General features: G+C 73.8%; 91 protein-coding genes, 3 tRNA genes, 1 rRNA gene and 1 other RNA gene (1 of these 96 running past the window's edge). 45 read left to right on the top strand and 51 right to left on the bottom strand.

What is annotated here, in order from left to right; genetic code table 11:
* From eccCa to ACZ6PY_RS13445, 4 genes are all read left to right on the top strand, one after another.
* Nucleotides 1–3,813 carry the 3' portion of a type VII secretion protein EccCa gene (eccCa, locus tag ACZ6PY_RS13430; protein WP_466071889.1) on the top strand. 141 nt of this gene lie to the left of the window's left edge, so 3,813 of the gene's 3,954 nt are visible here — the last part of the coding sequence; its start codon lies off the left edge, out of view; the stop codon is at nt 3,811–3,813.
* 62 nt (nt 3,814–3,875) lie between these two features.
* Complete coding sequence (mycP, locus tag ACZ6PY_RS13435; protein WP_466071890.1) at nt 3,876–5,210, top strand: type VII secretion-associated serine protease mycosin; 1,335 nt, start codon at nt 3,876–3,878, stop codon at nt 5,208–5,210.
* 100 nt (nt 5,211–5,310) lie between these two features.
* Nucleotides 5,311–6,105 (top strand): phosphatase PAP2 family protein, encoded by a 795-nt coding sequence (locus ACZ6PY_RS13440; RefSeq protein ID WP_466071892.1) that lies wholly within the window; start codon nt 5,311–5,313, stop codon nt 6,103–6,105.
* Nucleotides 6,106–6,135: 30 nt separating this feature from the next.
* Nucleotides 6,136–6,858 carry a phosphatase PAP2 family protein gene (locus ACZ6PY_RS13445; protein ID WP_466071893.1) on the top strand — a complete coding sequence of 241 codons (723 nt, stop codon included), beginning with the start codon at nt 6,136–6,138 and terminating at the stop codon, nt 6,856–6,858.
* An 11-nt stretch (nt 6,859–6,869) separates the two neighbouring features.
* Here the strand turns inward: ACZ6PY_RS13445 and ACZ6PY_RS13450 are convergent, their stop codons facing one another.
* The 6 genes from ACZ6PY_RS13450 to ACZ6PY_RS13475 all read right to left on the bottom strand — a co-directional run bounded on the left by ACZ6PY_RS13450 (nt 6,870) and on the right by ACZ6PY_RS13475 (nt 12,211).
* On the bottom strand, nt 6,870–8,048 hold the full coding sequence (locus tag ACZ6PY_RS13450; protein ID WP_313724073.1) for a MarP family serine protease: 1,179 nt from the start codon (nt 8,046–8,048) through the stop codon (nt 6,870–6,872).
* Nucleotides 8,049–8,136: 88 nt separating this feature from the next.
* Complete coding sequence (locus ACZ6PY_RS13455) at nt 8,137–8,826, bottom strand: NUDIX hydrolase (RefSeq protein WP_466071895.1); 690 nt, start codon at nt 8,824–8,826, stop codon at nt 8,137–8,139.
* A complete protein-coding gene (locus tag ACZ6PY_RS13460; RefSeq protein WP_466071897.1) occupies nt 8,823–9,425 on the bottom strand; it encodes a TlpA family protein disulfide reductase in 603 nt (200 codons plus the stop codon). The genes ACZ6PY_RS13455 and ACZ6PY_RS13460 overlap by 4 nt, the downstream gene beginning before the upstream one ends.
* Nucleotides 9,422–10,201, bottom strand: coding sequence for an endonuclease III (gene nth / locus ACZ6PY_RS13465; RefSeq protein WP_466071899.1), 780 nt, complete (start codon nt 10,199–10,201; stop codon nt 9,422–9,424). The genes ACZ6PY_RS13460 and nth overlap by 4 nt, the downstream gene beginning before the upstream one ends.
* A gap of 61 nt (nt 10,202–10,262) precedes the next feature.
* Nucleotides 10,263–11,462, bottom strand: a complete 1,200-nt coding sequence (locus tag ACZ6PY_RS13470) for a CapA family protein (RefSeq protein ID WP_466071900.1) — start codon at nt 11,460–11,462, stop codon at nt 10,263–10,265.
* A gap of 86 nt (nt 11,463–11,548) precedes the next feature.
* The gene (locus ACZ6PY_RS13475; protein WP_466071901.1) at nt 11,549–12,211 is read right to left on the bottom strand and encodes an adenosylcobinamide amidohydrolase; all 663 of its coding nucleotides are present in this window, start codon (nt 12,209–12,211) and stop codon (nt 11,549–11,551) included.
* 218 nt (nt 12,212–12,429) lie between these two features.
* On the opposite strand from ACZ6PY_RS13475, the gene ACZ6PY_RS13480 reads away from it, so the two are divergent.
* Together ACZ6PY_RS13480 and ACZ6PY_RS13485 are read left to right on the top strand one after the other, a co-directional pair.
* Nucleotides 12,430–13,107, top strand: coding sequence for a Crp/Fnr family transcriptional regulator (locus ACZ6PY_RS13480; RefSeq protein ID WP_007073398.1), 678 nt, complete (start codon nt 12,430–12,432; stop codon nt 13,105–13,107).
* A 154-nt stretch (nt 13,108–13,261) separates the two neighbouring features.
* Complete coding sequence (locus tag ACZ6PY_RS13485; protein ID WP_466071903.1) at nt 13,262–14,005, top strand: metallophosphoesterase family protein; 744 nt, start codon at nt 13,262–13,264, stop codon at nt 14,003–14,005.
* 88 nt (nt 14,006–14,093) lie between these two features.
* Here the strand turns inward: ACZ6PY_RS13485 and ACZ6PY_RS13490 are convergent, their stop codons facing one another.
* Both ACZ6PY_RS13490 and ACZ6PY_RS13495 read right to left on the bottom strand, forming a co-directional pair.
* Nucleotides 14,094–15,110, bottom strand: a complete 1,017-nt coding sequence (locus ACZ6PY_RS13490; RefSeq protein ID WP_466071904.1) for an acetamidase/formamidase family protein — start codon at nt 15,108–15,110, stop codon at nt 14,094–14,096.
* Nucleotides 15,107–16,546: an APC family permease gene (locus ACZ6PY_RS13495; protein WP_466071906.1), complete on the bottom strand. Its 1,440-nt coding sequence runs from the start codon at nt 16,544–16,546 to the stop codon at nt 15,107–15,109. Before ACZ6PY_RS13495 ends, ACZ6PY_RS13490 begins: the two co-directional genes overlap by 4 nt.
* Nucleotides 16,547–16,693: 147 nt before the next feature.
* Here ACZ6PY_RS13495 and ACZ6PY_RS13500 point away from each other — a divergent pair, with 147 nt between their 5' ends.
* The 7 genes from ACZ6PY_RS13500 (at nt 16,694) to ACZ6PY_RS13530 (ending at nt 25,967) form a co-directional block, all read left to right on the top strand.
* On the top strand, nt 16,694–17,338 hold the full coding sequence (locus tag ACZ6PY_RS13500; protein ID WP_466071908.1) for a TetR/AcrR family transcriptional regulator: 645 nt from the start codon (nt 16,694–16,696) through the stop codon (nt 17,336–17,338).
* 16 nt (nt 17,339–17,354) lie between these two features.
* Entirely contained in the window at nt 17,355–18,203 is an 849-nt protein-coding gene (locus ACZ6PY_RS13505) for a TIGR03084 family metal-binding protein (RefSeq protein ID WP_466071909.1), read from the top strand.
* Nucleotides 18,200–19,885, top strand: a complete 1,686-nt coding sequence (locus ACZ6PY_RS13510) for an acyclic terpene utilization AtuA family protein (protein WP_466071910.1) — start codon at nt 18,200–18,202, stop codon at nt 19,883–19,885. The genes ACZ6PY_RS13505 and ACZ6PY_RS13510 overlap by 4 nt, the downstream gene beginning before the upstream one ends.
* A complete protein-coding gene (locus ACZ6PY_RS13515) occupies nt 19,882–21,051 on the top strand; it encodes an acyl-CoA dehydrogenase family protein (protein ID WP_466071912.1) in 1,170 nt (389 codons plus the stop codon). The genes ACZ6PY_RS13510 and ACZ6PY_RS13515 overlap by 4 nt, the downstream gene beginning before the upstream one ends.
* Before the next feature lie 55 nt (nt 21,052–21,106).
* Nucleotides 21,107–22,708, top strand: a complete 1,602-nt coding sequence (locus ACZ6PY_RS13520; RefSeq protein WP_466071914.1) for an acyl-CoA carboxylase subunit beta — start codon at nt 21,107–21,109, stop codon at nt 22,706–22,708.
* A gap of 68 nt (nt 22,709–22,776) precedes the next feature.
* On the top strand, nt 22,777–24,807 hold the full coding sequence (locus ACZ6PY_RS13525) for an acetyl/propionyl/methylcrotonyl-CoA carboxylase subunit alpha (RefSeq protein ID WP_466071916.1): 2,031 nt from the start codon (nt 22,777–22,779) through the stop codon (nt 24,805–24,807).
* The gene (locus ACZ6PY_RS13530) at nt 24,804–25,967 is read left to right on the top strand and encodes an acyl-CoA dehydrogenase family protein (RefSeq protein ID WP_466071918.1); all 1,164 of its coding nucleotides are present in this window, start codon (nt 24,804–24,806) and stop codon (nt 25,965–25,967) included. Before ACZ6PY_RS13525 ends, ACZ6PY_RS13530 begins: the two co-directional genes overlap by 4 nt.
* A 53-nt stretch (nt 25,968–26,020) precedes the next feature.
* Here the strand turns inward: ACZ6PY_RS13530 and ACZ6PY_RS13535 are convergent, their stop codons facing one another.
* Nucleotides 26,021–27,250, bottom strand: coding sequence for a GH25 family lysozyme (locus ACZ6PY_RS13535; RefSeq protein ID WP_466071919.1), 1,230 nt, complete (start codon nt 27,248–27,250; stop codon nt 26,021–26,023).
* A 194-nt stretch (nt 27,251–27,444) separates the two neighbouring features.
* On the opposite strand from ACZ6PY_RS13535, the gene ACZ6PY_RS13540 reads away from it, so the two are divergent.
* On the top strand, nt 27,445–28,158 hold the full coding sequence (locus ACZ6PY_RS13540; RefSeq protein WP_466071921.1) for a hypothetical protein: 714 nt from the start codon (nt 27,445–27,447) through the stop codon (nt 28,156–28,158).
* A gap of 75 nt (nt 28,159–28,233) precedes the next feature.
* Here ACZ6PY_RS13540 and ACZ6PY_RS13545 read toward each other — a convergent pair whose 3' ends face one another.
* On the bottom strand, nt 28,234–30,018 hold the full coding sequence (locus tag ACZ6PY_RS13545; protein WP_466071923.1) for an alpha/beta hydrolase: 1,785 nt from the start codon (nt 30,016–30,018) through the stop codon (nt 28,234–28,236).
* Nucleotides 30,019–30,274: 256 nt separating this feature from the next.
* Between ACZ6PY_RS13545 and ACZ6PY_RS13550 the strand changes: the two genes are divergently transcribed.
* Nucleotides 30,275–30,742, top strand: coding sequence for a hypothetical protein (locus tag ACZ6PY_RS13550; RefSeq protein ID WP_466071925.1), 468 nt, complete (start codon nt 30,275–30,277; stop codon nt 30,740–30,742).
* Here ACZ6PY_RS13550 and ACZ6PY_RS13555 read toward each other — a convergent pair.
* From ACZ6PY_RS13555 to ACZ6PY_RS13585, 7 genes are all read right to left on the bottom strand, one after another.
* Nucleotides 30,729–32,237, bottom strand: coding sequence for a serine/threonine-protein kinase (locus tag ACZ6PY_RS13555; protein ID WP_466071927.1), 1,509 nt, complete (start codon nt 32,235–32,237; stop codon nt 30,729–30,731). The genes ACZ6PY_RS13550 and ACZ6PY_RS13555 overlap by 14 nt on opposite strands.
* A 30-nt stretch (nt 32,238–32,267) precedes the next feature.
* Nucleotides 32,268–32,750, bottom strand: a complete 483-nt coding sequence (locus ACZ6PY_RS13560; protein ID WP_466071928.1) for a hypothetical protein — start codon at nt 32,748–32,750, stop codon at nt 32,268–32,270.
* A gap of 104 nt (nt 32,751–32,854) precedes the next feature.
* A complete protein-coding gene (locus ACZ6PY_RS13565; RefSeq protein WP_466071930.1) occupies nt 32,855–36,436 on the bottom strand; it encodes an adenylate/guanylate cyclase domain-containing protein in 3,582 nt (1,193 codons plus the stop codon).
* Nucleotides 36,433–37,260, bottom strand: a complete 828-nt coding sequence (locus tag ACZ6PY_RS13570; RefSeq protein WP_466071932.1) for an MBL fold metallo-hydrolase — start codon at nt 37,258–37,260, stop codon at nt 36,433–36,435. Before ACZ6PY_RS13570 ends, ACZ6PY_RS13565 begins: the two co-directional genes overlap by 4 nt.
* Nucleotides 37,261–37,379: 119 nt before the next feature.
* Nucleotides 37,380–37,841, bottom strand: coding sequence for a RidA family protein (locus tag ACZ6PY_RS13575; RefSeq protein ID WP_466071934.1), 462 nt, complete (start codon nt 37,839–37,841; stop codon nt 37,380–37,382).
* Between the two features lie 65 nt (nt 37,842–37,906).
* Nucleotides 37,907–38,062, bottom strand: coding sequence for a DUF4177 domain-containing protein (locus ACZ6PY_RS13580; RefSeq protein WP_013289021.1), 156 nt, complete (start codon nt 38,060–38,062; stop codon nt 37,907–37,909).
* Nucleotides 38,063–38,124: 62 nt separating this feature from the next.
* Nucleotides 38,125–38,571, bottom strand: a complete 447-nt coding sequence (locus ACZ6PY_RS13585) for a hypothetical protein (RefSeq protein WP_466072089.1) — start codon at nt 38,569–38,571, stop codon at nt 38,125–38,127.
* Between the two features lie 348 nt (nt 38,572–38,919).
* Between ACZ6PY_RS13585 and ACZ6PY_RS13590 the strand changes: the two genes are divergently transcribed.
* Genes ACZ6PY_RS13590 through bagB form a run of 3 tightly spaced genes read left to right on the top strand, consistent with a single transcriptional unit; the run spans nt 38,920 to nt 41,708 of the window.
* The gene (locus tag ACZ6PY_RS13590; RefSeq protein ID WP_466071936.1) at nt 38,920–39,501 is read left to right on the top strand and encodes an Rv0361 family membrane protein; all 582 of its coding nucleotides are present in this window, start codon (nt 38,920–38,922) and stop codon (nt 39,499–39,501) included.
* 26 nt (nt 39,502–39,527) lie between these two features.
* Complete coding sequence (gene bagA, locus ACZ6PY_RS13595) at nt 39,528–40,502, top strand: ATPase BagA (RefSeq protein WP_466071937.1); 975 nt, start codon at nt 39,528–39,530, stop codon at nt 40,500–40,502.
* Between the two features lie 54 nt (nt 40,503–40,556).
* Nucleotides 40,557–41,708, top strand: a complete 1,152-nt coding sequence (gene bagB / locus ACZ6PY_RS13600; RefSeq protein ID WP_262282654.1) for an ArsA family ATPase — start codon at nt 40,557–40,559, stop codon at nt 41,706–41,708.
* A gap of 25 nt (nt 41,709–41,733) precedes the next feature.
* On the opposite strand, the gene ACZ6PY_RS13605 is transcribed toward bagB, so the two are convergent.
* The gene (locus ACZ6PY_RS13605; RefSeq protein ID WP_091266889.1) at nt 41,734–42,054 is read right to left on the bottom strand and encodes a WhiB family transcriptional regulator; all 321 of its coding nucleotides are present in this window, start codon (nt 42,052–42,054) and stop codon (nt 41,734–41,736) included.
* Between the two features lie 402 nt (nt 42,055–42,456).
* Here ACZ6PY_RS13605 and ACZ6PY_RS13610 point away from each other — a divergent pair, with 402 nt between their 5' ends.
* Nucleotides 42,457–44,907, top strand: coding sequence for a penicillin-binding protein (locus ACZ6PY_RS13610; protein WP_466071939.1), 2,451 nt, complete (start codon nt 42,457–42,459; stop codon nt 44,905–44,907).
* 66 nt (nt 44,908–44,973) lie between these two features.
* On the opposite strand, the gene ACZ6PY_RS13615 is transcribed toward ACZ6PY_RS13610, so the two are convergent.
* Nucleotides 44,974–45,429 (bottom strand): GatB/YqeY domain-containing protein, encoded by a 456-nt coding sequence (locus ACZ6PY_RS13615; protein ID WP_466071941.1) that lies wholly within the window; start codon nt 45,427–45,429, stop codon nt 44,974–44,976.
* A 25-nt stretch (nt 45,430–45,454) separates the two neighbouring features.
* On the opposite strand from ACZ6PY_RS13615, the gene ACZ6PY_RS13620 reads away from it, so the two are divergent.
* The 3 genes from ACZ6PY_RS13620 (at nt 45,455) to ACZ6PY_RS13630 (ending at nt 47,790) form a co-directional block, all read left to right on the top strand.
* Entirely contained in the window at nt 45,455–46,348 is an 894-nt protein-coding gene (locus ACZ6PY_RS13620; RefSeq protein WP_466071943.1) for a metallophosphoesterase, read from the top strand.
* 76 nt (nt 46,349–46,424) lie between these two features.
* Nucleotides 46,425–46,501, top strand: a tRNA-Pro gene (locus ACZ6PY_RS13625).
* Nucleotides 46,502–46,680: 179 nt separating this feature from the next.
* Nucleotides 46,681–47,790: a calcium:cation antiporter gene (locus ACZ6PY_RS13630; protein ID WP_466071945.1), complete on the top strand. Its 1,110-nt coding sequence runs from the start codon at nt 46,681–46,683 to the stop codon at nt 47,788–47,790.
* A 16-nt stretch (nt 47,791–47,806) separates the two neighbouring features.
* On the opposite strand, the gene ACZ6PY_RS13635 is transcribed toward ACZ6PY_RS13630, so the two are convergent.
* Nucleotides 47,807–48,280 carry a hypothetical protein gene (locus tag ACZ6PY_RS13635; RefSeq protein WP_466071947.1) on the bottom strand — a complete coding sequence of 158 codons (474 nt, stop codon included), beginning with the start codon at nt 48,278–48,280 and terminating at the stop codon, nt 47,807–47,809.
* A 110-nt stretch (nt 48,281–48,390) separates the two neighbouring features.
* Between ACZ6PY_RS13635 and ACZ6PY_RS13640 the strand changes: the two genes are divergently transcribed.
* Nucleotides 48,391–49,671: an MFS transporter gene (locus tag ACZ6PY_RS13640; RefSeq protein WP_466071948.1), complete on the top strand. Its 1,281-nt coding sequence runs from the start codon at nt 48,391–48,393 to the stop codon at nt 49,669–49,671.
* A 70-nt stretch (nt 49,672–49,741) separates the two neighbouring features.
* Here the strand turns inward: ACZ6PY_RS13640 and ACZ6PY_RS13645 are convergent, their stop codons facing one another.
* Entirely contained in the window at nt 49,742–51,484 is a 1,743-nt protein-coding gene (locus tag ACZ6PY_RS13645; protein WP_466071950.1) for a bifunctional metallophosphatase/5'-nucleotidase, read from the bottom strand.
* 285 nt (nt 51,485–51,769) lie between these two features.
* Between ACZ6PY_RS13645 and ACZ6PY_RS13650 the strand changes: the two genes are divergently transcribed.
* Entirely contained in the window at nt 51,770–52,573 is an 804-nt protein-coding gene (locus tag ACZ6PY_RS13650) for an alpha/beta fold hydrolase (RefSeq protein WP_466071952.1), read from the top strand.
* 319 nt (nt 52,574–52,892) lie between these two features.
* Here the strand turns inward: ACZ6PY_RS13650 and ACZ6PY_RS13655 are convergent, their stop codons facing one another.
* The 4 genes from ACZ6PY_RS13655 to ACZ6PY_RS13670 all read right to left on the bottom strand — a co-directional run bounded on the left by ACZ6PY_RS13655 (nt 52,893) and on the right by ACZ6PY_RS13670 (nt 56,209).
* Nucleotides 52,893–54,200, bottom strand: coding sequence for a hypothetical protein (locus tag ACZ6PY_RS13655; protein ID WP_466071954.1), 1,308 nt, complete (start codon nt 54,198–54,200; stop codon nt 52,893–52,895).
* Nucleotide 54,201: 1 nt separating this feature from the next.
* On the bottom strand, nt 54,202–54,714 hold the full coding sequence (locus tag ACZ6PY_RS13660) for a SigE family RNA polymerase sigma factor (RefSeq protein ID WP_466071956.1): 513 nt from the start codon (nt 54,712–54,714) through the stop codon (nt 54,202–54,204).
* 78 nt (nt 54,715–54,792) lie between these two features.
* A complete protein-coding gene (locus ACZ6PY_RS13665) occupies nt 54,793–55,425 on the bottom strand; it encodes a histone deacetylase (protein WP_466071957.1) in 633 nt (210 codons plus the stop codon).
* Between the two features lie 4 nt (nt 55,426–55,429).
* Nucleotides 55,430–56,209 (bottom strand): phosphodiesterase, encoded by a 780-nt coding sequence (locus ACZ6PY_RS13670; protein ID WP_466071959.1) that lies wholly within the window; start codon nt 56,207–56,209, stop codon nt 55,430–55,432.
* 174 nt (nt 56,210–56,383) lie between these two features.
* Here ACZ6PY_RS13670 and ACZ6PY_RS13675 point away from each other — a divergent pair, with 174 nt between their 5' ends.
* On the top strand, nt 56,384–57,847 hold the full coding sequence (locus tag ACZ6PY_RS13675) for a GGDEF domain-containing protein (protein ID WP_466071961.1): 1,464 nt from the start codon (nt 56,384–56,386) through the stop codon (nt 57,845–57,847).
* Between the two features lie 85 nt (nt 57,848–57,932).
* Here ACZ6PY_RS13675 and ACZ6PY_RS13680 read toward each other — a convergent pair whose 3' ends face one another.
* Both ACZ6PY_RS13680 and ACZ6PY_RS13685 read right to left on the bottom strand, forming a co-directional pair.
* The gene (locus ACZ6PY_RS13680) at nt 57,933–58,991 is read right to left on the bottom strand and encodes an aspartate-semialdehyde dehydrogenase (protein ID WP_262282642.1); all 1,059 of its coding nucleotides are present in this window, start codon (nt 58,989–58,991) and stop codon (nt 57,933–57,935) included.
* Between the two features lie 5 nt (nt 58,992–58,996).
* Nucleotides 58,997–60,262, bottom strand: a complete 1,266-nt coding sequence (locus tag ACZ6PY_RS13685) for an aspartate kinase (protein WP_151462326.1) — start codon at nt 60,260–60,262, stop codon at nt 58,997–58,999.
* 242 nt (nt 60,263–60,504) lie between these two features.
* Between ACZ6PY_RS13685 and ACZ6PY_RS13690 the strand changes: the two genes are divergently transcribed.
* The gene (locus ACZ6PY_RS13690) at nt 60,505–61,287 is read left to right on the top strand and encodes a hypothetical protein (RefSeq protein WP_466071963.1); all 783 of its coding nucleotides are present in this window, start codon (nt 60,505–60,507) and stop codon (nt 61,285–61,287) included.
* A gap of 85 nt (nt 61,288–61,372) precedes the next feature.
* Nucleotides 61,373–61,903 (top strand): nitroreductase family protein, encoded by a 531-nt coding sequence (locus tag ACZ6PY_RS13695; RefSeq protein ID WP_466071965.1) that lies wholly within the window; start codon nt 61,373–61,375, stop codon nt 61,901–61,903.
* Between the two features lie 17 nt (nt 61,904–61,920).
* Here ACZ6PY_RS13695 and ACZ6PY_RS13700 read toward each other — a convergent pair whose 3' ends face one another.
* Nucleotides 61,921–62,907 carry an ArsR/SmtB family transcription factor gene (locus tag ACZ6PY_RS13700; protein WP_466071967.1) on the bottom strand — a complete coding sequence of 329 codons (987 nt, stop codon included), beginning with the start codon at nt 62,905–62,907 and terminating at the stop codon, nt 61,921–61,923.
* Between the two features lie 78 nt (nt 62,908–62,985).
* Here ACZ6PY_RS13700 and ACZ6PY_RS13705 point away from each other — a divergent pair, with 78 nt between their 5' ends.
* Nucleotides 62,986–64,257, top strand: a complete 1,272-nt coding sequence (locus ACZ6PY_RS13705) for an MFS transporter (RefSeq protein ID WP_466071969.1) — start codon at nt 62,986–62,988, stop codon at nt 64,255–64,257.
* 239 nt (nt 64,258–64,496) lie between these two features.
* Nucleotides 64,497–66,248: a 2-isopropylmalate synthase gene (gene leuA, locus ACZ6PY_RS13710; RefSeq protein ID WP_466071971.1), complete on the top strand. Its 1,752-nt coding sequence runs from the start codon at nt 64,497–64,499 to the stop codon at nt 66,246–66,248.
* Between the two features lie 42 nt (nt 66,249–66,290).
* Here leuA and ACZ6PY_RS13715 read toward each other — a convergent pair whose 3' ends face one another.
* Together ACZ6PY_RS13715 and ACZ6PY_RS13720 are read right to left on the bottom strand one after the other, a co-directional pair.
* On the bottom strand, nt 66,291–66,503 hold the full coding sequence (locus ACZ6PY_RS13715; RefSeq protein WP_466071973.1) for a DUF1737 domain-containing protein: 213 nt from the start codon (nt 66,501–66,503) through the stop codon (nt 66,291–66,293).
* Nucleotides 66,504–66,528: 25 nt separating this feature from the next.
* Entirely contained in the window at nt 66,529–67,986 is a 1,458-nt protein-coding gene (locus ACZ6PY_RS13720; protein ID WP_466071975.1) for an MFS transporter, read from the bottom strand.
* Between the two features lie 139 nt (nt 67,987–68,125).
* On the opposite strand from ACZ6PY_RS13720, the gene ACZ6PY_RS13725 reads away from it, so the two are divergent.
* Both ACZ6PY_RS13725 and ACZ6PY_RS13730 read left to right on the top strand, forming a co-directional pair.
* Nucleotides 68,126–68,752 carry an HNH endonuclease family protein gene (locus tag ACZ6PY_RS13725; RefSeq protein ID WP_466072090.1) on the top strand — a complete coding sequence of 209 codons (627 nt, stop codon included), beginning with the start codon at nt 68,126–68,128 and terminating at the stop codon, nt 68,750–68,752.
* A complete protein-coding gene (locus ACZ6PY_RS13730; protein ID WP_466071976.1) occupies nt 68,734–69,213 on the top strand; it encodes a hypothetical protein in 480 nt (159 codons plus the stop codon). The genes ACZ6PY_RS13725 and ACZ6PY_RS13730 overlap by 19 nt, the downstream gene beginning before the upstream one ends.
* Before the next feature lie 61 nt (nt 69,214–69,274).
* On the opposite strand, the gene ACZ6PY_RS13735 is transcribed toward ACZ6PY_RS13730, so the two are convergent.
* The 9 genes from ACZ6PY_RS13735 to ffs form a co-directional block, all read right to left on the bottom strand.
* Nucleotides 69,275–70,381, bottom strand: coding sequence for an ABC transporter ATP-binding protein (locus ACZ6PY_RS13735; RefSeq protein WP_466071978.1), 1,107 nt, complete (start codon nt 70,379–70,381; stop codon nt 69,275–69,277).
* The gene (locus ACZ6PY_RS13740) at nt 70,378–71,364 is read right to left on the bottom strand and encodes an ABC transporter ATP-binding protein (RefSeq protein WP_466071980.1); all 987 of its coding nucleotides are present in this window, start codon (nt 71,362–71,364) and stop codon (nt 70,378–70,380) included. The genes ACZ6PY_RS13735 and ACZ6PY_RS13740 overlap by 4 nt, the downstream gene beginning before the upstream one ends.
* A gap of 43 nt (nt 71,365–71,407) precedes the next feature.
* On the bottom strand, nt 71,408–72,448 hold the full coding sequence (locus ACZ6PY_RS13745) for an ABC transporter permease (RefSeq protein ID WP_466071982.1): 1,041 nt from the start codon (nt 72,446–72,448) through the stop codon (nt 71,408–71,410).
* A complete protein-coding gene (locus ACZ6PY_RS13750) occupies nt 72,445–73,452 on the bottom strand; it encodes an ABC transporter permease (protein WP_466071984.1) in 1,008 nt (335 codons plus the stop codon). The genes ACZ6PY_RS13745 and ACZ6PY_RS13750 overlap by 4 nt, the downstream gene beginning before the upstream one ends.
* A gap of 102 nt (nt 73,453–73,554) precedes the next feature.
* The gene (locus tag ACZ6PY_RS13755) at nt 73,555–75,225 is read right to left on the bottom strand and encodes an ABC transporter substrate-binding protein (protein ID WP_466071986.1); all 1,671 of its coding nucleotides are present in this window, start codon (nt 75,223–75,225) and stop codon (nt 73,555–73,557) included.
* A 334-nt stretch (nt 75,226–75,559) separates the two neighbouring features.
* Entirely contained in the window at nt 75,560–76,153 is a 594-nt protein-coding gene (gene recR / locus ACZ6PY_RS13760) for a recombination mediator RecR (protein ID WP_091316841.1), read from the bottom strand.
* 8 nt (nt 76,154–76,161) lie between these two features.
* A complete protein-coding gene (locus ACZ6PY_RS13765; RefSeq protein ID WP_030502117.1) occupies nt 76,162–76,470 on the bottom strand; it encodes a YbaB/EbfC family nucleoid-associated protein in 309 nt (102 codons plus the stop codon).
* 108 nt (nt 76,471–76,578) lie between these two features.
* Entirely contained in the window at nt 76,579–79,398 is a 2,820-nt protein-coding gene (locus ACZ6PY_RS13770) for a DNA polymerase III subunit gamma and tau (RefSeq protein ID WP_466071988.1), read from the bottom strand.
* 107 nt (nt 79,399–79,505) lie between these two features.
* Nucleotides 79,506–79,596: signal recognition particle sRNA small type (gene ffs / locus ACZ6PY_RS13775), an RNA gene on the bottom strand.
* Between the two features lie 82 nt (nt 79,597–79,678).
* On the opposite strand from ffs, the gene ACZ6PY_RS13780 reads away from it, so the two are divergent.
* Together ACZ6PY_RS13780 and ACZ6PY_RS13785 are read left to right on the top strand one after the other, a co-directional pair.
* A tRNA-Ser gene (locus ACZ6PY_RS13780) sits at nt 79,679–79,763 on the top strand.
* A gap of 115 nt (nt 79,764–79,878) precedes the next feature.
* Nucleotides 79,879–80,622, top strand: a complete 744-nt coding sequence (locus ACZ6PY_RS13785) for an SDR family NAD(P)-dependent oxidoreductase (protein WP_466071990.1) — start codon at nt 79,879–79,881, stop codon at nt 80,620–80,622.
* A 51-nt stretch (nt 80,623–80,673) separates the two neighbouring features.
* On the opposite strand, the gene ACZ6PY_RS13790 is transcribed toward ACZ6PY_RS13785, so the two are convergent.
* Nucleotides 80,674–81,945, bottom strand: a complete 1,272-nt coding sequence (locus tag ACZ6PY_RS13790) for an MFS transporter (protein ID WP_466071992.1) — start codon at nt 81,943–81,945, stop codon at nt 80,674–80,676.
* A 95-nt stretch (nt 81,946–82,040) separates the two neighbouring features.
* On the opposite strand from ACZ6PY_RS13790, the gene ACZ6PY_RS13795 reads away from it, so the two are divergent.
* The 5 genes from ACZ6PY_RS13795 (at nt 82,041) to ACZ6PY_RS13815 (ending at nt 87,483) form a co-directional block, all read left to right on the top strand.
* On the top strand, nt 82,041–82,562 hold the full coding sequence (locus ACZ6PY_RS13795; RefSeq protein ID WP_466071994.1) for a helix-turn-helix domain-containing protein: 522 nt from the start codon (nt 82,041–82,043) through the stop codon (nt 82,560–82,562).
* A gap of 53 nt (nt 82,563–82,615) precedes the next feature.
* Nucleotides 82,616–83,230, top strand: a complete 615-nt coding sequence (locus ACZ6PY_RS13800; RefSeq protein ID WP_466071996.1) for a hypothetical protein — start codon at nt 82,616–82,618, stop codon at nt 83,228–83,230.
* Nucleotides 83,227–83,757 (top strand): hypothetical protein, encoded by a 531-nt coding sequence (locus ACZ6PY_RS13805; protein WP_466071998.1) that lies wholly within the window; start codon nt 83,227–83,229, stop codon nt 83,755–83,757. The genes ACZ6PY_RS13800 and ACZ6PY_RS13805 overlap by 4 nt, the downstream gene beginning before the upstream one ends.
* Nucleotides 83,758–83,816: 59 nt before the next feature.
* On the top strand, nt 83,817–85,946 hold the full coding sequence (locus ACZ6PY_RS13810; protein WP_466072000.1) for an NACHT domain-containing protein: 2,130 nt from the start codon (nt 83,817–83,819) through the stop codon (nt 85,944–85,946).
* A 97-nt stretch (nt 85,947–86,043) separates the two neighbouring features.
* The gene (locus ACZ6PY_RS13815; RefSeq protein ID WP_466072002.1) at nt 86,044–87,483 is read left to right on the top strand and encodes a PKD domain-containing protein; all 1,440 of its coding nucleotides are present in this window, start codon (nt 86,044–86,046) and stop codon (nt 87,481–87,483) included.
* A gap of 61 nt (nt 87,484–87,544) precedes the next feature.
* Here ACZ6PY_RS13815 and ACZ6PY_RS13820 read toward each other — a convergent pair.
* Nucleotides 87,545–87,631: transfer RNA gene (locus ACZ6PY_RS13820), tRNA-Ser, on the bottom strand.
* Nucleotides 87,632–87,706: 75 nt separating this feature from the next.
* Between ACZ6PY_RS13820 and deoD the strand changes: the two genes are divergently transcribed.
* The 3 genes from deoD to ACZ6PY_RS13835 all read left to right on the top strand — a co-directional run bounded on the left by deoD (nt 87,707) and on the right by ACZ6PY_RS13835 (nt 89,617).
* Complete coding sequence (deoD, locus tag ACZ6PY_RS13825; RefSeq protein ID WP_262282614.1) at nt 87,707–88,414, top strand: purine-nucleoside phosphorylase; 708 nt, start codon at nt 87,707–87,709, stop codon at nt 88,412–88,414.
* A 115-nt stretch (nt 88,415–88,529) separates the two neighbouring features.
* The gene (locus ACZ6PY_RS13830; RefSeq protein WP_466072004.1) at nt 88,530–89,168 is read left to right on the top strand and encodes a TetR/AcrR family transcriptional regulator; all 639 of its coding nucleotides are present in this window, start codon (nt 88,530–88,532) and stop codon (nt 89,166–89,168) included.
* Nucleotides 89,165–89,617, top strand: coding sequence for an acyl-CoA thioesterase (locus tag ACZ6PY_RS13835; RefSeq protein WP_466072005.1), 453 nt, complete (start codon nt 89,165–89,167; stop codon nt 89,615–89,617). The genes ACZ6PY_RS13830 and ACZ6PY_RS13835 overlap by 4 nt, the downstream gene beginning before the upstream one ends.
* Before the next feature lie 10 nt (nt 89,618–89,627).
* Here the strand turns inward: ACZ6PY_RS13835 and ACZ6PY_RS13840 are convergent, their stop codons facing one another.
* From ACZ6PY_RS13840 to ACZ6PY_RS13855, 4 genes are all read right to left on the bottom strand, one after another.
* A complete protein-coding gene (locus ACZ6PY_RS13840) occupies nt 89,628–90,077 on the bottom strand; it encodes a nucleoside deaminase (RefSeq protein WP_262283156.1) in 450 nt (149 codons plus the stop codon).
* Nucleotides 90,078–90,255: 178 nt separating this feature from the next.
* The gene (locus tag ACZ6PY_RS13845; protein ID WP_466072007.1) at nt 90,256–90,783 is read right to left on the bottom strand and encodes a tRNA adenosine deaminase-associated protein; all 528 of its coding nucleotides are present in this window, start codon (nt 90,781–90,783) and stop codon (nt 90,256–90,258) included.
* A 119-nt stretch (nt 90,784–90,902) separates the two neighbouring features.
* On the bottom strand, nt 90,903–91,076 hold the full coding sequence (locus ACZ6PY_RS13850; RefSeq protein ID WP_167364313.1) for a hypothetical protein: 174 nt from the start codon (nt 91,074–91,076) through the stop codon (nt 90,903–90,905).
* Nucleotides 91,077–91,148: 72 nt separating this feature from the next.
* Nucleotides 91,149–91,445, bottom strand: a complete 297-nt coding sequence (locus tag ACZ6PY_RS13855; RefSeq protein WP_466072092.1) for a hypothetical protein — start codon at nt 91,443–91,445, stop codon at nt 91,149–91,151.
* Nucleotides 91,446–91,655: 210 nt separating this feature from the next.
* Between ACZ6PY_RS13855 and ACZ6PY_RS13860 the strand changes: the two genes are divergently transcribed.
* Together ACZ6PY_RS13860 and ACZ6PY_RS13865 are read left to right on the top strand one after the other, a co-directional pair.
* Nucleotides 91,656–92,417: a M23 family metallopeptidase gene (locus ACZ6PY_RS13860; RefSeq protein ID WP_466072009.1), complete on the top strand. Its 762-nt coding sequence runs from the start codon at nt 91,656–91,658 to the stop codon at nt 92,415–92,417.
* 68 nt (nt 92,418–92,485) lie between these two features.
* Nucleotides 92,486–93,556, top strand: a complete 1,071-nt coding sequence (locus ACZ6PY_RS13865; RefSeq protein WP_466072011.1) for a PHP domain-containing protein — start codon at nt 92,486–92,488, stop codon at nt 93,554–93,556.
* Nucleotides 93,557–93,622: 66 nt separating this feature from the next.
* Here ACZ6PY_RS13865 and ACZ6PY_RS13870 read toward each other — a convergent pair whose 3' ends face one another.
* Nucleotides 93,623–94,594, bottom strand: coding sequence for a DMT family transporter (locus ACZ6PY_RS13870; protein WP_466072013.1), 972 nt, complete (start codon nt 94,592–94,594; stop codon nt 93,623–93,625).
* A gap of 154 nt (nt 94,595–94,748) precedes the next feature.
* On the opposite strand from ACZ6PY_RS13870, the gene ACZ6PY_RS13875 reads away from it, so the two are divergent.
* Nucleotides 94,749–96,419 (top strand): DUF885 domain-containing protein, encoded by a 1,671-nt coding sequence (locus ACZ6PY_RS13875; protein ID WP_466072015.1) that lies wholly within the window; start codon nt 94,749–94,751, stop codon nt 96,417–96,419.
* 70 nt (nt 96,420–96,489) lie between these two features.
* On the opposite strand, the gene ACZ6PY_RS13880 is transcribed toward ACZ6PY_RS13875, so the two are convergent.
* The 3 genes from ACZ6PY_RS13880 to nudC all read right to left on the bottom strand — a co-directional run bounded on the left by ACZ6PY_RS13880 (nt 96,490) and on the right by nudC (nt 100,059).
* Nucleotides 96,490–98,055, bottom strand: a complete 1,566-nt coding sequence (locus tag ACZ6PY_RS13880) for a DUF6114 domain-containing protein (protein ID WP_466072017.1) — start codon at nt 98,053–98,055, stop codon at nt 96,490–96,492.
* A gap of 80 nt (nt 98,056–98,135) precedes the next feature.
* A complete protein-coding gene (locus ACZ6PY_RS13885) occupies nt 98,136–98,723 on the bottom strand; it encodes a DUF6230 family protein (RefSeq protein WP_466072094.1) in 588 nt (195 codons plus the stop codon).
* 412 nt (nt 98,724–99,135) lie between these two features.
* Complete coding sequence (gene nudC, locus ACZ6PY_RS13890; RefSeq protein ID WP_466072019.1) at nt 99,136–100,059, bottom strand: NAD(+) diphosphatase; 924 nt, start codon at nt 100,057–100,059, stop codon at nt 99,136–99,138.
* A 194-nt stretch (nt 100,060–100,253) separates the two neighbouring features.
* Between nudC and ACZ6PY_RS13895 the strand changes: the two genes are divergently transcribed.
* Nucleotides 100,254–102,068 (top strand): VanW family protein, encoded by a 1,815-nt coding sequence (locus ACZ6PY_RS13895; RefSeq protein ID WP_466072021.1) that lies wholly within the window; start codon nt 100,254–100,256, stop codon nt 102,066–102,068.
* A gap of 71 nt (nt 102,069–102,139) precedes the next feature.
* Here the strand turns inward: ACZ6PY_RS13895 and ACZ6PY_RS13900 are convergent, their stop codons facing one another.
* Nucleotides 102,140–102,766, bottom strand: coding sequence for an NADPH-dependent F420 reductase (locus ACZ6PY_RS13900; protein ID WP_466072022.1), 627 nt, complete (start codon nt 102,764–102,766; stop codon nt 102,140–102,142).
* A 249-nt stretch (nt 102,767–103,015) separates the two neighbouring features.
* Nucleotides 103,016–103,106: ribosomal RNA gene (rrf, locus tag ACZ6PY_RS13905) — 5S ribosomal RNA — on the bottom strand; the annotation flags it as partial.

A 103,106-nucleotide genomic window follows, 5' to 3' on the forward strand; every position in this document is an offset into this window, starting at 1 on the left:
CTCGGCGGGACGGTGGCCATGGCCATGATGTTCGGCCGGGGCGGCGGGGCCTACTCGTACGTGGTGGGCGGCATGTTCGGGCTCTCCTCGGTGGCGATGCTGGTGACCTCGTGGGGCAGCGCCGGCCCGAGGAAGTCGGAGATGATGGCCGCCCGCCGGGAGTACCTCCGGCACCTCGCCGCGCTGCGCCGGCGGGTCCGGGAGACCGCCGGCGCGCAGCGGGCCGGGCTCTACTACCGGCACCCCGACCCGGGGCGGCTCTGGTCGACGGTGGACAGCCACCGGGTCTGGGAACGCCGGCCGGGCGACCCGGACTTCGCCGTGGTCCGGGTCGGGGTCGGGCCGCAGACGCTGGCCACCCCGCTGCTCCCGCCGGTCACCCGGCCGCTCGACGAGCTGGAGCCGATGACCGCCGGCGCGCTGCGGCGCTTCCTGGACGCGTACTCGGTGGTGCCCGACCTGCCCGTGGCGCTCTCGCTGCGCAGCTTCGCCCGGGTGTTCGTCCGCGGCCCGGCCGGCGAGGTCCGCGGTGCGGGCTCCCCGGCCGCCCAGGCGCTGGCCCGGGCGGTGCTCACCCAGCTCGCCGTCTTCCACGCCCCGGACGAGCTGCTGGTCGCCGTGTGCGCCGGGCCGGAACGCCGGGCGGGGTGGGAGTGGGTCAAGTGGCTGCCGCACGCCCACCACCCGGCGCGTACCGACGCGCTCGGGCCGGTCCGGCTGGTCACCAGCTCCGCGGCAGAGCTGGAACGGCTCCTCGACGACGTGCTGGGCAGCCGCTCCCGCTTCAGCCCGGCCGGCCCGGCCACCGACGGGCCGCACGTCGTGGTGGTGCTCGACGGCGGCGACCTGACCGGCGCCACCGACCTGGCCGGCGACGGCGGGATCGACGCGGTCACCGTGCTCGACCTGGACAGCCCGCCGCCCCGCCTGCTCGACCGGTACGCCCTCCTGCTCGACCTGGTCGACGGCCGGCTGCACTCGCACTCCGCCGACGGGCACGCCGAGGTGGGCGCGGCCGACGCGCTGGAGCCGGCCGACGCCGAGGCGGTCGCCCGCCGGCTCGCCCCGCTGCGGCTGGCCGGCGCGGCACGCGGACCGGACGCCCCGCCCGGCGCCGAGCCGGGCCTGCCCGAGCTGCTCGGCCTCGGCGAACCGGAGAGCTTCACCGCCGAGCAGGGCTGGACGCCCCGGGCGGCCCGGGACCGCCTCCGCGTGCCGATCGGGGTGGGCGCCGACGGCGGGGCGATCGAGCTGGACCTCAAGGAGTCGGCGCAGGACGGGATGGGCCCGCACGGTCTGCTCATCGGCGCGACCGGGTCGGGCAAGTCGGAGCTGCTCCGCACGCTGGTGCTCGGGCTCGCCGCCACGCACAGCTCGGAGCAGCTCAACTTCGTGCTCGTCGACTTCAAGGGCGGCGCGACCTTCGCGCCGTTCGCCCGGCTGCCGCACACGGCCGCGGTCATCACCAACCTGGCCGACGCGCTGCCGCTGGTCGACCGGATGGTCGACGCGATCAACGGCGAGCTGATGCGCCGGCAGGAGCTGTTGCGCCGGGCCGGCAACTTCGCGAGCGTGCGCGACTACGAGCGGGCCCGGGCGGCCGGCACCCCGCTCGCCCCGCTGCCGTCGCTGCTGCTCATCTGCGACGAATTCTCCGAGCTGCTCTCCGCCAAGCCCGACTTCATCGACCTCTTCGTGCAGATCGGCCGGCTGGGCCGCTCGCTCGGCGTGCACCTGCTGCTCGCGTCCCAACGGCTGGAGGAGGGCCGGCTGCGCGGGCTGGACACCCACCTGTCGTACCGGATCGGGTTGCGCACCTTCTCGGCGCTGGAGTCGCGGACGGTGCTCGGCGTGCCGGACGCGCACGAGCTGCCCCGCAGCCCGGGGCACGGCTACCTGCGCTCGGGCACCGACCCGCTGGTCCGGTTCAAGACCGCGTACGTCTCCGGCGCGGTGCGCCGGCGCGGCCCGGCGGGCGCGGCCGGCACGCCGGGCCCCCGCCTGCTCGCCTTCTCCACCCACCTGATGCCGGTGCCCGAGCCGGCCACCCCGGCCGCCCTCCCCGCCGAGGAGGAGACCGGCGAGACCCTGCTCGACCTGATGGTGGGGCGGCTGGCCGGGCAGGGCCCGCCGGCACACCAGGTGTGGCTGCCCCCGCTGGACGCCGCGCCCGCGCTGGACGAGCTGCTCGGCCCGGTCGGCGCGGACCCGGCGCGCGGGCTCACCGTGGCCAACCCGGAGCTGCACGGCGCCCTCCAGGTGCCGGTGGCCGTGGTGGACAAGCCGTTCGAGCAGCGCCGCGACCTGCTGTGGCTGGCCCTGGACGGTGCGGCCGGGCACGTCGCGGTCGTCGGCACCACCCGCAGCGGCCGGTCCACCCTGCTCCGCACCCTGGTCTGCGCGCTGGCGCTCACCCACACCCCGGCCGAGGTGCAGGTCTACTGCCTGGACTTCGGCGGCGGGACGCTCGGCGCGCTGCGCGACCTGCCGCACGTCGGCGGGGTCAGCGGCCGGGCCGACGACACGGCGGTACGCCGGACGGTCGGCGAGATCGCCACCCTGCTGGCCGAGCGGGAGCGGCGGTTCACCGAGGCGGGGGTGGAGTCGATGGCGGCCTGGCGGCGGCGACGGGCCGCGGGGCCGGCCGGGGGCCACCCGGCCACCGACCCGTTCGGCGACGTGTTCCTGGTGGTCGACGGCTGGAACACCCTGCGCGGCGAGTACGAGGACCTGGAGCCGCTGGTCACCGAGCTGGCCACCCGCGGCCTGGCGTACGGGGTGCACGTGGTGGCGAGCGCGCTGCGCTGGTCGGACTTCCGGCCGGCGATCCGCGACCTGTTCGGCTCGCGGCTGGAGCTGCGCCTCGGCGACCCGGCCGACTCGGTGGTGGTCAAGCGCGCCCTGGCGGCGACCGTGCCGGAGGAGCGGCCGGGGCGGGGGATCACCGCGGGCGGGTTGCACTTCCTCGCCGCCGCGCCCCGGGTCGCCGGCCTCGGCGACGGCACCGGGGATCTGGTCAAGGCGGTAGCCGGGGCCTGGGCCGGGCCGGCCGCGCCCCGGGTGCGGCTGCTCCCGCCGGTGCTGCCCTACGCCGAGCTGGACCAGGCCGCGACCGGCGGGCTGGCCTTCCCGATCGGGGTGGCCGAGGCGGACCTGCGGCCGGTGGTGCTGGACTTCGCCACCGAGCCCAACTTCGTGGTCTTCGGCGACGCCGAGTGCGGCAAGTCCTCGTTCCTGCGCGCGCTGGCGACCTCGATCGTCCGGCGGTTCACCCCGGAGCAGGCCCGGGTGATCCTGGTCGACTACCGGCGCAGCCTGATGGGCACCATCGAGACGGCGCACCTGATCGGTTACGGGACCGCCGCGCCGCACACGGCCGAGCTGGTGGATTCGGCGGCCGGCTACCTCCAGGGGCGGCTGCCGGGGCCGGACGTCACCCCGGCCGAGCTGCGTACCCGGTCGTGGTGGACCGGGCCGGAGCTGTTCGTGCTGGTGGACGACTACGACCTGGTGGCGGGCGGCCCGACCAACCCGTTGCGGGCGCTGGAGGAGCACCTGCCGCACGCCCGGGACGTCGGCCTGCACCTGGTGCTGGCCCGCCGCTCCGGTGGCGCGGGCCGGACCTCGTTCGAGCCGATCATCCAGCGGCTGCGGGAGCTGTCCACGGCCGGGCTCGTGATGTCGGGCGGCCCCGAGGAGGGCCCGCTCGTCGGCCAGGTCAAGGCGGGTCCGCTGCCACCGGGGCGGGGGCGGCTGGTGACCCGGCGCGAGGGCGTACGCCTGGTCCAGCTGGCCCATCTCCCACCCGGGTGACCGGAGTTGCACCGTGGCGCGCGGGAAAACCGGTAATCTCCGAGCAGCATGTGTCTGACGCGATGAAATGGCTGGGGAATGTGACCAGGGATCGGCAGGGAGTTCCCACCGCGCCTCCCCGGCGTCTCGCCGGCCGCGCGCTGCTCGCCGCGGCGGCGGCCGCGGCCGCCGTGGCCGGTCCGCTCGCCCCGCCCGCTCACGCCGCCCCGGCCGCCGCCGCACCGGGAGCTGCCCGGCTGGCTCCGGCGGACGAGTTCGCCGGGGTGGACCCGGCCCGCGACGGCCAGTGGCAGCTCGCCAGCCTGCGGGCGCAGACCGCGTGGCAGACCTCCACCGGTCGCGGCGTCATCGTCGCGGTCGTCGACTCCGGAGTGGACGCTTCCCATCCCGACCTGGCCGGTCAGGTGCTGTCCGGCGTGGACCTGGTCTCCGGCGGCGCGGACGGGCCCGACCCGGTGGGGCACGGCACCACGGTGGCCGGCCTCATCGCCGGGCGCCGGGACGACGGCCGCGGCGCGGTCGGGCTGGCGCCGGATGCCAAGATCCTTCCGGTACGGGTGCTCGACCAGGAGAACCGGTACGACGACGCGGGCACGGTCGCCGACGGGGTGCGCTGGGCGGTGGACCACGGCGCCCGTGTGATCAACCTTTCCCTCGGCGGCAGCGACACCAGCGAGTCCCTGGCCGCCGCCATCGACTACGCCTTCGCCCGCAACGTCGTCGTGGTCGCCTGCACGGGCAACCTGGCCACCTCGAAGAGCCGCGACGTCTGGTACCCGGCCCGCGAGCCGGGCGTCCTCGCGGTCACCGGGCTGGACGCGAACGACAACCTCTGGTCCGGCGCCATCACCGGTCACGAGACGGTGCTCAGCGCCCCGGCCACCGCGATCAACGGGGCCCGCCCCGGCGGGTACTGGCTGGTGCAGGGCACCAGCTTCGCGGCGCCGCTGGTCGCGGCGACGGCGGCCCTCGTCCGGGCCCGGTACCCGCAGATGTCGGCCGCGGACGTGGTCAACCGGATCATCACCACGGCGCGGGACCTCGGGCCCACCGGCCGCGACGACCGGTTCGGCTACGGCATGGTGGATCCGGTGGCGGCGCTGACCTCCGACGTGCCTCCCGTGCCGCGCAACCCGCTCGACGACAACGGCTCGCCCGGAACGGTGGGCTTCGGCTGGGCGCCCGGTCTGGGCCCGGACACCAGGGCCGCCGCCGGGGCGGGCGGCGACCCGTTCAGCGTCGCCGCGCCGAAGCAGCAGACCCGGTGGGCGGCCCACCCGGCCGGCCAGGTCGCCGACTCGGCGCGGGAGCGGCTCTGGCCCGGGCTCGCCCTGTTCGTCGCCCTGGTCACCAGTGCCGCACTGGTGATCCGCCGGCTGCGCCAGTCCCGCCGCTGACCGGCGACGGCCCCAGGCCGCCGCACGGCGGGGGCGCGCCGCGCCGGACCCGTCGGCATCACCCGTCTGACCTGGCCTCACCCTGGGTAGGGAACAGCGCATGAACACGCCCGTCGGCCTCTCCACTCGCGATCGGTCCTGGCGGCGCCGCCGCCTGGACCCGGACCACTCGCTGGGCCTCCGGCTGACCCTGGCGGCCACCGCCGCGTTCCTGGTGCTGGTGCCGTTCGCCCTGCTCGCGCTGCTGGTGCTGGGCGCCTGGTCACCGCTGTCCCGGCTGGACGCCGCGATCACCGACGCCCTGCACGGGTACGCCCTCGACCACCCGGCCTGGGTCCGGCTGACGGAGGTCTGGACCCACGTCTTCGGGCCCGGCCCGCTCCGGGTGGCCGCCGCCGGCGTGGTGGTGTGGTTGTTGCGGCGCGGCGCGCCCCGGCTGGCCCTCTGGGTGGTCACCACGATGACCGTCGGTGGGCTGCTCGGCGCGCTGCTCAAACTGCTCGTCGGCCGGCACCGGCCGGACCTGCTCGACCCGGTGGCCCGGGCGGCCGGCTACTCCTTCCCGTCCGGCCACGCGCTGAACGCCACCCTGGCCGCCGGGGTGCTCCTGCTGGTCTTCCTGCCGTTCGCCCGGCACAGCCGGGCGGGACGCGGTGCGCTCTGGGTTGCCGCGGCGCTCATCGCGGTGCTGACCGGGCTCAGCCGGATCGCACTGGGCGTGCACTGGACCAGCGACGTGGTCGGCGGCTGGCTGCTCGGCGTGGCGGTGGTGGCCGCCACCGCGGCCGCGTTCTCCACCTGGCGGACCCGGGTCGGCCGGCGGCCGGCGCACACGGCCCGGGAGGGGGTCGAGCCGGAGGTGGCCGAGCCGGGGCCGGACGGCCGCCACGCGTAGTCGGCGACCCGTTGGGGTAATGGGCGGCCCATGTCCGATGTCGCGGTCCACATCGCCCGGCGGGTGCTCCTGCCGGTGGCCCTGCTCTTCGCCGTCCTGGTGGGGTTGGGCCTGCTGGTCACCCGGGTGCTCGCGACGACCTGGCCGTTCACCGTGGAGGACGCGGTCAACCGCGAGCTGGCCGCGCACCGGACATCCGGCTGGAACGACGTCTCGCTGGTGTTCAGCACGCTGGCCAGCACCCAGCTGATCGTCGTGGTGACGGTGCTGGCGGCGCTGGTGCTGCGGCTGGTGCTGCACCGCTGGCGGGAGCCGATCTTCCTCTGCGCCGCCGTGAGCGCGCAGGCGCTGATCTTCCTCTTCACCACGATGGTCATCGACCGCCACCGGCCCGCCGTCGAGCACATGGACGACTCGCCGCCGACCTCCAGCTTCCCCTCGGGCCACACCTCGGCCGCGATGGCGCTCTACGTCGGCATCGCGGTGCTGCTTGCGCTGCGGGCGCGGAGCAGGCCGGCCAAGGTCGCCTGGTGGGCCCTTCTCGTGCTGGTGCCGGTCGGGGTCGCCCTCACCCGGATGTACCGGGGCATGCACCACCCGAGCGACGTGGTGGCGTCCTTCCTCAACGGCGGGGCCTGCGTGGCGATCATGGCGCGGGCCGTGCTGGACCGCACGCTCACCTGGGGCCGGGCCAAGCTGCCGCCCGGACGCTCCGGCGGCGACGTGGCCCCGGCGCGCACCGCCGCCGGCTGATCACCGGCGGCTCAGGTGCACTCGCCGGTGGCGACCCCCCGGGTACGCTCCGCGCCGGCCAGCGCCACGGACCGGGCCTCGGCGGCGGTCACCGCGAAGCCGGTGTTCGGGTCGTCCGCCGCGGCCGCGAAGATCACGCCGAGCACCAGCCCGTTCGAGGAGACCAGCGGGCCGCCGGAGTTGCCGCTGCGGACCAGCGCCCGGATCGTGTAGATCTCCCGCGTCACGTCACCGGACGAGTAGATGTCCGGCCCGGTGATCCGGTCGACGTCCCGGATCCGGGCCGGGCGGGCGTCGTACGGGCCGTCGAGGGGGAAGCCCAGCACGATGGCGTCGGCCCCGCTGCCGGCCTCACCGGCGGCGAAGCGCAGCGACGGCCCGGGCAGCCCCGGAACGTGCAGCACGGCCAGGTCCCGTGCGGGGTCGTAGACGACGACCTCGCCGTCGTAGCGCTCGCCCCGCAGCTCGACGGCCACCGACCGGGTGCCCGCCACCACGTGCGCGTTGGTCATCACCCGGTCGTCGGCGTACACGAAGCCGGAGCCCTCGATGCGGCGGGCGCAGCTCGGCGCGGAGCCCAGCACCTTCACCACCGCCCGCTGGCTGTTCTTCACCACCTGCGAGTTGGCCAGCGCCGGGTCCGGTGGGCTGACCTGCCGGGCCCGGGTGGGCGCGAGGTCGCCGAAGACGTCCGGGAAGCCGTTGGTGTCGACCGTGTCGCGCAGTGCCGTGGACAGCTCCTGCGCCTGGTCCGGCAGCACCCGGTCGACCACGGTGAGCAGGGCGCTGTTGCGCACCGAGGAGGCCAGCCAGGGCACCGACGAGGAGCCCAGCGGCACGGCGACCAGCCAGGCCACCAGCATGACCGCGAAGACCGAGATGACCGCGCCGCCGGCGTCGTCGATCTTCCGCCCGGCGGGTCCGGTGATCGCGGCCCGCAGGTTGGAGCCGAGCCAACCGGCCAGCGCCTGCCCCAGCACGGCCAGCCCGAAGATGGCGACCAGGGAGATCAGCACGCGTGTCCCGCTGTCGGTGAACTGCCGGGCGACCAGGGGCCCGAGCTGCAGGCCGAGCAGCGCGCCCAGGAAGAAACCGGAGAACGACAGCGCCCCGATGACGAAGCCCTGACGGTATCCGCTGATCGCGAACACGAGCATGAGCAGGAGCAGTACGAGATCCACGGCGGACACGCCCCCAAGGTTACGGGCACCGTGCCCCGAAGAGGCTGACCGCTCGCTGAACGTGACAGTCGGATCCGGGCGGGTGACGCCCGCCGGCTCAGCGGACGGGGCTCTCGTCGACCGCGTCGGTGCCGGCCGAGGGGGCGGGGGCGGCGGCCGGCGGCAGCTCCACCACCCGCGAACGCGGCCACGGCCGGGCCCAGCCGCCCATCTCCAGCAGCGTGTTCAGCACCCCGGCCGTGAAGCCCCAGACCAGCATGCCGCGCACCGAGAAGGCCGGGCCGATCCAGCCGCTCGGGTGGCGTACCCGCATGCGGTTCTCCGGGTCGACCAGCTCGGCGACCGGCAGCCGGGCGACGTGCGCCACCTCGGCCGGCTCGCGCGGGTGCACCGGGTGCGGTGCGTGCCACCAGGCGAGCACCGGGGTGACCACGAAGTCGCTGACCGGGATCCACAGCTTGGGCAGCTCGGCCAGCACGGTCACGCTGGCCGGGTCGAGGTCGACCTCCTCGTTCGCCTCGCGCAGGGCGGTGGCGCTGGCGTCGGCGTCCTCCGGGTCGGCCGCGCCGCCGGGGAAGGCCGGCTGCCCGGCGTGGTTGCGCAGCGTGGCGGCGCGCTGGAGGACCAGCACGTCCGGGCCGGCGCCCGGCTCCTCGCCGAGCAGCACCAGCACGGCGCTCTCCCGGCCGCCGCTCTCCGGGGTGGCGAGCCGGGTGAAGTCCTCGGCCCGCGCCGTGCCGAGCCGGCCGAGCAGCGGATCGAGCCAGTCCGGCGGCCGTCGGGTCACAGCCGCACCCCGAGGTGGATGCGGACCAGCTCGGCCAGGCGGGCGTCGTCCAGCGCCCCGGTCGAGTCGGTGTGCCGGATCCGCCCGTCGGCGTCGACCAGGACGGTCAGCGGGAAGGCGTTGCGGCCGAGCGCCCGCTCGAACGCGTCACCCTGGTCGACCAACATGGGGAACCGGACGCCGAAGTCCTCGCCGATGGACTGCGCGCCGCCGCGGCTGTCCCGGCTGTTGACGCCGATCACCTGGAACCGGCCGCCGGCCCGCTCGCTGAGCCGCTGGAAGGCGGGCAGCTCCTTGCGGCAGGGCGGGCACCAGGACGCCCACACGTTGATCACCGCGGGCCCCCGGATGTCCCGCACGTTCACCGGGCCGCCCCCGGTGAAGCAGGAGAGCGCCAGGTCGGGCAGCGGGTCCCCGGCGGCGCCGGACGGGGCCGGGGCGGAGGCCGGCGCGGCGGTCAGCGGGGCGCAGTCGGCGAACGGCGAGGGGCGCTCGGCGCGGGTGGCCGGCGCCGGACCCGCCGGCTCGACGGTCGTGCCGGTGCAGCCGGCCACCGCGAGCAGGAGCGGGACGAGCAGGTGGGCGAGCCGGCGGGTCACGGCACCTCCGCGGCGACCGCCTGCTGCGGCACCAGGTCGGGGTCGATGCCGGCGGCCGCCGCCAGGTCCCGGGCGCGGGGCCCCTTGAGCAGCTTGGCCGCGGCCACCGGATCGGTCGGCCCGGTGCCGTACGCCGGGCAGAGCTTCGCCAGCGTGCAGGCGCCGCAGGCCGGCTTGCGGGCGTGGCAGACCCGCCGGCCGTGGAAGATGATCCGGTGCGACAGCATGGTCCAGTCGCGCTTCGGGTAGAGCGCGCCGATCGCGTGCTCGATCTTGACCGGGTCGGTCTCGGTGGTCAGCCGCCAGCGCTGCACCAGCCGCTGGAAGTGGGTGTCGACGGTGATGCCGGGAACGTCGAAGGCGTTGCCGAGGATGACGTTGGCGGTCTTGCGCCCGATGCCCGGGAGGGTGACCAGGTCGGCCAGCCGGCCGGGGACCTCCCCGTCGTAGCGCTCGCAGAGGGCCCGGCCCAGGTTGATCAGCGAGCTGGTCTTGTTGCGGTAGAAGCCGGTGGGCCGGATCAGCTCCTCCAGCTCGGCGCGGTCGGCCCCGGCGTAGTCCGCCGCGGTGCGGTAGCGGGCGAACAGCTTCGGGGTGACCTCGTTGACCTTCTTGTCCGTGCACTGCGCCGACAGGATCGTGGCGACCGCCAGCTCCAGCGCGTTGGAGTGGTCGAGTTCACAGTGCGCGTCGGGGTGGGTCTCGGTGAGCACCCGGCCGATCCGCCGGGCACGGCGCGTGCGACCGAGGTCGGTCTCGGGGGAGGACGTGGTCACGCCGGCCAGCCTACGTCGCGGGGACGACGTCCCGTCGGGCCCACGCGGGCGGCGGTGCTCCTCAGCCACCCGCCGGGGCGCTGATCTTGCCGCTTCCGTCGAGCTTGGCGCCGGTCGTCGGGAAGTCCGACCGGCTCACCTCGCGGACGAGCCCGAGGCCCCGGTCCTGCCCGTCGACGGCCGGCCGGCCCACGCTGTTCATCGCGGTCGAGGTGAACTGGCCGCCGACGAAGCGGCCCTCCGCGGTCAGCGAGACCTTCAGCACGCCGCCCCAGCCCAGCCGGCCGGAGCTGTTCAGCGACTTCCCGCCGCCGGCGAAGTTGCCCAGGCTGTAGGCGATCAGCCGCCCCTTGTAGAACTCCATGCCGCGCAGCACATGCGGGCCGTGCCCGATCACCAGGTCGGCGCCCGCGTCGATCACGGCGTGCGAGAAGCGGATGGGGTCGCCCCGGTTCTCCCCGAAGAACATCTCCGTGCCCGGCTTCACGTGGCTCCGGTCGGCGCCCTCGGCGCCCATGTGCACCTGCACCACGACCAGGTCGGCCATGCCCTTGGCCATGGTGATGACCTGCTTCGCGGCCTCGATGTCGACCAGGCTGTTCGACCACGGGTACGACGAGAAGCCCGCCACGGCGACCTTGATGCCCTTGACGTCGACCACGGTGATCTCACCGGGCGCGCCGGTGTGCTTGAGCCCGTGCGCCTCCAGCGCCGACTGCGTGTTCTCGTAGCCCTGCTGGCCGTAGTCGTAGCCGTGGTTGTTGGCCTGGTTGAGCAGTTGGAACCCGGCCGAGCGCAGGTGCGCCGCCCAGCCCGGCGGCGCCCGGAACTGGTAGCAGTTCTTGGGCTTCGGGCCGCACTTGCCGGCGCCGGTGTCGTCGGTGAGCGGCTCCTCCAGGTTGCCCATCACCAGGTCGCCCTTGAGCGCGGCCTTGACGTCGTCGAAGAAGCCCTTCCCGCCGTTGGCCGGGAGGCGGGACGGGGCGTTGCCCATGATCACGTCACCGGTCGCGGTCAGCGAGATGGACTTCTCGGTCGATCCGCTCGGCTCGGCGGCCTGGTCGCCCTCGGCCGGCCTCCCGGACGCGGTCGATCCCCCGCCCTGACCCGGCTGCCAGAGGGGGCCGTCGCCCGAACCCCCGTCGCCGCAGCCGGCGACGAGCAGGACGACGAGCACCGCGCCGAGGGCGGCGGCGAGGCGCGCGCGCAGGCCGGCGGGGCGGCGGCGGGGACGAGGCACGGAGAGGGCGGGAGCGTACATCGTGGGCGACGCTACCGCCCCGGGGACGCGGCGACGAGGGCCGATCGGTCGGAAACGCCGTCGGCCGGGCGGGGGCCGGTCCACGCTCAGCCCGCCCGCCGGTGCGACCAGGGCACGACGGTGCCGGTGCCGCCGGCCAGGACGGCCGCGTGCACGGCCCGCGCCAGCGGGGCGCCCCAGGCCGAGCGGGGCCCGCCGTACGGGGCCGGATCGCCGTCGGCCGGGCAGAGCACGGTGACCGCGTCGGTGGGGGTGCCGGTGGCCGGCAACCCCAGCTCCCAGATCGCCTGGGCCTTCGCCTCGGTGGCCGTGGCCACCGCGTTGACCAGAGCGGCGTCCCCGAGCCGGGCGGGCACGTACACCACGATGTTGACCGTGCCGACCCGCTGGGCGGGGGTGGCCGGGGCGGGCGCGGCGGCCCAGACCGGCATGCCGAGGCCGACCGTCGCCCAGACCCGCACGCCGCCGTCCGTCCGGGCCACCACGTCGGTCACGTCGACCCCGGTCAGCAGCCCGACGCCGGGCCCGGCCAGGCCGAGCCCGTCGGCCAGCTCGGCCAGGTGCGCGGCCGGGTCCGCCCGGTCGTACGACATCGGCACCGTCGCGTTGACCACCCACCCGCGGACGCCGATTCCCCCGCCCAGCGGGGCGGAGCCGACCGCCAGCAGCGGCGCCTCGGCCCGCCAGACCAGCAGCGGGATGTCCGACCCGTCCTCGGGCCGGCTGGTCAGGAACGGCTCGCTCAGCACGCCGGTCACCCTACGATCACAGGTGGGGGCGGGTGGCGCCCACCCGTACGGAGGCGGGATCCTAGTCGTTGACCGGGTCGGGCAGGTTACGCCCAACGATCAAGATTCCAGGGGTGCACCTCTGATTCGTGCTCATGTGCGCCTAGACTGGCGGCGCGCGAGGGATCAGCGGACGGCGGACCCGGCCGACGGACGGCACGCGCAAGCGGAGGTGCGCGATGGACGAGGTACTGGCCCGCAGCGGGATCTTCCAGGGTGTCGACCCGGAGGCTGCCGAGGCGCTCGCCAAGGAGATGGAGACGATCGAGGTCCGCAAGGGCGAGGTCGTCTTCAACGAGGGCGAGCCCGGCGACAGTCTCTACATCCTCCTGTCCGGCAAGATCAAGGTGGGTCGCCGGGCCGCGGACGGCCGGCAGAACCTGATCGCCGTGATGGGCCCGTCGGACATGGTCGGTGAGCTGTCGCTCTTCGACCCCGGCCCGCGTACGGCGACGGCCACGGCGGTCACCGACACCCGGCTGGTGCGGCTGCGCAAGCAGGCGCTGCGGCCCTGGCTGAACAACCGGCCCGAGATCGCCGAGCAGCTGCTGCGGGTGCTGGCCCGCCGGCTGCGCCGGACCAACGACTCGCTGGCCGACCTGATCTTCACCGACGTGCCCGGCCGGGTCGCCAAGAACCTGCTCCAGATGGCCGGCCGGTTCGGCACCCGCGACGGCGGCGTGCTGCGGGTGACCCACGACCTGACCCAGGAGGAGATCGCCCAGCTCGTCGGCGCCTCCCGGGAGACCGTCAACAAGGCCCTCGCCGACTTCGCCTCGCGCGGGTGGCTGCGGCTCGACGGCAAGAGCATCATCATCCTCGACCCGGAGCGCCTGGCCCGCCGCGCGCGGGTCTGACACCTCCACCGGCATCCCGGCCCGTGCCCGCCTCCGCGGGTGCGGGCCGGTTCCGTCTGCGCGCCCGCGCGACGGGTCCGCGAGCCGCCGGTTCCGTCTCTGCCGGGCGCAGAATTCCTGGACCGGCCAGCCCGCACCGGCGCAGGCTGGGCCGATGATCGAGCGGGTAGCTGTCCTCTCCGACATCCACGGCGTGCTGCCGGCGCTGGAGGCCGTCCTGGCCGAGCCGGACGTGGCCGCCGCCGACCTGATCGTGCTCACCGGGGACATCGCGGCCGGGCCGCAGCCCGTCGAGGTGCTCGACCTGCTCGCCTCGCTCGGCGACCGGGCCTGCTGGGTCGGCGGCAACGCCGACCGCGAACTGGTCGAGGCGCGGGCCGGGCGGCCGGCCGGGATCGAGGTGTCCAACTGGGCCGCGACCCAGCTCCGCGACGACCAGGTGGCGCGGCTCGCCGCGCTCCCGCCGACCGTCACGCTGCCGGTCGCCGGCCTGGGCGACGTGCTCTTCTGCCACGCCACGCCGCGGGACGACGAGGAGGTGGTGCTTGTCGACTCCCGGCTGGAACGCTGGGCCGAGGTCTTCGCCGGGCTGCCGGCCGGGGTGGGAACCGTGGTCTGCGGCCACACGCACATGCCGTTCACCCGGCTGGTCGACCGCCGCCTGGTGGTCAACCCGGGCAGCGTCGGCATGCCGTACGGGGGCGCGGGCGCCTGGTGGGCGTTGCTCGGGCCGGGCGTGCACCTGCGCCGGACCGGCTTCGACGTGGACGCCGCCTGCGCCCGGGTGGCCGCCGAGTCGGGATTCCCGGACGCCGCCGCCTGGGCCGACGAGTACCTGCGTTCCCGCCACTCGGACGCGGACGCGCTCACCGTCTTCGGCCCGCGCGACGGCCGCTGACCGGCCGCCCCGCGAGGGCGCGAAGTTGTGAATACATTTCGACGGCGGCGGGACCGGCCGGGGGCGACCCGGCCGGTCCTCGCGCCGGTCAGCGGTGGCTCAGGTAGTGCCGGGCCGTCTGACGCAGCCGGGCGTGCACGCCGTCGTACCCGCCGGCCCCGCCCAGGTAGCGCTTGTCCACCTTCGCCACCATCGTGTAGTTCGTGTCGCACACGTTGCCGACCGGCGCCTCACCGGCCTGGCTGACGAGTTGGTACGCGTCGAGCTGGTCCAGCCCCACCAGCTCGGCGGTCCACGTGACCAGGTCGTGCTGGCTGATCCGGTAGGCGTCCTCCAGCGGGCGGGCCGAGCCGGTGGACATGAGCGCGTCGTCCGACTCCAGCCGCGGCCACGGGGTGCCGGCCCCCTTCACGACGTCCACCACGACAGTGGTGTTCATGGCCGCCTCGATGCCGGTGCCGCAGACCTCGCCGTGGCCCTGCCGGCAGTGCCCGTCGCCGAGGGCGAACAGCGCTCCCGACACGTTCACGCCGAAGTACGCGGTGACGCCGGCCCGCAGCTCGGGGGTGTCCATGTTGCCGCCGTGCGCGTCCGGGGTGATCGTCATCCGCGCCTCGAAGGCACCGGGCGCCACCCCGGCGGTGCCGTGCATCGGGTCCAGCGGCAGCGCCACGGTGTAGTCGCCCCGGCGGGCCCGGTACGTCGCCGTGCCGGCCGCGACGTCGACGTCGTACCGCCAGACCACCTCGTCGAGCGGGGGTTGCAGGGTCGCCGTGGTGTGGGTGCTGGTGAGCGCGCCGAAGTGCGGGAAGGTGGTGGACACGGCCCAGTCCCGGGCCGGCTCGATGGCGATGAAGTGCACGGCGAGGGTGTCCCCGGGCTCGGCCCCCTCGACGTGGATCGGCCCGGTCACCGGGTTGAGGTACGGGAACTGGCAGACCTGGGACGGCAGGTCGTCGGTGCTCCGGACCCGGCCGCCGAAGCAGTCCTCGGTGTAGAGCTCGAGGATGGTGCCGGGGCGCACCCGGAGCACCGCCTCGCGCCCGCCGAAGGTGTAGGAGAGTTCGTCCGGCTCCGGCCGGTACTTCACCACGTCGGTCGTCACTGCGGCTCCTTCACCGGTTCGTCGGTGCTGTCGTGGGCGACGTCGACGAGCGCGGCGAGCTCGGGACGCCGGCCCGTCAGGTAGAAGGCCAGCAGGACCAGCAGGCCGACGCCCAGCCAGACGAAGCCGAGCACCTGGGCGGCGACCTTGGCGTTGATCACGACGTAGAGCAGGATCAGGAACCCGATCACCGGCACCACCAGGTGCCGCAACCAGTCCCGGCTGCCGTTGCGCACCACGTAGTGGGTCACGACGGAGACGTGCAGCGCCAGGAACGCGGTCATGGCGCCGAAGTTGACGAGTGTGGACAGCAGCGAGATGCCGTCGTCCCGGCTGGCCATGTAGAGGCCGAGCGCCAGGGAGATCGCCGCGACCAGCAGGGTGGCGTTGGCCGGCACCTTGTGTTTCGGGTTGATCCGGGCGAGGAAGCGGGGCATCTGCCGGTCGCGGGCCATCGCGTACAGCAGGCGGGAGGTCGCGGCCTGGGCGACCAGGGAGTTGGCGAAGCCCCAGGCGATCGCGGTGGCCAGGGCGGTCAGCCCGGCCAGCCAGCCCCCGCCGGCCGCGCGGGCCGCGTCGTAGAACGCGGTGCCCTCGGGGTCGCCGTTGTCGAGCAGGCCGGGCGCGTCCGGCACCAGCAGGGCCGCGACCCACGTCTGCACGACGAACAGGGCGCCGGCCAGCAGCAGCGCCGCGATCATCGCCCGGCCGATCTGCCGGGCCTCCTCGCGGCTCTCCTCGGCCAGCATGGAGATCCCGTCGAAGCCGAGGAAGGAGAGCACGGCTATCGACACCGCACCGAAGACCAGCGGCCAGGAGAAGGTGTCCGCGTTGAACAACGGCCGGAGCGAGAAGCCCGCGCCCTTGCCCTGCGCCAGCGCGGTCACGCCGACGACCAGGAAGATCAGGAGGATGACCAGCTCGGCGGCGAGCATCACCCGGTTGACCCGGGCGGTCAGCTGGATGCCGAAGTAGTTGACGACGGTGTTGAGCACGACGAAGGCCGCCAGCCACGCCCACACCGGCACGCCGGGCACGAGGGAGTGCATGGCCACGCTGGCCACCAGGTAGAGCAGGCCGGGCACGAGGACGTAGTCGAGCAGGATCACCCAGCCGGCGAGGAAGCCGACGGGCGGGGCGATGCCACGGCCGGTGTAGCTGTAGACGGAGCCGGCCATGGGGAACGCGCGGACCATCTGCGCGTACGAGGAGGCGGTGAACATCATCGCCACCATGCCGATGAGGTAGGCCAGCGCGACCATGCCGCCGGAGCCGGCGTACACGCTGCCGAAGATGCCGAAGGGCGCGATCGGCACCATGAAGATCAGACCGTAGATCAGCAGGTCGGTGAAGGTGAGGGTCCGGCTCAGTTCCTGCCGGTAGCCGAACCGTTCGACCTGGACGGATGTCTCGGATGAGTCGGGAGGTTGAGTCACGGCACGCCTCCTTGATCTGGTGAGGCGCACGTTAGTCCAGCCATCGACGGACAGCTAGATCTATCCGCATGGATTGTATACATCGTTCGATCCGACTCAGAAAAAGTCAGTCTTGACTGTTTGTTTAGAGGGCGGCACGCTGTCCCCGTGCCCACCGCATCGACCCGCGTCCCTCAACAGGAGCGCAGCCGCGCCACCCAGGCCCGGCTGCTGGAGGCGACCGTCGAGTGCCTGGTGGAGCACGGCTGGTCGGGCACGACGACGACCGTGGTGGCCGCCCGGGCGGGCGTCTCCCGGGGCGCCCAGCTGCACCACTACCCGACCAAGGCGGCCCTGGTCACCGCCGCCGTCACCCACCTCACCGAGCGCCGGGCCGTGGAGCTGCGCACCGAGGCCGCGGCGTTGCCGGCCGGCCCGCAGCGCCTCGACGGGGTGGTCGACCTGCTCGCCGCCGCCTTCACCGGGCCGCTCTTCGTCGCGGCGCTGGAGCTGTGGGTGGCCGCCCGCACCGACGCCGAGCTGCGCGACGCCCTGGTCCCCCTCGAAGCCCGGGTCGGCCGGGAGATGCACCGGCTCACCGTCGAGCTGCTCGGCGTGGACGAGCGGCGACCCGGAGTCCGCGAGGCGGTGCAGGCCACCCTCGACCTGCTCCGCGGCCTCGGCGTGGCCAACCTGCTCAGCGACGACACGACCCGCCGCACCGCCCTGCTGCACACCTGGAAGCGCCAGCTCGCGGCCCTGCTCACCCCCGACGCCGGAGCGCCGACGCCCGGGAGCGCACGGCCGCACTGATTCCCCCGGAGGCACCATGGTCGACCTGACAGCCCTGCTCGCGGACCTGACCGCCGAGTCCGAGCAGCTCGACGCCCTCGTCGCGCCGCTGCCGCCGGAAGCCTGGGAGCGGCCGACGCCGGCGCCGGGGTGGAGCATCGCCCACCAGATCGCCCACCTGGCCTGGACCGACCACGTCGCCCACCTCGCGGCGACCGACGCGGCGGCGTTCTTCGCCTCCATCACTTCCGCCCCGGACCCGTCCCGGCTCGTCGACGACGGCGCCGAATCGTTCCTCGCCCCGGCCGCCGCGCTGCTCGCGCGCTGGCGGGCGGGCCGGGCCGCGCTCACCACGGCGCTCGCCGCCGTCCCGGCCGAGGAGAAGCTGCCCTGGTACGGCACCCGGATGTCGCCCGCCTCGATGGCGACCGCCCGGCTCATGGAGACCTGGGCGCACGGCGAGGACGTGGCCGACGCGCTGGGGGCCCGGCGTGCCCCGACGGCCCGGCTCCGGCACGTGGCGCACCTGGGCTTCCGTACCCTCGGGCACAGCTTCGCCTCCCACGGCCGGGCGGTGCCGACGGCGCCGGTCCGCGTCGAACTCGCCGCACCGGTGAGCGCGAGGAGTGAGCTTGCGAGCCCCGCAGTCGCGAACAGGGACGACGCCGACGGCGACACGTGGGCCTTCGGGCCGGCGGACGCGGCCGACCGGGTCACCGGCCCGGCGCTCGACTTCTGCCTCCTGGTCACCCAGCGGCGGCACCGCGCGGACCTGGCCCTCGTCGCCACCGGGCCGGTCGCCGACGAGTGGCTCGACGTGGCCCAGGCGTTCGCGGGGCCGCCCGGCGGCAAGCGGGAGGCGGCGGGCGGCGGGGTGACCCGGTGACCGCGCTGCGGGTCGGCAACGCCTCCGGCTTCTACGGCGACCGCCTCACCGCCTGGCGGGAGATGCTCGACGGCGGCGAGCTGGACGTGCTGACCGGCGACTACCTGGCCGAGCTGACCATGCTGATCCTCGGCCGCGACCGGATGCGCGACCCCTCGCTCGGCTACGCGAAGACGTTCCTGCGCCAACTGGAGGGCACCCTCGGCACCGCGCTGGAGCGCGGGGTCCGGCTGGTCACCAACGCCGGCGGGCTCAACCCGGCCGGGCTGGCCGCCGCCATCGGCGCCCTCGCCGACCGGCTCGGCCTCACCGTCCGGATGGGGTACGTCGAGGGCGACGCCCTGACCCGGCCGGACGCGTTGACCGCGAACGCGTACCTGGGGGCGTTCGGGATCGCGGCCTGCCTCGACGCCGGGGCGGACGTGGTGGTCACCGGGCGGGTGAGCGACGCCTCGCTGGCGGTCGGCCCGGCCATCTCCCACTTCGGCTGGACCCGGGACGACCTCGACGCGCTGGCCGGGGCCACCGTCGCCGGGCATCTCATCGAGTGCGGGGCGCAGGTCACCGGCGGCAACTTCAGCTTCTTCACCGAGCTGCCCGACGGCGGGCACCGCCCCGGCTTCCCCATCGCCGAGATCCACGCCGACGGCTCGTCGGTGCTCACCAAGCACCCGGGCACGGGCGGCGCGGTCACCGTGGAGACGGTCACCGCCCAACTGCTCTACGAGGTGGGCGGGCCGGACTACCTGGGGCCGGACGTGGTGACCCGGCTGGACACGGTGGAGCTGGCGCAGGAGGGGCCGGACCGGGTGCGGGTCTCGGGTGTCCGGGGCACGCCCCCGCCGGACACCCTCAAGGTGGGCGTCAACAACCTGGGCGGCTTCCGCAACTCGATGACGTTCGTGCTCTGCGGGCTGGACATCCCGGCCAAGGCGGCCCTGGTCCGGAGGCAACTGGAGGAGGCGGTCGGCAAGGAGGGGCTGGAGTTCACCCTGGCGCGGACCGACCACCCGGACGCCACCGACACCGAGGCGGCGAGCGCGCTGCTGCACGTGCACCTGCGGGACGGCGACAGGGCGCGGGCCGGGCGGGCCTTCTCGGCGGCCGCGGTGGAGCTGGCGCTGGCCTCCTATCCGGGCTGCACGCTGACCACGCTGCCCGGCGACGCCACCCCGTACGGGGTGTTCACCGCCGACACGGTCCGGCAGGACGCGGTCGCGCACGTGGCCGTCCTTCCCGACGGCACCCGGACGCCGATCCCGCCACCCACCGTCACGTGTGCGCCGCGGGCCCCGGCACCACGCGAGGCGCCAACCGGGAGCCCCTCCTCGCACCCGACCCGGCGGGCGCCGCTCGGCGACGCGGTCGGGGCGCGGTCGGGAGACAAGGGCGGGGACGCGAACCTCGGTGTCTGGGCCCGCTCCGACGCCGGATGGGCCTGGCTGCGCGGCTGGTTGACCGTCGATCGGCTGGCCGAGCTGCTGCCGGAGACCGCCCCGCTGACCGTCGAGCGGTACGAGCTGCCACACCTGCGCGCGGTCAACTTCGTGATCCGGGGGCTGCTCGGTCAGGGGGTGGCCGCCTCCACCCGCTTCGACCCGCAGGCCAAGGCGCTCGGCGAGCTGCTCCGCTCCCGGCTGGTCGACCTGCCCGCCGACCTCGCCCCGGGGGTGCCGTCGTGACCATGGTGGACACTCCCGAGCGGCGGCAGCTCCGCGAGCTGACCCGGGCCTTCGTGACCAGGGAGGTCCTGCCCCACCTGGACGACTGGGAGCGGGCCGGTGAGGTGCCCCGCTCGCTGCACGAGACCGCCGCGAAGATCGGGCTGCTCGGCGTCGGCTTCCCCGAGTCGGTCGGCGGCAGCGGCGGCGACCTGCGCGACTCGATCCTGGTCACCGAGGAGATCATCCGCTCGGGCGGCTCGTCCGGGCTGATCGCCGCGCTCTTCACCCACGGCATCGCACTGCCGCACATGGTCGCCGCCTGCGGCGACAGGGCAGGCCCGGGCGCCGCCGGTCCGCAGCATCTCATCGAGAGGTACGTGCGGCCCACGCTGGCCGGCACGATGATCGGCGCACTGGCGATCACCGAGCCGGACGGCGGCTCCGACGTGGCGGGCATCCGCACCTTCGCGCGGCGGGACGGCGACCACTACGTGGTGAACGGGTCGAAGACCTACATCACCAGCGGGGTCCGGGCCGACTTCGTGACCACCGCGGTCTGCACCGTGCTGCCGGGCAGCGGCGCGCTCAGCCTGCTGGTGATCGACAAGGGCACGCCCGGGTTCACCGTCGGCCGCCGGCTGGCGAAGCTCGGGTGGCACTGCTCGGACACCGCCGAACTGTCCTTCGTCGACGTCCGGGTGCCGGTGGCGAACCGGGTCGGCCCGGAGGACACCGGCTTCCTGGCGATCATGCAGCAGTTCGCCACCGAACGGCTGTCCCTGGCCACCCAGGCCTACGCCACCGCGCAGCGCTGCGTGGAGCTGGCCACCCGCTGGTGCCGGGACCGGTCCACCTTCGGCCGCCCGCTGGCCAGCCGGCAGCTCGTCCGGCACCGGCTCGCCGAGATGCACACCCGCGCCGAGGCGGCCCGGGCGTACGTGCACGACGTGGCCGAGCGGGTGGTCGCCGGCGAACCCGTGGTGACCGAGGTGGCGATGGCGAAGAACGTCGCCGTGGCGGCCTGCGACTTCGTCGTCGACGCGGCGCTGCAACTGCACGGCGGCTTCGGCTACCTGCGCGACGCCGAGGTGGAACGGCACTACCGCGACGCCCGGATCCTGGGCATCGGCGGCGGCACGACCGAGATCATGAACGAGATCATCGCGAAGGGCATGGGCCTGTGAGTGCGAGGAGTGAGCCGGGTTTGCGAGCCCCGCGGTCACGAACGGAAGGATCGCTGTGACGACACTGGACAGCCGGCTCGACCCGTCCTCGCCCGCCTACCGGGCCAACCGCGAGGCGCTGCGGGAACGCCTCGCCGAGCTGGAGACCGCGCTCGACCAGGCCCGGGCGGGTGGCGGCGAGAAGTACGTGACCCGCCACCACAAGCGGGGCAAGCTGCTCCCCCGCGAGCGGATCGAGCTGCTGCTCGACCAGGACAGCCCGTTCCTGGAGCTGTCGCCGGTGGCCGCCTACGGCACCGACTTCCCGGTCGGGGCCAGCACGGTGACCGGCATCGGGGTGGTCGAGGGCGTGGAGTGCCTGGTCGTCGCCAACGACCCGACGGTACGCGGCGGCGCCGTGAACCCCTGGGCGCTCGCCAAGACCCGGCGGGCCGGCGAGATCGCCCTGGCCAACCGGCTGCCCATGGTCAACCTGGTGGAGAGCGCGGGTGCGGACCTGCCGACCCAGGCGGAGATCTTCATCCCGGGCGGCCGGGTGTTCCGCGACCTGACCCGGCTCTCCGCGGCGAAGATCCCCACGGTCAGCGTGGTGTTCGGCAACGCCACCGCCGGTGGGGCGTACGTGCCGGGCATGTCGGACTACACGATCATGATCCGGGACCGGTCGCAGGTCTACCTGGCCGGGCCGCCGCTGGTGAAGATGGCCACCGGCGAGGTCACCGACGACGAGTCGCTGGGCGGGGCGGTCATGCACTCGGCGAAGTCCGGCCTGGCCGACTTCCTGGCCGAGGACGAGCGGGACGGCATCCGGCTGGCCCGGCAGTGCGTACGCCGGCTCAACTGGCGCAAGCAGGGTCCCGCGCCGCGCAACCCGTTCCCCTCGCCACCCAAGTACGACCCCGAGGAGCTGCTCGGCATCGCCAGCGCCGACCTCAAGGTGCCGTTCGACCCGCGCGAGGTGCTCGCCCGGGTCCTCGACGGCAGCGACTTCGACGAGTTCAAGCCCGGCTACGGCACCGCCCTGGTCACCGGCTGGGGCGAGCTGCACGGGTACCCGGTCGGCGTGCTGGCCAACGCCCGCGGCGTGCTGTTCAGCGAGGAGGCGCAGAAGGCCACCCAGTTCATCCAGCTCGCCAACGCGGCCGACACCCCGCTGGTCTTCCTGCAGAACACCACCGGCTACATGGTGGGCACCGAGTACGAGCAGCGCGGCATCATCAAGCACGGCGCTCTCATGATCAACGCGGTGTCGAACTCGACGGTCCCGCACCTGACCGTCAACCTGGGCGCCTCCTACGGCGCCGGCAACTACGGCATGTGCGGCCGGGCGTACGAGCCACGGTTCCTGTTCACCTGGCCGAACGCCAGGTCGGCGGTGATGGGACCGGCGCAGCTCGCCGGGGTGCTCTCCATCGTCGCCCGGCAGGCCGCCGCCGCCCGGGGCCGCGACTACGACGAGGAGTCCGACGCCGCCATGCGGATGATGGTCGAGCAGCAGATCGAGTCCCAGTCCGGGGCGCTCTTCCTCTCCGGCCGGCTCTACGACGACGGGGTGATCGACCCCCGGGACACCCGTACCGTCCTCGGGCTCTGCCTGTCGGCGATCCACAACGGACCGGTGAAGGGCGCCGACGGCTTCGGCGTCTTCCGGATGTGACCAGTGAGCGCGAGGAACGCAGCGGAGCGGAGTCCCGCAGTCGCGAACGAGAGGACGGCGCAGCGCCGATGATTACCAGGCTGTTGGTTGCCAACCGGGGCGAGATCGCCCGGCGGGTCTTCGCCACCTGCCGCGCGCTCGGCGTGGAGACGGTCGCCGTGCACTCCGACGCGGACGCCGACGCGCCCTTCGTGGCCGAGGCCGACCAGGCCGTCCGGTTGTCCGGCAACGCGCCGGCCGAGACGTACCTGCGGATCGACCTGATCGTGGACGCGGCCCGCCGGGCCGGCGCGGACGCGGTCCACCCGGGTTACGGGTTCCTGGCCGAGAACGCGGAGTTCGCCGCCGCGGTCACCGACGCGGGGCTGACGTGGGTCGGCCCGCCGGCCAAGGCGATCGCCGCGATGGGCGACAAGATGGCGGCCAAGGCGCTGCTCGGCGACGCGGGCGTGCCGATGCTGCCCACCTGGACCGAGGCCGGCCAGGTGACCGGCTTCCCGGTGCTGGTCAAGGCCGCCGCGGGCGGCGGCGGCCGGGGCATGCGGGTGGTCCGCGACGCCGCCGGGCTGGCCGAGGCCGTCGCGGGCGCGCGCCGCGAGGCGGCCGCGGCGTTCGGCGACGGCACGGTCTTCATCGAGCGGTACGTCGAACGCGGCCGGCACGTCGAGGTGCAGATCTTCGGCGACAGCCACGGCACGGTGGTGGCCCTCGGGGCTCGGGACTGCTCGATCCAGCGCCGGCACCAGAAGATCGTCGAGGAGGCGCCGGGCGTCCTGCCTCCCGGGGTGCGCGAGCGGCTGTACGAGGCGGCGGTGGCCGCCGGCCGGGCGGTCGACTACGTGGGCGCGGGCACCGTGGAGTTCCTGCTCGCCCCCGACGGGCAGGTCCACTTCCTGGAGATGAACACCCGCCTCCAGGTGGAGCACCCGGTCACCGAGCTGACCACCGGGCTGGATCTCGTCCGGCTGCAACTGCTCGTCGCCGAGGGCGAGCCGCTGCCGCTGGCGGCCACCCCGCCGGCCGACGGCCACGCCATCGAGGTACGGCTCTGCGCCGAGGACCCGGCCCAGGGCTTCCGCCCGGCCACCGGCACGCTGCACCGGTTCGCGATCCCCGGGGTCGGCGCCGAGTTCGCCCCGACCAGGGGCCTGCGACTCGACTCCGGCGTGACCGGCGGGTCGGCGGTCAGCGTCCACTACGACTCGATGCTGGCCAAGCTGATCGCCTGGGCGCCCACCCGGGCCGAGGCGGCCCGCGCCCTCGCCGGCGCGCTGGCCCGGGCCGAGCTGCACGGCGTCGCCACCAACCGGGACCTGCTGGTCCGGGTGCTGCGCAGCCCCGAGTTCGCTGCCGTGGACATCGACACCGGTTTCCTGGACCGGCATCCCGAGGTCTTCGCCCCGCTGCTCCCCGCCGACCGGCTCCCCGTGGCCGCCCTCGCCGCCGCGCTGGCCGGCGCCGCCGGGCGCCGGCTGGGCGGACTCCCGTCGGGCTGGCGCAACGTGCCGGCGTTCCCGCAGGTCACCCGGTTCGCTGGGGCGGGCGGCGGCGAGCTCGAGGTGCGGTACCGGCTGGACCGCACGGGCGCGCTCGCCGACTGGTCGGTGTCCCCGGCCGGTGGGGACGACACCCCCGACGCCGTCCCGGCCGTGACCGTGGTCGAGGCCGCCCCGGACCGCGTGGCGCTCGACGTCGACGGGGTGCGGCGGACGTTCCGCGTACACCGGGTCGGGCCGGAGGTCTTCGTGGACGGCCCGGACGGGTCGGCGAGCCTCACCGAGCTGCCCCGGTTCCCCCTGCCCACCGCCGAGCTGGCGGCCGGGTCGCTGCTCGCGCCGCTGCCCGGCGCGGTGACCCGCGTGCACGTCGAGGTAGGCCAGCGGGTGAGCGCCGGCGACCTGCTGCTGACCCTCGAAGCGATGAAGCTCGAACACCCGGTGCTCGCGCCGGCCGACGGCGTGGTGGCGGAGCTGCCCGTGCCGGCCGGCGGCCAGGTCGACACCGGGGCCGTGCTGGCCGTCATCGACGGCTCCGGCCCGGCGCATCCGGCGCCGCGCCGCGACGTGGAGCCGTCGGATCCCGAGGAGGACCCGCGATGAACTTCGACCTCACCCCCGAGCAGGACCAGCTCCGCGACGCCGTCCGGGCGCTGGGGCGGAAGTACGGCCACGGCTACTTCGTCGAGAAGGCCCGGGCCGGCACGCACACCACCGAGCTGTGGCAGGAGGCCGGGCGGCTCGGCTACCTGGGCGTCAACATCCCCACCGAGTACGGCGGCGGCGGTGGCGGCATCACCGAGCTGGCCATCGTCTGCGAGGAGCTGGCCGCGGCCGGCTGCCCGCTGCTGCTGCTCGTCGTCTCACCCGCCATCGCGGCCACCGTCATCGCCCGGCACGGCACCGACGAGCAGCGCAAGCGCCACCTGCCCGGGCTCGCCGACGGCTCCCAGAAGATCGTCTTCGCGATCACCGAGCCGGAGGCCGGGTCGAACTTCCACCGGCTCGGCACCGTGGCCCGCCGCGACGGCGACGACTGGCTGCTGACCGGCCGCAAGTGCTACATCTCCGGCGTCGACGAGGCCGGGCACGTGCTGGTGGTGGCCAGGACCGAGGACTCCGGGACCGGCAAGCTGAAGCCGGCGCTGTTCGTCGTGCCGACCGACGCTCCCGGGCTGGAGCGGTCCAAGCTGGACATGGAGATCCTCTCCCCGGAGAACCAGTTCCTGCTCTACCTGGACGACGTCCGGCTGCCCGCCGACGCGCTGGTCGGCGAATCCCTGGACGCCGGGTTGCCGGCCCTGTTCTCCGGGCTCAACCCCGAACGGATCACGGTCGCCGCGATGGGCGCCGGCACCGGCCGGTACGCCATCGAGCGGGCCAGCGAGTACACCGCCAGGCGGACGGTGTGGGGCGGGAAGACCATCGGCTCCCACCAGGGCGTCGCCCACCCGCTCGCCCACGCGGCGGTGCAGGTGGAGCTGGCTCGCCTGATGATCCACAAGGCGGCCACCCTCTACGACGCCGGCCGCGACCTGGAGGCCGGTGTCGCGGGCAACATGGCCAAGTACGCGGCCGGCGAGGCCGCCGCGCTCGCCGTGGACACCGCCGTCCAGGCGCTCGGCGGCGCCGGCATGACCACGGAGTACGGCGTGGCGACCCTGCTGGGCGCGGTCCGGGCCGGCCGGATCGCGCCGGTCAGCCGCGAGATGATCCTCAACTTCGTGGCCCAGCACGTCCTCGGCCAGGACAAGTCCTACTGAGACGCCGGTGCCCGGCGCCCCTGGTCGGGGGCGCCGGGCACGGGCAGCTCGGCTCAGGAGGTGGCGATCCGGTCGAACTTCTCCCACGGCCCGATCGACGTGCGGTTGGCGATGAGCGGCTTGCTGCCCGCGCTCTCCGCCACCACGTACCGGCCGTTGGCGTTGGCCCGGAGGCTGATGGTGCCGTCCGGGTTCTCGATCACCGTGAACTTCTCCCAGGCGCCGACCGACGTGCGGTTGGCGATCAGCGGCTTGCTGCCCGCGCTCTCCGCCACCACGTAGCGGCCGTTGGCCCGGGCCCGCAGGGCCACGAAGCCGTCGCCCGCGTCGACCACGTCGAACTGCTCCCACAGCCCGACCGCAGTCCGGTTCGCGATCAGCGGCTTCGTGCCGGCGCTCTCGGCCACCACGTAGCGGCTGTTGGCCCGGGCCCGGAGGGCGATCGGCGCCGCGACCGCCGGAGCGCCGGTCAGCCGGGTGAGCGCCGGGTAGTCGCCGTTGAACACGTTCTGGCTGTAGCTGCCCGGCTTGCTGGGGTCACCCGCGGCGTACTGCCAGATGGTCTCCGTCGTCCAGCCGGCCGGCAGGGGCGGGCGGGTCGCGGTGTAGCCGGCGATGTCCAGCGGGTTCGCGCCGAACGACGCGTTGTTGCCGGTGCACGGGTTCCAGTAGTTGGTGTTCGTGTAGATCATCACCGGCCGGCCGATGCGTGCCTTGACCTGGTCCGTGAAGGACCTGATCCAGGCGGACATGTCCGTCGTGGTCAGCCCGTAGCAGGTCGGCGCGCCGGACCAGTACGGCCACTCGATGTCCACCATGGGCACCAGCGTCTGGCTGTCCTTGGCGAACTTGGCGTTGTCGACGAAGAAGTTCGCCTCGGTGACCGGGTCACGCCCGTCCGGGCGGGCGAAGTGGTACGCGCCGACGAGCAGGCCGGCGGCCTTGGCCGCCGCGTAGTCCTCGGCGAAGTAGGGGTTGCGGTACGTCTGCCCCTCGGTCGCCTTGACGTACGCGAACTTGGCGCCACCGGCCGCCACGGCCGGCCAGTCGATCGGGCCGAGGTTGTGGTCGTGGCTGGAGACGTCGATGCCGCGGATCGTGTAGCCGGCCGGGATGGCGGCGCTCGTGGACGCCGAGCTGGCGCGCGCGCCCGGCTTGACGCCGGCGTTCGCGTGGCCACCACCGTCGGGCGCCGGGTCGGCCGCACTGGCCGGCTGCGCCATGCCGAGCGCGCCGAGCGCGAGCCCGGCGGACATCAGAACAGAGATCCATCTTCGAGACATGGGAGTGGAGACTCCTTGGTCGGGAGGTCGAGGGCCGCCGTTCGCCAGTGGGCGGATCACGGCGGCGGAGCGCCCCCGCCGTCCGGCCGGGAACCGGCGGCAGCGGGGTGCGGCCGTACTCTAACCCGCCGAAGCACCTGTTCACTGCCCTGATCGCGATCGACACCGGCGGAACCGCCCGGGAGACTGTCGCCATGGTGCCGCCCGATCTGGAGCGGGCGACCGACCGGCTCTACGCCGTCTTCGCCCGCCACCCCATGCCGCCCGACATGACGGCCTGCGACCACTGCGTCGACCCCGCCGAGGTGGACCTCTTCCGGCGTACGCCGTTACGCGCGCTCACTGCGAGGCAGCTCGGCACCTACCTGTCCAACCCCGGCACCTGGGGCGACGGCACCGAGCTGCCGCACCTGGTGCCGCGACTGCTGGCGGCGTACGCGAGCGGGGAGATGGCGGACTGGTGGTGGCCGGGGCACGTGACCTCGCGGATCCGCGCGAGTTGGCAGCGCTGGTCGCCCGAGGAGCGCACGGCCGTCACCGAGTTCGTCCGGTCGTGGTGGCGCCGGACTCTGCTGTCCTGGCCGTCCACCAACCCGGTGCCGGACGTTCTGGAGGCCGTCGTCGCGCTCGACCTTGACGTCGAGGAGTACCTCTCGGACTTCGCCGAGCTGCCGGGTGAGACGCCCGCCCGGCAGCTCGCCGCCTTCGTCGACGGCTGGCGGTGGGGTTCCTCGCTGACCGAGGACGTGCAGCGGGCGGTGCGACGCTGGCTCATCGGCGGCACGCCAGGGCGGTTGCTGTGGGAGGCGGCGGTGGCGCGCGCGGGATGCCCGGTCGGCGACGAGCTGACCGAGGCCGCCGAGCTGGTCGACCTGCTGCGGGAGGCGCTCGGCGACGGGGACGCCTGACCGGGCCGCCCCTCGCGTCGTCCGCGGCCCGGGGTACGGCGGGTGCCCGATCACCCGCCGTACCCCGGGGGTCCGTCAGCGGACGGTCAGCGTGCCGACCGCCGGCAGCGGCGCCACCACGGGCGGCAGTCGCTTCGGCTCGCCCCGCCCGGGCTCACCGGCGCGGGCCAGGTCGCTCTTCGAGGCCTTCGCCCGGGTGACCGCCGGCTCGTCCTGGAACGGCTGCGCGTCACCGGTGCAGAGCGTCCCCCTGGCCGGCAGTGTCCCCCGGAGCAGGTACGCGTCGACCGCGCCGGTCACGCAGGCCGAGGTGCCGTAGGCGGTGTGCCCCCAGCTGTCGCTGCTCAGCAGCCGGCTGTTCGGCAGCAGCCGGGCCGAGCTGACCGCGCCCTGGTAGTTGGTCGCCGGGTCCCAGTAGTTGCCGACCACCAGGACCGGTGCGGCCGTGGTCCGGTTGAACGGGCCGGTGAAGGCGTCCTCGTCCCGCACGGTCCACGTGTTGCGGGCGCAGGGTGCGGTGCCCCAGGCCCAGGCCCGTCCGAAGTACGGCGCCCGCGTGTCCTCCCTGGCCGACAGCGCCGGCCAGGCGTCCGCGCTCCTCGGGTGGTACGCGTCGGTGCAGTCCACGGTCAGGAACGTCTCCAGCCCGTTGTCGTAGGGGAAGTCGTAGCCCCGCTGCCGGCGGGCCTCGGCGGCCCGCCGCGCCACGGCGGCCCGTGCCTCCGCCCGGTCCGACGCGCCCGCGGCCCGGTCGGTCAGCACCAGCAGCTCACCGGTGAGGTCCACGATGTACTGCCAGCCGCTCGGGTCGTAGAGGTAGCTGAGGGTGGCGCCGACGAAGTCGGCGTAGCTGACGGTGAACTGCCCGGCGTCCGGGTCGTCCACCACCAGCGGCTTCTTGCGCAGCCGCTGCGCCACCGTCTCGTACGCGGCCACCGGGTCGCCGCCGGACGCCAGCGCGCACTTCTCCGAGCCGGCCTTGTCGCACTGGACCAGGATCTCGTGCAGCGCGCGGTACGCGCCGTCGGCGCTGCGCAGCCGGGTCTCCTGGAGCTGGTTGCGGGCCTTGCCCTGGCCGACCCAGGCGTTGGGGTTGAGCACGCCGTCGACCACCACGGCGCGGAACCGGTCCGGGAACATGTTGGCGTAGTACTGCCCCAGCGCGGTGCCGTAGCTGAAGCCGAGGTAGCTGAGCTTGTTGTCGCCGACCGCGCGGCGCAGCACGTCCATGTCGCGGGCCACCTCGGCGGTGGACGCCGCACCGGTCAACGGCCTGCCGGTGGTCGAGCAGCCCTTGCCGACCGCCTTCGACGCCGTGACGTACGCCTTCTCCTCGGCTCTGGTGAACGGGAAGGCGACGTTCAGCCCGGCGTACGCCCGGGTCTGGTCCTTCACCGACGGGAAGCACTTCACGTTGTCGCTGGCGGCGATCCCGCGCGGATCGACGCCGACGATGTCGAAGCGGTCGAGCAGGTCGTCGCCGAGGAAGTACGGCGCGGCGAGCGCGATGCTGGTGCCGGAGCCGCCCGGGCCACCCGGGTTGAGGAACAGGCTGCCGATCCGGTGCTGCTGGTCGCGGGCCCTGACCCGGAGCAGCGCGATCTCGGTGGTGGCGCCCTTGGGGTTGTCGTAGTCCAGCGGGAGCCGGACCGTGGCGCACTCGGCGTAGTCGTAGCAGGCGTACCAGTCGAGCTGCGGCGTGGGCACTCGGTCGACCCGGCGCGCCTCGGTGGCGCTGGTCCGGTCGTACGCCGGCGGCTGCGGCGTCGCGGCCGCGGCCGCGGCGGGCGCGACCGCCGATCCGGCGAGGACGAGGCCGGCGATCCCTGCTGCGGTGAGGGACCGGATTGCACGTGGCATGTGGCTGCCTTCCGGTGGGGAACGGGGTCCGTCGAGGAGACCTCGACACCCGTCACTGTAGGGATCACGACCAACCGGGATCGCCCGCCAAACGCGGACGGAAGCGACAGATTGCCGATTGATGTAACGAAATATTATTGATCGACGCTTTCACCACTCTCCGTGGTGGAGGCCGGCGGGCTCCGGGGGCGTGGCCGGCGCGGAGCCGTACCGGTCCGGCAGTTGACAGCTCGACGCCCTGGGCCATGCTTGTCGGGTGAGTTCGTTCCCGAAGCCCGATGCGCGGGTCAAGGCCGTCGTCGCGTCGGTGGCGGCGGTGGCGGCGCTGGTGACGTTGGTGGTGTGGCACCCGGCCGGCATCCTCTCGGTGGTGCTGGCCCTGGCCTGCGTCCTGCTCGGCATGATCGCCGGGGTGACGGTCACCGCCGCCCGGCAGGCCCCTCCCCGCGCCGACGCGTCCACCGACGAGTGGCCGGCCCCCACCGCGTACGGGGTGGACGCCGACACCCTGGAGGCGATCGACCCCCGGGCGGTCCGGCAGCTCCGCACGCCGGCCGGCGGCTACGCGGGCGACGCCGACACGTTGGAGGCGCTCGACCCGCGGGCGGTCCGGGACCTGCGGGCGTCCGGTGGCGGGTTCCCGGGCGACGCCGACACCCTGGGCGCGATCGACCCGCGGGCGGTGCGGCAGCAGCGGACGGCGAACGGGATCAGCGACCGGTGAGGGTCGGCACGGCCAGCGCGTCCACGCCCCGCCCCGCCAGGCACCGGTAGGTGCGGTCCGTGCCGGCCGGCGGCAGCACCTCCAGGTTCCAGCCGGTCACCTGTCGCACGTCGCTGACCAGCTGGAACGTGCCCACGCTGCAGACCTGCTGGACGGCCGGATCGGCCACCACCGCGTCGTGGCCCGCGCCGACGAGCGCGGCCGGCAGGTCACCCTCGGCGTAGCTCTCCCACGTGTGCCGGCCGTCGCAGGGCACCCGGGTCGCCTCGGCCCGGTCGCGGCGCAGCCGCACCGGGCCGTAACACTCCAGTTCGGACGCACAGTGGGCGCCCGCCGGCAGGCGGACGTCGCCCGTCGCGCAGCCGGGCGGGACCCGCGACGGCTCGGCCGCCCCGCTGGCCACCGGCGTCGGCGACACCACGTCGGGAGCGCCGCCGGCCAGCCAGGCGCCCGCACCGGCCGAGGCGGCGAGCGCGAGCACGCCCGCCCCGCCGAGGAACCAGCGCCGCGGCCAGCGGCGGCCGCGGGTCGGCACGGTCGGGTGGGCGTCCTCGGCCGGCGGGCGCGGGCCCGGCTGGCCGGCGCGGGTCAGCGGCTGTCCACCGGTGGTCGGGCCGCCGCTGACCGGAGACCCTGGATAGGGCGCGCCGCTCACCGGCGCGGCCCCCGAATCCAGCGGGAGCGCGGCGAGCAGGCCGCGCAGTTCGACGGCGGAGGGACGCTCGCCCGGGTCGTTGGCCATGCCCAGCCGCAGCACGTCGATGAGCTCGTCGGGCACCCCGGGCAGGCCGGGGATCGGCTGCTGGAACATCTCCAAAACGGTGACCAGGCTCGGGTTGCGCTCGGACTGCCAGCGCGGCGGGCGGCCGTGCATCACCGCGTAGAGGGTGGCGCAGAGCGCGTAGACGTCGACGGCCGGGCTGGGCGGGCTGTGGCTGAACATCTCCGGCGGCGCGTAGGCCGGGGTGAGCACCTCGAGGGTGACCGAGGCGTCGCGCACCTCGGCCAGCACCGCCAGCCCGAAGTCGGCCAGCACCGCCGAATTGAAGTGCGAGTAGAGGATGTTGGCCGGCTTGACGTCCCGGTGCAGCACCCCGGCCGCGTGCGAGTGGGCCAGCGCGTCGGCGATCTTCACGCCGAGGTCGCGGGCCTCGACCGCACCCAACGGGCACCGGCGCATCCGCTCCGCGTACGAGCCGTCGCACAGCTCCATGATCAGGTAGGGGTGCTGGTCGACGGTGACCCCGACGTCGAAGAGGTCGACCACGTGCGGGTGGGAGGACATCTTGCCAGCGGCCCGCGCCTCGCGCAGGAAACGCGCCTGGTCCCGGTCGCTGTCCAGCGTGCGGTTCTCCACCTTGACCGCGACCTCGCGCCCCACCGAGATCTGGGTGGCCCGGTAGACGGTGGCGTAGCCGCCCCGGGCGAAGACCTCCAGGTCGGTCAGACCGGGCACGATGGGCAGCCGCAGGGCGCCGGGCGGGGTCTCGGTCACGACTCGAAAATACCCAACGGTCCCGGTCGCTCAGCGCACCGCGTCGGTCGCCGGAACCGGGCCCGGACCCGGAGCGGTGTCGTCCGCGGCAGCCGGCCGGCCCGGCCCGGCGGCCGCCCGGCGGGCGTCCCACCACAGGCCGACGGCGGTCGCGACCGCGCCCAGGCCCTCCCAGGCCGCGACACCGAAGAACCGGTCCGGGGCGACGTCGGAGAGCACCGCGATGCTGAAGACGGTGAACGTGACCAGCCGGAACCAGACGGTGAACCGGTAGAACGGCCGCCACTCGGTCGCCACCGCGAGCAGGTAGTAGACCCCCATGTTGAACGAGGCCATCGAGGACGCCGTGAGGAACGTGCCGGTGTAGTCACCCGGGGCACGCTCGGCCGGCACCTCGAAGCCGAGCAGGCGGAGCTGGGTCTCCGGCCAGATCAGCCCCAGCGCGCCGAGCAGCAGCGCCAGGAGCCCGAAGACCGCGATCGTCCAGCCGGCGCCGGAGCGCGGCAGCCTCATCGTCCCTCCCCAACCGTGGCCGTCGGCGTGGACGGCCCGCACGCTCCCACGCTAACCGCCCCCACCGACGGGCACATCCCCGGAACCGGCAGAACCGGTGGGGATCAGTGCGCGGCGAGGCGGACGCGGAGCGCGTCGGCGGCGGCCCGCTCACTGCGCTGCTCGGTGGCGTACGCCAGCCGCACCGCCTCCTCGGCGCTGGCCAGCGCCTCGGCCGGGCGGCCACAGGCGTCGAACGCCTCGGCCAGCACCATCCGCGCGACGACCTGGCTGCGCACGTCCTCGGCCGGGGCCGACACGGCCCGCTGCGCCCAGTCCAGCGCCTGCTCGCGCTGACCGTGGCCGAGCAGCGCGGACGCGTACCGGGCCATGGTCTGGCGGCGGGAGAACAGCAGCGACGGGGTGTTGGCGGCGGTCGTGGCGACCGGGGCGAGCAGCCCCACCGCGGTCGCGGCGTCACCGGCCGCGAGCCGGGCCATGGCGAGCAGCACGCGGGGCGCCACCTGGGCGGGGGCCTGCGGGTTGTGCGGCTCCACGGTGGTCAGCACCGACCGGGCCTCCCGCTCGGCCGTCGCGGCGTCGCCCATGTCCAGCGCCACGAAGCCGCGCAGCGTCCCGGCCATCCCGGTGAGCAGCGGGTGCGTGGTGCGGTCGGCGTACCCGAGGGCGTCGGTCAGCAGGTCGGCGGCGTGCTCCGGTTCGCCCAGCCCGCGCGCCACCACGCCGCGCACCACCAGCGCGAAGCCCTGGCCCCAGTCGTCGCCGACCTCGGCGAACTCCCGGTACGCCCGGCGCGCCGCCCGGTCCGCCTCGGCCAGCTCGCCCAGCTCCGCGGTGGCGTACGCCTCGACCGCGCGCAGGGTGCCCACCGCCCACGCCTCGCCGACCCGCTCGCCGAACGGCAGGAACACCTGCGCCATCCGGCACGCCTCGCGGAGCCGGCCGGCGAGCAGCCGCGCGAACGCGGTCGTGCCGCGCAGCCAGGCCCGCCCGTACGGGTCCTTCAGCTCGGCGAACAGCCGGGCGGCCCGGCCGAGCACCGCGTCGGTGCCGGCGAAGTCGCCCCGGGTCGTGGTGACCCAGGCCAGGTTCTGCAACGACCAGGCCTGCCCGCGCGGGTCCTTCGCGGCGAGGCTGACCTGGTAGGAGGCCGCCAGGCGACTGCTCGCCTGGCCCAGCCGGCCGGCGATGAAGTCGGCCATGCCGAGCCGGCGCATCGCCGAGGCGCGCATGGTCGGCAGGTTGGCCGCCGTGGCCACCTGCAACGCCTCCTGCCAGCTCCGCTCGGCACGGGCGGCGTCACCCAGCGTCTGGTGGGCCTGCCCGGCCAGCAGGAGGGCGCTGGTCCGGGTGGCCGCCGCGTCCCCGGCGTTCGCGGCGATCTTCTCGGCGAAGGCGAGCGCGTCGGCCGGGCGGCCGATCTGGAGCAGCGCCCGGGCGTGCACCACCTGGTCGGCCAGCGGCACCCCGTCGCGGGCCAGCTCGGCGGCGCGTTCGGCGTACTCGACGGCCATCGCCGGCTCCCCGGACCGCAGCGCGCGGCGGGCGGACCGGCACAGCGCGGCCACGCCCAGCGGGGCGACCGCCCGGGCCGGCGCGTCCGGGCGGAGCTTGACCGCGTCGGCGAGCGCTGCGGCCCGCTCGACGTGCTGGGCGACGAAGTCGTCCCGGGCGGACTCGGTGAACCCGCCGGGCGCCGTGGTGGTGCCGTCGGCGTTCTCCGGTGCCGCCCAGCGGGCCAGCGCGGCGTGCCGCTCGGCCAGCTCGGCCTTGCTCACCCCGGCGTACGCGGCCTCCCGCATGAGCGGGGTGGCGAAGGCGAACCCGGTGCGGGTCCGGTGCAGCATGCGGCGTTGCAGCAGCTCCTCCACGGCCCGGTCCAGCTCGACCGCGGCCACCGCGGCCGGCCGGCCGTCCCGCCCGACGCGCTGCTCGCGCAGCGCCTCCAGCGCGCCGTCGGGCACGATGTCGCCGACCACCGCGGCGTCCCGCAGGACCGAGCGGGCGTCCGGCGGCAGGGCGTCGATACGCGCGGCGAGCACGGCGGCCAGGTCGCGGGAGAGCAGCCGGCTGCCCAGCGAGCCGGGCGCGAGCCGCCAGCCGACGTTGGCGTCCCGCCCCGGGCCGGCGGTCAGCGCCCCGCGCTCCATCAGCAGGGTGACCAGCTCGGCCAGGTAGAACGGGTTGCCCTGGGCAGTGGCGAGCAGCCGGTCGGCGTCGGCCGTGGACAGCTTGCCGCCGCTCAGATAGCTGGTGAGGAGCCGGGAGGCGTCGGCGCCGCGCAGCGGGGGCAGCGCGTGCACCTCGGCGTCCGCGACGCGGGTCAGCGCGCCGGCGGTCCGCACCAGCTCGGGCCGGCCGAGCAGCAGCACCAGCACCGGGCCGCTGAGCCGGTTGAGGGTCAGCGCGAGCGCCTTGATCGTCTCGGCGGTGGCGTCGTGCAGGTCGTCCACCACGATCACCAGCGGCGCCTCCAGGGCGAGGGCGCTGAGCAGCTCGGCGACCGCGTTGGGCACGGCCTCGGCGTCCGGCGGCGGGGAGGCGGCGTTCCACTCGCCGTTCTCGGTGGCGGCGGGGAGTTCGGCGTACCCGAGCAGGGCGAGGAGCTGGTCCACGGCGAGCGGGGGCGGGTCGCCGGGGAGCCGGCCGAGGCGCTGCCCGAGCCGGCGCAGCCGCTCCTCGACGGCCGGCCGGGTGAGCGCCGTGGCGGCGTCGTTGGGCAGGCCGACCGCGGCCCGGACCAGGTCGGCGAGGGGGGCGAGCCGGCGCCGCTCGCCGAACGCGGCGCAGCGGACGGAGAGCACCCGGGCGCCGGTGTGCGCGGCGTACCGGCCGGCACCGACGTCGTAGCCGGCGGCGAGGCGTTCCACCTCGGCGGCGAACCGGGACTTGCCGATCCCCGCCTCGGCGGTCATCAGCAGCACCCGGGGCTCACCCCGGTCGATCACCTCGGCGAGCCGGCCGGCGACCCGGCCGATCTCGGTCTCCCGGCCCACGAAGGGCGCCTCGTCGCCGAGGCCGGACCGGGTGCCCGGCGCGTCCAGCAGGCCGAGCAGCTCGTACGCCTCGACCGGCTCGCGCTTGCCCTTGAGCCGCAACGGGCGCAACGCCCGCCAGGAGGCGACGTGCCGGGTGGCGGCGGAGGTCCGCCCACCCGCGTAGACCGCGCCGACGGCGGCGGCGTCGGCGAGCCGGGCGGCGGTGTTCACCGTGTCGCCGATGACCGTGTACTCGATCGCGGCCTGGATGCCGGCGATGACGTCGCCGGTGTTCAGGCCGACCCGCAGGCCGAGCGGTGCGCCGCCGCCCCGCTCGTCGTCGAGCACCCGGCGGACCGCCCGCTGCATGGAGAGCGCGGCCCGGACGGCGCGCTCGGCGTCGTCCTCGTGCGCCACCGGCGCGCCGAAGACCGCCATGATCCCGTCGCCGGTGAGCTTGTCGACGTGCCCGCCGAAGGTCTTCACCGCGCCCGCCAGGGCGGCCAGCACCCGGTCCGTGACGGCCCCGACCCGTTCCGGGTCGAGGTCCTCCGACCAGGAGGTGAAGTCGGAGAGGTCGCCGAAGAGCACGGTGACGACCCGCCGCTCGGCGGCGGGCAGCGTGGCGGCGGCCGGCAGGGCGGCTCCACAGTTGTGGCAGAACCGCGCGCCGGGCACGGCGACGGTTCCACACACCGGGCAGGTCACGGCAGCTCCAACCCCGTACCCCCGGCGCCGGATTCCCGGGAGCTCACCCCGAGGTACTCCAGCTGGGCCCGGACCGACCATTCGGCGGCCCACCACAGCGACCGGTCGACGTCCGCGTAGACCCGCTCTACGACCTCGGGCGCGGTGGTCGCGCCGGCGGCGACCGCCGCGCGGACCTGGTCGAGCCGCGCCCGCCGGTGGGCCAGGTAGAAATCGGCCGCCACACCGCAGTCGGCCAGCGCCGGGCCGTGCCCCGGCAACGCCGGGATCCCCCGGTACGTGGCGAGCAGCTCCAGGCTCGACAGGTAGTCGCCGAGGTGCCCGTCCGGGTGGGCGACCACGGTGGTGCCCCGCCCGAGGATGGTGTCGCCGGTGAGCACGACCCGCTCATCGCCGTGCCCGACCAGGAAGCAGACCGAGTCGGCGGTGTGGCCGGGGGTGGCGAGCAGGCGGACGTCCAGGCCGGCGTCGAGCGGGGTGTCCGGGGTCAGCGGCGCGCCCCCGACGGTGTGCGCCGGGTCGACGGCGAGGACGGGCGCCCCGCCGAGCAGCTCACTGAGCCGCGGCGCGCCCTCGGTGTGGTCGGCGTGCCCATGGGTGATCAGCACGAGACCGACCGGGCCGTGCGCGGCGAGCGCGGCCAGGTGCTCCTCGTCGGCCGGGCCGGGGTCGACCACCACGGCGTGCTCGGCGCCCGGGGCGCGCAGCACCCAGGTGTTCGTGCCGTCGAGCGTCATCGGCCCCGGGTTGGGGGCACGCACCAGCGTCACCCACTCCGGCAGCTCGTCCGCGAGCGCCCCTGCGGCTCCGGTCACAGGCCCCATGGCAGCGATCGTACGACCCCGCCCGCCACTGCCCGCGATCTTGCGGTGCCGCCAGGAGTTATGTCCCCTTGCGGGGTCGTCTGCCCCACCGGCACCGGCAAGATCACGGTTACCCGGCGTCAGGCGACCTCGACGATGACCTCGACCTCGACGGGGGCGTCCAGGGGAAGCTCGGCGACGCCCACCGCGCTGCGGGCGTGCCGGCCGGCCTCGCCGAAGACGGCACCGAACAGCTCGGAGGCCCCGTTGACCACGCCGGGCTGGCCGGTGAAGCCGGACGCGCTGGCCACGAAACCGGTCAGCTTGACGATCTTGACGACGTTCTCCAGCCCGACCAGCGAGTCGATCGCGGCGAGCGCGTTCAAGGCGCACCGCTGCGCCAGGTCCTTCGCCTGCTCGGCGGAGACGCCGTTGCCGACCTTGCCGGTGGCGAGCAGCTTGCCCTCGGCGATCGGGAGCTGGCCCGAGACGTAGACGTGCTGCCCGGACTGGACGGCCGGCACGTAGCTGGCCAGCGGCGACGCCACCTCCGGCAGGGTCAGGCCGAGTTCCGCGAGCTTCGCGTGCGGTCCGTTGCTCATGCTGTGCCGTCCTTCGTTCGCGACTGCGGGGCTCGCAGGCCCGGCTCACTTCTCGCGCTCACGGGTCAGCCCTTCGGACGCTTGAGGTAGGCGACGAGCTGCTCCGGGTTCGGACCGGGAACCACGGAGACCAGCTCCCAGCCGTCCTCGCCCCAGTTGTCGAGGATCTGCTTGGTCGCGTGGACCAGCAACGGGACCGTGGCGTATTCCCACTTCTGCATCGGGTGAAGGCTCCCTTGCCTGACATGGACTGCGGTCAGGCACAGCCTACGGTCCGCCGCCGTTACGGGGACGCGGGACGCTGCTCGGGCGTAGCGGACGGCTCGCCGCAGGGGCCCTCGTGCTCGTACCGCTGGGGGCAGCGGGTGCGGTCGGCCAGCAGCAGGTCGCAGAAGACGCGGTGCCGGTTGTTCTGGTCGTCGGCCGTGGAGACGGTGGTCTCGCCGGCGTCCAGCTCGCTGAGGAAGCCCAGCGAGGTGGCCACGGTGGAGGCGAGCGCGGTGGCCGCCGCCAGGTCGGGAACACGGACCGGCAGGTGGATGACGTAGCCGGGCTCCTCCTCGTCGCGGCCCCGCCCGGCCGGCCGGCCCAGGGTGCGCACCACCTCGGTGGGCGGGCGATAGGACCGCTCGTTGAACGGCGCTCCCGCGCCGGGCCCCTCGGCGTCGCCGGGCCGTCCCGCCCGCTCGCCGGGGAACTGGGCTCGGGGAATGTTCTCCGCGTCGCGCATCCGCTGCCTCCGGGCCTCGTACCTGTTCACCGTCACCACCATCCGGCTCGGAACCCGTCGCCGGTCCGGCCCCCCGCGTCGCGACGAACGTAGGACCTGCGGGGAGTCCCGGCAACGGGACGCGCGCACCCGGTCACCTCCAGTCACATATGCGACACATCGCCGATCGGGAAAGCGACGGCGGGCTCACGTCCGGCGCCGGCGTGGCGTTGGCGTACGCGGGGCTGGCAAGCCGTCCGCCGACCGCTACCCTTCCGGTCTGGACGAGTGCCCGCGCTCGCCCGCCACGCTCGATCACGTGTCCGTCGCCTGGGGCGGCGTCGGCGCGCCGCACCCCGGGGGAACGACATGACCCAACCGCCCATCGGTGGCGCCGCCGGTTCGCCCGGAGGTCCCGCCCACCAGGAGCCGCCCGCCGGCGCCACGCCGGCCCCCGGCGACCCGTCCACGCCCGGCTACCCGGCGTACCCGCAGCCGGCGGCCCCGAGGAAGCGGCGCGGCCTGCTGATCGCCTCGATCGTGCTGGCCGCGGCGGTCCTGCTCTGCGGCGGTGGCGGCACGGCCGCGTTCCTCACCCTGCGCGAGGCCGAGGACGGCCAGGGCGCCAAGGAGCCGGCCGTCGCCGTGGACGGCTTCCTCACCGCGGTCTACAAGGACCGGGACGCCCGTGCGGCGGCCACCTTCGTCTGCTCGGCGTCGCGCGACGACGAGAAGATCGCCGCCAAGGTCGCCGAAGTGCGGAAGTACGCCGGGCAGTACCAGAACGCGCGGTTCCGCTGGACCACCCCGAAGGTGGACAACCAGACCGGGGACCGGGCCACGGTCAGCACCAGGGTCACCATGACCACCGCCGACGAGAAGACGGCCGACCAGGAACTGCGCTTCACGGTGGTGCGGAAGACGGGTTGGTGGGTCTGCGAGGTCGCCTGACCGCGACGGCTGGATAGGCTCGACGGGTGGCAGCGACTGAGCAGCCGGCCGAGTCCGCCGGCAGATGGCCGGCCCGCCTGCACGTGGTGACCGGCAAGGGCGGCACGGGCAAGACCAGCGTCGCGGCGGCGCTGGCCCTCGGGCTGGCCGCCGGCGGCCGGCGCACCCTGCTGGTCGAGGTGGAGGGGCGGCAGGGCATCGCCCAGCTGTTCGGCACCGACCCGCTGCCGTACGAGGAGCGGCACCTGACCGACGCGCCGGGCGGCGGTGAGGTGCGTGCCCTGGCGGTCGACGCCGAGGAGGCGCTCCTCGAGTACCTGGACATGTTCTACAAGCTCGGCGCGGCCGGCCGCGCGCTGCGCAAGCTGGGCGCCATCGACTTCGCCACCACCATCGCACCGGGCCTGCGGGACGTGCTGCTCACCGGCAAGGTCAAGGAGGCGACCACCCGGACCAGCGGGCAGCGCCGGGCGTACGACGCGGTGGTGCTGGACGCGCCGCCGACCGGGCGGATCGGCCGCTTCCTCAACGTCACCGCGGAGACCGCCCGGCTGGCCAAGGTGGGCCCGATCAAGACCCAGAGCGAGGGGGTCTCGGCGCTGCTCCGGTCGCCGATGACCGCGGTGCACGTGGTCACGCTGCTGGAGGAGATGCCGGTCCAGGAGACCGTCGACGCGATCGCCGAGCTGACCAAGCTCGGCTTCCCGGTCGGCCGGGTGATCGTCAACGGGGCCCGACCCCCGGTGCCGGCCGACCGCCCGGTGACCTCCGCCGAGCTCAAGCGCGGGCTGGCCGCCGCCGGCCTGCCGACCGACGCCCGGACCGTGGCCGGCCTCGCCGCTGAGGCCCGTGACCAGCAGGTACGCCGGGAGCTGGAGGATTCGCTTCGCGGCGACCTGGTGGAGCTGGGCCTGCCCCTGACCGAGCTGCCGCTGCTGCCCGCCGGGGTCGACCGGGCGGGGCTGGAGACGCTGGCCGAGACGCTCGTCCGGGCGGATTGACTCACACCTGCGGCCGGCACGGAGCAGAGAGACCCTCGGGACCGATACGCTCGATTGGTGCCTTCCGAAGACGCGGCGCCACCGCTGGACGTCGACCAGATCCTCGCCGATCCGGGCGTGCGGATCGTGGTCTGCTGCGGGGCGGGCGGGGTGGGCAAGACGACCACCGCGGCGGCCCTGGCGCTGCGGGCCGCCGAACAGCACGGCCGGCGGACGGTGGTGCTCACCATCGACCCGGCCCGCCGGCTGGCCCAGTCGCTCGGCCTGACCGAGCTGGACAACACCCCACGCCAGGTCAAGGGGATCGATGTCGAGTCCAGCGGCGGCCAGTTGCACGCCATGATGCTCGACATGAAGCGCACCTTCGACGACGTGGTGCTCCAGCACACCGACCCGGCGAAGGCGGCGGAGATCTTCGCCAACCCCTTCTACCAGGCCATGAGCTCGACGTTCGCGGGCACGCAGGAATACATGGCGATGGAGAAGCTGGGTCAGCTGCACGCCCGGGGCGAGTGGGACCTCATCGTGGTGGACACCCCGCCGTCGCGCTCGGCGCTCGACTTCCTGGACGCGCCGGCCCGGCTCTCCCGCTTCCTGGACGGGCGCATGCTGCGGCTGCTGCTGGCCCCGGCCCGCAGCGGCGGGCGGAGCATGTTCAGCCTGGTGACGGCCAGCTTCGGGATGTTCTCGAAGGTGGTGCAGAAGGTGATCGGCGCGCAGTTGCTCACCGACCTGTCCGGCTTCGTCGCCGCGCTGGACTCGATGTTCGGCGGGTTCCGGCAGCGGGCCGAGCAGACGTACCGCATCCTCCAGGCCCGCGAGACGGCGTTCCTGCTGGTCGCGGCACCGGAACCGGACGCGGTCCGCGAGGCCGCCTACTTCGCGGGCCGGCTGGGCGCCGAGCGGATGCCGCTCGCCGGCCTGGTGCTCAACCGGGTGCACCGGCCGGCGGTGCCGGACCTGTCCGCGGCGGACAGTCTGGCCGCGGCGGAGCGGCTGGCGGGGGCGGGCGAGCACGAGCGCACCGCCGAGGTGCTGCGGGCGCACGCCACGCTGGCCGAGCAGGCGGCCCGCGAGGAGCGGGTGGCGGCCCGGTTCACCGAGGCGTTCCCGGCGGTGCCGGCGGTGTCGGTGACGGCGCAGCCCGCCGACGTGCACGACGTCGACGGGCTGCGGACGATCGGCGAGGCGATCAGCCGGCACTGAGCGGCGCGACCGACCGGCGCGTCGGTCAGTTGGCCGTGGTCACGAGGACCTTGTCCCGACCGGCCTTCTCCTTGGCGTTCTTCTTCATGGCCGCCTCGAACATCTTGCGCCAGCTGGTGACCTGCGGATGGCGCCGCAGCAGCGCCCGGCGCTCGCGTTCGGTCATGCCACCCCACACACCGAACTCGATCCGGTTGTCGAGCGCGTCGGCCAGGCACTCGTACCGAACTGGGCAGCTCCGGCAGATCCTTTTCGCCACGTTCTGTTCGGCGCCCTGTACGAACAACGCGTCCGGGTCCCCGTTCTGACACGCCGCCAGTGACGGCCAGTCAGTGATCATGCCCATCTGTACACGTCCCCCCTTGCAGTACCTACCGACTTCGCGCGACCAGCCGTCGAATTCCCCCCGGTCGTCCGGGCCGGCCTCCCCAGGGCGGCGCGGACGACGTGTGGCTGCTGTCGCCGCCACCATCATGCTGTGTAGTCGCCTGATTACGCAACGTTGTCGGCGAAATCCATCATTCCGGACACTCCCGGCTTCCCGGGCCTTCGCCCGCCGTCTACCCCGCCCGAGTAGGTGAAAACGCTGCGCCACTCCTCCGTTCGGAGGAGACTTCTGCCAGGTTTCACGCAACCACCCACCGGGGTTCGTGCGTTTAGCACAACGAGGCCGGCGCGCGCAGGAAATGGGGAAACTTCCCCGCGCGCCCCTCGTTCCCTACTCGCGTACCCTGTCGAGGTGACCTGGATGCGGAAACGTGACCACAACGTGCTGACCAACGCCGCATCGCTACTCATCTGTGGCCTGTTGGCCGGCGTGGTGGTCGCTGCAGCGGCCTTCCCCGCGGTGGCGATGTCCGGACTGGCCGCGAAGGCCGGAGCCGAGACCTTCGGCGCGCTCCCCACCGAACTGACGGTGGCCCGGGCCCCGCAGATCACCTACCTGCTGGCCTCCGACGGCAAGACGCCGCTGGCCACGATGTACGACGAGAACCGGCGCGACGTGAAGCTCAAGGACATCTCGCCGCTCATGCAGAAGGCCATCATCGCGGCCGAGGACCACGACTTCTACAAGCACAACGGCGTGGACCTCAACGGTGTGGCCCGGGCGTTCGTCAACAACCAGTCCGGGACGAACTCGCGGCAGGGCGCCTCGACGCTCACCATGCAGTACGTCCGGCTCGCCATCTCCTACTCGGCGACGCACCCGGCCGACGTGGTGGCCGCGACCGAGGACACCAGCGCCCGCAAGCTGCGCGAGATGCGCTACGCGCTCCAGATCGACAAGGAGCTCTCCAAGGACGAGATCCTGGAGCGCTACCTGAACATCGCCGCCTTCGGCAACGGCGCGTACGGCATCTACGCCGCCAGCCAGGTCTACTTCAACAAGCCACCGAGCAAGCTCGACATCCAGGAGTCGGCGTTGCTCGCCGGCCTGGTGAAGGCGCCGACCTCGTTCGACCCCACCACCCCGGCCGGCTACCCGGACGCGGTGGACCGGCGCAACTACGTCATCGACAACATGGTGCAGATCGGCGCCATCACGAAGGAGCAGGCCGACCAGGCCAAGCAGATCAAGCTCACGGTGGCGAAGAAGCGCACCCCGAACGGCTGCGTCGCCACCAACACCCGGTCCTGGGGCTTCTTCTGCGACTACTTCTACCGCTGGTGGCTCCAGCAGGAGACCTTCGGCTCCACCTCGTACGACCGGGAGCGGCGGCTGAAGAGCGGTGGCTACACCATCACCACCTCCCTCGACGTGCAGGCGCAGAAGGGCGCCGACAAGGCGGTCCGCAACCAGCTGAGCGAGAGCAGCACGGCCGCCCGGATGGTCGCCGCCATCGAGCCGGGCACCGGGCGGGTCCGCGCCATCGCGGTCAACCGGAACTTCAAGCTCGACGACCCGGACCACCCGCAGAACAAGATTTCCAGCGACCCGAAGAAGGCCAGGAAGAACATCCGGGGCAACCGCCCGAACACGGTCAACCCCCTGGTCACCGGCGGCGGCGGCATCACCGGCTACCAGGCCGGCTCGACCTTCAAGATCTTCACCGTGGTGGCGGCTCTGGAGAAGGGCTACCCGCTCAGCTACACCATCAACGCCCAGCACCAGTTCAAGTCGGAATACATCATCGACTCGGGCAACCCGGCCGCCTGCAAGGGCACGCACTTCTACTGCCCGGAGAACGCCGGGAAGTCGATGGCGGGCGTGCACAACATCTGGAGCGCCTTCGGCGCCTCGGTCAACACCTTCTTCGTCGAGCTCCAGCAGCGGGTCGGCGCGGAGAACGTGGTGAAGGCCGCCGAGAAGCTGGGCATCACCTTCCGCGCCTCCAACGACGCCAAGTTCGCCGCCGACAAGGACGCCGCGCACCAGTGGGGCGCGTTCACCCTGGGCGTCTCGCAGACCACTCCCCTGGAACTGGCCAACGCGTACGCCACCCTGGCGGCCGACGGGAAATACTGCGAGCCGATCCCGGTGCAGGAGATCCGCGGCCCGGACGGCGAGAAGCTGGACATCGCCAACCCGCACTGCGAGCAGCGGATCAGCACGCAGGTGGCCCGGGCCGCCGTGGACGCCGCGCGCTGCCCGGTGGGTGACCACTCCTCGACCTCGAAGTGCAGGAACGGCACCGCGGGCAACGTCCGCGGCATCGTCAACGCTCCGGTGGCCGGCAAGTCCGGCACCACCGACGGGGACAAGACCTCCGCCCTGGTCGCGATGACCAAGCAGTACGCGGTGGCCGGCATCGAGGCGGACCCGGACTGGCCGCAGACCAACCAGCGGATGAAGCACAACGAGGTGCCGTGGGGCATCAACCCGGCGGTCTACCAGACGCTGCGCGACGCCATGAAGGGCAAGGAGCGGATCGACTTCACCCCGCCGAGCGGGAAGATCATCGAGGGTGACCAGCGCGCCATTCCCGGGGTGAAGTGCGAGTCCATCGACACCGCCAAGTCGCGGCTGCGCGGCGCCGGCTTCGAGCCGGTGGTCGCCAGCCAGAAGACCCCGTCGGAGTGCCCGGTGGACACCGCGGCCGGCACCAGCCCGGACGGGCGCACCATCAAGGGCGGTGTGGTGACCATCGAGGTCAGCGCCGGCGGCGGTCAGCCGAAGCCCGGCACCGGCACCGGGCCCGGCGGGCCGGTGGTCCCGCCGCCACCGAACCAGGGCCGCCCCGGCCGGCCGCGCGGCTGACCCGAGCAACGCCAGCGGGCGGGCACCCCACCGGGTGCCCGCCCGCTTCGTCGTCGAGGGGTGCGGTCAGAGACCGAGCTGGCGGCGTACCTCCGCGGCGACCCGGCCACCCTCGGCCCGGCCCGCCACCGCGGCCTGGGCCGCCTTCATGGCCGGGCCCATCTGCGCCTTGCCGGTGAAGCCGCCCGCGGCGAGCGCCCCCGAGACCAGCTCGGCCAACTCCTCGTCGGAGAGCTGCTTCGGCAGGTAGCGCTCCAGCACCTCGCCCTCGGCGGTCTCCTTGCCGGCCTGCTCCGCGCGGCCCGCGTCGGCGAAGGCGGTCGCCGCCTCGCGGCGCTTCTTCGCCTCCTTGGTCAGCACCGCGAGCACCTCGTCGTCGCTCAGCTCGCGCTTCTCCCTGCCGGCGACCTCGGCGTTGCCGACGGCCGCGAGGGCCATCCGCAGCGTGGAGGTGGTCAGCTCGTCGCGCGCCTTGAGGGCGGCGCGCATGTCGGCGGTGAGGCGGTCCTTCAGCGTGCTCATGGACGGTCAAACTACCCTGAACGCCATGCGAAAGCGCACACTATTCCGGCTCGCGGCCGGCACCATCGCCGCCGGGGCGGCCACCCTGGCGTACGCGTCGCTCATCGAGCGCAACATGTTCACCCTGCGCCGGTACGACGTACCGGTGCTCCCGACCGACGCCGAGCCGCTGCGCGTACTGCACCTGTCGGACCTGCACATGATGCCCGACCAGCGGCGCAAGCAGGACTGGGTGGCCTCGCTGGCCGCCCTCGACCCCGATCTCGTGGTGGTCACCGGGGACAACATGGCCCACCCGGACGCGGTGCCGGGCGTGCTGCGCGCCCTGCAACCGCTGCTCGACCTGCCCGGCGCCTTCGTCTTCGGCTCCAACGACTACACCGGGCCGGTCCTGAAGAACCCGTTCACCTACTTCCTGCCCGACCGGGAGTACACCGAGGGTGTGCCGCTGCCGTACGAGGAGCTCCGCGACGTCTTCACCGGTGCCGGCTGGGTGGACCTCAACAACGCGCGGACCACCCTGAAGGCCGGCGGCCGGGAGATCGAGCTGGCCGGCGTGGACGACCCGCACATCGAGCGGGACGACTGGTCGGCCGTCGCCGGACCGGTCAGCGCCGGCGCGGCGCTCTCCATCGCCCTGGCCCACTCCCCGGAGCCGGCCGTGCTGGACCGGATGGCCGCCGACGGCTTCGGGCTCCTGCTCGCCGGGCACACCCACGGTGGACAGGTCTGCGTGCCCGGCTACGGCGCGCTGGTCACCAACTGCGGGCTGCCCCGGTCGATGGCGCGCGGGCTGCACCGCTGGCCCGGTTCGGACTCCTGGCTGCACGTCTCGGCCGGCCTGGGCACCCACCCGACGGCGCCGGTGCGCTTCGCCTGCCCCCCGGAGGCGACCATCCTCACGCTGATCCCCCGCTGACCGACCCGCGTCCCGGGGGCGGGGGGTACGGAGTTTGACCATCGGAGCGGGTGGGCTACTATTTGTCGGCACGCCTCGGGGTGTGGCGCAGCTTGGTAGCGCGCTTCGTTCGGGACGAAGAGGTCGTCGGTTCGAATCCGGCCACCCCGACCAGAGGTAGAAGAGGCCGCATCCGGTTCCACCGGGTGCGGCCTCCTCGCTTTCGCGGACCCGCCGCACGACGGGCTGTGGTGGGCCTCACGGGTCCGGCATGGTCTCGTAGCCGATCCGGCGGCGGATCGCAAGCGTCCCGCCACGGGCAGTTGATCCATCTTCCTGGCAAGGTTGATGTCATGGCCGCCATGATCCGATCCCGCCTGACCGATTGGACCACCCTCACACCCCTGATCGCGGTCCTGGTGCTCGTGGCCACCTGGGGCCGGGAGTTGCCCGGCCCACTGATCGTGGTGGTGTCCGCGCTGCTGGCGGGGGCCGTGCTGGCGGCCGTGCACCACGCCGAGGTGGTGGCGCACAAGGTGGGCGAGCCGCTCGGCTCGCTGGTGCTCGCGGTGGCGGTCACCGTGATCGAGGTCGGGCTGATCGTCACGCTGATGATCAGCGGCGGTGACAAGACGCAGGCGCTGGCCCGGGACACGGTCTTCGCCGCCGTGATGATCACCTGCAACGGGATACTCGGCCTGTCCCTGCTGCTGGGCGCGCTGCGCCGCCGGGTGGCGGTGTTCAACCCGGAGGGGACGGGTGGGGCACTGGCCACCGTGGCCACGCTCGCCACCCTCAGCCTCGTGGTGCCGACCTTCACCAGCCGGCCCGGGCCGCAGTTCTCCCCCGCGCAGCTCGCCTTCGCGGCGGTCGCCTCGCTCGCGCTGTACGGCCTGTTCGTGATGGTGCAGACCGGCCGGCACCGCGACTACTTCCTGCCGGTGACGCAGGAGGGCAGCATCATTCCCGAGGACGCCGACGGCGACGGGCACGCCGACCCGCCGTCGACGCGTACCGCCCTGGCCAGCCTGGTGCTGCTGGTGGTGGCGCTGGTCGCGGTGGTCGGCGACGCGAAGACCATCTCCCCGGCGATCGAGGCGGGCGTCGAGGCGGCGAACCTGCCGCAGGCGTTCGTCGGCGTGATCATCGCTCTGCTGGTGCTGCTGCCGGAGACCCTCGCCGCCGCCCGGGCGGCCCGCCGGGACCGGGTGCAGATCAGCCTCAACCTCGCGCTCGGTTCGGCCATGGCCAGCATCGGCCTGACCATCCCGGCCATAGCGCTGGCCTCGATCTGGTTGGAGGGCCCGCTGCTGCTGGGCCTGGGCGGCACGCAGATGACGCTGCTCGCGCTGACCGCGGTGACCGGCGTCCTCACCGTGGTGCCGGGGCGCGCGACAGTCCTCCAGGGCGGGGTGCACCTGGTGCTGCTCGCCGCGTTCGTCTTCCTCGCCGCCAGCCCGTGACCCGCAGCGGCGGTGGTCAGTCGTGCAGTTCGGTGCGGGCGACCTCGGCGAACGCCGCCGTCAGGTAGTCGGCCAGAGGCCGGCCGGTGGCCGCCAGCAGGTCGGCGACGAGCAGTGGGGCGTGCCGGGCGATCGCGGCCGGATCCGGCGGCGCGTCGTCGTCTCCCGGGTCGTAGACGCCGAGCGCGCTCGCCAGCAGCACGAGGAGCACGTGCGGGTCGACGTCGGGCCGCCATGCCGCGGTGAACCGGACGCACCGCTCCAGCACCTGACGGACGTCGTCGCCGTCCAGCCCGTCCGGGTGGCTCTCCTCCAGCAGCAGCCGGACCACGCCGCCGAGCACCAGCCCGGCCCGGTCGGCGCCGGCGAGCCGCTCGACCGCCGCCTCGTACGCCTCGTCGTCCCGGGCCTGCGCCGCGCCGACCGCCTCGGTGGCGGCCTGCGCGATCTCGCGGGCCGGGGCGGGCAGGTGGCGCCAGGTGGTGGTCACCGCGCCAGCATGGCAGACGGCGTTAATTTGCTCACCCGCCGGCTCTGCCGAGCGCGTAACCGGCGCTAATCGGGTCGCGGGTCGTCGTACCCGCCACCAAGAATGCAGCCATGCTGCGCCGCGCCCTGCCCGCCCGTCCCGAAGCCCGCCGCCTCCTCATCGGCACCCTGCTGTCGGCCGTCGGGCGCGGCCTCACCCTGCCCTTCCTCTTCATCTACCTCACCGACGTCCGCGGGCTGAGCGACGCCCGCGCCGGCCTGGTGATCGGCTGGTTCGGCGCCGTGACGCTGGCGCTGTCGCCGTTGGGCGGCACATTGATCGACCGGTTCGGCGCGCGCCGGGTGGTGCTGCCCTGCCTGGCCGTCGAGGCGATCGGCACGGGCTCGCTGGCGCTTGTCGACTCGACCGCGTCGGCGTTCGGCGTGATGACGCTGATCGCGGTGGGCAGCTCGGCGATCTGGTCGGGTCAGAACACGATCCTCGCCTCGCTCACCGGCGACGGCGAGCGGCAGCGGGTGTTCGGGTTGAACTTCGCCCTGCTCAACCTGGGCATCGGCGTGGGTGGCCTGATCTCCGGCGCGGTGGTCGACGTGGCCCGGCCGGTCACCTTCCAGGCGATCTACGTGCTGGACGCGATCAGCTACCTGATGCCGGCCCTGATCCTGCTGACCCTGCCGCACGTCGGTCACCGCCTGGCCCAGGAGCGGGCGGCGGACGCCGCACCGGGGGCCGGGGGCTACCTGGCCGTGCTGCGGGACCGGCCGTTCCGCCGGCTGGTCATCTTCGGCCTGGTCCTCACCACCTGCGGCTACGCCCAGATCGAGGTGGGCTTCGCCGCGTACTCGGTGCGGGTGGTGGAGGTGTCCCCCCGGGTGGTGGCGTGGGCGCTCGCCGCCAACACCGTGATGATCGTGCTCTCCCAGCTGCTGGTGATCCGCCGGATGGAGGGCCGGAGCCGGACGGGCGCGCTCGCCGCGGTGGGCGCGGTCTTCGCGACCGCCTGGCTGGTCCTCGGCGCGGCCGGCCTGGTCGGCACGGGCAACGCGCTGCTCGCGGCGCTCGGCGTGGTGGCCTGCTCGGCGATCTTCGGGTTCGGCGAGACGATGCTGTCGCCGGTGATGCCGGCGCTGACCAACGCGCTCGCCACCGACGAGCTGCGCGGCCGGTACAACGCCATGAGCTCGATGATCTTCGGGATCAGCGGCGTCATCGGCCCGGTCACCGCGGGTCCGCTGCTCGGCGCGGCGCACGGCCGGCTCTGGGTGGCGTTCGTGGTGGGCGGGTGCCTCACCGCCTCGGTGCTGGCCCTGTCCCTGCGCCGGCTGCTCACCGGCGCCCAGGACGGTCGCGTCGCGGCCGCCGTCCGGGAGCCGGCGCCCGCGCACGCCTGAGCCTCTCGCGGCACACGGAACGGGCCCCGGAGCGGATGCTCCGGGGCCCGTCCGTCGTGCAGGTCGGCGGTCAGGCGGCCGGAACCTCCGCGGTGGTCTGGATCCGGTCCAGCGCCGGCGCGGAGACCGGCGACTTCTCGGTCAGGTACGCGGTGAAGGCGTCCAGGTCGATCAGACCGGTGACGGCGTTCGTGCCACCGGTGAGGACGCTGAAGCCGTCGCCACCGCCGGCGAGGAAGTTGTTCACCGTGACCCGGTAGGTCGCGGTGTCGCTCACCGGGGTGCCGTTGATGGTGAGGCTGCCCCGGACCACGCGGGTGCCGGTGCACGGCGACGCGGCCGGCGCGGTGGTGCCGTTGACGTCGACGACGTAGTGCACGGTCGAGGACGCGTACAGCACCTTGGCCGTGGTGAACTGCTGCTCCAGCAGGCAGTAGAGCTGCGCGCCGGTCAGGTCCAGGGTCACCAGGTTGTTGGCGAACGGCTGGACGGTGAACGCCTCGGCGTAGGTGACCGGGCCGGCGTCGAGGTCGGCGCGGACACCACCGGGGTTCATGAACGCGGCGACCGCGTTCTGCTCGTTGTCGGTGGCCGCGAGCTGGGCGTCGGCGATGACGTTGCCCAGCGGCGACTCACCGGTCTGGTACGTCGGCTTGCCGTTGGCGTCGACCCCGGTCTGGTACAGGTTCTCCTGGGTCTTGGTGAGCACGCCGGTGGTCTCGCCGACCACCTTGTCGGCCACCGGGCCGAGCGCGGTCTTGTACCGGTTGATCAGCTCGGTGCTGGCCGGGTCCTTCGGGACGTCCCGGGTGACCACGACGTTGTTCGCCGAGGCGCTGACGATGTCCCGGCTCCGCCGGTCGATCTTCAGGTCGATGTCGGTGACCAGGCGGCCGAAGGAGCTGGCGCTGGTGACCAGCTTGCCGTTGATGTTGCAGTTGTACGCGGCGTGGGTGTGCCCGCTGACGATCACGTCGATGGACGGGTCCATCCGGTTGGCGATGTCGACGATCGGGCCGCTGAACCCGGTGCAGTCGTTGATCCCGCCGCCGTTCTGCACGCCGCCCTCGTGCAGCAGCACGACGATGGCCTCCACGCCCTGCTTGCGCAGGATGCGGGCGTACTTGTTGGCGGTGTCCGCCTCGTCTGCGAAGGACAGCCCGGCGACGCCCTGCTGGCTGACGATCTGCGGGGTGCCCTCCAGGGTCATCCCGATGAAGCCGATCTTGACGCCGTCGATCTTCTTGATGCCGTACGGCGGCAGCAGCGGCTGGCCGGTGGCGGTCTTGAAGGCGTTCGCCGAGAGGTACTGGAAGTCGGCGCCCTTGAACGGGGTGCCGTCGGCGCAGCCGTCGACCGGGTGGCAGCCGCCGTTCTGCATCCGGAGCAGCTCGGTGGCGCCCTCGTCGAACTCGTGGTTGCCGACGCTGGTGAACTCGAGCCCGGCGAGGTTCATCTCCTCGATGGTGGGCTCGTCGTGGAAGGCGGCGGAGAGCAGCGGGGAGGCGCCGATCAGGTCGCCCGCGGCGACCGTGACGGTGTGCTCCCGCTCCTTCTTCGTGGTGCCCCGCAGCATGTTCAGCTGGGTGGCCAGGTATTCCGCGCCACCGGCGGTCTTCCCGTCGATGGTGCCGCTGGAACCGGTCGGCGGTTCCAGGTTGCCGTGGAAGTCGTTGATGGCGAGCAGCTTGACGTCGATCGGCTTCGGGCGGGCCGAGGCCTGGTCGGGGTGTACGGCGACCGCGGTGAACGCGGTGGCGGCGAGTGCGGCCAGGCCGACGGCGGCCCGGCGGCGCATCCCGGGGACGGACATGGAACTCCTCGTGAGATACCGGCGCGTGGTGTCCGGACGATGGTTCGCCCGGGTGACCCTGACCGTGCCGTGACAGGGGTCGATCGCGGAAGGCGGCAGTCGGGGGACACCGCCCCGCCGGGGGCAAGCTTCTCATCCACCGGCCGGGAGGTCGACCGGAGAGCACGGCGGAATGGTGAATATGGACGGCGACCTGTACCGGTCTGCCCGACGAGTCGGACATGACGGGCAGGTGAAATCCTTCACGACTCTCCGCTGTCGGCGGTGTGCAGTAGGAAGGTAGCCATGACGTCGAACGGCACCACCTGGACGGTGGACTCGGTGCGCTCCGCGGACGGCACCACGATCGCCTACGAGACGGCCGGCGACGGCCCGCCGATCATCCTGGTCGGGGGAGCTTTCAACGACCGGAGCACCACCCGCGCGCTGGCCGCCGCGCTCAGCGCCGACTTCACCGTGTACGGCTACGACCGCCGGGGTCGCGGCGACAGCGGTGACACCGCGCCGTACGCGGTGCAGCGCGAGATCGAGGACGTGGCGGCCCTGATCGACCGGGCGGGCGGCGCCGCCCACCTCTACGGCCTCTCGTCCGGCGCGATCCTCGCCGCGTACGTGGCGGCCGAGGGGGTGGGGGTCGCCGGGCTGGCGCTCTTCGAGCCGCCGTTCCAGGCCGGCCCGCACGGTGGCCCCAAGCCCGGGCTGGCCGAGCGGTTGAGCGAACTCGTCTCGGCCGGCCGGCGCGACGACGCCGTCGCGCTGTTCCTGACCGAGGCGGTCGCGGTGCCGCCGGAGGCGGTCGGTGGGATGCGCGACGCCCCGGTGTGGGCGTGGATGACCGGGCTGGCGCATACCCTGGCCTACGACACGACAGTCACCGGGCCCGCCGGCCTGCCCACCGACCGGCTCGCCGCGATCGCCGCCCCCACCGTGGTGGTGGACAGCACCGGCAGCCCGCCGTGGCTGCGGGACGCGGCGGTGGCGACCGCCGAGGCGATCCCCGGTGCCAGCCACCTCAGCCTGGCGGGTGGCTTCCACGAGGTGCCGCCGGAGGTGCTGGCCCCCGCGCTGCGCGACGCCCTGCTGGGCTGAGTCCGGTCGCGCGGATCCCCGCGGATCGAGAGGGCGACCCGTCCTACGCCCACGGCGCCGGCTCCCAGGGACCAGGGCGCCGGCGCCGTGCGCGGGGCGGACCAGCAGGAGGGTGCGGCACCTGCTGATCCACGATCGGATGTCGATCGAGGCAGCCGACCCCCTCGGGTGCCTCGCGTACGACCCCTTCATGTCACGCGGAGAATCTTGCTCGCGCAACCTTCCCGGCGGTAAATACATCCGCGGCGGAGTCGAACACGACCGATCGGTGGCCGACATCCGCCGTTCCGTCGGTCGCATCCGGCCGCAAGGCCCGGCCTCAGTGGCAGCGCCAGACCGTCGGCACGTCCTGGTAGCGGCCCGCAACAGGCTCGGTCGGGTGCACCGCTCCGTGGATCGTTCCCGCATCGTCGATCAGGACCGGCTGCGGGCCGTACTCGGGATTCGCACCGGCGGGCAGGGGAACGGGCCGTGTGGCGCCGTTCCGGTCGACCAGTTTCCAGCCCTGACCTGGCACACCGACCAGCAGGCGCCCGTCCGGGCCGACGACCGTAGTGAAGTGATTCCGGGTGTCCAGGCCGTGGTAGACGACGAGCTGCCGGGTACGCAGGTTCAGCACCGCCGGTGGAGACTTCTGCTGGTCGCCGGGGATGATGCCGGCCACCCAGTCACCACGCACCGGGAGCTGGTTGAACCGCATGCTCCCCGGGCTCCAACCGGCCGGAGCGGGCAGCACCGCGCTGCTTCCATCGGCCCGGAGGAGACGGATCTTCGCCGGCGCCGTCAGGTCCCCGGTCGGCGATTCGCGCTCCATCCAGACGACCGTGTCGTCGGTGGTCCAGCCGATGAGGCTGCCGGGCCCGGGTTGACCGAGCATCTTCGGTGGCCCGTCGGAGTCCGCCGGCCAGATCACCGGCGCGCTGCCGCGACCGGCCCCGCCGGTCATCCCGAGGATGTCACCGCGGTCGTTCACGGCGGAAGGACTGGCCTCCGCGAACCCCGCCGGTGGGGCCAGGTTCCGCAGCTTCCCGTCCCGGTAGACCCACGGGACGCGGGATCCGTTCTCCCGTGATTCGCTGCTGCCGACCACGACGCCGGCCGCGTTCACGGCGACCACCTCGCCCCCGCTCGTCGCCCAGGGTATGTCGACGAGCCGGGGCCTGCCCCGGTCCCAGAGGATGAGGTAGGAGCGCCGCGCCTGCTCGACCGCCCTGTCGCTCACCTCAGCGGTCCCGGCCAGGTAGCGGCCGGTGGGGTCGGCGGCGTACACGCGCGGGAACCACGCCTCCGCCGGCACCGGGTACTGCTCGTATTCGCAGGTGGCGGCGGCATCGGCGTTGCTCACGGTGACCGGCACCACCGTGGGCGTGGGCAGGATTTCGGGAGAGCGTGCCGCGACGTCGCTCCGGCCGCGGTCGTGCCCACTCCGGCCGACGACCATCGCCGAGCCGAGCCCCACGGCCAGCACCGCCACCGCCGCCAGCCCGGCGGTGAGCCGGCGACGCCGACGCTCCGCCCGGCGTCCGGCGAGCAGCACCGCACCGACGTCCACCCGGGTGGGTGGCACGTGCGCCCGGGTCAACGTCCGACGGACGACGCGGCTCGCACGCTCCTCGTCCCAGGTCATGTCATCCTCCCGCTCGCTGGTCGGTGCAGGCCTCCATGTCGAGCCGGCGGCGTAGCGCCGCCAGCCCTCGCGAGGTGTGGCTCTTGACGTTGCCGGTGGAGCAGCGAAGCAGGTCGGCCACCTCGGCGACCGAGAGGTCACACGCGAACCGGAGAGTCAGGACGGCCCGCTGGGCCGGCGGAAGCCCGGCGAGCAGGTCACGGAGGGCCTGGCGGTCCTCGATGCCGGGCGCCCCGTCCGCTGGCCGCTCCGGCGCCTCCGACATCAACCGGACCCGGGCCCAGCCGCCGCGCCGCTCGTCGAGGTAGGTGCGCACCAGCATCCGGCGGACGTACGCGTCGGTGTTGTCGGCGCCTGCCGCTCGCCGCCAGTGCCGGTACAGCTTGGTGAGCGTGGTCTGCACGATGTCGTCCGCCCGGTGCGGGTCTCCGCACAGCAGGTACGCGGTGCGGTGCAGCACGGGTAACCGCGCCGTCACGTACTCCACGTACTCGGTCTCGTCCTCGGCCCGCATGCCGCTCCTCTCCGGGACCCTTCACGGCGGTGACGGGCGCGGCCACGGTCACGGTTGCACCAGGACATTTCACCCCGGTCAGTCGGCGGCCGAGCCCATCACCAGCGCGCGAAGCGCGACCGGTGCCCACTCTCCGGCGATCCCCGGCCGGTCGGCCAGGTAGTCGGTGGTCCGTGCGACGTCCCAGCCGTGCGCCTCGCGCAGCCCGCGGGCGAGCATGCCGAGGTAGACCGGGGCGGGTGCGGCCCACTCGACCTCGGACGCCGCGTGCGGGGCCGTGAAGGTGAGCATCGGCAGGCCGTCGCGCTCGCCGACCCGGAGCAGGGTCTCGTAGCGGCCCGGGCCGAGTGTGGCCCGGCCGGTCTCCGCCGCCACCCGGATCAGGTCCAGGTCGGCGCCGGGCGGACGGTACATCTCCTGCGCCGCGATGTCGGCGAACTGCTCGACCGTCACCAGGTAGCCCCGCACGGCCGCCCGGCCGGGCAGCTCCGGGTCGTAGAACGCCATCCCGCCGGTCCAGGCCCGCGACTCGCCGGCGAAGTAGACGCCGCCGGGGATCGCCCCGGCGACCGTGCGGCGCGGTGGCCGGCAGTCGCGGCAGCCCGGGTACGTGCGCAGCCCGCCGGGCGGGCGCCCGCCGCGCAGGTACCGGTCGAGCCGCGCCGCGTGCAGGTTCGAGCCGTACGCCACGTACCAGAGAAGCCGCTCCACCGGATCAGAACCAGCAGGTCCGTCCGGCGGCGTGGCTGACCTGGACGGTGTGCGTCACGCAGCCGCCGTCGGCCACCCGGTGCAGCAGGAAGGCGGTCGGCTCGGCGACCCAGCCGATCTCCTCCTCCGCCGTCATGGCCAGGCTGACCTGCATCCAGGTGCTCGGCGCGGTGGTCAGCACGGTGCCGGCGAAGGCACTGGTCACCGCCCGGTGCAGGTGCCCGGCGGCGACCCGGACCACGTGGGGGTGGCGCCCGATCACCTCGGCGAGAGCGTCGGCGTCGGTGAGCCCCATGGCGTCCATGGCCGGGACGCCGACCGCGACCGGCGGGTGGTGCAGACAGACCACGGCGGGCACCTCGGCCCGGCCGGCGAGCACCCCGTCGAGCCAGCCGAGCTGCTCGGCACCGAGCCGCCCGGCGGCGTCGCCCGGGGCGAGCGAGTCGAGCACCACGAGCGTGCCGTCCGGCTGGTCCACGTGGTAGTAGGCCGAGAAGCCGCCGCCCAGGTACGGGGTGCCGCCGAAGGTGTCGAGCAAGGACTCCCGGTCGTCGTGGTTGCCCGCCGCGAGGTGGACGGGCAGCGGGAAGCGCCCGATGATCTCGCGCAGCGCGAGGTACTCGTCCGGCCGGCCGTTGCTCACCAGGTCGCCGGTGATCACCACGCAGTCCGGCCGGGGGCGCAGGGCGAGGACGCGGCCGAGCGCCCGGTGCAGCCCGGACGCCTGCTCGGCGGCGAGCAGGCCGGTGGTCACGTGCGGGTCGCTGAGCTGGGCGATGAGCATCGGCGCCTCCTGACGGGCCCGGGACCCCTCACGCTATCGCCGCCGCCTCCACCGCGCGGTCCCGTCGCCCACAGGCTGCGTCCACAGCCTGTGGATAGCACATGTGTACGAAGGTCACCGGCTCCCCAGCTGGGTACCCTTGATCGCGCCCCGCCCCCTCCGAGCAGGAACGACGTGGATCACGAGCGAGTCGTCCGGGACGTCACGGTCCGCCTTCCCATGGCGTCGACCGCGCTGGAGGCGTGCCAGTGGACCGTCGCGGCGCTCGCCCGGCACACCCCGGCGACGATCTCCATCCTGCTCCAGGTCCACGACCGGCTGCGCTGCGTCGCGGCCACCGGCGCGTGGCAGGTCTTCTCCACGGTGCCGCTGCAAACGCCGAGCGAGAACTCCGGCCCGCCCCGGCGGGGCCAGGAGCGGTCGATCGTGGCCCGGGTGTACGACTCCGGCGAGCCGGCCACCGTCCCCGACGTGACCGCCGATCCCGACTACCTCCCGGTCCGCCCCGACGTCACCGCCGAGATCTGCGTGCCGGTGCGGGACCGGGCGGGCCGGCCGCTCGGCGTGCTGGACCTCCAGTGGAGCGGCCCGGTCGAGACGGACCGGTGGCGGCGGACCGCCCAGCGGCTGGCCGACCGGCTCGGCGCCCGGATCGCCGCGCTCGGCGGGCCGCCGGCCGAGAGCCGCAGCGAAAAGCTGCTCCGGCACGCCGCCGCGATGACCACCGCGCCCACCGACTGGGACCTGATGACCGCCGCGATCGCCGCGGCGCGGGACGTGTCGGCGCTCTCCGCCGCCGTGCTGGTGCTCCCCGGCCCGCGCGAGCCCCGGCTGGGCACGCCGACGGGCACCCCGGGAGCGCTGGAGGCCCGGATCCGGGCCGAGCTGGCCGAGGCCGGCCCGGCGGCGCTCGCCCGGATGATCGCCCGTGCCCACCGGCACGGCTCGGCCTACACGCTGGGCGAGGAGGGGCATCCGCCGACCGAGGACTACCTGCCGCTGACCCGGGCCGGGGCGCGCACCCTGGTGGCCGTGCCGGTCGGGCCGGCGGAGGGCGGCGGCGTGCTGCTGGTCGCCGACGAGCGGCTGCTGGGCCCGGACCCGACCACGGTCAACCTCATCGAGCTGCTGGCCGGGCAGGCGTGGATCTGCCTCGACCGGCTGCGGACGCTCGCCCGGCTGCGCGAGCAGGCCAGCTCGGACCCGCTCACCGGGCTGCGCCACACCGGGCCGTTCGGGCAGCGGATCGCGAGCGCCACGCCGGGGCGTACGGCCCTGCTGGCGATCGACGTGGACGGCTTCAAGGACGTCAACGACACGTACGGCCACCAGGCCGGCGACCGGCTCCTGGTGGGGCTCGCGCGGGCGCTGGAAGGGGCGCTGCGCCAGGGCGACGAGCTGTACCGGACCGGCGGCGACGAGTTCGTCGCCGTGATCGAGGTGAGCCGCCCGGAGGAGGCGGTCCGGATCGCCGAGCGGCTCACCGAGGCCGCCCGCCGCACCGGCCGGACGATCAGCGTCGGCGTCGCCCTCCCGCGACCCGGCGAGACACCGGAGCGGACCCTGCGCCGCGCCGACCAGGCCCTCTACGCCGTGAAGCGGGACGGCCGCGACGGGGTGCACCTCTCCGCCGCCTGACCGGCACGCGCACCGGCACCGGCCGGGAGCGCTTGACCCGCACGGCCAGCGGCAGCGGCCGGGCGTGGCCGACGCCGGCCGCGGATCAGCGGGTCAGCTCCTTGGCCAGCAGCTCGGCGATCTGGGCGGTGTTCAACGCGGCGCCCTTGCGCAGGTTGTCGCCGGTGACGAAGAGGTCGAGGGCGCGCGGGTCGTCGACCGCGCGACGGATCCGGCCGACCCAGGACGGGTCGGTGCCCACCGCGTCGATGGGCATCGGGAACTCGCCGGCGGCCGGGTCGTCGACCAGGATCACGCCGGGCGCGTTGCGCAGCACCTCGCGGGCGCCCTCGGCGTCGACCTCGGTGGCGAAGACCGCGTGCACCGCGACCGAGTGACCGGTCACCACGGGCACCCGGACACAGGTCGCGGAGACCTTGAGGTCGGGCAGCCCGAGAATCTTCCGCGACTCGTTGCGCATCTTCAGCTCCTCGGACGACCAGCCGCCGTCCGCGAGCGAGCCGGCCCAGGGCACCACGTTGAGCGCGAGCGGCGCCGGAAACGGGCCCAGCTCGTCGCCGACCGCCTGCCGGACGTCGCCCGGCCGGGAGCCGAGCACCCGGTCCCCGGCGATCTTGCCGAGCTGGGCGTGCAGCGCGTCCACGCCGGCCTGCCCCGCCCCGGAGACCGCCTGGTACGACGCGAGCACCAGCTCGCGCAGCCCGTACTCGCGGTGCAGCGGGGCGATCGCCACGATCATCGCCAGGGTGGTGCAGTTGGCGTTGGCGATGATCCCCTTCGGCCGGTTGCGGACCTGCTCCGGGTTGATCTCCGGGACGACCAGCGGCACGTCACGGTCCATCCGGAACGCCCCGGAGTTGTCCACCGCGACCGCGCCGCGGCTGACCGCGACCGGCGCCCACTCGGCCGAGACCGCGTCCGGGACGTCGAACATCGCCACGTCGACGCCGTCGAACGCCTCGGGGGTGAGCGCCTGGACGGTCAGCGACTCGCCCCGGCACTGGATCTGGCGGCCGACCGAGCGCTCGGAGGCGAGCAACCGGATCTCGCCCCACACGTTGCGCCGGGAGGAGAGGATCTGGCACATCACCGTGCCGACGGCACCGGTCGCCCCGACCACGGCGAGGGTGGGCAGCGACGACATCCGCGCTACCGCCCGGTCCCGGCGTAGACGACGGCTTCGGTGTCACCACCCAGCTCGAAGGCGTCGTGGATGGCCCGGACCGCCTTGTCGAGGTCGGTGTCCCGGCAGACCACGGAGACCCGGATCTCCGAGGTGGAGATCATTTCGATGTTGACCCCGGCCGCGCCGAGGGCGGCGAAGAAGCCGGCCGCGACACCCGGGTGCGAGCGCATGCCGGCGCCGATCAGGGAGACCTTGCCGACGTGGTCGTCGTAGAGCAGGCCCTTGAACTTGACCTGCTCCTGGATCTTGCTGAGGGCGGCCATGGCGGTCGGGCCGTCGGTCTTGGGCAGCGTGAAGGAGATGTCCGTGCGGCCGGTGCCCTCGGTGGACACGTTCTGCACGATCATGTCGATGTTGATCTCGGCGCCGGCCACGGTGTCGAAGATCCGCGCGGCGGCGCCCGGCTCGTCGGGCACCCCGACGATGGTGATCTTCGCCTCGCTGCGGTCGTGGGCGACCCCGGTGATCAGTGCCTGTTCCACAGGAAGGTCCTCCATCGATCCGGTGACCATCGTGCCGGTGTTGGTCGAGTATGACGAACGGACGTGGATCGGCAACCCCGCGCGCCGGGCGTACTCGACGCTGCGCAGGTGCAGCACCTTCGCGCCGCAGGCGGCCAGTTCCAGCATCTCCTCGTAGGTGATGTGCTTGATGTGCCGGGCGTTCGGCACGATCCGCGGGTCGGCCGTGAAGACGCCGTCCACGTCGGTGTAGATCTCGCAGACGTCCGCGTCGAGCGCGGCGGCGAGGGCCACGGCGGTGGTGTCCGACCCGCCCCGGCCCAGCGTGGTGACGTCCTTGGTGTCCTGCGAGACGCCCTGGAAGCCGGCCACGATGACCACGGCGCCCTCGTCCAGCGCGCCCTTGAGGCGGCCCGGGGTGACGTCGATGATCCGCGCCCGGCCGTGCACCGAGGTGGTGAGCACGCCGGCCTGCGAGCCGGTGAACGAGCGGGCCTCGTAGCCCAGGTTGTGGATGGCCATGGCCAGCAGCGCCATGGAGATCCGCTCCCCGGCGGTGAGCAGCATGTCCAGTTCGCGGCCGGGCGGCAGCGGGCTGACCTGGTTGGCCAGGTCGAGCAGCTCGTCGGTGGTGTCTCCCATGGCGGAGACCACCACGACGACGTCGTCGCCGGCCTTGCGGGCGGCCACGATGCGCTCGGCCACCCGCTTGATCCGCTCGGCGTTGGCGACGGAGGACCCGCCGTACTTCTGCACCACGAGTGCCACGACGGTGCACTCCCTCCCAGCGACGACCCTGAGCGTGCCGGCGCCGCCGGTTTCTTCGGTCCGGCGGCGCGTGTCAGACCTCCCCAGGGTATCGGGCGGCGCGCGGCGCCGGGTCGGGTGATCCCACCATCCGGCCCCGGCGTGCGGCGGCCCACCGGCACCGACCCGGCCGGACGACACGCCGGCCGGTACACCCGCACGGCGGGCTCGCCGGAGCCCCGCCGGCACCGCAGAATGTCCCGGTGCACGCACACCGACGCGCGGCCCGGCGACTGACCGGAGCCCTGGCGCTCACCCTGCCCGCGCTCCTGGTCGCCTGCACCGCCGACCCGCCGAGCCCGGCCCCGACCAGCACCGCCGACCCCGTCCCGGCCGAGGTGGACGCCGCGCGGGACGAGCTCGCCGCGCTGGCGGCCGCCGCCCAGGACCGGCACCTCACCGCCACGTACACCTTCGCGCCGGCCGACGGCACGACCCGGACGGTCGCGGTGACCAGTGCGAACGACGGCACCTGGCGGGTGGACGTGCCCGGTTGGGGACGGGGCGGCACGGTCGACGTCTCGCTCGCCGCCACCGGTGACGGGCTCTTCCAGTGCGCCCTGCCCTCGACCGGGTGGGCGCAGCCGGCGGGCTGCGTACGCCTCGGCGACGCCGACGACGCCGTGCCCCGGAAGCTGGACCCGCGGGTGCAGCACCCGTTCACCGACTGGCTGGACGTGCTCACCGACCGGCGTGCCCCGCTCGCCGTCTCGCCGGCCACCCCGCTGCCCGGGGTGCACGGCGAGTGCTACTCGGTCGAGTCGACCTCCGCCTCGCTGAACGCTCCGCTGGACGTGGGGATCTACTGCTACCTGCCGGACGGCACGCCGGCCGCGGTCCGGGCCGCCTTCGGCACGCTGACGCTGGCCGGCGAGCCGGGTGCGGCGCCGGCCACCGTGCCGCTGGCCGGGCCGGTCAGCGAGGGCGAGCCGGTGAGCCGGGACGCGCCGTCGCCGACCGACAGCCCGAGCGCGGGAACGCCCTGACCCTGATGTCCGTTACGGGTGCTCTTGACCACACATGACGGGGGTCGAGCGCCCGGGCAAAACACCCATCAGGGATGCTTCACCCATGCCTGACCTCACCCCGCTGCTCGCGTTCCGCTGGAGCCCCCGCGCCTTCGACCCGGCCGCCGAGCTGACCGGCGACGAGGCCACCTCCCTGCTGGAGGCCGCCCGCTGGGCGCCCTCGGCCGGCAACGCCCAGCCGTGGCGCTTCGCGCTCGGCCACCGGGAGGACGAGACGTGGAAGCGCATCCTGGTCAACCTGCCCGAGGGTGACCAACGCTGGGTGCGGCACGCCTCCGCCCTGGTCGTCGGCGCGCACACCGGCGGCGACCCGGAGCGGGCCGCGTACGACCTGGGCCAGGCGGTCGCCCACCTGACCGTGCAGGCCACCGCGCTCGGCCTGCACGTGCACCAGCTCACCCGCTTCGACCGCGCCGGCCTCGCCACCGAGCTGGACCTGGCGGTCGAGGTCCGGCCCCTGGTGGTGGCCGCGGTCGGCCGGCTCGGGGACCCGTTCGCGCTCCCCGAGGACCTCCGGGACCGGGAGACCGCACTGCGCCGCCGCCGGCCGCTCGCGGCCCTGCTCCTGGGCTGATCCCCCGACCGGGCCGGTCACCCGCCGCGGCTGGCCCGGACCAGGACCGTCGCGGCGTCGGTGTTGCGGTAGAGGACGTGCCGGCCCTGCCGGGATCGGGACACCAGCCCGGCGGCGTGCAGCGCGGCCAGGTGCTGCGACACGTTCCCACCCGACATCCCGGTGCGCCGGGCCAGGTCCGTGGTGGTGGCCGCCGCGTCGAGCAGGTGCAGCAGCGCGGCCCGGCCGGCGCCGACCACCCGCGCCAGGGCGTCACCGGGCGGTGCCTCGACCGTCTCCCAGAGTGTGCCCACCGCCCGGACCGGGTACGCCCCGGCCGGCAGCGAATCCTCCAGCAGGTTCCACAGCACCCGCCGGTCGGTGAACACGCTCGGGTTCAACGCCAGCCCGCGCCCGCGGAGGTCGAAGTCCCGCTCGAACGGGTCGTCGCTGACCACCCGGTCGCCGAGCCAGCGCAGGCTCGGGTGGAGCTGCGCGAACAGCCGGCCGGCACCACCCTCGGCGAGCTGGGCGGCGCGGTACGCGACATCGGCGTCGAGCAGCGCCTGCATCCGCGTCCAGTCCGGCGCGATCGCCTCGTCGTACCAGATCCGCACCGCGTCGACGAGCTGCGGCAGCAGCGCCCGGGGGTCGGCGAGCAGCGCCCGCCCGAACGGGCTCAGCGGTCCTCGCGGGGTGGTCGCCAGCAGGTCCTGGACCACCACGTCCGGCGGCGTCGCCGCGATCTGGTCGAGCTGCTCGATGATCTCCACACCCGGTCGGGCGGCCGGGGTGAGGAAATCGGGCAGCCAGCGGCGCGGACGGGCCAGCTCCCGCAGCGGGCGGACCCGGTCGGCCACCTCCGGCCGGCCCAGCGTCGCCCGAGCCCGGTCGATCCAGGGCAGGTGCACGGCGTAGCGGACCGGATCCCCCAGCGCCCACATGCTCATGACCGTCTCGTTGACCGGTGAGACGGCGAACCGCACTCCCGCGACGTCGGCCAGGCTGAACCGCAACTCGGACACGCGCACCCCCCGACGCAGGATTCGCCACAGACTAAAAGGCTCGACGGGCTCCGTGGGGGCGCGGTTCACTCACCGGCCATGGGGGCCAGAGACACCATCCGCACCGCCGTCCGGCACGTCGTACCGCCCGCCGGGCTGACCCGCGCCCTGGCCGTGCAGGCCATGGTCTACGCCGTCGGCGGCGGCCTGTTCCAGGCGGGCAGCGCCGTCTTCTTCACCCGGGCGCTCGGGCTCAGCGCCGCCCAGGTGGGGCTGGGCCTGTCCATCGCGGCCGGGGTGTCGCTGCTGGGCACGGTGCCGCTGGGCGGGCTCACCGACCGGTACGGGCCGCAGCGGGTCTGGGTGGTCGCGCTGGTGCTGGACGGGGCGCTCTTCGCGACGTACCCGTTCGTGGGCGGGTTCGCCGGGTTCCTCGCCGTGGTGGTGGCCCTGGCCGCCGTGGACGCCGCGGCCGGCGTGGCCCGGCAGGTCTACTCGATCAACGCGCTCCCGCCGGCCGAGCGGGTCACCGCGATGGCCTACCAGCGCTCGCTGCTGAACGTCGGGTTCGGGCTCGGCGCGGCCATCAGCGGGCTGGTGCTGGCTGTGGACACGATCGCGGCGTACCGGGGGATGGTCTGGTTCATCGCGGCGGTCTTCGGTGTGACGGCGCTGTTCGTGCGGCGGCTGCCCCGGCTGCCGCAGGCGGCCCGCCCGGTGGAGCCGATGAGCCGGCTCGCCGTGCTGCGGGACCGCCCGTTCATGGCGGTGTCCCTGCTGTCCGGGCTGCTCACCGCGCACCAGACGCTCTACCTGACCGTGATGCCGCTCTGGATTCTCACCCGCACCGACGCGCCGAAGACGGTGATCGCCGGGCTGGTGGTGCTCAACACGGTCCTCATCGTGCTGCTCCAGGTGCGCGCCAGCCGGGGGGCCGACAGTGCGCCGGGCGCCGCCCGGGCGTCCCGCCGGGGCGCCCTGCTGATCGCCGTGTTCTGCCTGGTCCTGCCGATCTCCGGGGTGACCCAGGGCGCGCTAACCGTGGTGGTGCTGGTGGCCGCCGCGATGCTGCTGATCGTCGCCGAGCTGGTCGAGTCGGCGGGCACCTGGGGGCTCACCGCCGCCCTGCCGCCGGCCGCCCAGCGCGGCGCGTACGTGGGGGCGTTCCGACTCGGCACGCAGTTGCAGTACCTGATCGCCCCGGCGGGGCTCACCGCCCTGGGGGTGACCACCGGCGGCTGGGGCTGGTACCCGACGGCGGCCGTCTTCGCGCTGGTCGGGCTGGCGATCGTGCCCGCGGTGGCCTGGGCCGGGCGGACGCCGCGCCTGGGCGCCGTGGCACCGGAGGAGGCCGTGACACCGGTCCCATAGTCCGGACCTGGCTTCCCACCGACGATCTCACCACGTAGGGTGACCTTGTCATGTGGCGGGCGTACCTTCTCCTTCGCTGCCGCGACGAGGCCTGACCGGCCGGCACCTCGTCGCGGAGTTGAACCGCGCCGTCCAGCACATCCGAACTTCTTCTCGGCACCGCCGCGGCACCGTCGCCCGGCATCTCGCCGACACCTTCCGATCTGCTGACGCCACATGTTCCCAGGGAGCACTCCGAGATGGCTCAACCTGTCACCGACGCCGAGACCGATCCGATCGCCCGGCAGCGCCCCAGCCGGATGCCGTTCCAGCGTTACCTGCCCTACCACCAGCAGTTCCGGTTCGACCTGCCGGACCGTGCCTGGCCCACCCGCCGCGTCGAGGCCGCGCCCCGCTGGTGCGCCGTGGACCTCCGCGACGGCAACCAGGCCCTGATCGACCCGATGTCGCCCGAGCGCAAGCGCCGGATGTTCCAGCTGCTGGTGCAGATGGGCTACAAGGAGATCGAGGTCGGCTTCCCCTCGGCCAGCCAGACCGACTTCGACTTCGTCCGGCAGCTGATCGAGCAGGACCTGATCCCGGAGGACGTCACCATCCAGGTGCTGACCCAGTGCCGGGAGCACCTGATCGACCGGACCTTCGAGTCGCTGCGCGGCGCGCGCCGGGCCATCGTGCACTTCTACAACTCCACCTCGACGCTCCAGCGCCGGGTGGTCTTCGGCCTGGACCGGGACGGCATCACCGACATCGCCACGACGGGCGCGCGGCTCTGCCAGAAGTACGCGGAGATCCACACGCCGGACACCGACGTCCACTACGAGTACTCGCCGGAGTCGTACACGGGCACCGAGCTGGAGTACGCGCTGGAGGTCTGCGCCAAGGTCATCGAGGTGGTCGACCCCACCCCGGACCGGAAGCTGATCGTCAACCTGCCGGCCACCGTCGAGATGGCCATGCCGAACGTCTACGCCGACTCGATCGAGTGGATGCACCGGCACCTGCCCCGCCGGGACAGCCTGGTGCTGAGCCTGCACCCGCACAACGACCGGGGCACCGGGGTGGCCGCCGCCGAGCTGGGCCTGCTGGCCGGCGCCGACCGGATCGAGGGCTGCCTGTTCGGCAACGGCGAGCGCACCGGCAACGTCGACCTGGTCACCCTGGGGCTGAACCTGTTCTCGCAGGGCATCGACCCGATGATCGACTTCTCGAACATCGACGAGGTCAAGCGCGCCGTCGAGTACTGCAACCAGCTGCCGGTGCACGAGCGCCACCCGTACGCGGGCGACCTGGTCTACACCGCCTTCTCCGGCTCCCATCAGGACGCGATCAAGAAGGGCTTCGACGCGCTGCACGTCGACGCGGCGGCGGCCGGGGTGCCGGTCGACGAGTTCACCTGGGCCGTGCCCTACCTGCCGATCGACCCGAAGGACCTGGGCCGCACCTACGAGGCGGTCATCCGGGTCAACTCGCAGTCCGGCAAGGGCGGCGTCGCGTACATCATGAAGTCCGAGCACCAGCTCGACCTGCCGCGCCGCCTCCAGATCGAGTTCTCCGGCGTGGTCCAGCAGGTCACCGACCACGACGGCGGCGAGGTCGAGCCGGGCACCATGTGGGAGATCTTCGCCCGCAACTATCTGGTCGACCACCAGGTCGACCCGGCCGTCACCCTGGCCGGCTACGCCATCGGCACCGTCGAGGGCAAGGTCGAGATCGAGGCCCGGGTCGGCTGCGACGGCGACGTCCAGCCGCTCACCGCGGTCGGCAACGGCCCGATCGACGCGTACGTCAACGCGCTGCAGTCGCTGGGCGTGGCCGTACGGGTGCTCGACTACCACGAGCACGCGCTCTCCTCCGGCGGGGACGCGCAGGCCGCCGCGTACGTGGAGTGCGAGGTGGACGGCCGGACCGTCTGGGGCGTCGGGGTGGACGCCAACATCGTGACCGCCTCGATCAAGGCGGTCACCAGCGCGGTCAACCGCGCCCGGAGCTGACGGAGAGCTGGTCGGGCCCGCCGTGCGGGCCCGACCAGCCGCTCAGACCGGCACGACGGTGGGGCTGCCGTCGTCGAGGACGACTGCCTGCGCCACGATCACCCGCTGCCCGTCGAAGGTGGCCGCCGGCGAGCCGTGCAGCCGGTAGCCGTCGGCCAGCGCCTCGCTGACCCGCCGGCAGAAGTCGGCGTCGTCCGGCCCGGTGAGCAGCCGGTACCGCAGCCGGGCCGTCGTCCCGCTCTCCTGATCACCCATGGTCCGACGCTAACAGCACCGCCGGTCACCGCCCGGCCGGCGGCGTCGGGGCGCCGGGCGCGGTTCGCGCCGGGCGGTGGATCAGCAGGCCGGCCAGCACCGCCCCGACCAGCAGCAGGCCGGCGCACCAGAGCAGCGCCCCGCGGAACGCGCCGGCCAGCGCGGCCTTCTGCTCGTAGCCGCTCCCGGAGAGGCCGACCAGCAGCGGCAGCGCGGCCACCGCGAGCAGGCCGCCGGCCCGGGCGGCGGCGTTGTTGAAGCCGCTCGCCACCCCGGCGAACCGGTCCGCCACGGCGGCCAGCACGGAGGCGGTCAGCGGGGCGACCACCAGGGTGAGCCCCGCGCCGAACAGCAGCACCCCGGGCAGCACGTCCACCCAGTACGACGCCCCGGGCCCGACCCGGCGCAGCAGCAGCAGGCCGGCCGCGGCGACCACCGGGCCGACGGTGAGCGGCAGCCGGGGGCCGATCCGGGCGGCGAGCGCCCCGGCCCGCGCCGAGCCGACCAGCAGCAGCAGGGTCATCGGCACGGTGGCCAGGCCGGTGAGCAGCGCCGACCAGCCGACCACGTTCTGCAGGTAGACGGCCAGGAAGAAGGTGAAGCCGCCCAGCGCCGCGTAGACGATCACGGTGAAGATGTTCAGCACCGAGAAGAGCCGGCTGCTGAACAGCCCGGTGGGCAGCATGGCGGTGTCGCCGCGGCGCCGCTCGACCAGCACGAAGACCACCGCACCGAGCACCCCGACCACCGCCGCGGCCAGCACCGCCGGCGAGCCGGCACCGCGCGCCGGCTCGTCGATCAGGGCGTACGTGACGCCGCCGAGGGCCAGCGCGCCGAGCAGCGCGCCGGCCACGTCGAACCGCCGGCCGGCTCCGGTACGCGAGACGGCCTCGTCGCAGCTCTCCGGCACCCAGCGCAGCGCGGCGAGCACCACCCCGACGGCCAGCGGCAGGTTGACGAAGAAGATCCACCGCCAGGAGAGCGCGTCGATCAGCCAGCCGCCGAGCAGCGGGCCGAGCGCCGTGGACACCCCGGAGAGCCCGGACCAGGTGCCGATGGCCCGGGCCCGGTCGTCCGGGTCGAAGCTGGCCTGGAGCACGGAGAGCGAGCCGGGGGTGAGCAGCGCCCCGCCAGCGCCCTGGAGGAACCGGGCGGCGATCAGCCAGCCGGTGCCCTGGGCCAGCCCGCAGAGCATCGACGCCACGGCGAACCACACCACCCCGACCAGGAAGACCCGCCGCCGCCCGAACCGGTCGCCTAGCGCGCCGCCGAGCAGCACGAACGCGGCCAGCATCAGCAGGTACCCGTTGACCGTCCACTGCAGACCGGCGACGGTGGCGTCGAGTTCGGCGCCGAGCCGGGGCAGCGCCACGGTGACCACGGTGCTGTCCAGGAAGACCATGCCCGAGGCGAGGATCGCCGCGAGCAGCGTGCCGCGACCGGCGGCGGTGCCGATACGCAGCGCGGGAGCGGGTGCGGTCATGGGTAACCACTCTGCCCGGCCCTCCACTTCCGACGCCACGAATCACGGAAACCGTCGCCGGGTACTGTGCGGACTCGCCGGGAGCCCGCAAGCTGGAGAGGTGTCGTCTGTGCGTACGAGATCAGGAGTCCACGCCGGGATGGCCGCCGCGCTCACCGCGGTGCTCGCCCTCGGCGTCACCGGATGCGTGCCGGTCGACGAGCCGGACACGCCGCCCAGCGCCGCCGGCAACGTCGACCAGCAGCTCAGTGAGCTGACCGTCGCCGCCGCCGGGTCGATGAAGGGCTACAGCCGGACCCGCTTCCCGCACTGGCGGGACACCGGCAAGAACTGCGACGTGCGGGACACCGTGCTGCAACGGGACGGCGAGGGCATCAAGCTCTCCGGGTGCAACGTGGTGGGCGGCCGCTGGGAGAGCGCGTACGACGGGCTGGCGCTGACCGATCCGGCCGACGTGGACATCGACCACATGGTGCCGCTGGCCAACGCCTGGCGCTCCGGAGCCGACGAGTGGGACGACTCGAAGCGCGGCGACTTCGCCAACGACCTGACCCGGCCGCAGCTCATCGCGGTTTCCCTCCGCTCCAACCGGGCAAAGGGTGACCAGGACCCGTCCCAGTGGAAGCCGGCGAACCGCTCGTACTGGTGCCAGTACGCCGCGGACTGGGTGACGGTCAAGCACTACTGGCGGCTGACGGTGACCAGTGCCGAGAAGGCCGCCCTCACCGACATGTTGGAGGGCTGCACATGGGCGAACAAGCCGTGACCGGTGCCGGTGGCGCGCCGGCGCCGGAGGGAACGCCGGACACCACGGGCGGGGACGCCGCGGCGGCCGCCGGTGGCGCGACCGCGCCGGGGCCGACCTCGGCCGGGATGACGGCCGACGGCACGCCGTCCGCCCCCGCCGACGTGTCCGGCGCCGGGATGTCCGCCGACGCCACGCCGGCCGCGCCCGCGGCTGCCCCGCCGGCGCCCGGGGCCCCGGAACGCACCAGCGACATCACCGCCGGCCCGGGTGGGGTGATGACCGACGAGGTAGGCGTGGTGACCGGCGACCTGACGCTGCGCACCGAGTACGCCGACGGCCAGGTCACCCTGCGGGTGCAGTACAAGGACGCCGACGAGTGGTACGCGGTGACCGGCGGCCGGGTGCCGCTGGCCGATCCGGCCGCGCTGGACGCCGTGCACACCGTCGCGGTGGCCCTGCTCCACCGCCCCGAGGGCTGACCCCGGTCCGAACGCGACGAGGCCCCTTCCCCGCCCGGGGAAGGGGCCTCGTGTCGTCACGTCACGGGGTGGGGATCAGCTCCCCGGTGTCGCCCGGCGCCGCGCCGTCGTCCGGCCGGACCAGCTCCGGCTCCACCTCGTGCGGCCGGATCCGGCCGGCCGCGATGTCCTCCGCGTAGTGGCAGGCCACCCGGTGCCCGCCCAGCACCTCGCGCAGCGCCGGCCGTTCCTCGGCGCACCGGGTCGGCTGGGCCCACGGGCACCGGGTGTGGAACCGGCAGCCGGGCGGCGGGTTCGTCGGCGAGGGCAGGTCGCCCGCGAGCAGGATCCGCTCCCGCCGGTCCTCCACCTGCGGGTCCGGCACCGGCACCGCCGACATGAGCGCCTTGGTGTACGGGTGCATCGGCTCCCGGTAGAGGTCGTCGCTGGACGCCTCCTCCACCAGGCCGCCGAGGTACATCACCCCGACGGTGTCGGCGATGTGCCGGACCACCGCCAGGTCGTGGGCGATGATCAGGTACGTCAGGCCGTGCTCGTTCTGCAGCTCCTCCAGCAGGTTGATCACCTGCGCCTGGATCGACACGTCGAGCGCGGAGACCGGCTCGTCGGCGACGATCAGGTCGGGGTCGAGCACCAGCGCCCGGGCGATGCCGATGCGCTGCCGCTGCCCGCCGGAGAACTCGTGCGGGTACTTGCTCAGCGCCGAGGCGGGCAGGCCGACCGCGGCGAGCGCCTCCCGGAGCCGCTTGGTGGTGGCCGCCTTGTCCTTGGCCAGGCCGTGCGCCTTGAGGCCCTCGACCAGCAGCGACTCCACCGACTGGCGGGGGTCGAGGCTGGACAGCGGGTCCTGGAAGATCATCTGGATGCGGCGGCGCATCCGGCGCATCGACTCGCCCTTGAGCGCGCGGATGTCGGTGCCGTCGAAGACGATCTCGCCGTCGGTCGGCTCGACCAGCCGCAGCAGGCCTCGGCCGAGGGTGGACTTGCCACACCCCGACTCGCCCACCAGCCCGTACGTCTCGCCCTTGTTGATGGTGAGCGAGACGCCGTCGACGGCGTAGACGTGGCCGACGGTGCGGTCGAAGAGCACGCCGCTCTTGATCGGGAAGTGGACCTTGACGTCGCGCAGTTCGACAAGTGGTCCGGTCCGCTCGGTCGACTCGGTCACGGCACCGCCACCTCCTCGGAAACGGGGTTGTTGCAGCGCAGGTCGCCGCCGGTCGCGGTGGGTTCGAGCGGAGGCGTGCCCTCCAGGCAGGCGTCCACCACGTTGTCGCAGCGGGGGGCGAACGCGCACCCCTCGCCCCACGGGATGTTGTCGGCCACCGAGCCGCGGATGGCGTGCAGCCGCTCGCCGCGCGGCGAGTCCAGCCGCGGCACCGAGCTCAGCAGCCCGTGCGTGTACGGGTGCCGCGGCCGGGCGAACAGCTCGTGCCGGGCGGCCCGCTCGACCACCTTGCCGCCGTAGAGCACGTTGACCGTGTCGCAGAGGCCGGCCACGACGCCCAGGTCGTGCGTGATCATGATCAGGGCGGTGCCGGTCTCGTCGACGAGCTGCTTGAGCAGGGTGAGGATCTGCGCCTGGATGGTCACGTCCAGCGCGGTGGTCGGCTCGTCCGCGATGAGCAGCCGCGGCTTGCAGGCCAGCGCGGTGGCGATCAGGGCGCGCTGCCGCATGCCGCCGGAGATCTGGTGCGGGTACTCCTTGAGCCGCCGCATCGGGTCCGGGATGCCGACCGCGTCGAGCAGCTCCCGGGCCTCCTTCATGGCCGCCTTGCGGTCCATCCCGCGGTGCCGCTCCAGCACCTCGGCCACCTGCGTGCCGATCGGCACGACCGGGTTCAGCGAGGAGAGCGGGTCCTGGAAGATCATGCCGATGTCCCGGCCGCGCCGGTCCCGCATGTCGTCCGGGCGCAGCTTCAGCAGGTCGGCGCCGTCGAAGTTCACCTCGCCGGTGACCTTGTTGCCCCGCCGGGGCAGCAGGCCCATGATCGCCAGGCTGGTCACGCTCTTGCCGCAGCCGGACTCGCCGACCAGGCCCACGGTCTGCCCCGGCTCCACGCTGAAGCTGACCTTGTCGACCGCCGTGAACGGCCGCTCACCGCGACGCTGGAACACCACGCTCAGATCGCGTACGTCGAGCAGGCTCATCGGGTCACTTCCTCATCGTGCTGGTCCGTTGTCGCCATCGCCGTCACCGCCGGCTCTTCGGGTCGATCGCCTCGCGCATGCCCTCGCCCAGCAGGGTGAAGCCCAGCGCGACCACGATGATCGCGACGGCCGGGTAGTAGGCCAGTTCCGGCCGGACCTCGAAGTAGCGCTGACCGTCCACACCGAGCATCAGGCCCCACTCGGCCCGGTTGATGTCCGGGTCACCGAGACCGAGGAAGGAGAGCGACGCCGCCTCCAGGATCGCGGTGGAGAGGGTCAGCGTGGCCTGCACGATCACGGCGGTCATCGCGTTGGGCAGCATGTGCCGGAGCACGATCGACCCCTGCTTGACGCCGAGTGCCCGGGCGGCCAGCACGTGGTCGCTCTCCCGCTGGGCGAGCATCGACCCGCGTAGCAGCCGGGCGAAGATCGGCACGTTGACGATGGCCACCGCCAGGATCACCGTCCACTGGCTGGACCGGCTGGCCATGGCCACCAGGCTGATCGCCAGCAGCAGCGCCGGCAGGGCCAGCATCACGTCGGTGAAGCGCATCAGGATGTTGTCGACCCAGCCGCCGAAGGCCCCGGCGACCGCGCCGACCAGCACGCCCAGGGCCAACCCGATGAGCGTGGCGAGCACGCCGACGAACAGGGTCTGCCGGCTGCCGTGGATCATGCGGGACAGGAAGTCCCGGCCGAGCGGGTCGGAGCCGAGCGGGAACTCGCTGCTGGCGCCGGGGATGTTGTCGACGGTGAGGTTCTTCGTCAGTTCGTCGAAGCGCTGCGCCGGGTCGTGCGGCGCGAGCAGCGGCGCGAAGATCGCGACCAGGATGAAGATCGCCACGATGGACGCGCCGACGATCGCCGTCGGGTTGCGCCGCAGCCGGCGGAACGCGTCCCGGACCAGGCTCACGCCGCCCTTGTCGGCGGTGGCCTGGGCCAGCTGCTCCAGCCGGGCGCGCTTGCGCTCGCCGAGCCGGTCGATGCCGCGCGGCAGGGTGCCCTCGCGCTTCTCCTCGACGGCGGCGGGGTCCACGCTCTCGCGCGGGGTGCCCACGGTGGGCCGGGTGATCGGGTCACTCATCGCACACGCACCCTCGGGTCGATGAAGGCGTAGGAGAGGTCGACCAGAAGGTTGACCAGCACGAAGACCAGCGCGGCCAGCAGGATCAGCGCCTGGAGCACCGGGTAGTCGCGGCCGCCGCTGATCGAGTTGTAGATCAGCGTGCCGAGGCCGCCCCAGTTGTACACCCGCTCGGTGAGCACCGCGCCGGACAGCAACGCGCCGGTCTGCAGGCCGATGGTGGTGACCACCGGCAGCAGGGCGTTCCGCAGGATGTGCCGGCCGCGGATGGTCTTGTGCCGCAGGCCCTTCGCCTCGGCGGTGCGGACGTAGTCCTCGTTGAGCACGTCGAGCACGCTGGCCCGCGTGATCCGGACGATCACCGCGAGCGGGATGGTGGCCAGGGTGAGCGCCGGCAGGATCAGGTGCCACAGCGCGTCACCGGCGGCGTCGAACTCCCGCGTGAGCAGCCCGTCGAGGACGAAGAAGCCTGTCACGTCGGTGTTGTCCACCCCGGTGCTGATCCGGCCCGAGGGCGGGAACCAGTGCATGTTCTGGGTGAAGACGTCCTTGAGCAGATAGCCCAGGAAGAAGATCGGGATCGAGATGCCGAGCAGCGTTCCGGCGATGCTCAGGTTGTCGAGCAGCCGGCCGCGGTGCCGGGCGGCGATGTAGCCGAGCGGCACGCCGAGCCCGATGGCGATGATCATGGCGGCCGCGGCCAGCTCGATGGTGGCCGGGAAGGCGCGGCCGATCACCTCGGTGACCGGGTCGCCGCTCCGGATCGAGTTGCCGAAGTCGCCGGTCAGCAGCCGCTGCATGAACTTCGCGTACTGCACCAGGATCGGCTGGTCGTAGCCGAGGGCCTTGATCAGCAGGGCGCGCCGCTCCGGCGTGGCCCGCTCACCGAGCAGCGCCTCGACCGGCCCGCCGGGAAGGTTCCGCAGCCAGACGAAGACCAGCGCGGACAGCCCTATCAGGGTCACCACCAGCTGCAGCAGGCGGCGGACTATGACTCGCAACATCTCTCACACACCAGATTCTCGGTAACAGCGGGTCGGCCCGGGCCGGGAGAGAGAGCCCGGCCCGGGCCGATTCCGCGTACGGCGTCAGCGGTCAGTGGCGCTTCAGCCGACGCTGACGGTGTTGAACCGCTCGTCGGTCAGGGGGCTGGCGACCAGACCCTTGACGTCCTTGGTGACCACGATGGCCGGCGGGGCGTGCCAGACCGGCACGGCCGGCAGCCACTTGGCGGCGATGTCGCGGTTGACCTGCTCCCACGCGGCCTTCTTGCCGGCCTCGTCGACCGTGGCGTCGGCCTTGGTGATGGCGTCGAACATCTCGGTCATCGACTGGTCGCCGAACTCGACCTTGGCGCGGCCGAAGAAGGTGCCGACGAAGTTGCCCGGGTCGTTGTAGTCACCGGTCCAGCCGAGGATGTGCAGGTCGTGCTTGCCGAACTGCTGCACGTCGTCCTTGTAGCCACCGTTCCACGGGCGGGCCACACCGTTGACCTTGATGCCGACGGCCTGCAGGTCGTTGGCCAGGACGGTGAAGATCTCCTGCGGGTTCGGCATGTACGGCCGGGAGACGTCGGTCGGGTAGTAGAAGTTGAGCGTCAGGTTCTCGGCGCCCGCCTCCTTGAGCAGCTGCTTGGCCTTGTCGACGTTGTACTCGTACTTCTGCACGTCCGAGGCGTAGCCGAGCACGGTGTCCGGCATGAACTCGTCGGCGACCTTGGTGCCACCCGGGCCCTTGGTCTGGACGAGCTGCTGGCGGTTGAGGGCGTAGGCGATCGCCTGGCGCACCCGCAGGTCCTTCAGCTTCGGGTTCTTCTGGTTGAAGCCGAGGTAGAGGATGTTGAACGCCGGGCGGTCGAGGACCTGGAAGCCCTCGCCGGAGAGCGCCTTGCGGTCGGCCGGGGCCGGGAAGTCGATGCCCTGGACGGTGCCCGCGCGCAGCTCCTGCTTACGGGTGTTCTCGTCCTCGATGATCTTGATGACGAGCTTGTCGACCTTGGCCTTCTCGCCCCAGTAGTCGGGGTTCCGGTTCAAGGTGATCTCACCCTTGGCCTTGTCCCAGCCGCCGAAGGTGAACGGGCCGGTGCCCACCGGGTGCTCGTTGGCGAACGCGCTGTACTCGAACGAGTCGCCGTTCTGCTTCACCGTGTCGGCGTCGTACTTCTTGAGCGCCTCGGGGCTGGCGATCGAGAGCGCGGTCAGCGCGAAGGCACCCGGGAAGGCACCCTTGTACCGGTTCATCGTGACGACGGCGGTGCCGTCGTCCTTCGCCTCGCACTTGTTGTAGACCGGGTCGCCCGCGCCCTCGGCCTCGTTCTTGGCGAAGCCGCCGAAGACGTCCGAGTAGTAGATCATCTGCGACTGGGCGGCGGCGCCCTTCATGTTGAACCAGCGGTCGAAGTTGAAGCAGACCGCGGCGGCGTTGAAGGGGGTGCCGTCGTGGAACTTCACGTTCTTGCGCAGGTGGAAGGTCCAGACCTTGCCCTCGGGGTCGTGCTCCCAGCTCTCCGCCAGGGCGCCCTGCAGATCGGCCGTACCCGGCTTGTTCTGCACGAGGGTGTCGTACATCTGGCGGATCGGCCGGAACGACTCGCCGTCGTCGTTGAAGATCGGGTCGAAGTTCTTGGGGTTACCGGCGCCCGCGAAGACGAAGGTGCCGCCGGTCTTGGCGCCACCGCTGTCCTCGTCGCGCTCGCTCTTGGCGCAGCCGGACGCTCCGACCGCCAGAGCGGCAGCGGCCGCGAGGGCCACGGCCGCTTTAAGCCTGCTCGCCTGCATCTCTCACCTCTGTCATGCGCATGTTCCACGCCGAGTTGTGACTCAGTCCGTGTGCGGGAGGCTATGACACGACACACAGAATGCGGAACGCCCGTGAGGCAATCGCTATCAAGCCGACACCAAGTGGCCGGGTCTGACAGCTTCCGATCTCGCGACAAACAGGGCTGTCACAGTCGGGAGCAGATAGTGAGAACGGACGGATCGCCGCAAAACGGGCCAGCCAGCGGCCGGTTGGCGCGTACGTGGCGAATCGCACCCGTCCCACATTCCGGATGGGTGGACGATTCCGGCCGGCCCCGCGCACGGGGCCGGCCGGCCCGGTCGTCGCTCCGGGTCAGATCGCCCGGCGGCCCTCGAACGCGCGACCCAGGGTGATCTCGTCGGCGTACTCCAGATCGCCGCCGACCGGCAAACCACTGGCCAGCCGGGTCACCGCGATGCCCATCGGCTTCACCATGAGCGCCAGGTAGGTGGCGGTCGCCTCACCCTCGGTGTTCGGGTCCGTGGCGAGGATCAGCTCACGGACCGCGCCCCCGCCCAGCCGGGTCATCAGCTCCCGGATCCGCAGGTTGTCCGGGCCGATGCCCTCCAGCGGGTTGATCGCGCCGCCGAGCACGTGGTAGCGGCCGCGGAACTCGCCGGTCCGCTCGATCGCCACGACGTCCTTCGGCTCCTCGACCACGCAGAGCACCTCGTCCGTGCGCCGCGGGTCACGGCAGATCCGGCACTGCTCGGACTCGGCCACGTTGTAGCAGGTCGTGCAGAACCGCACCAGCTCCTTGACCTTGCGCAGCGCGCCGGCCAGCCGGTTCACGTCGGCGGGATCCGCGGACAGGACGTGGAACGCGATCCGCTGGGCGCTCTTCGGGCCCACGCCCGGCAGCCGGCCCAGCTCGTCGATCAGATCCTGGATGGCACCCTCGTACATCTGCCGGCTCAGAACCCGGGCAGGCCGAGGCCGCCCATCCCACCCGCGACCGGGCCCATCTTCTTCTCGGTCAGCTCCCGGGCCGCCTCGGCGGCGTTGTGCACGGCGGCGACGACCAGGTCCTCCAGCGTCTCCACGTCCTCCGGGTCGACCGCCTTCGGGTCGATCTTGATCGCCTTCAGCTCACCGGTGCCGGCGACGGTGGCGGTGACCAGGCCCCCACCGGCGGTGCCGGTCAGCTCCGCCTCGGCCAGCTCGGCCTGCGCCTTGGCGATCTGCTGCTGCATCTTCTGCGCCTGCTTCAGCATCTGCTGCATGTTCGGCTGTCCACCTGGGCGCACGGATGGCTCCTTCTCGCACTCGTCTGATCGGCCGCGCCCAGCCTAGTCGGGCGACGGCACTGCTCCTCGGCGGTCGACGCGCGCTCAGCGCGCGTCCACCTCGTCGATCTTCTCGGCCCCGAACGCCTCGCGGAGCAACTGCACCGCCTGCTCCTCGCTGGACTGCCGGGCGGTCCGCTCGTCGATCACGTCGTCCAGCGGTTCGTCGCCCGGGTCGAAGCCCTCGTAGGCGGGCGCCGCCGGGGCCGCCGACCGGCCGCCGGCCGGCCCGTCGTAGTCCGGGTCGTAGGGCGGCTCGCCGGCCCAGTCGGCGTCCGCGGTCTTCCGCGTCGCCTGGACCGCCCGCGGGCCCTTGCTCGGGCCGCCACCGGCGGCGGCCGCCGCCGCGGCCGCCCGGGCCGCCGCGATCGCGCTGTTCTTCGGCGTGCCACCGCCCGCCGGCGACGGAACCGGGCCCGGTGGCCCGGCCGGCTTCGGTACGCCGGGAGCGGAGACGGTCGCCGGGGCGGGAGCCGTGGCCACGGCTGCCGCGCCACCCGGACGGGCGGCCTCGGGCCAGTCGTCCCCGCCCGTGCCGGCCGCCGGGGCGGCGTCGCTCCCCGCCGGCTGTCCGGCGCCACCCGGTCGGGCCGGCTCCGGCCAGTCCTCCTCGTCGTCCCCGCCGGCGCCCGTCCCCTGCGCGGCCGGACCGGCCGGCCGCCGGGTCGGACCACCGGACGGCTCCGACGCACGGGCGGCCCCGCCGGACGGGCCGGCGGCGTTCCCGGGCCGGGCCCCGACCGCCCCGCCGGCACGGTTCGCCGAGGAGCCGGGTTGGGCAGCGGTGGCCCCGGCTGAGCCGCCGGTCCCCGGCGCGTCGGACGGGCCTGGCGCACGGGCCGGGGCGGCATCCGGGCCGGCCGGACCGGACGCCGGGCGGGCCGGGGCCGGGTCGGAGGAAGCCGCGCGGGACGACCCGGAGGGGCGGGCCGGGCCGCCGAGCGACGCCGCGCCCCGCTCGCCGGCCACCTCGCAGCGGATCTGCCAGCGGCCACCCAACTCCTCGTAGAGGGCGTCGGTGAGCACCGCGGCGTGGTCGGCCATCATCTTCGCCAGCACCGTCGACTTCACGGTCAGCACCAGGGTGTCGCCGTCCAGGTCGCGGACCACCGCGTCGCGCATCAGCGCCGCGATCCGTTTGTTGCTCCGGTTGACCTTGCCGACGACCTCGGCCCAGACCCGGCGCACCGCGACGGCGTCCAGCGCGCCGGCCGGGGCCGCGCCGGGGCGCGGCGGCTCCGGGGTGGCCGGATCGGGCAGCACCGCCGAGGCCGGGACGGGACGCCGGGCGGGACCCCCGGACGCCGGACCGTCAACCGGCGAGCCGCCGGACGCCCGGTCGGCCGGGGAGTCACCGGAGCCCGGCTGGGCCGAGCCGGACCGGTCAGCGGGGCGGGCGCCCGGACCGGGCTGGGCGGCCGCACCGGGCACCGGGTCGACCTGGCGACCCTGCCCGGCGGCACCGGAGCCGCTCGCGCCCGGGTCGACCGGGCGGGCGGCCGGGGTCGGGCGGGCACCGGCCGCCGCGGCGGCGGCACGGGCGGCGGCCGCCCCGGTCGGGGCGCCGGCAGCCGCCGGCGGGCCGGCGGTCTCCGGGTCGGGCGCGGCGGCAGCCGCGGTCGGGGCGGGAGGCGCCGGGCGTACGTCCGGGGCGGAAGTGGCCGGCGCGGGGCCGGCGGCGGCCGGCGGCGGCTCGGCGCCACCCAGGGTGAGCCGGCGTTCCATGCGCTCCAGACGCTGGAGCAGGCCGCCGGACGAGTCGTCCACGCCGGGCAGCAGCATCCGGGCGCAGATCAGCTCCAGCAGCAGCCGAGGCGCGGTGGTGCCGCGCATCTCGACCAGGCCGTTGTGCACGATGTCGGCGCAGCGGGACAGGGTCGCCGGGCCGAGCCGCTGGGCCTGGGCGGCCATCCGCTCGATCTGGTCGTCGGGGCCGTCGATCAGGCCCTTGGCGGCGGCGTCCGGCACCTGCTGGATGACGATGAGGTCGCGCAGCCGCTCCAGCAGGTCGGAGGCGAACCGGCGCGGGTCGTGCCCGGCCTCCGCGACCCGGTCGACGGTGGCGTACGCGGCCGCGCCGTCCCCGGCGGCGAGCGCGTCGCACATCTCGTCGATCAGGGCGGAGTCGGTGACGCCGAGCAGCGCGGCGGCCCGGGCGTAGCTGACCCCCTCCGGGCCGGCGCCGGCCATGAGCTGATCGAGCACCGAGAGGCTGTCCCGGGCGCTGCCGCCACCGGCGCGCACCACAAGCGGGAAGACCGCCGGCTCGACCTTGACCCCTTCGGCCTCGGTCAGCTGCTCCAGGTAGGGGCGGAGCACCTTCGGCGGGATCAGCCGGAACGGGTAGTGGTGCGTCCGCGACTTGATCGTGCCGAGGACCTTCTCCGGCTCGGTGGTGGCGAAGATGAACTTGACGTACTCCGGGGGCTCCTCGACCAGCTTGAGCAGGGCGTTGAAGCCGGCCGACGAGACCATGTGCGCCTCGTCGATGACGTAGATCTTGAAGCGGCTGCGGGCCGGCGCGAAGAACGCCTTCTCGCGCAGCTCACGGGCATCGTCGACGCCGCCGTGGCTGGCCGCGTCGATCTCGATGACGTCGATCGAGCCGGAGCCGTCGGTGGCCAGCGAACGGCACGACTCACACTGCCCGCAGGGCTCGGGGGTCGGCCCCTGCTCGCAGTTGAGCGAGCGGGCCAGGATCCGGGCGCTGGAGGTCTTGCCGCAGCCCCGGGGGCCGGAGAAGAGATAGGCGTGGTTCAGCCGCCCGCTGCGCAGCGCCTGCGACAGCGGCTCGGTGACGTGCTCCTGGCCGATGACCTCGGCGAACGTACGGGGCCGGTACTTGCGGTAAAGGGCCAGTGCCACCCGTCCCGCCTCCTCTCGACCGAGCCATTCTGCGCCGGTCGGCCGCGGGTGACCACCCACCACCCCGTGACCTGACCCGCAGGGACGTTACCGGCACCCGGAGACAGAAAGGCCCCCCGTGCACCCGTCAGAGCCCGCTTATCCTTGCTGCCTTCCGGCCCTGGGGAGGTTCACGAGATGCACGCCGCACGGGGGGTGCCGCCAAGCCTACCCGACCCGGGGTGGATCTTCATGGGGTGGTGGGGTGGCTCGCCCGCCGGGGACCTGTATCCTGGCTCGCGGAGGATTCGCCTAGAGGCCTAGGGCGCACGCTTGGAAAGCGTGTTGGGTTAACACCCTCACGAGTTCGAATCTCGTATCCTCCGCCGTCGATGCAAAGGCCGGCCCCCTCGGGGCCGGCCTTTGCTCGTTCCCCCGGCCGCTCAACGCGCCGTCCGATCACCGCCAGACTCTCCGCCCGCCGCCGGCCAGGCTGGTGGCATGAACGGAGTTCTGGACGGAAAAGTGGCATTGGTGACCGGCGGCAGCCGGGGCATCGGGGCGGCCGTGGCGCTGCGGCTGGCCCGGGAGGGCGCCGACGTGGCGCTGACCTACGAGCGGCGCGCCGACCGGGCGGCCGAGCTGGTGGAGCAGATCAAGGCGGTGGGGCGGCGCGCCCTGGCGGTGCCGGCCGACAGCGCCGACCCGGCGGCGGCGCGCGCGGCGGTCGACCGGGTCGCCGGGGAGTTCGGCCGGCTGGACGTGCTGGTCAACAACGCCGCGGTGTTCCTGACCGGACCGGTGACCGAACTCGGCCCCGACGAGGTCGAGCGGACGATCGCGGTCAACGTGCGGGCGCCGTTCGTGTTCGCCCAGGCGGCGGTCCGGCACCTGACCGACGGCGGCCGGATCGTGAGCATCGGCAGCAACGTGGCCGAGCGGGCGGTCTTCCCCGGTCTCGCCCTCTACTCGATGAGCAAGACCGCCCTGCTCGGGCTCACCCGGGGCCTCGCCCGGGAGCTGGGCGGCCGGGGGATCACGGCGAACCTGGTCAACCCCGGCCCGACCGACACCGACGCGAACCCGGCGGACGGGCCGAACGCGGACGCCGTCCGGGGCTTCACGGCCCTGGGCCGCTACGCCGACCCGGCGGAGATCGCCGCCGTCGTGGCGTTCCTCGCCGGACCCGACGGCGGGTACGTGACCGGCGCGACGATCAACGCGGACGGCGGCTTCACGAGCTGACCGGGGCGGGGGCCGGTGCCATCCCGGGTCGGCTCCCGCCCGGGTACGCCGTCAGCCCGGCCCCGCCGGCCCGGCGGGCGGACCGGCCGCCGCGGGCGCGGTTTCCGCCGGCTGGGCGGTCGGCGGCCCGACCGGTGCGCCCGGACGCGGACCGCCGCGCAGCGCCCAGCCGGCGAGCAGCGCCGCGCCGGCCGCCGCGACCGACAGGACCACCCGGTGGTCGACCAGCTCCAGCAGGCCGGCGCCGGCCAGGACGGCGAGCGTGCCGGGGCCGAAGGTCAGCGTGTTCACCGTCGCGGAGACCCGCCCGACCAGCGCGTTCGGCGTCTCCCGCTGCACGGCGGTCCAGACGGTGATCAGCACGAGCGGCACCCCGAATCCGACGGCCAGGGTGCCGACCGCCACCGGAACGAGGGCGGGCACCGCGCGCAGCGCCAGCCCGGCGGCGAGGGCCGCGACCGCCGCCGCGGTCAGCCGCCGGTCGCCGAGCCGGCGCAGCAACGTTCCCGCGGCCAGGCCACCGACCAGGGCCCCGACGCCCTGCACGGTGGCGAGCACCCCGTTGAACTCGGGCGGCCGGTGCAGGCCGTCGTCCACCACGGCGTACGCGACGGCGCCGTTGATCCCGGTCAGCAGCAGCGTGGCGCCGGTGCAGGCGACGAGGTGGCGCAGGGCCGCGTGCCGGCGCAGGTGGCCCAGCCCCTCGGCGAGCTGGCGGGTCCACGGTTCGGGCGGCGGTGGGGGCTCCTCGCGTGCCCGGATCAGGGTGAGCAGCACGGCGGCGAGGGCGAAGGTGGCGGCGTCGAGCAGCACCACCGGGTGCCCGCCGTACGCGGCGAAGAGGCCGGCGCCGGCCAGCGGGGCGACCAGCTTCATGCCCTCGTTGACAGTCGTCCGCAGGCCGTTGAAGTCGCCGAGCAGTTCCCCGGGAACCACTGTCGGCACCAGCGCCGCCTCGGCCGAGTCGATCAACACGAAGCTCACGCCGTAGCCGACCATCACCGCGAAGATCAGCCAGACCCGGGCGGCGGAGTCGACGAGCAGCAGCACCGGGAGCAGGGCGGCCATGGCCAGGTGCAGGGCGATCAGCAGCGGCCGGCGACGGAACCGGTCGGCCAGCACCCCGATGAGCGGGGCCACCAGGGTGGGTCCCCAGATGCCGAGGGTGACCAGCCCGGCCAGGCTGCTCGACCCGGTCAGGTCCTTCACCCAGATCCCAGCGACCAGGATCATGGCCGCCGTGCCGAAGCCGGACACCAGCACGCCGGTCAGGTAGCGGCCGGCGTCGCGGTTGCCCAGCACCCTGGTCGTACCCCAGCTCATGGCACCTCCCCGTGCGGTGCGATTCTGTCCGCACCCCACCCCCAAGTCAATGCTTGGGGGTGGTACGCCCGGGCCGGTGCGGTTCAATGGCGGCCGTGAGCACCGCCGATCCGCGCCTGCGCGCGCTGGCCCATCCGGTACGACTGCGCATGCTCTCGCTGCTGTGGAGCGCGCCGCTCTCCGCCGCCGCACTGGCCCGGGAGCTGTCCATCTCCCACGCCCTGGCCAGCCAGCACCTGCGCCGGCTGGACGCCGCCGGCCTCGTCGAACTGGCCGACGTGCGGGCCCGGCGCGGCGGCCGGGAACGCCGCTACCGCGCGGTACGCGGGCCCTGGCTCACCGAGCAGGAGGAGGGGCAGCCGCTGCTCGCCGAGTCGCTCGCCCGCAACCTGCTCGACCGGGTGGCCGGCCGCGCCCCGGGGACGTCCGGCGTCACCACCGACGCCGAGCTGTGGGTGTCCCCCGACGCCTGGGCGGCGGCGCGCCGGCGCCTGCACGCGATCATGACCGAGCTGCACGACGCCGCCCAGCCGCCGCACGCCCCCGGTACGGTCCGGGTGGGCGCCACCCTCATGGCCTTCGAGATGACCGACCCGACACCGGCCGGCGAGGGCTGACCGCCCGTCGTACACATGTTCCATCCACAGCCTGTGGACACCGAGGGGATCGGATGAGTTACCAGCTCAGCGCGGTGGTCGCCGACGTCGAGCTGCTGCGCGAGGAAACCGCCGAGCTGGATCACGCGGTGCTCGCCGCGCTCCGCCAGGACTTCGCGCTGCTGCCGGTCACCCCGCAGCTGGTCGAGGAGCTGACCGGCGGGCTGCCCGATTTCGCCACCGGGGAACCGTCGGCGGAACACCCGTTCCAGCTCGTCCTCTCACCATCGCTTGTCGAACTGCTGGCCCGCTGGTCCCGGCGGGGGCCGGTGGCCTACCTGGAGGCGGAGTTCGCCGGCGGGCTGGGTCGCCAGGCCGCGGCGGTCTGGCTGGGCGGCGAGCCGAGCTGGGGGCCCCGCTTCGACGACCGGCTCGACCGGCCGCGCGCCGAATGGCCGATCAACGCGGCGCTCGCCCGGCTGGGGGCCGAGCCGGGGCCGTGGATCGACCCGTTCGCCGAACTGGGCCTGCACCTGGAACGGGACACGGCCGGCTGGCTGGCGCACGGCCGCCGTGGGCTCTCCGCCGACTACTGGGACGAGCTGGCGGAGGAGTGGGAACTGCGCCAATCCGACAACCACCAGCAACTCAATCGCCCCGGTCCCGTTGGGGACTGGGGGATTGCATGAAACTACGACAATTCGGATTCATCGCCGCACTGCTGACGGCCGCCTCGATCGCCGGCAGCGGCGTCCGTCCACAGGGGCCGGAGGTGCCGGCCCGGCCGGTCGGGGCCGCCGAGGTGGTCAGCCTCCACGGGCTGGCCAACGCCGAGTTCGGCGCCACCGAGGCGGACCTGTCCCGGCGCGGCGTGCTGCGCACCGACGAGGACGCGTGCGGGCCGACGCTGGCCGGGCACGGCTCGGTCAGCCCGATCTTCGCCGACGACCGGCTCGTCCTGCTGTGGCTCGACGACCCGATGAGCACCCCGGAGGGAATCACCGTCGGCACGCCGGTCGACGCGGTGCACGCCGCGTACCCGCGGGTGGTCCGGCTCGACGCTCCACAGGAGATGCACCGGTTCGACGGGCTGCTCGCCCGCAGCGGCGACCGCGCCTACCTCTTCCTGCACGACGGCACCACGGTCCGGAAGATCATCGCCGGGTACGCGGACTGGGCCCGCCGCCTCTTCGACGAGGGCTACGGCCCCTGCTGACCCGCCCGCCCACGGGCGGCGGGTTGTGCGGCCGCCCGGTGGGACGGTAGAGACGACGCATGCGTCGGGTGGTCATGGTCGGCCTGTCGGTGATCGTCGTGGCCCTGCTCGGCGTGGCCACGAACGTCGCCACCGGCGCGCTGCCCGCACGCTGGACCCCGTACCTCTGGCTGGCCTGGCCGATGGTGCTGCTGCTGGTGGCGGTCCTCGTGGCCATCGAGGTGCAGCGGGGCCGGGAGCCGCGGCGGACCGGGACCGCCGGCGCGGCGCGGGCCCGGAAGGTGCTGCTGGAGCGGGTCCGCCGCTACTGGGTGACAAGCGTCCTGGACCGGTCCCTGTACGAGGAGGCCCGGATCGAGCTGGGCATCGCCGCGACCGCCGACGACCGCCGGCACCCGTGGAGTCTGCAAGCCAGCGACCGGGACGGCCTCACCGGCGCGCTGGACGACCGGACCTCGATGTCGGCCCTGTTCGACCAGCTCGACCAGGCGGTGGTCATCGTCGGGGCACCCGGCGCCGGCAAGACGACCACCCTCCTGGAACTCGCCCGGGACCTGCTCGACCGCGCCGACCACGACCCGGACGCGCCGATTCCCGCCGTCTTCAACCTCTCGTCCTGGGCGGCCCTCCGCCGGCCCCTCGACCGGTGGCTCGTCGAGCAGCTCACCGAGCGGTACGGCATCCCGGCCGAGCAGGCGACGGCGTGGGTGGCGGCCGGGGAGATCCTGCCGTTGCTGGACGGCCTCGACGAGGTCGGCGAGCAGCACCGCGACGAGTGCGCGGAGGCGATCGCCGCGTTCCACAAGCGGCAGCCGCTCACCCCGATCGCCGTCTGCTGCCGCCAGGCCGAGTACGCACGACTCCGGTCGGAGCTGCCCCTCTACGGCACGGTCGCCATCCAGCCCCTGGACCGGTCCCAGATCGAGCGGTACGTCGACCGGCCGGGGCTGGGCGGGCTGCGGGCGGCCCTCGACGCCGACCCCGAGCTGTGGCAGCTCGCCGACTCGCCGCTGATGCTCAGCATCATGGCCCTGGCGTACGCGGAACCGAGCGCCGCCGGTGTCACCGCGGCCCCCGCCGGCTCCGGGCGTGAACGGCTCTTCACCCGGTACGTCGACACGATGCTGCGGCGCCGGCCACATCCCCGGTACCGCCCCGAGCGGACCGCCGGCCACCTCGCCACCCTCGCCCGGGTGCTGCGCCTGCGCGAACAGACGGTCTTCGTGCTGGACATGATCGACGAGTCCTGGTCGGCCCGGCGCCCGGCCGCGCCGTGGACCTCGACAGCGCTCGCCCGGCTGCTCGGTTGCGCCGCGCTCGCCGCGCTGTTCGGCGCGGCGGGCTGGGTGCTGGGCTCGGCGGTCGGCCTGGTGGTCGCCGGCGGCCTGCTGGGGCTGGCCGTGCTCATGCACGTGGTGAACTACGACGACCTGTTCGAGCTGACCTCGACCATCGGCGACCGCGACGACCGGCCACCGGCGAGCTGGGTGGAGGCGGTCTGGACCAGGAGCGTCGCCGAGCTGGAACGGCTCATCCAGGTCTCGGCGCTCGTCGCCGGCGCGGCCGTCGGCGGGCTCACCGGCTGGTTCACCCCCGGCGGGCCGAGCTGGACCGCCGGCCTCGGTTACGGCGGCGGGTTCTTCCTCGCCACGGTGGTCGCCCTGATCGCCCTCGACAGCACCCAGGTGCGGCTCCACTTCCGGCCGCTGCCGCCCCGCACGGACCGCCGCGAGCTGCCCAGCCCGCTGCTGCGGCAACGGCTGACCGCCATAGCGGCCGATCTCGTCACGCTCGGCGTGATGATCGGCGTGCTCGGCTTCGTGCCGGTCGCGCTGGCCCGGGGCGCGGCCGAGGCACTCCGCTTCGCGGTGCTGCTCGGTGGCGGCACCGCCCTCCTGCTGTTCACCGTGGTCGCGTTCGCCCCGATGATCGAGCAGGCCCTGGTCCGGCGGCGACTCGCCCGGGAGGGCCTGGTGCCCTACCCGCTGCTGCCGTTCCTCGACCACGCCGTGCAGTGCCTCTTCCTGCGCCAGGTGGGCGACGGCTACATCTTCGTGCACCGGGAACTGCTCGACCACTTCGCCGAGCGCGCGGCGACCGACCTGCCGCTGCCGCGGATCCGCGCCGCCGCACCCGCCCGCCGGAAGGAATACGGCACAACCGGAAACGCCTCCCGGCCCGCTCCTTAACCGAAACTCATGGTTCTCTTAGCGAAGCCGCTCGATGCGACGCCTTACCGTCAACCGGTCATATCCATGAGGGACACGGGGCCCGGGAGGACATCCAGTGGTCAGACGCCATGCCGCACGACTCGTCGTCGCCGTCGGAGGAGTTATCGCCCTGCTCGCCGCGGGGCAGACCGCGGCCTTCGCCGCGCCGACGAACGACGACTACTCCGCCGCCATCGCGGTGGAGACCCTTCCCTTCACCACGACCATCGACACCAGCGGCGCCACGACGGGCCCGACCGATCCGACCACCTGCGCCAACAAGGGGTCGGTGTGGTTCACCGTCACGCCCGAGCGGGACGGCCGCCTGCAGGCCGACACGATCGGCAGCGACTACGACACGGTGCTCTCCGCCTTCACCGGCGAGCCGGGGGCCTTCACCCAGCTGGCCTGCAACGACGACGACCAGGCCCAGCAGTCGAGGGTCGCCTTCCCGGTCACCGCCGGGACCACCTACCGCCTCATGGTCGGTGTCTGCTGCGGCAACGGCGGGGCCGGCGGCGGGTCGCTCCGGCTCTCCGTCAGCTACGTCCCGCCGCCGCCGAACGACAACTTCGCCGACGCGATCGCGGTCACCGGGCTGCCCTACTCGAACACCCAGCCCTACGAGGCGGCCACCCGCGAGGCGGGCGAGACGTCGGTCTGCGCCTCGTCGCAGCACACCACCTGGTATTCGTACACGCCGACGACCACCACGTCGGTCGTCGCCCAGACGGACCCGATGTACGCCGGCATCAACGTGTACCTCGGCTCCTCGCTCGGCGGCCTGTCCTACGTCCGGTGCACCGGTCTCTACGACTACCGCTCGCTGACCTTCGTGGCGGAAGCCGGCCGGACGTACCTGTTCCAGGTCAGCGGGGACGGCATCGCCTCGCACGCCTTCCAGCTGGTGGAGGCGCCCGATCCCGTCGCCGACTTCGCCTACTACCGGAGCGACCCCAATTCGTTCGACCTCACCGCGTTCTCCCAGACCGCCCACGACCCGGCCGGCGCGGGTATCGAGTCCTTCGCCTGGGACTTCGGCGACGGCGCTACCTCGACGGAGGCGAACCCGGTCCACCGCTTCCTTAGGGACGGTGACTACCCGGTCCGGCTGGCGGTGGAGACGCCGGACGGGCGCACCGACTCGATCACCCGGGTGGTCGAGGTGCGTACCCATGACGTGGCGATCGTGCGGGTGAAGGCGCCGACGCGCGCCCGGGTGGGGCAGACCGTCACGGTCGAGGTCCACGTCCAGAACACCCGGTACGAGGAGAACGTCCAGGTGGACCTCTACAAGAGCGTCGCGGGGGACTACGCCACTGTCGGGGCGTTGAAACAGCTGGTTCCGGTCAGGGAGTCGGGCAGGACCACCCGCTTCGCGTTCACCTACACGGTGACCGCCGACGACCTGGCCCTCGGGAAGCTCACCTTCCGGGCGGCCGCGGACCTGAGCCCGAACCGGGACGCGATCCCGGCGGACAACGAACTGCTCTCCACCCCCGTCAAGATCACCTGATGACAAGCGGAACGCCCGGCCGATCCGTTCGGATCGGCCGGGCGTTCTCGCATTTCACGAGCGGTGGCGGCGGGATTTGAACCCGCGGAGGGCGTAAACCCTCACACGCTTTCGAGGCGTGCTCCTTAGGCCACTCGGACACGCCACCGCCGAGTAGGGTACAGGACCCCGGGTCTGGACACCGAACCGGTATCCCCGGGCCCGGCCTGGCAGGATCCTTGCCATGAGTACGCACATCGGCGCTGAGCCGGGAGAGATCGCCGAGCGGGTCCTGATGCCGGGTGACCCGCTGCGGGCCAAGTGGATCGCGGAGACCTACCTCGAGGACGCCCGCTGCTACACGACGGTTCGCGGCATGCTGGGCTTCACCGGCCGCTGGAACGGCGTCGAGGTCTCCGTCCAGGGGTCGGGCATGGGCATGCCCTCCGCCTCCATCTACGCCCACGAGCTGATCAACGAGTACGGCGTGAAGACGCTGATCCGGGTCGGCTCCTGCGGCGCCCTGACCGAGGACCTCCAGCTGCGGGACGTGGTGGCGGCGATCGGCTCGTCCACCGACTCGAACATGAACCGGATGCGGTTCGACGGGTTGATCGACTACGCGCCGGTGGCCGATTTCGGGCTGCTGCGTACCGCCGTCGAGGTGGCCGAGCGGCGCGGCATCACCATGCGGGTGGGCCCGATCCTGGCGGCGGACGCCTTCTACACCGACCGGCCGGACCTCTACGACACCCTGGCCGACTACGGCGTGCTCGCGGTGGAGATGGAGTCGGCGGCGCTCTACACCATCGCGGCCCGGTTCAAGGCCCGCGCGCTGACCGTCCTGACCGTCAGCGACCACATCAAGACCGGCGAGAAGACCACGTCGCAGGAGCGCGAGCAGACGTTCGGCCAGATGGTCGAGATCGCCCTCGACACGGCCGTCGCCTGACCCGACCCTCGAGCCGCGACCGCCCCGCCACCGCTGAGGTGGCGGGGCGGTCGGCGTTACCGGGGTCACACGAATAAATACGACCGGTCGTTCTTATTTTCGTTACGCTGCCGGCATGACCTCCGACGGCCGCGTCGCCCGCGGCGACCGCACCCGCAGCGCGGTGCTCGACACCGCCGTGTCGCTGGCCACCGAGGTCGGCCTGGACGGGCTCTCCCTCGCCCAGCTCGCCGATCGGCTCGGGGTCAGCAAGTCCGGCCTCTTCGCACACTGGCGGTCCAAGGAGGCGCTGCAGCTCGCCACCGTCGACCGCGCCGTGACGCAGTGGGAGGAGCGGATCGTCGGCCCCGCCCTGCGCGCTCCGCGGGGCGTCCGCCGGCTGCGCGCGCTGCACGAGGCGCGCATCGAGTTCTACGCGGCCCGGGTCCTCCCCGGCGGCTGTTTCTTCGCCAACACCGAGTTCGAGTACAACGCCCGCTCCGGCCCGGTCCGGGACCGGCTCGCCGAGGCGTCCGGCCGGTGGAGCGCGTTCCTCGAACGCCTCGTCCGGGAGGCCGTCGAGCTCGGCGAACTCCCCGCCGACCTGGACGTGCCGCAACTGGCGTACGAGATCGACGCGCTGGGGATCGGCGCCGTCATGCGGTCGCGGATGCTCGACCCGGACGTCACCTACCGGCACGCCCGCCAGGGCCTGCTGAACCGGCTGCGGGCGCTCTGCCCCGACCCGACCCTGCTACCGGAAGGCCCGTCATGAGCCAGACCACCGTCGAATTCGGGCACGTCGAGCACGTCCCGGTGCACTTCGACGACCTCGACGCCATGGGCATCCTGCACAACGCCCGCTACGCGGTGCTGCTGGAGCGCGCCCTGACGCCGTACTGGGCCGAGCGCGGCGTCGCCTTCCGCGGCGACGTGCACGCCGCTCCCGACGTGTTCCACGCCGTCCGGGAGTTCACCATCACCTACCGTGCCCCGGTCACCGGGGTCGGCCCGGTGGCGGTGCACTTCTGGCTGGAGCACTTCGGCACCAGCAGCGCCCGCTACGCCTTCGAGTTCCGCTCGGTCGACGGCAGGGTCCTGCACGCCGACGGCACCCGGTCGATCGTCCGGCTGGACCCCGCCACCCTGCGCCCGACCGCCTGGACCGAGGCGGCCCGGGCGGTGGCGGTGACCCTGCTCCGCCCCGCGCCCGCGCCGGTCTGAGCGGGGACGGTCAGCGGAAGAAGGCGCGCAGCAGGGCCGCGCTCTCGGCCTCCCGCACCCCGCCGTACACCTCGGGGCGGTGGGTGAGGCGGCGGTCGCGCAGCACGTCCCAGAGCGAGCCGACGGCGCCCGTCTTCGGCTCCCACGCCCCGAACACCACCGTGGAGATCCGGGCCAGGGCGATGGCGCCCGCGCACATCGTGCACGGCTCCAGGGACACGACAAGGGTGCAGCCCTCCAGCCGCCAGCGGCCCAGCCGTTCGGCGGCCCGGCGCAGCGCCAGCACCTCGGCGTGCGCCGTCGGGTCGCCGGTCAACTCCCGCTCGTTGCGGCCGATCGCCAGCTCGGCGCCGTCCGGGCCGTAGACCACGGCACCGACCGGGACGTCCTCGACCGCGTCGGCGCCGTCGCCGGGGACGCTGTCCGGGCCGGTCACCGCGACCTCCAGGGCCCGGCGCATCCACAGCTCGTGCCGCTGCCGGCGACCCACGCCGTCCGGCTCGGCCAGACCCTCGTCCGCGCCCGGACCGACGCGCGCCGCCCAGCCCGGGGTGGGCTGCCCGGGGCGTACGGTCTCCAGCGCCGGGTCGGTGGCGTCAGCCGGCTCCGCCCCGCCGGTCCACTCCGGGCCGGGTGGCTCAGACCTCACGAAGCTCCTCGACCTCGTCGGCGCAGCCGAGCACCTGGCAGATCTCGGCCGTGACGTCGGCCGGCATCATCCCCTCGTGGCCGCAGAGGGCGAGCAGCTTCGGCGCGGGGATCCCCAGGTCGGCGAGGAGATCCGCGTCGCCCACCGGGTCGGCCTCCGGGTCCACGGCCGGCTGCTCGGTCTCCTCGTCGCCACCGGCGGCCGGGCGCGGCTCGTCGGCGTCCTCCAGGCCGGTGACCGAGGTCTTCAGGTCCCCGACCAGCAGCGCGCCCAGCCGGGACTCCTCCGCGTACGCCGAGTCGGAGCCGAAGACCCGCAGGTCCTCCCCCTCGTCCAGGCGCAGGATCACCAGGTACGTGTCGTCGGCCTCGACGAACAGCAGGGAGAGGTCGGCGTCCGGCTCGACGTCGCGCAGCCGGTCGGCCACCTCCTCGATGTCGGTGACCCCCCGCAGGTTCACCTCGTCGGCGGTCCAGGCGCCCTCGACGCGCGCCACGGCAGCAGCGAAGTACGACACGGTCCCCCCAAATTGGCCTCGGCAGCACGCCGACTCGTCACGCGATGCACGTTAACCGGTCGGGTCGGCAGGCGACCGGTCAACGCCCCGAAGGGCCGGTCGAACCTGGAGAATGTCGGTCAGCCGGCGATGCGGCGACGGGTCGCGATGAGCTCGCGCAGCCGCTCGGAGCGGGCCCGCTGCTGCGGCCGTTCGCGCTGCCGCACCGTGCGGGCGCCGGCCAGCTCGGCGAGGAGTTGCAGGCGGCGGCGGCTCCGTTCGGGGTCGAGCCGCGGCGGGGTGATCCAGGCCATACCGCGAGCGTGGACCGTCACCGCGCGTACGTCAAGACGGTCTTCGCTACGCAGCGAAACCGGCACGGACGGTCACCAGAGCGGCCAGTCGCCGCTCTGCGCCCAGCGCACCGCGACGACCGCGGCGGCGATGCTCCAGCCACCCGCGGTGACGATCGCGACCCCGGTGGCCACCCCCCGGTCGCCGAAGCGGACCAGCACGGCGGCGGCCAGCCAGGCCAGCCCGCCGGCGAGCAGCGTCCACCAGGCGTAGCCGGGCACGTCCCGCCCGAGCAGGCCGAACAGCAGCAGCCAGACGAACGCGGTCACCGCGCCGGCCGCGACGCCGGCGCCGGTCACCGGGTACGGCTCGCGGTAACTCGGGCGCATCGGCGCGCCGGACGGGAAGAGCCCCGACGGCGTCCGCGGCAGCGGGCGCGCCGGACCCGCGCCGGGCTCCCCGGCCACGCCGTGCCAGCCGTTCGTCACCGCTGCCTCCTTCACGGACCGTAGACGGGTGGAGGTCACGCAGAGCGACGAATCCGGACGGACCCCGCCGCAGCGTTCGTCCCTACCGTAGTGGTCTGCCAGGATGACCGGATGCGCTCGTCATCGATCGGACGCCGCGCGCGTCCGGCGTACCCGGTCCTGCTGCTCGTGGCGGCGCTGGCTGCGGGGTGCGCCCCGGGCGGCGGGCCCACCGCGGCGCCGGGCAACTCGTGGCAGAGCCCGAGCGCGCCGGCCACCGGGGCGCAGGCCGCCCCGCCGACCGGCCCGGCCACGCCGGCCGCCCCGCCCACGCCCTCCCCGTCGCCGAGCCGCACCGGGTCGCGGCACGTCTTCCCGGTCCGCGCCGGCAACGTCGACTACCACCCCACCCACTCCGCGTACCCGGGGACGGACATCTTCGCCGACTGCGGTGAGCCGGTGGTGGCGGTCACCGACGGCGTGATCCTGGAGGTGAGCCGGGTGGACCGCTTCAACCGGCGCGGGCCGCTCGGCCCGAACAACGGCGGGCTGTCGGTGTCGCTGCTCGGCGACGACGGGGTCCGCTACTACGGGTCGCACCTCAGCGCGATCGCCGCCGGCGTCGACGCCGGCGTCCGCGTCCGGGCCGGCCAGCAGCTCGGGAAGGTGGGCCACACCGGCAACGCCAACAACGTCTGCCACCTGCACTTCGGGCTCTCCCCGAAGTGCACCGGGCACGACGACTGGTGGATCCGGCGGGGCGTCGTGTGGCCGGCGAAGTACCTCGACTCGTGGCGCAACCGCGGCAACCGCGCACCGGCCGCCGAGGTGAGCGCCTGGCAGCGCCGGCACGGCTGCCCGAAGGCGCCGAGCGGCTCCGCCGCGGCCGGCTGACGCCGTCCACTACCGACACCCCGGGCGACGCCGCGCGGCGGGCGGCCCGGGCGCGTAGTTTGCAGGGCATGACTGCCCGGGACCCCATCGCCGACCTGCGGCGTATCGCGTTCCTGCTGGAACGGGCGAACGAGGCCACCTACCGGGTCCGGGCGTTCCGGTCGGCGGCCAACGCGCTCGGCGCCCTGCCGGCCGGCGAGGTGGCCGAGCGGGCCCGCACCGGAAAGCTCACCGAGCTGTCCGGGGTCGGTGACGTCACGGCCCGTTGCGTGGCCGAGTCACTGGCCGGCGAGGAGCCCGTCTACCTGCGCCGGCTGCTCGCCACCGAGGGCACCGACCTGGACGAGGCCGCGGCGAAGCTGCGGGACGCGCTGCGCGGCGACTGCCACACCCACTCGGACTGGTCCGACGGCGGCTCACCGATCGAGGAGATGGCCCTGGCCGCGGTCGAGCTGGGGCACGAGTACGTGGTGCTCACCGACCACTCGCCCCGGCTCACGGTGGCCCGGGGGCTGACGGCGGACCGGCTGCGCAAGCAGCTCGACCACGTGGCCGCGGTGAACGAGGCGCTGCCGAAGGGCTTCCGCATCCTCACCGGCATCGAGGTCGACATCCTGGCCGACGGCTCGCTGGACCAGGAGGACGAGCTGCTGGCCCGCCTCGACGTGGTGGTCGGCTCGGTGCACAGCGGCCTCAACGACGACCGGGCGAAGATGACCCGCCGGATGCTGGCCGCGATCACCAACCCGCACCTGGACATCCTCGGTCACTGCACCGGGCGGATGGTTTCCTCCCGGCCGGCGGGGGTGACCGGCCCGGGCGACCGGGGGCACCGGGCGCGTACCCGCAAGGAGAGCGACTTCGACGCGGAGGCGGTCTTCGCGGCCTGCGCGGAGCACGACGTGGCCGTCGAGATCAACTCCCGGCCGGAGCGGCAGGACCCGCCGAAGCGGCTGATCCGTCGCGCCCTGGAGGCCGGCTGCCGGTTCGCCATCAACACCGACGCGCACGCCCCCGGCCAGTTGGACTGGCAGCGTTTCGGCTGCGAACGCGCCGCGCTGTGCGGGGTGCCGGCGAACCGGGTGGTCAACACCTGGAAGGCCGACCGCCTGGTGAAGTGGACGGCCGGCCACCGCTGACCGAGGCCGCCGCCGCCCGGTGGTGGCACCCGGGAGCCCCGGACCGCCACCGCGCCGGTGTGGCGGTCAGCGGCCCGCCGGCACCGCCGGCCGGGTGTCCGGGGCGGAGGTCCGCGCGGGCCGGCGCCGGCCCAGCATGCCCTGCGCGACGGCCACGCCGAGCAGCACGACCAGGGCGCCCACCGGCTGGTGCCAGTTCATCCGCTCACCGAGGACCACCGCGCCGACCAGCACCGCGAACACCGGGATCAGGTACGTGACGGTGGACGCCGTGCTCGCCCCCGCGACCCGGATGTTGCGCAGGTTGATCACGAAGGCCAGCCCGGTGCCGAGCGCGCCGAGCGCCAGCACGGAGGCCACCACCTTCGCGGACAGCCCGGTGGGCACCGGCGGCGCGCCCGCCACGAGGGGCGCGACCAGCGCGAGCTGCGCGGTCGCCACCAGCAGCTGCGCCGCCGACAGCGACAGCCCGGAGTACGCGCTGCCCGCGATGAACTTCTTCTGGTAGGGGATCGCCACGCCGTAGCAGGCGGCCGCCCCGAGGCACATGAGCTGGCCGGTGAAGTGCGACCCGCCCACGCCCTCCCAGACGCCGAGCACCACGAGCACACCGGCGAAGCCCAGCCCCAGCCCGACCGCGCGGCGCACGGTCAGCCGCTCGGTGCGGAATACCAGCACCGCCAGCGGCAGCACGATCAGCGGCGTCGTGGCGTTCCAGATGCCGGCGAGCATCGACTCGACCCGCTGCTCGCCGAAGCCGAACAGGGTGAACGGCAGCGCGACGCCGAAGGCGGCCACCACCACGAGGTGCGCCCAGACCCGGGGCTCGCGGGGCAGCCGGTCGCGCAGCACGGCCAGCACCACCAGCAGCGTCGCCGCGCCGGTGGCCACGCGGTAGAGGGTGAGGTGCAGCGGGTGCAGCTCCGCCACCCCCACCTTGATGAAGAGGAAGCTGGAACCCCAGATCACGCCGAGCGCGATGAACCCGGGCAGCCAGCTGCGCGCCGGCGCCCGGTCAGGAGTGATATCCGCTGTCACCCCTGACACTCTGCCGCAGGGGTACGACGAAGTCCCGCGATATTCGGACGCCGTGTCGATCGCCACAGCGGCTCGACGGCCCTGGATCCACTCGGGGCGGAACACGGCAAAACACCGTCGACACCGGGGCGGCCCGGTCACGTAGGGTCGCCTGGTGGGACGAATCGATGACCTCGCCAACCGCTACGTGGCCGACTGGGCTCCGCTGAGCCCGACCGGAGCCACCTACGTCGGCATCGCCGGCTACGACGACCAGCTCGACGACCTCTCCCCGGAGGGCTACGCGGCCCGCGCCGACCTGACCCGCCGCACGCTGGCCGACCTCGACGTGACCGAGCCGGACACCGAGGCGGAGCGGACCGCCAAGGAGGCGATGCAGGAGCGCCTCGGCCTGGAGCTCGCCCGCTACGAGGCCGGCGAGACCGGCAGCGAGGTCAACGTCATCGCCAGCGGGCTGCACGACCTGCGGATGGTCTTCGACCTCATGCCGACCGAGGGCGACGACGCCAAGGCGAACGTGGCCGCCCGGCTCAACCGCTTCGCCGGCGCCCTGGAGGGCTACAAGCGCACGCTGCGCGAGGCCGCGGCGGCCGGCCAGGTCAGCTCGCAGGTGCAGCTCGTCGAGGTCGCCAAGCAGTGCGACATCTGGGTCGACCCGAACGGCGACAACTTCTTCCACGGGCTGGCCGAGCGGCTCGGCGCCGAGGGCGCGCTCGGCACGGAGCTGCGCAGGGGCGCGGCCGCGGCGACGGCCGCCACGGCCGAGTTCGGGCAGTTCCTCCGCACCGAGTTGGCCCCTCGGGGCCGGCAGAAGCAGGCCGCCGGCCGGGAACGCTACGAGCTGGCCTCGCAGTACTTCCTCGGCGCCCGGGTCGACCTCGACGAGACGTACGCCTGGGGTTTCGCCGAGCTGGCCCGCCTGGAGAGTGAGATGCGCGCCGTCGCCGCGCGCATCGTGGGTCCGGGCGCCACGGTCGACGACGCGGTGCGTGCGCTGGACGCCGACCCGGCCCGGACCATCCAGGGCAAGGAGGCGTTCCGGGACTGGATGCAGGCGCTGGCCGACAAGGCGATCAGCGAGCTGCACGGCACCCACTTCGACATCCCGGAGCAGGTCCGCCGGATCGAGTGCTGCCTCGCCCCCACCAGCGACGGCGCCATCTACTACACCGGCCCGAGCGAGGACTTCTCCCGCCCGGGCCGGATGTGGTGGGCGGTGCCGCAGGGCATCACCGACTTCTCCACCTGGCGCGAGGTGACCACGGTCTACCACGAGGGCGTGCCGGGCCACCACCTCCAGGTCGCCCAGACCGCCGTCCGGGCCGACCTGCTCAACCGGTGGCAGCGGCTGCTCTGCTGGGTGTCCGGGCACGGTGAGGGCTGGGCGCTCTACTCCGAGCGGCTGATGGACGAGCTGGGCTACCTGGAGGACCCGGGCGACAAGCTCGGCATGCTCGACGGGCAGGCGTTCCGGGCCGCCCGGGTGATCGTCGACATCGGCATGCACCTGGAGCTGGAGATCCCGGCCGACAACCCGTTCGGCTTCCACCCGGGCGAGCGCTGGACGCCGGAGCTGGGCTGGGAGTTCATGCGGGCGCACTGCCGGGTGCCGGACGAGAACCTGCGCTTCGAGTTGAACCGCTACCTGGGCTGGCCGGGGCAGGCGCCCTCGTACAAGGTGGGCGAACGGATCTGGCTCCAGGCCCGGGAGGACGCGAAGGCCCGCAAGGGCGCGGACTTCGACCTCAAGGAGTTCCACCGCCAGGCGCTCGACCTGGGCTCGCTGGGGCTCGACCCGCTACGCCGGGCGCTGGCCCGGCTCTGAGCGACGACGACGGCCGGGAGTCCGGAGGGGTTCCTCCGGCTCCCGGCCGTTTCGCTTGGGGCCGTCCAGGTCAGGTCAGGTCGAGCTTGAGCACCGGCCGGGCGGTGAGCGACTTGGAGTTCTCGTAGGCCAGCTCCATCACCGGGTCGGTGAAGGTGATCGGGATCGGCGAGGTGATCGGGAGCCCGTCGGGGAACGGCAGGTCCGGGGTGAGCGTGATCTTGATGCCGAGCAGGTGCCCGACGAAGCGGGTGGCGTAGAAGACGACGTCGCCCTCGACGGTGAGCCGGTCGGTGACGTACCGCTGCTTCTTGCCGGCCGGGCCGGTGGCCAGGAGGGTGAAGTCGTCCGTCACGGCCTTGTCCATGGTGAACTTCAGGCACTTGAGCGTGCCGTCCCGGGTGGGCAGCTCGACGATCCCCTCGAACCGCAGCCCGGTCATGGTCACCTTGGACCCGGTGAGCTTGGACGGCGGGTCCGCGACCATGGGCTGGTCCGGGTCGGCGGCCAGCTTCGGCAGCGGCTTGCCCTCCTCGACCGGCTTCGGCTTGGTGGGCGCCGGGCTGTCGCAGTCGGCGTCCGGCTTCGCCGGGGTGGACGGCTTCGTCGTGGCGCTGCCGCTCGGCTTCGGCGTGGCGGTGCCGGTCGCGGTGGCCGCCGGCGCGGCGGCCGCGGCCGGGGCGGTCGAGGTGCTCGGGCTTGGCGAGGGCTCGGGGTCGTCGCCCCCGGTGAACAGGTCGGTGATGCCGTCGACGATGTCGGTCAGCAGGTTGCCGTCCGAGTCCTTCTGCTCCTCGGCCGGCGCGGTGCTCGGGCTGGCCGAAGCGGACGCCGACGCCGACGCCGACGCGCTCGGGCGCGGGGCCGGGGCGGTGGCCGTCGGGCAGGCGGCCGGCGCCGCGACCGCCGGTTCCTGACCGCGGATCGCGAACAGGCCGGCCGCCGAGACGGTGGCGACGACGAACAGGATCGCGTACGCCCTGGGGTCCCGGTGCCCGCCGCCGGACGGCGTGTCCGGTCCGACCGCAGGCAGCACCTGGGTGCTGTCGGTGGCGCCGGGCGGGTCCGCCGGAGCGGCCTCGCGCAGCGGGTTACGCGGCTCGGGCAGGGTGTCGGTCAGGACCCCGGTCGTCTCGTCCTCGCGCTGCCGGGGCAGCAGTTCGTCGACGAGGGCCGGCTCCGGCTTCCCGGCCGTGTCGTCGTCCTCCACCGGCTCCACCGGCTCGGCGGGCTCGGCGGCTGGCTGCTTCCGCGGCACCCAGGCGAACCCGAGGGCGCTGCCGACCATGCCGAGCAGCAGGCCGATGAAGAAGCCGCCGAGGTTCACCCCGATCATCGAGTAGAGCGCGGTGACCGCCGCGACCACCGAGTAGAACATCCGCTGCTGCGGGCTGAACCAGAGCAGCATGCCGCAGGCGAAGAGGATGGCCGGGATCAGCCAGGACAGGAAGCCGGTGGGCCCCATCTGGAAGGTGAGGCCGTTGAGGCTCATCTGGGTGGTGCCGAAGATCTCCAGGCCGGCCAGTGCGGTGAAGAGCCCGCCCCAGAACGGCCGCGTCCGCCGCCACCGGCGGAAGTCGCGCCACGCCTGGCCGGCCCGACCGGGCCTGGCCTGCTGCGTATCGGCGGTTGTCACGTACTCCTCCTGGCGGTGCTGACGGCGTGAGACAAGGACGAGGCCCGCGGAGGGCGCCCTCCGCGGGCCTCGACATCAGATCAGAAGCATTCCTTGGCGTCCTTGCCCACGTTGACCTTCAGCTTCAGGCCGTTGAGGGTGAAGACACCGGCGCTGGTGGACCGGGCCACCTGCTCCAGGTCGGTGATGGTCACGACGTCCGCGCTCTGCCCGAAGGCGCCGGGCTGGCCCTTCTTCGGGTTGAGCTCGTTGGCGTCGCGGCCGATCTGGATGTTCTCGAAGGTGGCGTTGCCCTCGAGCGAGTCCATGTCGATCAGCAGGTTGGTGGCGGTCGCCGGGTTGCCACCGCCGCCGGCGTTGATGGTCAGCACGATCGGGATGCCCGGAAGGCTGGCGTTGACCGACTGGCAGAGGTCGTACAGCTTGGCGTCGGCGATCTCGGAGACGGCCACCGGGTGCTTGGTGTGGTCCGCCTGCTCGACCATGCCGCCGTACTGCTTGAAGCCGTTGCCCTCCAGCTTCGAGGCGCCGACCTTGAAGGTCTGGCCCGAGACGGCGAACGAGGCCGCGATGGCGCCGTTGGCCATGCCGAGCACGATGCCGCCGGCCACGACGGTGGCGGGCACCATCATGGCGGCGAACCGACGCCAGCGGGTGCCGCCACTCATCTGGCGGTTCTCCGATTCACTCACAAGGTCCTCCTCGACGGGGGGTGCGTCACCGGCGCGGGACGCGACGCGGGACGGGGGAAAGCTGCGGGGCGGCGCGGGCCGTTGTGCCGACGGACGCGCGGTACGCGGATTGGATGCTCTCGCGAAGCGACACACCTCACAAGTCCCTTGCTACTGACGGGTAACACAGCCGTGGTATCAAGATCGCCCACGGTTACCAACGGTTAACATCCCGACAGCAAAGGGCTCAGGGCAAAACGGCCCTATTACGACAGGAAGACAGCGACGTTTCACCTGTGGTAGCCGTCACGGACGTACATCACAGTTCGGTAACGGGCAGCTGACAGACCGCTGAGGGTGATGCCCCGTTCACCCGTCCGGCCGGCCCGGCTGGCCGGACGGCGGGCCGTCAGCTCCGGCCGTCCAACCAGGATCCGAGCAGATGATGGTCGATCGAGTCGATCCGACCCAGCGGGCGCCCCGCCGCCACCCGCTCCCGCAGCTCCGCCCGCGTGAACCAGCGGGCGTCCACCAGCTCATCGCCGTCCACCCGCACGTCCGTCGAGGCGGCCGTCGCGCGGAAGCCCACCATCAGCCCGGCCGGGAACGGCCAGGCCTGCGAACCCTGGTACGCCACGTCGACCACCGCCACGCCCGCCTCCTCGGCCAACTCCCGGCGGACCGCGTCCTCCAGGCTCTCGCCGATCTCCACGAAGCCCGCCAGGGTCGACCAGGAGTCCTCCGCCGCACCCCGGTGCCGGGCCAGCAGGCAGCGCTCCGGCTCGCCGGGCGCCTCGACCAGCACGATGACCGCCGGTTCGATGCGGGGGAAGTGCAGCCGGCCGCAGCCCGGGCCGGTGCAGGACCGGGTGTGCCCGCCGTGGCCCGCCACCGTGGCCGCCCCGCAGCCGCCGCAGAACCGCTGGCCCCGGTGCCAGTGCAGCAATCCCTTCGCGTACGCCTGGACGGCCGCCTCGGCCGGCCCCAGCCCGCCCACCAGCGCCCGCACGTCCACCGCCTCGGCCGCACCGGCCAGCTCGCACGCCTCGGCCTCGCCCAGGCCGGACAGGTCCACGGCGAACACCGCCCGGCCCGTGTCCAGTCCGAGGAACACCGTCTCGCCGGCGGCGGCGCGCAACCCGGCCGCCCCGCCCGCGGAACGGCGCACCGGCAGCCGGTCGGCCGAGACCAGGCACCGGTCCCGCCACAGCGGCAGCAACTCGGTCTGCGGGTCGCTCAGCCGGGCGGCGACCCACCCCGGGTCGGCGCGCAGCGCCCCTGCCCGGTCCAGCCAGCCACCGCCGTACGCCTGGGTCCGCTCATCCGTCCGCACCCGGCCACCGTCCCACGAATCCGGACCCGCGCGGGGGCCCGCCGGGGGTGATGACGGCGACACCGGGGTACGGCGGGCGCGGCGCCCCGACGACCCCCCGGGGCGGAGACTCCCGGCCGGCTCGGGCGTTGGTTACCGTAGGTGTCTCCCGCGGGGGAAGCGGTCCCCGCGTGGTACTTCCGATCGAGGTTGCTGTGACGCTGTACGGCGAAAAGGTGCATTCCGCCGACGACCGGCCCACCGTGAAGGTGACCGCGGTGAGCTGGCCGGACGTCGAGCCGGAACCGGTCGCCGCACCCGCCTCGGGCGGGCCCGGGAAGCCGGGGCGGTCCGGGCGGCGGATGCTGCTCGCGGGCGGGATCGTCGCCGCCGTGCTGGCCGCCGGAACCGGTCTCGGCACCTACGCGTACGCCGGCGACGTGCCCCGGGGCACCACGGTCCTCGGCGCCGAGCTGGGCGGCCGGAGCCGGGCCGAGGCGGCCCGGGCGCTCCGCGCCGAGCTGGCCCGCCGGGCCGCGACGCTCAACGCCCCGGTCGCCGTCACCGTCGGCGAGAAGAGGGCCGAGCTGAAGCCGGCCGACGTGGGGCTCGCCATCGACGTGGACGCCACCGTGGCGGCGGCGGCCGCCGCCGAGGCGCACCCGGTGAGCCGCCTCGTCGGCTCCCGCACGGTCGAACCGGTGGTGACCGTCGACACCGCCCGCCTGGATGCCGCGCTGCGCACGGCCATGGGCGACCAGGGCCGCGAGATGACCATGCCCGCCATCATCTTCACCGGCACCACCCCCAAGCCGGTCTACCCGAAGCCGGCGCTGACGGTCGACACGGCCGGCGCGGCCCGCGTCGTGACGGCCGGCTGGCTGGCCGGGGAGCCGGTGACCGTGCCGCTGGTCGAGAAGTGGCCGGCCACCACCCGTGAAGAGGTCGACCAGCTCCTCACCGAGCTGGCCCGTCCCGCCGTCGCCGCGCCCGTCACGCTGACCACCGACGGCGGCAAGGTCACCATCCCGCCCGCCGCCATCGCCCGGGGCCTGCGCTTCACCGCCGACGACACGGGCAGGCTGACCGCCCGCGTCGACGTGAAGCGGCTGCGGGCCGCGCTCGGCGACGGGCTGGCGAAGCTGGAGGTCGCGCCCAGGGACGCCGGGCTGACCATCAGCGGCGGCAAGCCGAAGGTGGTGCCCGGCCGGGCCGGCCGGCAGGTCGACGCGGCAGCGCTCGGCCGGGACCTGCTCGCCGTGCTGCCGAAGGCGGACGGCCGGACGGTGACCGCGGCGTTGAAGCCGGCCGAGCCCGAGCTGACCGAGGCCAAGCTCGCCGAGCTGGGCATCAAGGAGCGGGTCTCCACCTTCACCACCCGGTTCCCCGGTGGTCTCTCCTCGCCACGCAGCCAGAACATCGTGCAGGCCGCAAAGGACGTGGACGGCGCCATCGTGCGGCCGGGGGAGACCTTCTCGCTCAACGGCCACACCGGTGAGCGCGGCTACGACCAGGGCTACAAGGACGCGCCGACAATCGTCGGCGGCAAGCTCGTACCGGGCGTGGGCGGCGGGGTCTCGCAGTTCACCACGACGCTCTTCAACGCCAGCTACTACGCCGGGCTGGAGGACGTGGAGCACAAGCCGCACTCGTTCTACTTCAACCGCTACCCCGCGGTCATCGAGTCGACCATCTACTGGCCGCAGCTGGACTTCAAGTTCCGCAACAACACCCCGTACGGCGTCCTGATCGACACGTCCTACACGGCCAGCACGATCACCGTGTCGATGTGGAGCACCAAGATCTACGACAGCGTCAAGACGGAGTACGGGCCCCGCCGCAACATCACCCAGCCCAGGACGGTCTACCTGGACCCGGGCCCGGACTGCATCTCCGCCGCCGGCAGCGTCGGCTTCGCCCAGGACGCCTACCGCGTGATCAAGAAGGACGGCAAGGTGGTGAAGCGGGAGAAGTTCAGCTGGCGCTACGACCCCGAGCCGCGCTTCATCTGCGCCAAGCCGCCCGCCTGACGCCCGCCGGACGCACGGCAAAGCCCCGCCGGCCACATCGCCGACGGGGCTTTGCCCTGTCGTACGCCCGCTCAGGGCCGCGCCGCGGCCAGCCCCTGCCGTACGCCGTCCGCGTCGCGGTCGGTGCCGTAGACCGGGGTGCCCGGCTGCTGGCGCCAGCTCTCGTCGAGCGTGCCGGCGTCCACCGGGTCGAAGCCCAGCTCGTCCACGAGTTCCATGACCAGCCGCTTGGCGTCGGCGTCGTCCGCGGCCACCGGCAGCCCGATGCGGTCGGGCGTGCCCGCCGGCTGCCCGCGGTCCATCAGGTACGCGGCCTGGATGTTGTTGAAGACCTTCACCACCCGGGCGCCCTTGAGGTGGTCGGCGGTCCACCGGCTGGAGCTGAGGCTGCGGTCGAGCAGCTCGGGGATGTCGCCGTCCCGCTCGGGGTAGTAGTTGTCCGCGTCGACGACCAGCTTTCCGTCGAAGAGCGCCGCCGGCAGCTCCGGCACGGCCCTGAGCGGGATGGCGATGACGACCAGCTCCGCGCCCTGGACGGCCTCCTCCAGGGTGCCGGCCGTGGCACCGGTCTCCGCGGCGAGGTCGGCGAGGCTCTGCGGCCCACGTGAGTTCGCCACCGTGACGTCGTGGCCCAGCGTGCGCAGCCGCCGGGTGAGGGTGCCTCCGATGTGCCCCGACCCGATGATTCCGATCTTCATGACCACTCCTGCCTCCGCCAGCGCCTGGCGGTCAGTTCCGGCCGAACCATCAGCAGGTACCCCCACCGGTCCGCCCCGATCACGAACGGCGGGTACACCACGTCACGTTTTCCGCCCGCCTGCCGGGGCAGGCGGGGGCGGTTCCCGCACCGACGGTACGAGACGCGGCGGCGTGCCCGGGGCGATTCACGGAAGCGCGCCACAAACGCAGTCAGGGCCACCCCGAAGGGTGGCCCTGACTGGAAGATTGTCCGGCGGTGTCCTACTCTCCCACACCCTCCCGAGTGCAGTACCATCGGCGCTGGAGGGCTTAGCTTCCGGGTTCGGAATGTGACCGGGC

Source organism: Micromonospora sp. NPDC048907 (assembly GCF_055586885.1).

Bases quoted from the DNA above. Each gene is read 5' to 3' on its own strand.
- ACZ6PY_RS13585 (WP_466072089.1), bottom strand. From the start codon at position 38,571: ATGCGCGACGCGGAGAACATTCCCCGAGCCCAGTTCCCCGGCGAGCGG.
- ACZ6PY_RS13725 (WP_466072090.1), top strand. From the start codon at position 68,126: ATGGCCGCCGCGCTCACCGCGGTGCTCGCCCTCGGCGTCACCGGATGC.
- ACZ6PY_RS13785 (WP_466071990.1), top strand. From the start codon at position 79,879: ATGAACGGAGTTCTGGACGGAAAAGTGGCATTGGTGACCGGCGGCAGC.
- ACZ6PY_RS13560 (WP_466071928.1), bottom strand. From the start codon at position 32,750: ATGAGGCTGCCGCGCTCCGGCGCCGGCTGGACGATCGCGGTCTTCGGG.
- ACZ6PY_RS13670 (WP_466071959.1), bottom strand. From the start codon at position 56,209: ATGCTCATCGCCCAGCTCAGCGACCCGCACGTGACCACCGGCCTGCTC.
- ACZ6PY_RS13445 (WP_466071893.1), top strand. From the start codon at position 6,136: ATGTCCGATGTCGCGGTCCACATCGCCCGGCGGGTGCTCCTGCCGGTG.
- ACZ6PY_RS13570 (WP_466071932.1), bottom strand. From the start codon at position 37,260: ATGGGGCCTGTGACCGGAGCCGCAGGGGCGCTCGCGGACGAGCTGCCG.
- ACZ6PY_RS13650 (WP_466071952.1), top strand. From the start codon at position 51,770: ATGACGTCGAACGGCACCACCTGGACGGTGGACTCGGTGCGCTCCGCG.
- ACZ6PY_RS13765 (WP_030502117.1), bottom strand. From the start codon at position 76,470: ATGCAGCAGATGCTGAAGCAGGCGCAGAAGATGCAGCAGCAGATCGCC.
- ACZ6PY_RS13470 (WP_466071900.1), bottom strand. From the start codon at position 11,462: ATGTACGCTCCCGCCCTCTCCGTGCCTCGTCCCCGCCGCCGCCCCGCC.
- ACZ6PY_RS13830 (WP_466072004.1), top strand. From the start codon at position 88,530: ATGACCTCCGACGGCCGCGTCGCCCGCGGCGACCGCACCCGCAGCGCG.
- ACZ6PY_RS13660 (WP_466071956.1), bottom strand. From the start codon at position 54,714: ATGCGGGCCGAGGACGAGACCGAGTACGTGGAGTACGTGACGGCGCGG.
- ACZ6PY_RS13440 (WP_466071892.1), top strand. From the start codon at position 5,311: ATGAACACGCCCGTCGGCCTCTCCACTCGCGATCGGTCCTGGCGGCGC.
- ACZ6PY_RS13695 (WP_466071965.1), top strand. From the start codon at position 61,373: ATGCCTGACCTCACCCCGCTGCTCGCGTTCCGCTGGAGCCCCCGCGCC.
- ACZ6PY_RS13855 (WP_466072092.1), bottom strand. From the start codon at position 91,445: ATGCGCCCGAGTTACCGCGAGCCGTACCCGGTGACCGGCGCCGGCGTC.
- ACZ6PY_RS13860 (WP_466072009.1), top strand. From the start codon at position 91,656: ATGCGCTCGTCATCGATCGGACGCCGCGCGCGTCCGGCGTACCCGGTC.
- ACZ6PY_RS13755 (WP_466071986.1), bottom strand. From the start codon at position 75,225: ATGCAGGCGAGCAGGCTTAAAGCGGCCGTGGCCCTCGCGGCCGCTGCC.
- mycP (WP_466071890.1), top strand. From the start codon at position 3,876: ATGAAATGGCTGGGGAATGTGACCAGGGATCGGCAGGGAGTTCCCACC.
- ACZ6PY_RS13715 (WP_466071973.1), bottom strand. From the start codon at position 66,503: ATGGGTGATCAGGAGAGCGGGACGACGGCCCGGCTGCGGTACCGGCTG.
- ACZ6PY_RS13900 (WP_466072022.1), bottom strand. From the start codon at position 102,766: ATGAAGATCGGAATCATCGGGTCGGGGCACATCGGAGGCACCCTCACC.
- ACZ6PY_RS13705 (WP_466071969.1), top strand. From the start codon at position 62,986: ATGGGGGCCAGAGACACCATCCGCACCGCCGTCCGGCACGTCGTACCG.
- ACZ6PY_RS13800 (WP_466071996.1), top strand. From the start codon at position 82,616: ATGAGTTACCAGCTCAGCGCGGTGGTCGCCGACGTCGAGCTGCTGCGC.
- ACZ6PY_RS13740 (WP_466071980.1), bottom strand. From the start codon at position 71,364: ATGAGCCTGCTCGACGTACGCGATCTGAGCGTGGTGTTCCAGCGTCGC.
- ACZ6PY_RS13805 (WP_466071998.1), top strand. From the start codon at position 83,227: ATGAAACTACGACAATTCGGATTCATCGCCGCACTGCTGACGGCCGCC.
- ACZ6PY_RS13605 (WP_091266889.1), bottom strand. From the start codon at position 42,054: ATGGGCATGATCACTGACTGGCCGTCACTGGCGGCGTGTCAGAACGGG.
- ACZ6PY_RS13835 (WP_466072005.1), top strand. From the start codon at position 89,165: ATGAGCCAGACCACCGTCGAATTCGGGCACGTCGAGCACGTCCCGGTG.
- ACZ6PY_RS13750 (WP_466071984.1), bottom strand. From the start codon at position 73,452: ATGTTGCGAGTCATAGTCCGCCGCCTGCTGCAGCTGGTGGTGACCCTG.
- ACZ6PY_RS13730 (WP_466071976.1), top strand. From the start codon at position 68,734: ATGGGCGAACAAGCCGTGACCGGTGCCGGTGGCGCGCCGGCGCCGGAG.
- ACZ6PY_RS13590 (WP_466071936.1), top strand. From the start codon at position 38,920: ATGACCCAACCGCCCATCGGTGGCGCCGCCGGTTCGCCCGGAGGTCCC.
- ACZ6PY_RS13530 (WP_466071918.1), top strand. From the start codon at position 24,804: ATGAACTTCGACCTCACCCCCGAGCAGGACCAGCTCCGCGACGCCGTC.
- ACZ6PY_RS13535 (WP_466071919.1), bottom strand. From the start codon at position 27,250: ATGTCTCGAAGATGGATCTCTGTTCTGATGTCCGCCGGGCTCGCGCTC.
- ACZ6PY_RS13810 (WP_466072000.1), top strand. From the start codon at position 83,817: ATGCGTCGGGTGGTCATGGTCGGCCTGTCGGTGATCGTCGTGGCCCTG.
- ACZ6PY_RS13680 (WP_262282642.1), bottom strand. From the start codon at position 58,991: ATGTCGTCGCTGCCCACCCTCGCCGTGGTCGGGGCGACCGGTGCCGTC.
- ACZ6PY_RS13485 (WP_466071903.1), top strand. From the start codon at position 13,262: ATGATCGAGCGGGTAGCTGTCCTCTCCGACATCCACGGCGTGCTGCCG.
- ACZ6PY_RS13850 (WP_167364313.1), bottom strand. From the start codon at position 91,076: ATGGCCTGGATCACCCCGCCGCGGCTCGACCCCGAACGGAGCCGCCGC.
- ACZ6PY_RS13580 (WP_013289021.1), bottom strand. From the start codon at position 38,062: ATGCAGAAGTGGGAATACGCCACGGTCCCGTTGCTGGTCCACGCGACC.
- leuA (WP_466071971.1), top strand. From the start codon at position 64,497: ATGGCTCAACCTGTCACCGACGCCGAGACCGATCCGATCGCCCGGCAG.
- ACZ6PY_RS13505 (WP_466071909.1), top strand. From the start codon at position 17,355: ATGGTCGACCTGACAGCCCTGCTCGCGGACCTGACCGCCGAGTCCGAG.
- ACZ6PY_RS13480 (WP_007073398.1), top strand. From the start codon at position 12,430: ATGGACGAGGTACTGGCCCGCAGCGGGATCTTCCAGGGTGTCGACCCG.
- deoD (WP_262282614.1), top strand. From the start codon at position 87,707: ATGAGTACGCACATCGGCGCTGAGCCGGGAGAGATCGCCGAGCGGGTC.
- ACZ6PY_RS13655 (WP_466071954.1), bottom strand. From the start codon at position 54,200: ATGACCTGGGACGAGGAGCGTGCGAGCCGCGTCGTCCGTCGGACGTTG.
- ACZ6PY_RS13525 (WP_466071916.1), top strand. From the start codon at position 22,777: ATGATTACCAGGCTGTTGGTTGCCAACCGGGGCGAGATCGCCCGGCGG.
- ACZ6PY_RS13620 (WP_466071943.1), top strand. From the start codon at position 45,455: ATGCGAAAGCGCACACTATTCCGGCTCGCGGCCGGCACCATCGCCGCC.
- ACZ6PY_RS13545 (WP_466071923.1), bottom strand. From the start codon at position 30,018: ATGCCACGTGCAATCCGGTCCCTCACCGCAGCAGGGATCGCCGGCCTC.
- ACZ6PY_RS13540 (WP_466071921.1), top strand. From the start codon at position 27,445: ATGGTGCCGCCCGATCTGGAGCGGGCGACCGACCGGCTCTACGCCGTC.
- ACZ6PY_RS13630 (WP_466071945.1), top strand. From the start codon at position 46,681: ATGGCCGCCATGATCCGATCCCGCCTGACCGATTGGACCACCCTCACA.
- ACZ6PY_RS13840 (WP_262283156.1), bottom strand. From the start codon at position 90,077: ATGCGCCGGGCCCTGGAGGTCGCGGTGACCGGCCCGGACAGCGTCCCC.
- ACZ6PY_RS13790 (WP_466071992.1), bottom strand. From the start codon at position 81,945: ATGAGCTGGGGTACGACCAGGGTGCTGGGCAACCGCGACGCCGGCCGC.
- ACZ6PY_RS13885 (WP_466072094.1), bottom strand. From the start codon at position 98,723: ATGAGTGGCGGCACCCGCTGGCGTCGGTTCGCCGCCATGATGGTGCCC.
- ACZ6PY_RS13645 (WP_466071950.1), bottom strand. From the start codon at position 51,484: ATGTCCGTCCCCGGGATGCGCCGCCGGGCCGCCGTCGGCCTGGCCGCA.
- ACZ6PY_RS13610 (WP_466071939.1), top strand. From the start codon at position 42,457: ATGCGGAAACGTGACCACAACGTGCTGACCAACGCCGCATCGCTACTC.
- ACZ6PY_RS13865 (WP_466072011.1), top strand. From the start codon at position 92,486: ATGACTGCCCGGGACCCCATCGCCGACCTGCGGCGTATCGCGTTCCTG.
- ACZ6PY_RS13640 (WP_466071948.1), top strand. From the start codon at position 48,391: ATGCTGCGCCGCGCCCTGCCCGCCCGTCCCGAAGCCCGCCGCCTCCTC.
- ACZ6PY_RS13720 (WP_466071975.1), bottom strand. From the start codon at position 67,986: ATGACCGCACCCGCTCCCGCGCTGCGTATCGGCACCGCCGCCGGTCGC.
- ACZ6PY_RS13615 (WP_466071941.1), bottom strand. From the start codon at position 45,429: ATGAGCACGCTGAAGGACCGCCTCACCGCCGACATGCGCGCCGCCCTC.
- ACZ6PY_RS13745 (WP_466071982.1), bottom strand. From the start codon at position 72,448: ATGAGTGACCCGATCACCCGGCCCACCGTGGGCACCCCGCGCGAGAGC.
- recR (WP_091316841.1), bottom strand. From the start codon at position 76,153: ATGTACGAGGGTGCCATCCAGGATCTGATCGACGAGCTGGGCCGGCTG.
- ACZ6PY_RS13575 (WP_466071934.1), bottom strand. From the start codon at position 37,841: ATGAGCAACGGACCGCACGCGAAGCTCGCGGAACTCGGCCTGACCCTG.